Source organism: Nostoc cf. commune SO-36 (assembly GCF_023734775.1).
Lineage (GTDB): Bacteria > Cyanobacteriota > Cyanobacteriia > Cyanobacteriales > Nostocaceae > Nostoc > Nostoc commune_A.
In genome coordinates this window covers 1,973,186-2,088,528 of the sequence record NZ_AP025732.1, presented here as the reverse complement: position 1 = coordinate 2,088,528, position 115,343 = coordinate 1,973,186, and the positions used below count along the sequence as shown (strand labels likewise).

Annotated in this window: 95 protein-coding genes, 1 tRNA gene and 15 pseudogenes (2 of these 111 running past the window's edge); 53 read left to right on the top strand and 58 right to left on the bottom strand. The window is 41.2% G+C overall.

Translation table 11 applies throughout. From position 1 onward, the window contains the following. The 3 genes in view from htpG to rpmB are tightly spaced (at most 24 nt apart) and all read left to right on the top strand, a layout consistent with a single transcriptional unit that may run on beyond the window. On the top strand, positions 1-1,664 hold the 3' portion of the coding sequence (gene htpG / locus ANSO36C_RS09220; protein ID WP_251959284.1) for a molecular chaperone HtpG. Its footprint begins 328 nt before the window's first position; only the last 1,664 of its 1,992 coding nucleotides appear in the window; its start codon lies beyond the left edge, outside the window; the stop codon is at positions 1,662-1,664. Positions 1,665-1,666: 2 nt separating this feature from the next. Further along, positions 1,667-1,924, top strand: coding sequence for a hypothetical protein (locus ANSO36C_RS09215; protein ID WP_251959283.1), 258 nt, complete (start codon positions 1,667-1,669; stop codon positions 1,922-1,924). A 24-nt stretch (positions 1,925-1,948) separates the two neighbouring features. Then, the gene (rpmB, locus tag ANSO36C_RS09210) at positions 1,949-2,185 is read left to right on the top strand and encodes a 50S ribosomal protein L28 (protein WP_251959282.1); all 237 of its coding nucleotides are present in this window, start codon (positions 1,949-1,951) and stop codon (positions 2,183-2,185) included. 170 nt (positions 2,186-2,355) lie between these two features. Here rpmB and ANSO36C_RS09205 read toward each other — a convergent pair whose 3' ends face one another. Next, positions 2,356-4,047 (bottom strand): NAD-binding protein, encoded by a 1,692-nt coding sequence (locus ANSO36C_RS09205; RefSeq protein WP_251959281.1) that lies wholly within the window; start codon positions 4,045-4,047, stop codon positions 2,356-2,358. 215 nt (positions 4,048-4,262) lie between these two features. Here ANSO36C_RS09205 and ANSO36C_RS09200 point away from each other — a divergent pair. Together ANSO36C_RS09200 and ANSO36C_RS09195 are read left to right on the top strand one after the other, a co-directional pair. Then, positions 4,263-5,369, top strand: a pseudogene (locus ANSO36C_RS09200) (D-alanine--D-alanine ligase family protein). A 337-nt stretch (positions 5,370-5,706) separates the two neighbouring features. Next, positions 5,707-6,222: a hypothetical protein gene (locus ANSO36C_RS09195; RefSeq protein ID WP_251959280.1), complete on the top strand. Its 516-nt coding sequence runs from the start codon at positions 5,707-5,709 to the stop codon at positions 6,220-6,222. Positions 6,223-7,047: 825 nt separating this feature from the next. Here ANSO36C_RS09195 and ANSO36C_RS09190 read toward each other — a convergent pair. From ANSO36C_RS09190 to ANSO36C_RS09180, 3 genes and pseudogenes are all read right to left on the bottom strand, one after another. Next, positions 7,048-7,981: pseudogene (locus ANSO36C_RS09190) on the bottom strand (alpha/beta fold hydrolase). A 19-nt stretch (positions 7,982-8,000) separates the two neighbouring features. After that, positions 8,001-8,507 (bottom strand): DUF4112 domain-containing protein, encoded by a 507-nt coding sequence (locus ANSO36C_RS09185; RefSeq protein ID WP_251959279.1) that lies wholly within the window; start codon positions 8,505-8,507, stop codon positions 8,001-8,003. 83 nt (positions 8,508-8,590) lie between these two features. Continuing rightward, positions 8,591-9,487, bottom strand: coding sequence for a YihY/virulence factor BrkB family protein (locus ANSO36C_RS09180; RefSeq protein ID WP_251959278.1), 897 nt, complete (start codon positions 9,485-9,487; stop codon positions 8,591-8,593). A 172-nt stretch (positions 9,488-9,659) separates the two neighbouring features. Here ANSO36C_RS09180 and ANSO36C_RS09175 point away from each other — a divergent pair, with 172 nt between their 5' ends. Then, positions 9,660-10,121 (top strand): hypothetical protein, encoded by a 462-nt coding sequence (locus tag ANSO36C_RS09175; protein WP_251959277.1) that lies wholly within the window; start codon positions 9,660-9,662, stop codon positions 10,119-10,121. 93 nt (positions 10,122-10,214) lie between these two features. On the opposite strand, the pseudogene thrC reads toward ANSO36C_RS09175, so the two are convergent. Continuing rightward, positions 10,215-11,303: pseudogene (gene thrC, locus ANSO36C_RS09170) on the bottom strand (threonine synthase). A gap of 758 nt (positions 11,304-12,061) precedes the next feature. On the opposite strand from thrC, the pseudogene ANSO36C_RS09165 reads away from it, so the two are divergent. Beyond that, positions 12,062-12,247: pseudogene (locus tag ANSO36C_RS09165) on the top strand (hypothetical protein); the annotation flags it as partial. Positions 12,248-12,490: 243 nt separating this feature from the next. Here ANSO36C_RS09165 and ANSO36C_RS09160 read toward each other — a convergent pair. Beyond that, positions 12,491-14,845: a hypothetical protein gene (locus ANSO36C_RS09160; RefSeq protein WP_251959276.1), complete on the bottom strand. Its 2,355-nt coding sequence runs from the start codon at positions 14,843-14,845 to the stop codon at positions 12,491-12,493. Positions 14,846-15,154: 309 nt separating this feature from the next. Here ANSO36C_RS09160 and ANSO36C_RS09155 point away from each other — a divergent pair, with 309 nt between their 5' ends. Next, positions 15,155-16,816 carry an iron uptake porin gene (locus tag ANSO36C_RS09155; RefSeq protein WP_251960288.1) on the top strand — a complete coding sequence of 554 codons (1,662 nt, stop codon included), beginning with the start codon at positions 15,155-15,157 and terminating at the stop codon, positions 16,814-16,816. Between the two features lie 435 nt (positions 16,817-17,251). On the opposite strand, the gene recG is transcribed toward ANSO36C_RS09155, so the two are convergent. From recG to ANSO36C_RS09110, 9 genes and pseudogenes are all read right to left on the bottom strand, one after another. Continuing rightward, on the bottom strand, positions 17,252-19,729 hold the full coding sequence (recG, locus tag ANSO36C_RS09150) for an ATP-dependent DNA helicase RecG (protein WP_251959275.1): 2,478 nt from the start codon (positions 19,727-19,729) through the stop codon (positions 17,252-17,254). A 94-nt stretch (positions 19,730-19,823) separates the two neighbouring features. Continuing rightward, positions 19,824-20,636: a hypothetical protein gene (locus ANSO36C_RS09145; protein WP_251959274.1), complete on the bottom strand. Its 813-nt coding sequence runs from the start codon at positions 20,634-20,636 to the stop codon at positions 19,824-19,826. A gap of 227 nt (positions 20,637-20,863) precedes the next feature. Further along, a complete protein-coding gene (gene tsf / locus ANSO36C_RS09140) occupies positions 20,864-21,808 on the bottom strand; it encodes a translation elongation factor Ts (RefSeq protein ID WP_251959273.1) in 945 nt (314 codons plus the stop codon). Positions 21,809-22,027: 219 nt separating this feature from the next. After that, positions 22,028-22,822, bottom strand: a complete 795-nt coding sequence (rpsB, locus tag ANSO36C_RS09135; protein WP_118171584.1) for a 30S ribosomal protein S2 — start codon at positions 22,820-22,822, stop codon at positions 22,028-22,030. Between the two features lie 220 nt (positions 22,823-23,042). Continuing rightward, positions 23,043-23,210 (bottom strand): hypothetical protein, encoded by a 168-nt coding sequence (locus ANSO36C_RS09130; RefSeq protein ID WP_251959272.1) that lies wholly within the window; start codon positions 23,208-23,210, stop codon positions 23,043-23,045. Between the two features lie 745 nt (positions 23,211-23,955). Beyond that, a complete protein-coding gene (locus ANSO36C_RS09125) occupies positions 23,956-24,396 on the bottom strand; it encodes a hypothetical protein (protein ID WP_251959271.1) in 441 nt (146 codons plus the stop codon). Between the two features lie 68 nt (positions 24,397-24,464). Then, positions 24,465-25,154 (bottom strand): hypothetical protein, encoded by a 690-nt coding sequence (locus ANSO36C_RS09120; protein ID WP_251959270.1) that lies wholly within the window; start codon positions 25,152-25,154, stop codon positions 24,465-24,467. Positions 25,155-25,246: 92 nt separating this feature from the next. Next, positions 25,247-25,974 (bottom strand): annotated as a pseudogene (locus tag ANSO36C_RS09115) (Uma2 family endonuclease). Positions 25,975-25,996: 22 nt separating this feature from the next. Continuing rightward, the gene (locus tag ANSO36C_RS09110) at positions 25,997-26,641 is read right to left on the bottom strand and encodes a restriction endonuclease subunit R (RefSeq protein WP_251959269.1); all 645 of its coding nucleotides are present in this window, start codon (positions 26,639-26,641) and stop codon (positions 25,997-25,999) included. 228 nt (positions 26,642-26,869) lie between these two features. Between ANSO36C_RS09110 and acs the strand changes: the two genes are divergently transcribed. The 7 genes from acs (at position 26,870) to ANSO36C_RS09075 (ending at position 34,291) form a co-directional block, all read left to right on the top strand. Continuing rightward, positions 26,870-28,843: an acetate--CoA ligase gene (acs, locus tag ANSO36C_RS09105; protein WP_251959268.1), complete on the top strand. Its 1,974-nt coding sequence runs from the start codon at positions 26,870-26,872 to the stop codon at positions 28,841-28,843. Positions 28,844-28,970: 127 nt separating this feature from the next. Continuing rightward, positions 28,971-29,651: a tetratricopeptide repeat protein gene (locus ANSO36C_RS09100; RefSeq protein WP_251959267.1), complete on the top strand. Its 681-nt coding sequence runs from the start codon at positions 28,971-28,973 to the stop codon at positions 29,649-29,651. Between the two features lie 36 nt (positions 29,652-29,687). Then, the gene (locus tag ANSO36C_RS09095) at positions 29,688-31,010 is read left to right on the top strand and encodes a nucleotide kinase domain-containing protein (protein ID WP_251959266.1); all 1,323 of its coding nucleotides are present in this window, start codon (positions 29,688-29,690) and stop codon (positions 31,008-31,010) included. A 44-nt stretch (positions 31,011-31,054) separates the two neighbouring features. Beyond that, positions 31,055-31,417 (top strand): DUF1643 domain-containing protein, encoded by a 363-nt coding sequence (locus tag ANSO36C_RS09090; protein ID WP_251959265.1) that lies wholly within the window; start codon positions 31,055-31,057, stop codon positions 31,415-31,417. A gap of 317 nt (positions 31,418-31,734) precedes the next feature. Then, on the top strand, positions 31,735-32,646 hold the full coding sequence (locus ANSO36C_RS09085) for a nucleoside triphosphate pyrophosphohydrolase family protein (RefSeq protein ID WP_251959264.1): 912 nt from the start codon (positions 31,735-31,737) through the stop codon (positions 32,644-32,646). 40 nt (positions 32,647-32,686) lie between these two features. Then, positions 32,687-33,382 (top strand): dCTP deaminase, encoded by a 696-nt coding sequence (locus ANSO36C_RS09080; RefSeq protein ID WP_251959263.1) that lies wholly within the window; start codon positions 32,687-32,689, stop codon positions 33,380-33,382. A 150-nt stretch (positions 33,383-33,532) separates the two neighbouring features. After that, entirely contained in the window at positions 33,533-34,291 is a 759-nt protein-coding gene (locus ANSO36C_RS09075; protein ID WP_251959262.1) for a Uma2 family endonuclease, read from the top strand. On the opposite strand, the gene ANSO36C_RS09070 is transcribed toward ANSO36C_RS09075, so the two are convergent. The 6 genes from ANSO36C_RS09070 to ANSO36C_RS09045 all read right to left on the bottom strand — a co-directional run bounded on the left by ANSO36C_RS09070 (position 34,288) and on the right by ANSO36C_RS09045 (position 41,795). Next, a complete protein-coding gene (locus ANSO36C_RS09070) occupies positions 34,288-34,869 on the bottom strand; it encodes a Uma2 family endonuclease (RefSeq protein WP_251959261.1) in 582 nt (193 codons plus the stop codon). The two genes, ANSO36C_RS09075 and ANSO36C_RS09070, sit on opposite strands and share 4 nt — an antisense overlap. Before the next feature lie 47 nt (positions 34,870-34,916). Beyond that, positions 34,917-36,497, bottom strand: a complete 1,581-nt coding sequence (locus tag ANSO36C_RS09065; protein WP_251959260.1) for a DHA2 family efflux MFS transporter permease subunit — start codon at positions 36,495-36,497, stop codon at positions 34,917-34,919. A 102-nt stretch (positions 36,498-36,599) separates the two neighbouring features. Then, entirely contained in the window at positions 36,600-37,850 is a 1,251-nt protein-coding gene (locus ANSO36C_RS09060; RefSeq protein ID WP_251959259.1) for an MFS transporter, read from the bottom strand. A gap of 130 nt (positions 37,851-37,980) precedes the next feature. Further along, a complete protein-coding gene (locus ANSO36C_RS09055; protein WP_251959258.1) occupies positions 37,981-39,435 on the bottom strand; it encodes an HlyD family secretion protein in 1,455 nt (484 codons plus the stop codon). A gap of 160 nt (positions 39,436-39,595) precedes the next feature. Beyond that, complete coding sequence (locus ANSO36C_RS09050; protein ID WP_251959257.1) at positions 39,596-40,063, bottom strand: MarR family winged helix-turn-helix transcriptional regulator; 468 nt, start codon at positions 40,061-40,063, stop codon at positions 39,596-39,598. Between the two features lie 73 nt (positions 40,064-40,136). Next, entirely contained in the window at positions 40,137-41,795 is a 1,659-nt protein-coding gene (locus ANSO36C_RS09045) for an ArnT family glycosyltransferase (RefSeq protein ID WP_251959256.1), read from the bottom strand. Between the two features lie 137 nt (positions 41,796-41,932). On the opposite strand from ANSO36C_RS09045, the gene ANSO36C_RS09040 reads away from it, so the two are divergent. Beyond that, on the top strand, positions 41,933-42,577 hold the full coding sequence (locus tag ANSO36C_RS09040; protein ID WP_251959255.1) for a class I SAM-dependent methyltransferase: 645 nt from the start codon (positions 41,933-41,935) through the stop codon (positions 42,575-42,577). 57 nt (positions 42,578-42,634) lie between these two features. On the opposite strand, the pseudogene ANSO36C_RS09035 reads toward ANSO36C_RS09040, so the two are convergent. The 4 genes and pseudogenes from ANSO36C_RS09035 to ANSO36C_RS09020 form a co-directional block, all read right to left on the bottom strand. Next, positions 42,635-44,235: pseudogene (locus tag ANSO36C_RS09035) on the bottom strand (IS1182 family transposase). A 362-nt stretch (positions 44,236-44,597) separates the two neighbouring features. Continuing rightward, positions 44,598-45,512 carry a M23 family metallopeptidase gene (locus ANSO36C_RS09030; protein ID WP_251959254.1) on the bottom strand — a complete coding sequence of 305 codons (915 nt, stop codon included), beginning with the start codon at positions 45,510-45,512 and terminating at the stop codon, positions 44,598-44,600. Positions 45,513-45,862: 350 nt separating this feature from the next. Further along, positions 45,863-46,201 carry a CpeR family transcriptional regulator gene (locus ANSO36C_RS09025; RefSeq protein WP_251959253.1) on the bottom strand — a complete coding sequence of 113 codons (339 nt, stop codon included), beginning with the start codon at positions 46,199-46,201 and terminating at the stop codon, positions 45,863-45,865. 623 nt (positions 46,202-46,824) lie between these two features. Then, positions 46,825-47,722 (bottom strand): annotated as a pseudogene (locus tag ANSO36C_RS09020) (ATP adenylyltransferase family protein). Between the two features lie 207 nt (positions 47,723-47,929). Between ANSO36C_RS09020 and ANSO36C_RS09015 the strand changes: the two are divergent. Continuing rightward, positions 47,930-49,193 (top strand): annotated as a pseudogene (locus ANSO36C_RS09015) (HhoA/HhoB/HtrA family serine endopeptidase). 314 nt (positions 49,194-49,507) lie between these two features. On the opposite strand, the gene ANSO36C_RS09010 reads toward ANSO36C_RS09015, so the two are convergent. From ANSO36C_RS09010 to ANSO36C_RS08995, 4 genes are read right to left on the bottom strand one after another with little or no spacing between them, the layout of a single operon-like run. Beyond that, entirely contained in the window at positions 49,508-49,750 is a 243-nt protein-coding gene (locus tag ANSO36C_RS09010; protein WP_251959252.1) for a hypothetical protein, read from the bottom strand. Continuing rightward, positions 49,740-49,979, bottom strand: a complete 240-nt coding sequence (locus ANSO36C_RS09005; RefSeq protein WP_251959251.1) for an ABC transporter substrate-binding protein — start codon at positions 49,977-49,979, stop codon at positions 49,740-49,742. The genes ANSO36C_RS09010 and ANSO36C_RS09005 overlap by 11 nt, the downstream gene beginning before the upstream one ends. A 30-nt stretch (positions 49,980-50,009) precedes the next feature. Then, positions 50,010-50,276: a hypothetical protein gene (locus ANSO36C_RS09000; RefSeq protein WP_251959250.1), complete on the bottom strand. Its 267-nt coding sequence runs from the start codon at positions 50,274-50,276 to the stop codon at positions 50,010-50,012. A 21-nt stretch (positions 50,277-50,297) separates the two neighbouring features. Beyond that, entirely contained in the window at positions 50,298-50,780 is a 483-nt protein-coding gene (locus ANSO36C_RS08995) for a tetratricopeptide repeat protein (protein WP_190941290.1), read from the bottom strand. 117 nt (positions 50,781-50,897) lie between these two features. Here ANSO36C_RS08995 and ANSO36C_RS08990 point away from each other — a divergent pair, with 117 nt between their 5' ends. The 4 genes and pseudogenes from ANSO36C_RS08990 to ANSO36C_RS08965 all read left to right on the top strand — a co-directional run bounded on the left by ANSO36C_RS08990 (position 50,898) and on the right by ANSO36C_RS08965 (position 53,681). Then, a complete protein-coding gene (locus ANSO36C_RS08990; RefSeq protein WP_251959249.1) occupies positions 50,898-51,068 on the top strand; it encodes a hypothetical protein in 171 nt (56 codons plus the stop codon). Between the two features lie 124 nt (positions 51,069-51,192). Then, a complete protein-coding gene (locus tag ANSO36C_RS08985) occupies positions 51,193-51,357 on the top strand; it encodes a hypothetical protein (protein WP_251959248.1) in 165 nt (54 codons plus the stop codon). Positions 51,358-51,744: 387 nt separating this feature from the next. Then, a pseudogene (locus ANSO36C_RS34185) lies at positions 51,745-53,051 on the top strand (NF041680 family putative transposase). Between the two features lie 225 nt (positions 53,052-53,276). Continuing rightward, positions 53,277-53,681 (top strand): Na-translocating system protein MpsC family protein, encoded by a 405-nt coding sequence (locus ANSO36C_RS08965; protein WP_251959244.1) that lies wholly within the window; start codon positions 53,277-53,279, stop codon positions 53,679-53,681. Between the two features lie 86 nt (positions 53,682-53,767). Here ANSO36C_RS08965 and ANSO36C_RS08960 read toward each other — a convergent pair whose 3' ends face one another. Together ANSO36C_RS08960 and ANSO36C_RS08955 are read right to left on the bottom strand one after the other, a co-directional pair. Then, entirely contained in the window at positions 53,768-54,046 is a 279-nt protein-coding gene (locus tag ANSO36C_RS08960; RefSeq protein WP_251959243.1) for a PleD family two-component system response regulator, read from the bottom strand. Positions 54,047-54,563: 517 nt separating this feature from the next. Beyond that, positions 54,564-55,862: a CCA tRNA nucleotidyltransferase gene (locus tag ANSO36C_RS08955; RefSeq protein WP_251959242.1), complete on the bottom strand. Its 1,299-nt coding sequence runs from the start codon at positions 55,860-55,862 to the stop codon at positions 54,564-54,566. A gap of 292 nt (positions 55,863-56,154) precedes the next feature. On the opposite strand from ANSO36C_RS08955, the gene ANSO36C_RS08950 reads away from it, so the two are divergent. The 3 genes from ANSO36C_RS08950 to tsaB all read left to right on the top strand — a co-directional run bounded on the left by ANSO36C_RS08950 (position 56,155) and on the right by tsaB (position 57,396). Continuing rightward, the gene (locus tag ANSO36C_RS08950; protein ID WP_251960287.1) at positions 56,155-56,403 is read left to right on the top strand and encodes a Ycf34 family protein; all 249 of its coding nucleotides are present in this window, start codon (positions 56,155-56,157) and stop codon (positions 56,401-56,403) included. An 88-nt stretch (positions 56,404-56,491) separates the two neighbouring features. After that, entirely contained in the window at positions 56,492-56,644 is a 153-nt protein-coding gene (locus ANSO36C_RS08945; RefSeq protein WP_251959241.1) for a hypothetical protein, read from the top strand. Between the two features lie 92 nt (positions 56,645-56,736). Continuing rightward, entirely contained in the window at positions 56,737-57,396 is a 660-nt protein-coding gene (gene tsaB / locus ANSO36C_RS08940) for a tRNA (adenosine(37)-N6)-threonylcarbamoyltransferase complex dimerization subunit type 1 TsaB (protein WP_251959240.1), read from the top strand. Positions 57,397-57,651: 255 nt separating this feature from the next. Here the strand turns inward: tsaB and ANSO36C_RS08935 are convergent, their stop codons facing one another. Then, positions 57,652-58,569, bottom strand: a complete 918-nt coding sequence (locus ANSO36C_RS08935) for an AEC family transporter (protein ID WP_251960286.1) — start codon at positions 58,567-58,569, stop codon at positions 57,652-57,654. A gap of 102 nt (positions 58,570-58,671) precedes the next feature. Between ANSO36C_RS08935 and ANSO36C_RS08930 the strand changes: the two genes are divergently transcribed. After that, complete coding sequence (locus ANSO36C_RS08930; protein ID WP_251959239.1) at positions 58,672-59,472, top strand: M15 family metallopeptidase; 801 nt, start codon at positions 58,672-58,674, stop codon at positions 59,470-59,472. A gap of 40 nt (positions 59,473-59,512) precedes the next feature. Here the strand turns inward: ANSO36C_RS08930 and ANSO36C_RS08925 are convergent, their stop codons facing one another. The 7 genes and pseudogenes from ANSO36C_RS08925 to ANSO36C_RS08895 form a co-directional block, all read right to left on the bottom strand. After that, on the bottom strand, positions 59,513-59,869 hold the full coding sequence (locus ANSO36C_RS08925; RefSeq protein WP_251959238.1) for a serine hydrolase domain-containing protein: 357 nt from the start codon (positions 59,867-59,869) through the stop codon (positions 59,513-59,515). A 4-nt stretch (positions 59,870-59,873) separates the two neighbouring features. After that, positions 59,874-61,694, bottom strand: a complete 1,821-nt coding sequence (mrdA, locus tag ANSO36C_RS08920; protein WP_251959237.1) for a penicillin-binding protein 2 — start codon at positions 61,692-61,694, stop codon at positions 59,874-59,876. A gap of 756 nt (positions 61,695-62,450) precedes the next feature. Beyond that, the gene (locus ANSO36C_RS08915; RefSeq protein WP_251959236.1) at positions 62,451-62,645 is read right to left on the bottom strand and encodes a hypothetical protein; all 195 of its coding nucleotides are present in this window, start codon (positions 62,643-62,645) and stop codon (positions 62,451-62,453) included. Positions 62,646-62,972: 327 nt separating this feature from the next. Beyond that, positions 62,973-63,701 (bottom strand): DUF6875 domain-containing protein, encoded by a 729-nt coding sequence (locus ANSO36C_RS08910; RefSeq protein ID WP_323374575.1) that lies wholly within the window; start codon positions 63,699-63,701, stop codon positions 62,973-62,975. Between the two features lie 678 nt (positions 63,702-64,379). Next, entirely contained in the window at positions 64,380-65,231 is an 852-nt protein-coding gene (locus ANSO36C_RS08905) for an SDR family oxidoreductase (RefSeq protein ID WP_251959235.1), read from the bottom strand. A 208-nt stretch (positions 65,232-65,439) separates the two neighbouring features. After that, a pseudogene (locus ANSO36C_RS08900) lies at positions 65,440-66,410 on the bottom strand (transposase). A 106-nt stretch (positions 66,411-66,516) separates the two neighbouring features. Continuing rightward, positions 66,517-68,070, bottom strand: a complete 1,554-nt coding sequence (locus ANSO36C_RS08895; protein ID WP_251959234.1) for a cation:proton antiporter — start codon at positions 68,068-68,070, stop codon at positions 66,517-66,519. Between the two features lie 140 nt (positions 68,071-68,210). Between ANSO36C_RS08895 and ANSO36C_RS08890 the strand changes: the two genes are divergently transcribed. The 13 genes from ANSO36C_RS08890 to ANSO36C_RS08830 all read left to right on the top strand — a co-directional run bounded on the left by ANSO36C_RS08890 (position 68,211) and on the right by ANSO36C_RS08830 (position 84,939). Next, positions 68,211-68,408 (top strand): hypothetical protein, encoded by a 198-nt coding sequence (locus tag ANSO36C_RS08890; RefSeq protein WP_251959233.1) that lies wholly within the window; start codon positions 68,211-68,213, stop codon positions 68,406-68,408. A 195-nt stretch (positions 68,409-68,603) separates the two neighbouring features. Then, positions 68,604-69,227 carry a hypothetical protein gene (locus ANSO36C_RS08885; protein WP_251959232.1) on the top strand — a complete coding sequence of 208 codons (624 nt, stop codon included), beginning with the start codon at positions 68,604-68,606 and terminating at the stop codon, positions 69,225-69,227. A 165-nt stretch (positions 69,228-69,392) separates the two neighbouring features. Beyond that, positions 69,393-72,806 carry an AAA domain-containing protein gene (locus tag ANSO36C_RS08880; protein WP_251959231.1) on the top strand — a complete coding sequence of 1,138 codons (3,414 nt, stop codon included), beginning with the start codon at positions 69,393-69,395 and terminating at the stop codon, positions 72,804-72,806. Continuing rightward, the gene (locus tag ANSO36C_RS08875) at positions 72,784-73,122 is read left to right on the top strand and encodes a hypothetical protein (RefSeq protein WP_251959230.1); all 339 of its coding nucleotides are present in this window, start codon (positions 72,784-72,786) and stop codon (positions 73,120-73,122) included. The genes ANSO36C_RS08880 and ANSO36C_RS08875 overlap by 23 nt, the downstream gene beginning before the upstream one ends. Before the next feature lie 446 nt (positions 73,123-73,568). After that, positions 73,569-74,615 carry a phospholipase D-like domain-containing protein gene (locus tag ANSO36C_RS08870; protein WP_251959229.1) on the top strand — a complete coding sequence of 349 codons (1,047 nt, stop codon included), beginning with the start codon at positions 73,569-73,571 and terminating at the stop codon, positions 74,613-74,615. A 283-nt stretch (positions 74,616-74,898) separates the two neighbouring features. Next, positions 74,899-76,038: a glutamate--cysteine ligase gene (gene gshA, locus ANSO36C_RS08865; RefSeq protein ID WP_251959228.1), complete on the top strand. Its 1,140-nt coding sequence runs from the start codon at positions 74,899-74,901 to the stop codon at positions 76,036-76,038. Positions 76,039-76,434: 396 nt separating this feature from the next. Further along, the gene (locus ANSO36C_RS08860) at positions 76,435-76,896 is read left to right on the top strand and encodes a tRNA (cytidine(34)-2'-O)-methyltransferase (RefSeq protein ID WP_251959227.1); all 462 of its coding nucleotides are present in this window, start codon (positions 76,435-76,437) and stop codon (positions 76,894-76,896) included. Positions 76,897-77,684: 788 nt separating this feature from the next. Next, positions 77,685-79,973, top strand: a complete 2,289-nt coding sequence (locus ANSO36C_RS08855) for a peptidoglycan DD-metalloendopeptidase family protein (RefSeq protein WP_251959226.1) — start codon at positions 77,685-77,687, stop codon at positions 79,971-79,973. 167 nt (positions 79,974-80,140) lie between these two features. Then, positions 80,141-80,214, top strand: a tRNA-Met gene (locus ANSO36C_RS08850). 98 nt (positions 80,215-80,312) lie between these two features. Next, positions 80,313-80,546, top strand: a complete 234-nt coding sequence (locus tag ANSO36C_RS08845) for a hypothetical protein (RefSeq protein ID WP_251959225.1) — start codon at positions 80,313-80,315, stop codon at positions 80,544-80,546. 1,130 nt (positions 80,547-81,676) lie between these two features. Then, a complete protein-coding gene (locus ANSO36C_RS08840) occupies positions 81,677-82,579 on the top strand; it encodes a cell division protein FtsX (RefSeq protein ID WP_251959224.1) in 903 nt (300 codons plus the stop codon). Between the two features lie 43 nt (positions 82,580-82,622). After that, positions 82,623-83,429, top strand: a complete 807-nt coding sequence (locus ANSO36C_RS08835) for a DUF3598 family protein (RefSeq protein ID WP_251959223.1) — start codon at positions 82,623-82,625, stop codon at positions 83,427-83,429. A gap of 16 nt (positions 83,430-83,445) precedes the next feature. After that, entirely contained in the window at positions 83,446-84,939 is a 1,494-nt protein-coding gene (locus ANSO36C_RS08830) for a BamA/TamA family outer membrane protein (protein WP_251959222.1), read from the top strand. Between the two features lie 224 nt (positions 84,940-85,163). On the opposite strand, the gene ANSO36C_RS08825 is transcribed toward ANSO36C_RS08830, so the two are convergent. After that, the gene (locus tag ANSO36C_RS08825; RefSeq protein WP_251959221.1) at positions 85,164-86,726 is read right to left on the bottom strand and encodes a caspase, EACC1-associated type; all 1,563 of its coding nucleotides are present in this window, start codon (positions 86,724-86,726) and stop codon (positions 85,164-85,166) included. Positions 86,727-86,908: 182 nt separating this feature from the next. Then, positions 86,909-87,142: a hypothetical protein gene (locus tag ANSO36C_RS08820; protein WP_251959220.1), complete on the bottom strand. Its 234-nt coding sequence runs from the start codon at positions 87,140-87,142 to the stop codon at positions 86,909-86,911. A gap of 615 nt (positions 87,143-87,757) precedes the next feature. Between ANSO36C_RS08820 and ANSO36C_RS08815 the strand changes: the two genes are divergently transcribed. The 3 genes from ANSO36C_RS08815 (at position 87,758) to psbA (ending at position 89,945) form a co-directional block, all read left to right on the top strand. Further along, on the top strand, positions 87,758-88,186 hold the full coding sequence (locus tag ANSO36C_RS08815) for a hypothetical protein (RefSeq protein WP_251959219.1): 429 nt from the start codon (positions 87,758-87,760) through the stop codon (positions 88,184-88,186). A 150-nt stretch (positions 88,187-88,336) separates the two neighbouring features. After that, positions 88,337-88,687: a histidine triad nucleotide-binding protein gene (locus ANSO36C_RS08810; protein ID WP_251959218.1), complete on the top strand. Its 351-nt coding sequence runs from the start codon at positions 88,337-88,339 to the stop codon at positions 88,685-88,687. A 175-nt stretch (positions 88,688-88,862) separates the two neighbouring features. Next, entirely contained in the window at positions 88,863-89,945 is a 1,083-nt protein-coding gene (psbA, locus tag ANSO36C_RS08805; protein WP_251956458.1) for a photosystem II q(b) protein, read from the top strand. 399 nt (positions 89,946-90,344) lie between these two features. On the opposite strand, the gene ANSO36C_RS08800 is transcribed toward psbA, so the two are convergent. Beyond that, positions 90,345-91,025 carry a RibD family protein gene (locus ANSO36C_RS08800; RefSeq protein ID WP_251959217.1) on the bottom strand — a complete coding sequence of 227 codons (681 nt, stop codon included), beginning with the start codon at positions 91,023-91,025 and terminating at the stop codon, positions 90,345-90,347. A gap of 329 nt (positions 91,026-91,354) precedes the next feature. On the opposite strand from ANSO36C_RS08800, the pseudogene ANSO36C_RS08795 reads away from it, so the two are divergent. After that, positions 91,355-91,501: pseudogene (locus ANSO36C_RS08795) on the top strand (IS4-like element ISSysp3 family transposase); the annotation flags it as partial. A 302-nt stretch (positions 91,502-91,803) separates the two neighbouring features. Here the strand turns inward: ANSO36C_RS08795 and ANSO36C_RS08790 are convergent. Next, positions 91,804-92,795, bottom strand: a pseudogene (locus ANSO36C_RS08790) (ISAzo13 family transposase). Between the two features lie 516 nt (positions 92,796-93,311). Here ANSO36C_RS08790 and ANSO36C_RS08785 point away from each other — a divergent pair. Both ANSO36C_RS08785 and ANSO36C_RS08780 read left to right on the top strand, forming a co-directional pair. Beyond that, positions 93,312-93,533, top strand: a complete 222-nt coding sequence (locus ANSO36C_RS08785) for an AbrB/MazE/SpoVT family DNA-binding domain-containing protein (protein WP_251959216.1) — start codon at positions 93,312-93,314, stop codon at positions 93,531-93,533. Next, a complete protein-coding gene (locus ANSO36C_RS08780) occupies positions 93,515-93,961 on the top strand; it encodes a putative toxin-antitoxin system toxin component, PIN family (RefSeq protein ID WP_251959215.1) in 447 nt (148 codons plus the stop codon). Before ANSO36C_RS08785 ends, ANSO36C_RS08780 begins: the two co-directional genes overlap by 19 nt. Positions 93,962-94,234: 273 nt before the next feature. Here the strand turns inward: ANSO36C_RS08780 and ANSO36C_RS08775 are convergent, their stop codons facing one another. The 7 genes from ANSO36C_RS08775 to ANSO36C_RS08745 form a co-directional block, all read right to left on the bottom strand. Then, positions 94,235-94,765, bottom strand: a complete 531-nt coding sequence (locus tag ANSO36C_RS08775; protein ID WP_251959214.1) for a YceD family protein — start codon at positions 94,763-94,765, stop codon at positions 94,235-94,237. A 181-nt stretch (positions 94,766-94,946) separates the two neighbouring features. Then, positions 94,947-95,474, bottom strand: coding sequence for a Jag family protein (locus ANSO36C_RS08770; protein ID WP_251959213.1), 528 nt, complete (start codon positions 95,472-95,474; stop codon positions 94,947-94,949). Then, the gene (gene yidC / locus ANSO36C_RS08765; RefSeq protein ID WP_251959212.1) at positions 95,471-96,622 is read right to left on the bottom strand and encodes a membrane protein insertase YidC; all 1,152 of its coding nucleotides are present in this window, start codon (positions 96,620-96,622) and stop codon (positions 95,471-95,473) included. The genes ANSO36C_RS08770 and yidC overlap by 4 nt, the downstream gene beginning before the upstream one ends. A 252-nt stretch (positions 96,623-96,874) precedes the next feature. Beyond that, positions 96,875-97,267 carry a PH domain-containing protein gene (locus ANSO36C_RS08760; protein WP_251959211.1) on the bottom strand — a complete coding sequence of 131 codons (393 nt, stop codon included), beginning with the start codon at positions 97,265-97,267 and terminating at the stop codon, positions 96,875-96,877. Further along, complete coding sequence (rnpA, locus tag ANSO36C_RS08755; RefSeq protein WP_251959210.1) at positions 97,254-97,676, bottom strand: ribonuclease P protein component; 423 nt, start codon at positions 97,674-97,676, stop codon at positions 97,254-97,256. The genes ANSO36C_RS08760 and rnpA overlap by 14 nt, the downstream gene beginning before the upstream one ends. A gap of 25 nt (positions 97,677-97,701) precedes the next feature. Further along, a complete protein-coding gene (gene rpmH / locus ANSO36C_RS08750) occupies positions 97,702-97,836 on the bottom strand; it encodes a 50S ribosomal protein L34 (RefSeq protein WP_084227158.1) in 135 nt (44 codons plus the stop codon). A gap of 113 nt (positions 97,837-97,949) precedes the next feature. Next, complete coding sequence (locus ANSO36C_RS08745) at positions 97,950-98,462, bottom strand: DUF2808 domain-containing protein (protein ID WP_190939299.1); 513 nt, start codon at positions 98,460-98,462, stop codon at positions 97,950-97,952. 770 nt (positions 98,463-99,232) lie between these two features. Here ANSO36C_RS08745 and ANSO36C_RS08740 point away from each other — a divergent pair. From ANSO36C_RS08740 to ANSO36C_RS08730, 3 genes are all read left to right on the top strand, one after another. Next, positions 99,233-100,405: a Re/Si-specific NAD(P)(+) transhydrogenase subunit alpha gene (locus ANSO36C_RS08740; protein ID WP_251959209.1), complete on the top strand. Its 1,173-nt coding sequence runs from the start codon at positions 99,233-99,235 to the stop codon at positions 100,403-100,405. Between the two features lie 145 nt (positions 100,406-100,550). Further along, positions 100,551-100,844 carry an NAD(P) transhydrogenase subunit alpha part 2 gene (locus ANSO36C_RS08735; protein ID WP_251960284.1) on the top strand — a complete coding sequence of 98 codons (294 nt, stop codon included), beginning with the start codon at positions 100,551-100,553 and terminating at the stop codon, positions 100,842-100,844. Then, on the top strand, positions 100,841-102,247 hold the full coding sequence (locus ANSO36C_RS08730; RefSeq protein ID WP_251959208.1) for an NAD(P)(+) transhydrogenase (Re/Si-specific) subunit beta: 1,407 nt from the start codon (positions 100,841-100,843) through the stop codon (positions 102,245-102,247). Before ANSO36C_RS08735 ends, ANSO36C_RS08730 begins: the two co-directional genes overlap by 4 nt. Positions 102,248-102,369: 122 nt before the next feature. Here the strand turns inward: ANSO36C_RS08730 and ANSO36C_RS08725 are convergent, their stop codons facing one another. Both ANSO36C_RS08725 and ANSO36C_RS08720 read right to left on the bottom strand, forming a co-directional pair. Then, positions 102,370-103,038, bottom strand: coding sequence for a hypothetical protein (locus ANSO36C_RS08725; RefSeq protein WP_251959207.1), 669 nt, complete (start codon positions 103,036-103,038; stop codon positions 102,370-102,372). After that, positions 103,035-104,120, bottom strand: coding sequence for a hypothetical protein (locus ANSO36C_RS08720; protein WP_251959206.1), 1,086 nt, complete (start codon positions 104,118-104,120; stop codon positions 103,035-103,037). The genes ANSO36C_RS08725 and ANSO36C_RS08720 overlap by 4 nt, the downstream gene beginning before the upstream one ends. A gap of 297 nt (positions 104,121-104,417) precedes the next feature. On the opposite strand from ANSO36C_RS08720, the gene ANSO36C_RS34790 reads away from it, so the two are divergent. Together ANSO36C_RS34790 and ANSO36C_RS08715 are read left to right on the top strand one after the other, a co-directional pair. Continuing rightward, positions 104,418-104,498 (top strand): DUF4351 domain-containing protein, encoded by an 81-nt coding sequence (locus tag ANSO36C_RS34790; RefSeq protein ID WP_410174710.1) that lies wholly within the window; start codon positions 104,418-104,420, stop codon positions 104,496-104,498. Positions 104,499-104,584: 86 nt separating this feature from the next. After that, positions 104,585-105,496, top strand: a pseudogene (locus ANSO36C_RS08715) (IS630 family transposase); the annotation flags it as partial. A gap of 309 nt (positions 105,497-105,805) precedes the next feature. Here the strand turns inward: ANSO36C_RS08715 and ANSO36C_RS08710 are convergent. The 6 genes and pseudogenes from ANSO36C_RS08710 to petN form a co-directional block, all read right to left on the bottom strand. Beyond that, a complete protein-coding gene (locus tag ANSO36C_RS08710; protein WP_251959205.1) occupies positions 105,806-106,078 on the bottom strand; it encodes a type II toxin-antitoxin system RelE family toxin in 273 nt (90 codons plus the stop codon). Continuing rightward, on the bottom strand, positions 106,075-106,302 hold the full coding sequence (locus ANSO36C_RS08705) for a hypothetical protein (protein ID WP_251959204.1): 228 nt from the start codon (positions 106,300-106,302) through the stop codon (positions 106,075-106,077). Before ANSO36C_RS08705 ends, ANSO36C_RS08710 begins: the two co-directional genes overlap by 4 nt. A gap of 181 nt (positions 106,303-106,483) precedes the next feature. Beyond that, positions 106,484-106,939 carry a DUF29 domain-containing protein gene (locus tag ANSO36C_RS08700; protein ID WP_251959203.1) on the bottom strand — a complete coding sequence of 152 codons (456 nt, stop codon included), beginning with the start codon at positions 106,937-106,939 and terminating at the stop codon, positions 106,484-106,486. Between the two features lie 181 nt (positions 106,940-107,120). Then, positions 107,121-110,247, bottom strand: a pseudogene (locus tag ANSO36C_RS08695) (GAF domain-containing sensor histidine kinase). A gap of 154 nt (positions 110,248-110,401) precedes the next feature. Next, a complete protein-coding gene (locus ANSO36C_RS08690; RefSeq protein ID WP_251960502.1) occupies positions 110,402-110,548 on the bottom strand; it encodes a hypothetical protein in 147 nt (48 codons plus the stop codon). A gap of 22 nt (positions 110,549-110,570) precedes the next feature. Next, on the bottom strand, positions 110,571-110,660 hold the full coding sequence (gene petN, locus ANSO36C_RS08685; protein ID WP_012408302.1) for a cytochrome b6-f complex subunit PetN: 90 nt from the start codon (positions 110,658-110,660) through the stop codon (positions 110,571-110,573). 278 nt (positions 110,661-110,938) lie between these two features. Here petN and ANSO36C_RS08680 point away from each other — a divergent pair, with 278 nt between their 5' ends. The 4 genes and pseudogenes from ANSO36C_RS08680 to ANSO36C_RS08665 form a co-directional block, all read left to right on the top strand. Beyond that, on the top strand, positions 110,939-112,828 hold the full coding sequence (locus ANSO36C_RS08680; protein WP_251959202.1) for an ATP-binding protein: 1,890 nt from the start codon (positions 110,939-110,941) through the stop codon (positions 112,826-112,828). 251 nt (positions 112,829-113,079) lie between these two features. Then, entirely contained in the window at positions 113,080-114,342 is a 1,263-nt protein-coding gene (locus ANSO36C_RS08675) for a sensor histidine kinase (RefSeq protein ID WP_251959201.1), read from the top strand. A gap of 71 nt (positions 114,343-114,413) precedes the next feature. Continuing rightward, positions 114,414-114,853, top strand: a pseudogene (locus tag ANSO36C_RS08670) (hypothetical protein). A 48-nt stretch (positions 114,854-114,901) separates the two neighbouring features. Beyond that, positions 114,902-115,343, top strand: partial view of a 3'-5' exonuclease gene (locus ANSO36C_RS08665; protein WP_251959200.1) — the 5' portion only. Its footprint extends 122 nt past the window's final position; only the first 442 of its 564 coding nucleotides appear in the window; the start codon lies at positions 114,902-114,904; the stop codon falls past the right edge of the window.

Sequence of the window (115,343 nt, the reverse complement as noted above, 5' to 3'; positions counted from 1 at the left end):
CAGATCAACCGATAATCGGTCACTTCGGTCTTGGTTTCTACTCTTCCTTCATGGTGGCGCAAAAGGTAGAAATTGATACTTTATCTTATCAAGAAGGAGCGCAGGCGGTTCACTGGACTTGTGATGGTTCGCCAGCTTTCACTCTCGAAGAATCTTCCCGGACAACTCGCGGTACTACTATTATTCTCAGCCTGCAAGGGGAAGAAGAGGAATTTCTCGAATCAGCACGAATAAAAAATCTTGTCAAGACATACTGCGACTTTTTGCCAGTCCCAATTAAACTAGATGGCGAAGTAATAAATAAGCAAAAAGCACCGTGGCGAGAGTCTCCGAGTAATCTGACTCAAGAAGATTATTTAGAGTTTTACCGCTATCTCTATCCTTTTCAGGAAGAACCTTTGTTATGGGTACATCTAAATACTGACTATCCCTTTATCATCAACGGTATTCTGTATTTCCCGAAAATGAGGCCGGATGTCGATGTTACGAAAGGTCAGATCAAGCTATTCTGCAATCAAGTTTTTGTTAGCGATAACTGCGAAGAAATTATCCCGCAGTTTTTGATGCCGATGCGGGGTGTGATTGATAGTACCGATATTCCCCTGAACGTATCGCGGAGTGCCTTGCAAGGCGATCGCACCGTGAAGCGAATTGGTGATTATATTGCCAAAAAAGTAGGCGATCGCCTCAAAGAACTTTTCCGCGATAATCGTGAACAGTACATTAGCGCTTGGAAGGATCTTGGTACTTTTGTAAAATTCGGCGTTCTCAACGACGAGAAATTCAAAAAACAAATCGAAGATATCATCGTCTTCCGCACCACCGCCAAACTGACAGAAAAACCTGCGGCGGAAACTCCAGTGGTTGAAGTCCAATCTTCAGACGGGGATGCTTGGCAAGATGTCACTCCCTCACCCAGTGCAGAGAACTCAGCACCTAGCGCTCCCTATACTACGCTGAAAGAATATCTAGAACGCAACAAAGAACGCAACGAAAATCGGGTTTTCTACAGCACCGAGGAAGCAACCCAAGCTACATACATAGAACTGCACAAAAATCAAGGCTTGGAAGTCCTGTTTATGGACTCCTTTATCGATACCCACTTTATCAACTTCCTCGAACGGGAATATCAGGATGTCAAGTTTACGCGAGTAGACTCAGATTTAGACAATACTCTGCTGGAACAAGATAAAGATAAGGAAATTGTCGATCCCAAGACGAACAAAACCCGGAGTGAGACAATCAAAGAGTTATTTGAGAAATCCCTCAACAAACCCAAACTCAACATCCGTACCGAAGCGTTGAAATCAGACGATCCTCAAGGTACACCACCTGCGATCGTTCTTTTACCAGAGATTCTCCGCCGTATGCGGGAAATGAACGCTATGATGATGCAGCAGCAGACAGTAGAGTTTCCCGAAGATCACGTTTTGCTGGTGAATACTGCTCACCCGTTGATTCAAAATCTGGCAAATCTGAACCAAGGTATTATCATTCAAGGTAACGGTGAATCGTCTACAGATCAGTTAGTCAACTTGATTTGCCAACACGTCTACGATTTAGCGCTGATGTCTCAGAAAGGATTTGACGCTGAGGGAATGAAATCTTTCGTAGAGCGATCGAATGAGGTACTCACCAAGCTGACAGAACAAGCAAGTAAATAGTGATGAGTGGGGCATGGGGCATGGGGCATGGGGCATGGGGCATGGGGCATGGGGCATGGGGCATTGGGCATTGGGCATGGGGCATTGGGCATTGGAAATTGTTTAATGATTATTCTTCCCCTGCTTCCCCTGCTTCCCCTGCTCCCTCTGCTCCCCCTGCTCCCTCTGCTCCCCCTGCTCCCTCTGCTCCCCCTGCTCCCTCTGCTTCCTCATCTCCCCACTTCTGCTGCCTAAGACCTAAAATGGAAAGGCTGTATTAAAATAAAAATCTGGAGATAGTTGCTATGTCCCGTCGCTGTGAACTAACTGGTAAAAAAGCAAATAACGCTTTTGCTGTTTCCCACTCCCACCGTCGTACTAAACGCCTTCAGCACGCTAATCTGCAAGACAAGCGGGTTTGGTGGGAAGGTGGAAATCGTTGGGTGAGATTAAAGCTATCAACCAAAGCAATCAAAACCTTACAAATTAATGGGTTAGAAGCAATGGCAAAAAAAGCTGGCATTAACCTAAATCATTACTAAGTAATCTGGATTTCATAACCAGAAACTTTCGTAGGGTGGAATATAGGTGATTCATAGGGTAGCACAGCTAGCTGTGCTACCTACATCTTGGGTAGCAGGCAGGCTTTCTATATTTTGAATTCTGTTGGCAATTGAGAAATTTTATTATAATTAATCACCTGAATTTTGTATTAAACGTGTGATTCGCAAACTTCCTCATGCCGCCACAATTGATATAGTCGCGTTGCGGGCATAGTCATATATAAAACATCGCCAGCACAGAGGTTAGTTTCTAACAAATCCCAGCCATGAAGGGTTTCGTTGTTTGTTTCTACGTATAAAGGTACACAATCACCAGACATTGCTACATCTTTTACCCACTGGCCGCAAAAAACGTGTGAAGGTGTAATCACAGTTGCAAAAGCCACCCAAAGACTATCTGCTGTAATGCCATTGCCGAGGATTCGTCCCCCTAGTGCGGCGGCGGCAAAAGCTGGGGCTGCCAATTCAGCCGGACTCAGCACAGCCTCGAAGCCAAATAGGTGTTGCGCTATGCCAGCAAAATCGGGATCCGCATAATGAACAATCACCGGAATGCTGGGTGTCAAGCCTTTGGCTTTGAGGGCAATTTCCAGATTGGTGGCATCATTGCTAGTAACAGCAAGCACTGCGGCGGCAGAGTCTATATTGCTGGATTTGAGTATTGTGCGGAAACTAGCATCGCCCTGAATGACGGGAATACCGAGTTCGCGGGCGGTGTTGATATGTTTATTGTTGGAGTCGGGTTCAACTACTACAACTTCATATCCACTAGCGTGGAGTTGCTGGACAATTCTCACTCCAATACCACTCAAGCCACAGACAATGTAGTGATATCGTTGGGGAATTCGGGCGGCATCCCAAAATTGCTTAAAGCGGCTTCCTAAGACAAAATCGGTGAGCATGGCATACCAAATACCAATCACCACTGCTCCAACCAGCATCATTACAACTGTAAATAACTTAATACTGTTAGGAGCATTTTCTACTACTTTGTCGTTACCACCGGCTCCGGTAATCATGCCGACAGAAAAATATAGAGCATCGACAGGAGACAAACTCAACTCAGCCGACATATAAGTGAGTGTAGCGATCGCAATAACCGCAAATAAAACAATAGCACCCACCACTACCGATCGCCCGTGTTGCTGAAACTGCCTAAAATTGGTGAGGGCTTTCAACAGTTTTCTCAGTAATGATCTCCGGTGAGAACGGATGCGAGGTTGAGTGCCAACAATTAAGCGATCGCCTACTTGTATCTCTTGCCCGGATATTACACCTGACACCAAATCCATCTCACCTTTTACTGGCAAGTAATAAATCATCATCCGCGATCGATCTTCCCACAATTCACTCAGCTTTCGACCCCTCCAGAAGTGGTTTTCATCGATGTATTCTTCATGAATTGGCCAAGTTTGCTGAAATAATTTGATTTGGCCGATCGCTCGGTTTCCCATCGCTGCAAAGGTGAATACGGGTGCTGCTAATCCGACAACACTCATACTCAAATGGTCTGGCAAACTTTGATCTAGGCGCTCCGCTAAATTTGTATTATACAAACGGTTGATAATCCGAATCTGGGGATTCAGTACCCGTGCTTGCATCATAATAGACAAATTCAGAGCATCTTTAGATCCAGCGATGACTAAAGTGTGTGCCTGTTGAATTCCTGCTGCTGTTAGGGTAGAAGCTGCTTGTAAATCGCCAACAATCACATCTCCTGATGTTTCGCCAGGGATAGATTGGTGATGAATGCCAACAACGAAGGCTCCCTGATGTCTCAGCAGACGAAAGGTTTTATATCCGGTACGTCCTAAGCCACAAACAATAATTCTGGGTTTCATGAAACGGCAGCATCTTTTACAGGTAGGGCTGCATTTCTAGTTATTTATCAATATTGTTGCCCATTTTCCTGGAATAGAACTGTAGCTGACAACACGATTATTTTAATTGGAAGCAGGGGGCAGGGGGCAGGGGGCAAAAAAATAATATAGAAAAACATGGCAACTTTTGTAGGTTGTGATACGCTATCTGCTTGAGAAGTGTGGAGGAACCCAAAATGACTAAACTGCGCGTGGGGTTATTATTTGGCGGTCGTTCGGGAGAACATGAAGTTTCAATCAACTCAGCACGGGCGATCGCTAAAGCCTTGAGTTGCAGAGCAAAATGCTAATAAGTACGAAATACTCCCTTTTTACATCCAAAAAGATGGACGCTGGCTAGCCGGAGAAGCACCCGAAAAGGTTTTAGAAACCGGTACTCCGCTTTTAGAATCTGAAGAATCAACATCTGTTGAAAATCTCACATCCAACCCTCAAGCCCAAACCCTGGGTAAGTGGCAATCTCCCTCTCAAGTTGCTCAAGTGGATGTTTGGTTTCCCATTCTCCACGGCCCCAACGGTGAAGACGGGACAATTCAAGGGTTACTAACCTTGATGCAAGTCCCCTTTGTTGGTTCTGGGGTGTTAGGTTCCGCACTAGGGATGGATAAAATTGCGATGAAAATGGCTTTTGAGACAAGCGGGATTAGCACAGGTAAAATACAAAGCGATAACTAGAGACGCAGGTTTGGTCTAATCCTTGCGTATTCCCGAAACTGTGTGATGACATTGAGCAGCATTAGTTATCCTGCCTTTGTCAAGCCAGCTAATTTGGGTTCATCAGTAGGTATTGCTAAAGTGCGATCGCGCCAAGAATTAGAAGCTGCTTTAGATAATGCTGCTAGTTATAGACCGCCGATTAGTTGTAGAGGCTGGTGTCGTAGCTAGGGAAGCTTGAATGTGCCGTTTTAGGTAATGATCAACCTCAAGCCTCTATCGTTGGAGAGATTACTTATGATAGCGATTTTTATGATTATGAAACTAAATATACTGAGGGTCGGGCAGATTTACTGATATCCTGCACAGCTTCCAGATGCGATCGTCCGTAAAATTCAGGACATGGCTTTACAAGCCTTTGCAGCTGTATGAGGCTAGCGGGGTTAGCAAGGGTAGATTTCTTTTATGTGGAAGCAACAAAAGAAGTTTTGATTAATGAAATCAATACCTTACCAGGCTTTACTGCAACGAGTATGTATCCCCAACTCTGGGCCCATAGTGGAGTCTCTTTTCCAGAATTAGTTGATCGGTTAATTCAACTTGCTCTTGAAAGGCATTCTCCTAACTGACGGATAAAATAACCGAACTGATTTCAGATTATTACGGCGAAAAGTCACAATAAATACATAACTTCGGCAAAATTTGGCCAGATTTAGTAGCATCTACTTTACAAAAAAGCTACTTGAATCGGAAATTTTGTTACGGATACCTGATGCTTGACTCCTCCAGTACAATTTATTGACTAGAGGGGTACAAATCTGAAAGTAATCATGGAAAAACGTCAGAGTGTACAGCGCGAGCGAACACCAATTCAAAAGGGCTACTCCAGAGCTGACAAACAGGAAATCGAGACTAAAACAAAGCTCGAATGTTCTGATATATCTGGTTACACACCATCCTTGGCTATTGCTAACTGGGTTTTTAGCCATGTTTATGGGAGGTGGTGCCTTTGCCTTGTATAGCTTAGGTAATGCAGGCCCGGTACCACAAGAAGAACCAGAAAAAATCCCAGTTATAGTTGAAGAACCAATCAATCTGCCCTCTGAGAATGGTAATCCTACACCTTTATGGATGGTAGCTGCGATCGCCCTCAGTTGTGGTAGTGGTTCTTTGCTCATTTTCCGAATGCTCAACCGGACAAAGATTAGCAATAAAGTGCAAAAACAGGTTAATCGCCATCAACCACGCTTGGCACAGAACAATTACCAAAGATTGGAACCACATCTTCCCAAGAAACAGCCAATCTTTGTGCCACAGCCACAACTGATGCCCGTTATGCAGATGCAACCTAAAACAAAGCATTTGGTAACGGTTCTACCAGCAGAACACAAGCATCACCTGGATACGCACATAGAACCTTTAGCAGACTTGATGGATCTTCGTAAAAATAGTCCATTATCTGCAATTTTACGCCAGTATTAATACTACTGTAAGGTAAAACCCCGTTAAATTAACGCTTTTTGCCAATTAACTTGGCTTAGATTCCCGGCTTTTTTAAAAAGTCGGGAATCTTGTTATGTACGAATGATTTATTGCATAAGTAGCTGGACAAAAATATTTACAGTCATTGCGTACTCCTTTAGAGAACGCGTTGGCGCAACCTTTCATAGAGAATCTCTTATATAGCAGATTAACTACTTTTAAAAAGTTAGATATGAGCAATTAGAAAATTTTAAAATATGCCAAAATGGCAACCAGCTTTTTATCAATCAAGTTAAATTATATAAAGATAAACGACTTCAAGGGTTTTGTTTTCAGGGGCTACCAAGTATGCAAATTCCTTTTGTAAAACACTATTTACTAAGTGATTTACAAGAACAAAAAACTATCAATATCAATTATTTGCAGAGTATTTTTCTCAGCAAATAAATACCAATAATTAAGTTTGGCATTTGCTGCAACAGGAATATTAAATGCGTATGGGCGTTGTTGTTGAAGTACGCATTAGCCCCCAAATAACGGGCAAACGTCTGTATACATTCCTGTTCACTTCAGCAGCAAATGGCAGAGTGGGAGTTTGAAAGCTGACGGATATGCTTCCTCCCACTCTCTTTTTATTGAAACAGAATTCAGGAGTCAGAATTCAAAATGAATTTTGACTCCTGAATTCTTCTTTAAAAATCAATATGCTTCAGTTAAGGCTAGCACTCTTTGTTAAAGCCGTTTTTTTTACGAACCACAGAGGCGCAGAGTACACAGAGAGAGAAGAAAGAGAAGAAACAAATTGCTTAATTGAAGTGTATTGCTTTAAAAATTAGTATCTTGCAAAAATTTAAGAATCGCTGCATTCAGCACCTTAGAAGCACCACTAGAGGCATCATGACAGCAGTTAGACAAAATCTGTAATTTGGAATTAGGGATACACTGATGCAATTTTTCACCATGACTAGCAGGAAACCAACTATCTTGTTCACACCCACAAAACTAGTGTGGGACACTTGATTGCATTCAGTTTATTTTGAATTTTGGTGAGCATATTTGGCTTGTTTGCTTGCCAATTTTCAATTTCGCGCGCGGCTATTTGTAATTCTTCGGCAACTTTTGCGATCGTACCAGGCAATTCAGTAAACGGGTAAGTTATCCAATAAATATCTTCCTGTGTCAAGATTGAGGGGTCGAATAATACCCTACGTCTTTCTATTGCCATAACTTCTCTAAATAGAGGTGCAAACAGATATGTCAGACGTAAGGAGTCAATTGTTTGCATTACTTCTAGGGGCGTTTGGGCAAGCAACCACATAGACCAATGAGGTAGTTGTTCGGCAAAAACAGGTACATTTACTACTACAAGCCGTCCGATTAATTGCGGATTCTCTTGAGCAAGAGCAAGGGCAACTAATCCCCCCAGAGATTCAGCCACAATCACTGCTGGTTCATCACATAATGCCTGAATAATTCTTTGAAACTCAATAACTTGATGACCATTGTGTTCTCTACGAGACAATGGTTTTTCCGAAAAACCAAAACCTTTGGCATCAAAGCAAATTACCCGATAATATTTAGATAACGCTGCTACGCTGTGACGCCAATTGTAGCTCCAACTCCCCATACCATGTAATAAAATTAGCGGTTTACCTCTACCTTTTTCGCCATAAGCAATTTGTACAGGATAGCCTTTAGCATCAGTAATAACTAGACTTTGCCGACCTTTGGGAAAAGTAGCTTGCCACCAATCTTTCATTCTTTTATCAATAAACAATTTAACCGCCTGTTAAGGCGTTCCACAAAATTCTAATTAGTATCACGGGCAATGCTACTAAAACAATAGATATTAACAACAATCCAACCAAAACGGCAAATATAAACCATCTGTCTGCACTCTTTTGCTGGCTGGGAAACTTTAAATAGTCTTCTAATAGCTTGATATTATTAGTGTTAGCTCTCCAGGCGAAATCAAAAAAGTCTCCCAAAACGGGGACTGCGCCTACCAAACCATCAATAATCACATTCAAAACCATTTTACCTAAAGTGGCTCTAGATACACCTAGCCGCGCAGCTTCTAGGATGATGTAGCTAGAAAACATGACTCCCAAAAAATCACCACCAATCGGTATGAGTCCTAAAATTGGATCTAGTCCAAAACCAATTTGTGTGCCAGGAATAGTAATAACATTATCCAGCAGCCGACTTAACTGGCGCAAGCGCTTCAACGTTGGTGCTTTAATATCAGGTTCAATCATTGAAAATCCAGGAGGAGAATCAGGCATGAAAGCGATCGCTAACTTTGTATTGAATCGTTAGATATTCTACTCCCCAACTGAGCTTTTGCAATAAATTTCTCAGGGATTTACTATTTTTCTCTAGGTGGCGACTGCGCTTTTAAGCGCATATCTTCGCCGACAGTCACGTTCAACTGATCGCCGATTAACAGAACAGCAGCGCTCATTGACAGCCAGAGCATTAAAACTATCACAGCCCCTACAGCACCATATACTTTATTATAATTGCCAAAATTCGCCACATACATCCGAAATAGGGCAGATAATATTGCCCAAAAAACAGCTGCTAAAATTGCTCCAGGCATCATTGGTGTGCCTGAGTTCCACTGGCTTGGCCCATAGCGATAGACAAAGCCAAAGGCGGTAGCAACAATACTTAAAGCTAAAGGCCAGCGTAACAACTGCCAAAGATGCACCAAGAAGATTAAAGAGCTATTTTGGTTCACTACCATTGCCAATAGCCAATCACTAATAAACACTAAGAAAGAAGCCAACATCAAAAGCAACATAGTGCCAACTGTTAATGCCAGAGAAACGAGCTTGGCTTTCCAAAAGGGGCGTATCTTTTCTGAAGGAATTTGATGGATTTGGTCGAGGGCTGTCATAGCCGTATTCACCGCCCCAGAAGCAGTCCAAATTGCTAATACAAAGCTCAGAGAAAACAAACCACTGTTTTTGGAGTTGGTAATTTCTGTAGTGGCAAAATCACGAATTAGATCCAGGGCTTCTTCAGGTAGCACTTGGCTTAGTTGCACCGCCAGTTGATTAAAGGTGTTTTGTAAAGATTCTTCTAATAAGCCAATGGCTGTGAGGATAGCAAGAATTGCTGGAAACAGCGATAGTATCGCAATATAAGCGATTTCCGAGGCAAGTCCCAAAAGTCGCCTTTCCGTTGTCCTAGCAAAAGTTTTTTTGAGCGTGTGCCAATTGAGGTGGCGAAAGAAGCGGAAAAAGCGAGGCTTTGGCATGATTTAGAGTAAAAATTGATTGGGTTTCTTAATTACTGTGCCAAATTTTGCGTAGCGATCGCATCTATGTTTTTACAGCAAGCATACCGAGGCGGAGAGTTCTTGTCTAATGACTCTTGACTAATGACTAATGACTAATGAACATTGACTAATGACTAATGACTAATAATTTATGAATCAAGATTTAACACAACAGTGGTTAACAGAAATCCAGCTACTCAAAGAGCAGATGACGGGGCTGCAAAACGATCACGATGCGGGTTGGGAAAGTGCCCAAAAATGGCGTCAACTTTATAACACAGAAGCAGAACAACGCCGCACAGATGCCCAATTATCCCAGCAGGCGATCGCATCCCTCAAGGCAGATTTGCATAAACTCCAAGGTTTTGAGATGGAGACACTGACTATTACACCAGTCACAGCTATCCAGCAAGAAATAGAACAACTCAAATCTGTGGAGGAATTGCAAGCTAAACTTATCACTGTAATTAAAGAACGCGATCGCCTTTTACAAGCTTTGAAAACTGAGCAAGACAACCACGCCCAAACCCGCAATAGTCTAACTACTGCCTTGGGTGATGCTATTGATAGCTTGACACGCGAACGAGCCGGGGCAGGGGAAAAGGGGAAGTAGGGAGTGGGCAGGGGGCAGGGGCAGTGGAGGCAGGGGAAGCAGGATAATAACTAATGCCCAATGCCCAATGCCCAATGCCCAATGCCCAATGCCCTAAAATCCCATTGCGTCAGCTACTGCGCCCAATTCTGCTGCAATACCCTGTTTAAATTGACTGTAATTGTGTTTGATTGCTGTATCTGGATCTTTTAGACCATTGCCTGTGAGGACGCAAACTACTGTTGCCCCTGTGGGAATTTGATCTTTCACCTGCAATAACCCGGCTACAGAAGCAGCGCTAGCAGGTTCGCAGAAGATACCTTCTGATGATGCTAAAAGTCGATAAGCGTCGAGAATTTCGGCATCAGTAACGGCGTGGAAATTTCCCTGACTGGCGGTTTGTGCTGCGATCGCTAAATCCCAACTAGCGGGGTTGCCAATGCGAATTGCTGTCGCTAGGGTTTCGGGATTGGCTACTGGCTGACCATGTACTAAGGGGGCTGCACCTGCGGCTTGGAATCCCATCATCCGGGGTAAGCGATCGCACTTTCTGCTTGGTGATATTGACAAAAACCCATCCAATATGCTGTGATATTCCCGGCATTGCCTACGGGAATACACAACCAGTCTGGCGCATCACCCAGCGCATCGACAATTTCAAAGCTGCTGTTTTCTGCCCTTCGAGGCGGTAGGGATTGACCGAATTCACCAAAGTGATCGGATAGCTTTCGGCCATCTCGCGGACAATTTCTAGGGCTTGGTCAAAATTACCTTTAATGCCAATACTTCTGCCCCATATAGCAACGCTTGAGCTAATTTGCCCAGCGCTACATAACCGTCGGGAATAAGTACAAAGGCATTCATGCCCCCACGCCTTGCATAAGCGGCGGCGGCGGCTGAGGTATTGCCCGTGCTGGCACAAATTACTGCTTTAGCCCCTGCTTCCTTTGCCTTGGAAATTGCCATAGTCATCCCCCGGTCTTTGAAGCTGCCGGTGGGATTAAGACCATCGTATTTTACAAAAACCCGTACTTGTCTGCCAATACGTTCTGCGATCGCTGGCACTGGTATTAGAGGCGTGTTGCCCTCCAACAAAGTGACAATCGGTGTTTCTTCGGTGACAGGCAAGTATTCCCGATAGGCTTCTATCAGTCCGGGCCAGGGTTGGCGATAAGATTTAGCAACAGACAGGCTCAAAGTCACAGTATTTAAAATTTCTTAATGTAAGGATTGGATATTTAGAAAGTTTGGGATCGGGACGCGCAGAATGGGGAAGAGGAAGAAAGTGAATTTTTCGTTGCCAGTTACCAGTTCAGAGTTCCCTAATCCAAAAGAATCTTATTAAGAATATTATTTTTTCTGGTGCAGGCGTTTCACTTCTATTTTTATTTAGAACGTTACTTTATCATAAACCGCCACGGCGACCTTCGGTTTAACAAATTACCTAGAGTTACTTGAAAAGTATTTGGCTGTAATTTTAGGTACTTATTGATAAATTTGGGAACTATTTGTGTATTTTCCCACGCTATTGGCTTTTATTGCTAAAGGAAAATACGCAATAGTCGCCTCTTTTTTGGTAGCCTTCTACTTCCCTTATCTACGAGAAACTGCTCTAATCGCAAGTGCTTCGCCCTACGTGTTTTCATAATTTAGACTAATTCTTGATAAAGTCTACATATAATTTCTTACGTAAATTCCCCAAAAACGGCGATAATAATTTGTACAACCATAATTGACAGGTTATAAATTAACTGTTCCTAAGTACCGTACAGTGGAAGCAAGCTTTACAGACTTGGGAGAATGTTTTTTGGAACACAGCTATTATGATGATCGTCTTTTATGATTGAGACTAAAATCCATTAGAGTAGTTGATTGAAAATATACAATAATTTAATAAAGCTTAAAATAGCATTATTATAATATTTCTAATGGTGTGAGTTAAGTTGTGGATTTAATTAGCGATGCCTACTTATTTATCTAGTGTTTCCGATCGCGAGTCCCAGGCCGCCTGGGTGAGCAAGTTAACTAAGTCTTATTATCAAGACGATCAGCAAGCTAAATTGATGCATTTACAAGCAGAGGTAGACTCCTTGTTGCAGCAGTTGGAAAACCTCAAGAACCAACGTATAGCAGAAACTAACCAAAAAAATAAATCAATCTTGATAAGTAGGTGGGCGGAGAAATTTATCACTATGTCATTGCGTACCGCCAAGGGCGGAACCCGTAGGGTACGGAGCAACCCGGAGTGAAGCAATCGCAAGGCTTTTAAGCAATTTACCTTTTGTAATATAGTTAGATTTATTTGTGCCTACCTACTTAGATAGCGATGTCTACGACGGGCTACGCCTACGCTTTTGCCCTCTGTATTCTAAATTTGAGTCAGGGACGTGCTATTCAAAGCGTTGATTTTTCGTTGACCAGCGCTTCAAACTGTAGTTATGAGCGTTTTCTACTAATAAAGCTAAAGATTGCACGTCTGAAAGCTTGGCGATCGCAGATAGTCTTTGTGAGTAATTTCCTGTAAAATCGGTGTAAATGACTTTATTGCTATCAGAAAAAATTATAGTCCGGTCACGGCGTTTCTCTGGGTTTTCCCCCAGATTTTCATGTGTAGACTGATTCAAAGATACTATTGCTGCTGGTGAGATAGTCAGTATTATTTCTGGTTGAGCGTTATTTGTTAAATCAACCACTTGAACCGGCCAATCACCTAACTTTTCCTGCATCTGCTCAAAGCTAGGAATAGCCCCACCCGGAACTTCACGAGATTTCTGCAAAGATTGCCACACACTCGATAGTATTACCTTCACCCTTTGGGGATTTTGTTGATGCAGTTGTTGGAGAGTAATGGGAGATGGTTGCACCCATTCCAGTGCTGCATTTGTCAAGGCTAAAGGCTTGGGTTGAAGGACATTGTTTTGATTCTCTGGAATTTTTGGGCCAGCAGCTAAAAGGCGTAAAACTTTACCCCGTAGTTGCACCGCTTTGATAGCAGCTATAGTAATTTGTTGTTCTCCATTTGGCAACCAAACCACAATCTGAATTTCTGGGTCAGAAGTGATTCCCAAAGTTTTCCAGAAAAATTTGGCGGTATCAATTTTAGGTAGGTTGAAATTCTCAAAGGGGGAATTTAGCCAGCGTTTCCCGTCATGAAATGCACTCACCTCCACCTGATACCAAACTTGATTATCTGTGAGTTGTAAATCTGCTGAAGAATTTGGTTGCAGCCACTCGGCATTGTTAACTTGAGTGATTGGTTGTACTGTACCAACAATCTGACTAAGGTGAGTAGAGGATATTTGCGATGTACCTTCACCATTGAGTCTTGCTAACAGACCTTGAATATAGGCAAGATTATCTTTTGTAATTTTTGGTTGCGCCCTTAACCAAGAATCAGCATGTTCTTCTCCTTGCTGAACTTTTAAAATCAAGGCAAACCAAGCTTGCACCTCTCGTCTATTAGGGTTCACCCGCAACGCCTCTGCTGTGCGATTCCACAACCGTTTTTCATCAGCTTTGAGTAGAGTAGCAATTTCTTGGGCATTATGTGGCGATGCTTCAAATACCTGTAATGCTTTCTCCCAACGACCATCAATCAAATCTGCCAGCACTTCTTGACTAGGACTTGCCCAAGTTTTCTCGGCTTGGGTTTTAGTAAGTTGGGAATGGAAGCGAATCAAATCCATTTGGGCTTGCGCCGCCTCTGTCCAAATTCCTTTGCGCTGTTTTTTGATGAACTTTAACCATTCAAAGGCTGGTGTCCACAGTCCACTACGGGCAATTGACAGGGCGTTTTGATATGCAGAATCCTTGAGGACTGATGATTTAAGGGTAATCGCCTCCAGTTGAATTGGTTTAAAGAATAACTTCAAAGGCTTGACTTGGTAAACCTGTAAGTGCGTTTCTAAACCTATACTTTGATCAACAACTAACTCTTTTGTACCATCACCAGTTACCTGCTGCCATTTGGGTAATTGTCCATTAGGACTAGTCCAATACAACATTTGTAATAAATTCGTGCGTTCTAGATTGTAGTATATAACTTGACCATAAGTGATAGTACCAGTTCCTTGTTGGCGTTTACCCCGCAAATCAAACCAAACCCCTGGTGATGGCGTGCCACCTTCAAAGCGTTGCACTTCAGTTAAAGGTAGGGAAATACTGACATCGGGTTCTGATGTCTCATCAAGCAACGGAGAAATCACAAAGGATTCTTCTGGCCCAGTTACAGGTAATTGAGTTGCTAGATAGTAGTAATTTTCTGACTGAGATTTAAACTCTAACTCCTCTGATAGCTGGTAAACCCTGAGTTCCACAAGTTCTTTACAATCAGATTGACAATTAGCACGCTGTTGAAAAACTGGCAATAAAAATGAGTTTTTCGCATTTTGATTTATAGGCAGAGTTTCCCCAAATATTTGGTTTTTTCGACTCAAATCTAATTGAATTTGTTTGAGAGTTTGGGGGCGTTCGTGATTACCAAGGGGAATTTGTGCCCATGCAGGTAAAATTTTATTTAGCCAGCTTACTTGATCTGGATTGAAGATGAAGAGAACACTAATCCAGGCAAAAGCCATAATTAGACTAGCACTACTTAAGAGAATTGCAATCGCTAGCATTGATGACAACCAACTCCCCCGTTTTAGCTTTTTCTGGGGGTTTTTAGCGACACGTTTCATCCCACCAGCACGAGGTTGATTTAGTTTCGAGCCTTTTGGCGTGGGCTTGCGTGAGCGATTTGCCATAGATTAAGAATTAGGGATTAGGGATTAGGGATTAGGAATTAGAGACTGGGATTAGGGATTAGGGATTGAGAAAACTCTTTCCTAGTCCTCAATACCCAGTACCTAGTGTCCAGCCCCAATATCCAATACCCTGTTATACTCGCCCTTTCAGAACTTGCCCAGAAGCATTGAGTCTAATTTGGAACAAAATCCGTAAATGTGCCCATGTAAATAATAGATAATCGCGGATACACTCTTCGCTTAAGTATGTGAGCAGAGTGTAAAAAGTTGAAAGGTATACTTATTAGCCGCAGTCATCGCCAAACCTGGATGCTTGCATGGTTACTAATTGCGGGAGTAAATGGAGTTGCACAAAAAGCACTAGCACAAGAGTACATAAATACAGAAATTACTCAGCAGTTAGGAGTTAAGGGCGATAATATTATTCCCTCATCTCTCTCCCTAGAAGAACCGATGGCGCAAGTTACATCGGTTTCTCAACTCAAGGACGTACAACCCAACGATTGGGCATTCCAAGCATTGCAGTCTTTGGTAGAACGCTATGGTTGTATAGCTGGCTATCCAGATAGCAGCTATCGCGGTAATCGCGCCTTAACTCGGTACGAATTTGCTGCGGGTGTGAATGCTTGTTTAGATAGAGTTAACGAATTAATTGCTACAGCCACCAGCGATTTAGCCACCCGCGAAGATTTAGCAATATTACAAAAATTGCAGTCAGAATTTGCCCCAGAATTAGCAACTTTGCGGGGTCGTGTCGATAGCTTAGAAGCCAAAACGACTGAAATTGAAGCCAATCAATTCTCAACCACAACCAAACTCAGTGGACTACTGATAGTTGGCATTCAAGGACGGACTAACAATCGTGGTGATGTTAACCCTAGAGATGGACAAAAAGATACGGATGATGCAGGGACAAACACTAATGTCCTATCACTGGCGCAACTGTATTTAACTAGCCAAATCACTCCTACTAGTTACTTGTTTACAGGTCTTATAGATGGTAGAGGAAAAACTACACCTAGATTTACCAATAGTGTTTCCCGAAATGATGTTTTACTTGGCTACGAATTTCCTACAGATAGCTTGATTGTAAGTGACCTCAATTTTCATTGGTTGGTGACAGATAACTTAGCAGTAATGGTGGGAACAGAAGGCGTAAGTATGCCAGCTGCTTTCCGAGGCCCCAATCGGGTAGAAAGTGCTGCAACTGGGCCATTGTCTTATTTTGCCCAAAGAAACCCAATTTTAAATATGGGATATGGTCACGGCGGTATAGCTATTGATTGGCAATTTGCTAAACGCGCTAGTTTACAGGCAATTTATACTAGTTATCTACCAGGAAACCCTGGTAAAAATAGCGGTTTATTTGATGGAACCACTACTACAGGTGTCCAATTGCTGCTGACACCAACCGATACTCTAGATTTAAGTTTGTATTACGTTAACAATTACTCTTCCGATGGCTGTTTACTAACCTTTGTTGGTGATGAATGCTTAACTGCGGTTAATACCACTACCGGGAAATCAGCACCCCTACAAACCAACGCCATAGGTGCGACTGTAACTTGGCAAATTTCTCCCTACATTAGCGCAGGTGCATGGGGTGGTTATACTAAATCTTATATTCCTGGGCTATCGGGACATGTAGAGACGACAAATTATATGGTGTTTCTGAATTTCCCCGACTTATTTGCTAGAGGAAATTTAGGGGGAATTTATGTCGGTCAACCTCCTAAAATCACCAGTAGCGACTTACCAATAGGGAATAATGTCCCTGATTTTGTTAATACTGGTTTAGGACGTGCAGGTGGACAACCAGGAACAACCACTCAAATTGAGGCATTTTATCGTTTTCAGCTAACAGATAATATCAGCATTACACCAGGAGTAATTCATATTTTACAACCTGGTAATACACCAGATAGTGACTCAGTTACCGTCGGCATTCTGCGAAGTACTTTTAGTTTTTAACTTTACTTTCACATAAATATTATAAAACTTAACTATTAACAGATGCTTATATCCCAATACGCTTGGGTTAAGAATAATTGTAGGTTGGGTTGAACTTTAGTGTTACCCAACAAAGGCTGGAAAATGTTGGGTTTCGTTCCTCAACTCAACCTAGAAATATTACAAGTTTTTAACCGATCCTGATGTTACTTGCAAACTGCTGTATATAAAAAAAGGTTTGGCGGTGAGCCAAACCTTTATATAAATCCAGTGCATAACAACATCCCGCATTAATTTACCTATTATTATATGTATAGGGCATCTTCCTATAGGATGTATGCAAATACTCTGGAACCTGATATTGTATTTTTTTAATATAACCTAATATCTAAAATTTAAAATTAATCAGCCATAGGCTAGAGGCGAACAGCACAGAGTTCGTCGGCATTTGATATATTATGTCAAAATCGCCCCACCCATCAACCGCTCATACCGATATTTCAACTCTTCTTTCATCAAATACCAACGCTCTAAAGTTGCATCCATCTCTATTATTTTCTCTGCTGCTTGTCGTGCTAAAAGTAAAACTTCCTCATCTTCAACCAAACTTGCTAAGGTAAAATCTGGCACTCCAGATTGGCGAGTTCCCAGTACTTGCCCTGGGCCGCGAAAACGCATATCCATTTCAGAGATGAAAAAACCATCCTGAGATTGTTCCAATACCTTCAACCGTTGTTGAGCATCAGGATTCCTAGAACTGCTCATCAACAGACAGTAAGACTGAGCTGCGCCACGACCAACACGCCCCCGCAGTTGGTGTAGTTGTGATAAGCCAAATCGCTCTGCATTTTCAATGAGCATTACTGTCGCATTGGGTACGTCTACACCCACTTCAACAACTGTAGTAGAAACCAAAATCTGCGTTTGGTTATCGCGGAATTTAGTAATTGCTTCATCCTTATCGGCTGAACTCATGCGACCATGTAGTAGCCCTACTTGAAAATCGGGAAAAACACTTTCTTGTAGCTTTTGATGCTCCTCTGTTGCCGATCGCAGATCCAGCTTTTCTGATTCTTCTACCAAGGGTAAAACCACATAAACTTGTCTACCTTGAGCAATTTCTCGGCGGATCAGGTCGTAAGCATGGTTGCGTTGCTGTCCTGACAATACTGTTGTCTGAATCTTTTGCCGTCCTGGTGGTAACTCATCAATCTGACTTACATCCAAATCCCCGTGTATCGTCAGTGCTAAGGTTCTGGGAATCGGGGTGGCTGTCATAGTTAACACATGGGGTTGCTCGCCTTTTTGCTGCAAACGCGCCCGTTGTTCTACCCCAAAACGATGTTGTTCATCTATCACCACTAATCCCAGTTGCTGAAAGTTTACAGAGTCTTGAATCAAGGCATGAGTTCCCACTAACAGGGGCAATTCACCAGTCCCTAACTGAGAATGTATTTGTCTTCGTTTAGCAGTTTTAGTGGAACCTGTCAGTAATTCCACTGGTAAATGTAGGAGGTTAAACCAACTAACCAACTTACGATAATGTTGTTCTGCCAAAACTTCTGTGGGAGCCATCAGTGCCGCTTGGTAGCCAGATTGAATTGCTGCGAGGATAGCTAACACGGCGACAACCGTTTTACCAGAACCAACATCGCCTTGCACCAAACGATTCATTGGCACAGGTTTTTGTAAATCGTTGAGGATGTCGTTGAGAACTCGTTGCTGTGCGCCAGTAAGTTGAAAAGGTAATATTTCGTGGAATTTCTCTACAAGTTGACCGCGTGGGACAAGGATGGCGCTGGTTTGAATCGCTCTTGCTTGCTGTTGACGTTGCAGTAAACCAAGTTGTAGATAGAAAAATTCATCAAAAACAAGGCGACGACGGGCAACTTGTAGAGCGGCGCTATCACTGGGAAAATGGATATTAGCGATCGCATCTTTCAATTCCATCAAACCATACTTCTGTCGTAAACCACTTGGCAGAGGGTCTTTCAGGTTAGCCGCAGCAGGCAAAGCAGTAATTACCGCCTGTCGCACTGTATTCGCCACCACGCCTTCAGTCAGTCCATAAATTGGCACTACTCGCCCAATATTCAGCGACTCAATCGTATCTCCTGGACTTGCCAAAACCTCTAGTTCTGGATTATCTAGTGTCAAGCCGTATTTACTTTCTTTCACCAATCCACAGGCCGCCAGAATACTACCTACTGCATAACGACGTTTTAAACTTTCTTGCCAAGCGCGACTACTAAAGCGCGTACCTGCGTAAAAACGACCAATTTTAATTTGACCGCTATTATCTTTTACTACCAGCTCTAAAATTGATAATTTCTGATTTTTAGGGCTAGTAAAGCAGTTGCAACGCTTCACTGTAGCCACTATTGTCACCGTCTCACCCGCCTGTAACTCGCGGATATTCACCTGACGCGCATAATCAATGTGGTCACGAGGATAGTAGAAAAGCAAGTCACGGACAGTATGTAAACCAAGCCGTGCCAAATTATCAGCTTTTTTAAAGCCTATCTCTGGTAAATCGCTGAGTTTTTGGTCAATTTTCGGTGCAAGTCTCCGACTTACCTCAGTAACAATTGGAGATTTGGGATTTTGAGTTTTGGATTTATAAATTCTCCCTTGCTCCTCTGCTCCTCTGCTCCCCTGCTCCTCTTGCTGTAATTGCGAAAGATACCTACGAGTCTCTGCTACTAAATGTTGTCTTTCTTCCAGTGCTAAATGTGGATAACTAGCAAATTGCACCGCTAGTCCTTGCCAACGGCGGCGTTCAGTTTGGGGTAAGCCTGTTGGGAATTTGCCCAAAGTTAGGCTCAGAAACTCACTGAAACGGTATTGTCTGCCCATCAAGTCTGTAAAGCCACGTTCAGCTTCTATTGCCAAGGCTTTATGCAATCGTATCCAATCTGGTTTTTCATTAATCATTGGTCATTAGTCATTAGTCATTGGTCATTGGTCATTTGACTTTGGACAAAGGACATAGAGCCGCCAAAGGCAACCCGTAGGGTAGGACAAATGACTAATCCTCAAACCAACTAGCACGCCATGCAGCTTCAGCTTCAGCAATTGCCTTTTCTTGATGTCTCTTTTGATACTCTCGTCCTAGCTTGTTTAGTTTAACTAAAGTACTGCGGATTTGCCTACGCTCAGACGAGAGATTTACATCAGCAAATTCAATTTCTCCTAACCGCAGGTTAATAGCCATAATTTGTGTCAGTCTAGAATCTTCTGACTGCTGCTCATTTTCAATTTCAATCACTAAGTTTAATAAATTGGGTGGCCCTGGCATTACCTCAGCAGATGCTTCTGATGCCGCAGCTGCGGCTGCTAAAATCGGTTCTGGTAATTTTTTGGGTAATACCCCAGCTTTTTGTAATAAAACATTAGCATCATGCGAAAGTTTTTTTAATATCTCTTGCGTGACCTCTTCTAAGTTCTGTTGCCATTTTGCCAACTCTATAGGATTAGAGGTGTCCAGAAATACTGAAGATGAAGAGGATGTTACTTCCTCATCTTCTTCATCCCCCTCATCCCCTTCATCCCCCCCTGCTTCACTTTTAATACAGGCAAGCAACTCTTCAGCTGCCAGTTGGCCCAACTTGCGGATGGCTTGTTGCAATTGTTGGCGCTGATTTAATGACAAATGCAAAAAGTTTTCGGGATATCCTTGAGTACAGAGGTGGTAACTTGCGAGAATCAACTGTTTTCGTACAGCTAACCCCAAGGTGGCTAGATAACTAACATAAGCATTTTCTAGTTCTACTGCGATCGCGCGGATCGCTTCTTTGAGTGCTGCAATATCCCGTTCAATTCGCTCGATTGCTCTTGCCATATCTTTTCGTTCTTGTCCATGTGAACTATTACATAGTACAAATGTACGAATTTATTTTCGGATAATTTTACAGAGGATTTTAGATTTTAAATTAAATGCAAATATCTTGCGTCTGTATTAAATAAAATACAGGTCAGGCGATTTGCTTGACCTGTTTGCTAAAGAGTCATTAGTCATTAGTCATTTGTCCTTGGTAAAGACTAATGACTAATGACCAATGACTAATATTACTTGCTGCCCATTTGTGCAGCAACTTCATCAGCAAAGCTAATTTCTTGCTTTTCAATACCTTCGCCCAGTATATAACGGACAAAGCGAGTCACTTGAATATCTCCGCCTAATTGAGCCTTTGATTGCTTAAAAAGGTCTTCCACGGAAATACTCTGATCGCGGATGTAAGGCTGATCGATCAAAGTCAATTCTTTCAGGCGTTTTTCAATCCGTCCCTGAACAATCTTTTCTTTGATGTTATCTGGCTTGTTTGCCAAATCATCCTTGCCCATTTCAATGTCTTTTTCTTTTTGGGCGATTTCGGCGGGGATTTGGTCTACGCTTACATACTCCACATTTGGACAAGCGGCAACTTGCATTGCAGTGTTCCGTGCCAAGCTTTGAAATTCTGAGTTAGCAGCCACTGACTCAGTTTGGGAACCCAGTTCTACTAATACACCAACTCGACCGCCAGTGTGAATGTAGCTGTCTACTACGCCTTGTGTGCCTTCTGCTATTGCAAAATTAACAAAGCGGCGCACTTGGATGTTTTCACCAAGGGTGGCAATAGTTTGCTTGATGGATTCTTCTACAGTCGCACTTTCATTCTCAATATAGGGTTGAGCCAGCAAAGACTCAACACTATCAACTGTCGCTGCTTGCTTTGCCAGGTTCTTAACTAAAGCTTTAAAAGCCTCGTTACGAGCAACAAAGTCGGTTTGGCAGTTGACTTCGATGAGTACACCCACTCGACCACCTGGCTGAATGTAAGTGTCTACTAGACCTTCTGCCGCAATGCGATCGCTTTTTGCCCCCGCTTTAGAGATGCCCTTTTTCCGTAGCCAGTCTGCGGCTTCTTCTACGTTGCCTTCAGTCTCTATCAGCGCTTTTTTGCAGTCCATCATGCCGGCACCAGTTTTTTGGCGTAGCTCTTGGACGAGTTTTGCAGATATTTCCGCCATTTTGCCTCAATTCCTAACTTGACCTCGAGTTGTAATCGCTCACGGGTGTTGAGTATTTCTATCTTACTCAGGGCTGGGGGAGAAAAAATAATGAAGTTATCAGGTATGAGTTTTTTTTCGCCTCTACCTTTGCCTACCTTATGCCGCAGACAAGGGCGGATTATTGCGATTCTGCAAATAACCGCCCTCTGCTGCACACTTACTTCACCCCGGCTTTGCTTATTCCTCTGTTTCCTCGTCGGGAATTACGGCATCAGTATATTCGGTTTCTTCGTAGTCATCGTCATACTCACTACCGTCATAATCTTCGTAATCATCTTCAGCCTCAAGCTGACCGTGACGACCTTCATAAATGGCATCCGCCAATTTTCCGACTATCAGCTTGATTGACCTGATAGCATCGTCGTTGGCTGGGATGGGGATATCTACTACATCGGGGTCACAGTTTGTATCCAACATGGACACAATGGGAATATTCAGCTTTTGGCATTCTTGAACTGCGTTATATTCCCGACGTTGGTCTACAATTACCACGATATCGGGCACTTTCCGCATTGTTTTAATGCCGCCTAAGTATTTCTGAAGCTTCGTCATTTCCCGACGTAGCATTGATGCTTCTTTTTTCGGTAATAAATCTAGTGCGCCAGTTTCTTCACGGCGTTCTAAATCTTTCAGGCGGTCTACCCGTGTTTTGATGGTTGCCCAGTTGGTTAACATTCCACCCAACCAGCGTTGGTTAATGTAGTGGGAACCACAACGGCTGGCTTCTTGGGCAATAATTCCAGCTGCTTGGCGCTTTGTGCCGACGAAAAGAAATTTCTTTCCTTGTTCCGCGTGCGATCGCATGTAGTTGTAAGCATTATCCATCAACTGGGCAGTTTGCACCAAGTCGATAATATGCACACCATTGCGGGAAGTATAAATGTAAGGAGACATTTTCGGGTTCCAACGCCGGGTCTGATGCCCAAAGTGAACCCCTGACTCCATCATTTGAGCCAATGAAACTACTGGCATATATTTTTCAACTCCGATTCGGGTTAAACCTCCATCCAAGTGTATTTCCCAACTGGGAAACACCCGAATTCTTAGATGTGCGAGATTAGTTAACCATACTAGGTTAGCATATTCTGAAAAGTTGTAGTTGCTTGAGTGACTGGAAGAAAATAGCGCTGCCCACTCAACAATTGGACAACGCTATGCTTGTTAGTGATAAAAATCTTGCTGTTTTTAAAGCCTACTGGCGGTCTTCTTGATCCTTGGGCTGAGACTTTTGTCGCCGTTGTTCAAGCTGATCGTCGATAGTTTCTCTCATTTTCCGATCAGCAGCATCCATCGCAGAATACTTAAAGCGGTTGATTATGCCACTGAAGAAGTTGCTAAAGAATCTTTCAATTTCTTGCATAATTTAATACCTCGGTATTTAAAGGTAAATTCTTGACTTTACATTGGTCTGGGAATTTCTAGTGGAAGTGGGAAATAAAACGCTAACCAGTTCTCGAAGTATCTGTTAGTCTCTTAGCGTCTCTAAGTGCTTAAACGGTTTTGATTCAGTTTTGCTTGTGAATGACTGTATAAAACAGTCTCATAAATTAAATCAGTATTGTTGAGACTTTCTCGGTTGAAACGCTATAGACATTATTTATTGTATTCTGTCTAAGGTAATAAATGTAGCAAAGACACAGGTAACAAATTGTTTACTTGGCATTGGCTGAGATATACAGCACTTCCGGCAGCTATGAGGTACATCCTCAAAGCTAAAAGCTATGTTAGGAGAGAGGCAATAAGAAAAACTGTATTGCATAATAGCGGGAAGCGCTGTAACCTATCGGGAACAGGATATCTCGATAGTTTTTATACTCAAGGATTAAAAGTCCACTCAGTCGGGACAGGGAATTTTTTCCGCAGCTTATCCATTTTTACAAGGGCTGCTTCAGTGAATTTCTCGATACTTTTCTCAAATACTTTCTTAAGGGAAAACTTTCAACGTTATTAACCAAAGTTTTAACGTGAGTAACAATTGTTTCAACATTTATAAGAAAATATTTAACGTTTGCAACAAATGCTCCAACTTTCTTATGAATGCTTCAACGTGAGGAATAAATGTAAATAGCCTCTGAAAGTAATTTACGAAAATATAATTCCAAATTTCACAAAATCTCTGCTAACTTTACTACCAGAGTATTTGCTAAATCCAGTAACCTGATATCATCTGTATTAATACTATTTTCTTCACCAGCTAGCAGATTTTTTACAGCAGATAGCCTGTCATTGGTTTGGGAAATTCTCCAAGATTCATCTAAGTTTAGTGCAAAATCAAATAGCGATCGCTCTCCTAAATGCTGTCTTACCCTAACAGCTACACTATCATTACTTACCAAGAATTCCTTAATAGTATCTAATTGAAAATTACCTAATATTTCGTCATGTCCCCACGTTTCTAGCCAGTCTCCCTCCACATCTTCAACATAAATATTGACAAAATCAACTCCATAAGTTAACCAGTTCTGCTGCATTTGTCGCGCTGTTGCTAAAGCTTCAGCAAATGTATCTACTTGATTGTTGCAGTGAGTTTCTCTTTTGTTAGCCATAAAAGCTCTAATTAGCACGTAAGTATATAGGCTAGAACACAAACCCGAAGTATCAAATTCCTGAAAATTCACGAAAATTTTAAATATTTGCCACCAGAAAGGTAATCACTGTTATACAGGGCCACGTTGACTAACTGGTTCACAAAATTAGCATCCTTGGGATTGTAACTTAAGAACAGCCCCCTTTCGATTTCCCACGATCGCAGTGTATTTTGCCAAGCTTCGTACTTTTGTTGATTTAGTTCTTCGCTAACACTAGTAACTTGAATGCACAGTGGTTCATTGTTACGACTAACAATTAAATCTGTTGCCATAGAAAGGTCGGCTATATAACGCTGCCAAAAACTACCTTCTCGACTGACAATATCTTGGGCTATAGATTTAATGATATCATGATCGACCTGATTAAATTCGCCTGCCATCAGTTTTTGTTTCCAAATATAAAACTTGGAGTCACTTGCATTGAACCATCTGGGAAAGAGATAACCATACCAATATCTCTCAATGGGCGTCATAAGCTCGAACTTTGCTTTTTGTTCTTCTTCTGAAGGTAAGGATTTGATTATCAGCCAAATTGTCGAATCCGTAATTACCTCTAAGAGAAAGGCAGTGACAAAGGGTTTTGCAGTCAGGGAACCTGGTTTGATATCTTTTACCCAACGATTGATTTCATCTAATCTTCTCGCTAAATTATGATCTATCGAGGAGGCTTGGAGGGTAAGGGACTTTAGCTGATCCTTAATTTCTTTTGCTTGCAAACGATGCCCTACTTTCAGAAGATAACGCTTTTTTTACACACTAATAACTAGATATTAACTTGAAAGTGTCTTTAATTAATTTCCTGATGTCATTAAATATTCTCTAGGTCGATGCCCTGTGTACGTAAAACCTCCCGCAGTCGAGCAATTTCTTGCTCTGCTTGTTGGGCGCGTTCTTCCGCCTGTTGGGCGCGTAAATGTTCAAGTTCCACCAATTCTTCTGATGATAGTATCAATTCATTTTCAGTAGTGAAGAATCTTAATTTACCTTCATAAACTCCCAAATAAAGTTCTAACTGCTGACTCCACAAACGGCCATCAGTGGTTACTTGAATTTCTTGATACTTACCATCAACTAGATGAAACCCCTGAAGTTCCATTGTTACAGGGTCAAACCAGAAATAATCTGGTGTACGGAAGGTATCTTGGTAAACTTGTTTTTTTAAACCTTTATCAACTGCTGTGGTTGAACTTGACAAAATTTCCACAATCAGATTGGGATATTTGCCGTCTTCTTGCGAAACTACCCAACTCTTACGGTCTTTTTTTGGGTTCCCAAAACTACAAAAAAGTCTGGGCCACGGAAATATTCTGATTTTTTCTGGTTAGGACTATAGTAAATCGTCAAATTGCCAGAAGCATAAAAATCTTGCCTCTCTCGCCACCACAATTTAAGTATGCGAATCAGCAAATCAATTTGTTCTCGGTGTGGGTCACTTTCCAAGGGTGGTTCGTCACTCAGTATATCGCCAGGAGGAAAAATAACTTCGTCCTCTGAGATACCATCAGAGATGATTTCTAGAGTAGCAGGTTCAGACATCAGCGATCGCCCCGCGATTTATTTACTGAAAACTTGGTAACTTACAAATGGCTTTGAATACTTGCAATAACTCAATTGCATCTGGAGATTGACTCAAATTTAATAATGGCATCAATTCATAAGTTGACTGGTTGTCATGTCTTAAATAAACAAATTGATAAAGCTGTCCATTAGTTACCAAACCCCAAACTGATGGCTGTTGATCTAAACTTTTAAAAGCATAAGTGAGTAATTGAGGTAAACCCTCAATCACATTGACCGAACTATTTTTTGTTTCAATCACTAGAACCCAAAAAGGCGGCGCAATATTACTTTGAGGACTGTTGATTGCTAAAATATCCATCCGTCCGGTAATTCTTCTGTCTTCATCTTCGACTGCGATCGCAATGCTATCTTCCATTGTCAACCGAATCGGCACATCGTAAAATCCAGCTAACCGCATTAATGGTGCGATCGTTATAAATTTAACCAAGCCTTCAGAAATTTTACCTGCGCTTAAATAGCGACGGAAGTCATTTCTGATTCGCAATAAATCCTGCTGTTCAAACTCAGAGAGTGGTTCTAGACTTAAAAAGTCTGTAAATGAACCATTGGAAAGTTCTTCTAATTTGAGAAAGCGATGAATATCATTGAGAGATAAGCTGCTAGCTTCGACGGTGAGGGGCATAGTTTCAGGCTTTGTTTGTCAAGACTACTTACATTTTGCAACATTTGCAGTAGATAGGTTGCAATGTAACCTCTTTACATTTCTTGATCGCTTGCTTTTGCTAGATGAAAATGAATGTAAACTAAATAACTCGGCAATTTCTACCTAGCTTAACGAAAATCTAAACAGCGTCTAGCACAACTAAGCTAAAAATAGTTTTCACTAACAATACCGTTTGTAAATGTAACCATGTCTCAACCAACGATAGAATCAATTCTCCAAGAGAATCGCCTATTTCATCCTGCCTCGGAATTCTCGCAGAATGCCCATATCAAAAGCCTGGAAGACTATCAGCGTCTCTACGACAAAGCCAAAGCTGATCCGCAGCAATTTTGGGCAGATTTGGCTGGAACAGAATTAGAATGGTTCCAAAAATGGGATACGGTATTAGATTGGCAACCACCTTTTGCTAAGTGGTTCGTTGGCGGTAAAATTAATATTTCTTACAACTGCCTTGACAGACATCTCACTACCTGGCGCAAAAATAAAGCTGCATTGATTTGGGAAGGAGAACCAGGTGATTCGCGTACCCTAACTTACGCGCAACTGCACCGGGAAGTTTGCCAGTTCGCCAATGTATTGAAGCAACTGGGTGTACAAAAAGGCGATCGCGTTGGTATATATATGCCAATGATTCCCGAAGCTGCGATCGCAATGTTAGCCTGTGCCCGAATTGGCGCACCCCACGGCGTAGTATTTGGTGGTTTTAGTGCCGAAGCTTTGCGTGATCGCTTAATTGATGCTCAAGCTAAATTAGTAATCACGGCTGATGGTGGTTGGCGCAAAGATGCGATCGTTCCTCTCAAAGAACAGGTAGATAAAGCCTTAGCTGATGGTGCTGTTCCTAGCGTCGAAAATGTCCTAGTTGTCAAGCGCACCGGACAAGAAACTTATATGCAGTTGGGGGGACGCGATCATTGGTGGCATGATTTGCAAAAAGGAGTATCAGCAGATTGTCCCGCCGAACCAATGGATAGCGAAGATATGCTGTTTGTCCTCTACACTTCTGGCAGTACGGGCAAACCGAAGGGCGTTGTGCATACAACTGCCGGTTATAATTTGTATACCCATATCACCACCAAGTGGATATTTGACCTCCAAGACACAGATGTATATTGGTGTACCGCCGATGTAGGTTGGATTACGGGACACAGCTACATTGTCTATGGCCCCCTTTCCAACGGTGCAACCACGGTGATGTATGAAGGTGCGCCCCGTGCTTCTAATCCTGGTTGTTTCTGGGATGTAATTGAAAAATACGGCGTTAATATTTTTTATACTGCACCTACGGCAATTCGGGCATTTATTAAGATGGGAGAACAACATCCCAATGCGCGAAACCTGTCTTCGTTGCGTTTGTTGGGAACCGTCGGCGAACCAATTAACCCAGAAGCTTGGATGTGGTATCAGAAAGTAATTGGTGGCGATCGCTGTCCAATTGTGGATACTTGGTGGCAAACAGAAACCGGCGGTATCATGATTACACCGCTACCAGGTGCAATTCCCACCAAACCCGGTTCCGCAACTCTTCCCTTCCCCGGAATTATTGCAGATGTCGTGGATTTGGAAGGAAACACCGTACCCAATAACGAAGGCGGTTATCTAGCAGTGCGTCATCCTTGGCCAGGAATGATGCGGACAGTCTACGGCGATCCAGAACGCTTCCGCCGCACCTATTGGGAACACATTCCACCCAAGGATGGTAACTATACTTACTTTGCTGGTGATGGCGCGAGGCAAGATGAAGACGGCTACTTTTGGGTAATGGGTCGTGTGGATGACGTACTGAATGTATCAGGACACCGACTCGGTACAATGGAAGTAGAATCAGCTTTAGTTTCGCATCCAGCAGTTGCAGAAGCGGCAGTAGTGGGTAAACCGGATGAACTTAAGGGTGAAGAAGTCGTTGCTTTTGTGACTCTAGAAGGCACTTATCAGGGAAGTGAAGAACTGATTAAAGAACTCAAACTGCACGTTGTCAAAGAAATAGGTGCGATCGCCCGTCCGGGAGAAATTCGCTTTACAGACTCTTTGCCTAAAACGCGATCGGGTAAGATTATGCGGCGCTTATTGCGGAATCTTGCTGCTGGGCAAGAAGTATCTGGAGATACTTCAACATTAGAAGATCGGGGTGTGTTAGATAAGTTACGGGAAGGTGTGTAAATAATTCCTAATGAGCTTAATAGGGGCGCATATATGTGCGCCCTTATCGTCTCTCTTGTGATGCATTACGCGCGAACGCACCTCAATTTATCATAAAGATTAGAACATTATTGAGGCATTCAGGGCGATGAAAGTGAAGCGCAAATCCAAATCAGCATTTGTTCAATCTTTTAGTGGCATGATGCTGAGTATCATCACCGTAATGGGGATATCACCATTAGTGTTAGCGGTTCCTGAACAAGTTTCTTTGCATTCGCCTAAACAGTATGCACAGAGACAACCACAAAAACTAGCACAATTTTCAGACACAGGCCCATCAGAGCGATCGCAACTCCTGCAACAAGCCAATGCTTTATTTAATCAGGGAGACTTGACGGGTGCAGAGGAAAATTTACGCAAATTAATTAAACAATTTCCAGAAGATGCCTTTGGACACTTTCAACTAGGAAATGTGCTTTTTCGGCAAAAGAAACCAGAAGAAGCAATTAGCTCTTATCAAGAAGCCATTCGCCTCCAGCCAAAATACGCTCTAGCTCACAATGCGAGCGGTATGGTTTATGCTAGCCAAAGCCGATGGGAAGAAGCCATTACTGAATATAAAAAAGCTCTGGAAATTAATCCTAATTATGGCGAGGCGCTGACTAATTTTGCGCTGGCAATGTGGCAAACAAATAAAAAAGATGAGGCGCTATCTTCTTTAGAAAAAGCTTTAAATATTTTCAAAGAACAAAATAGAGGTGAAAAAGTTAACCAAGTAGAACGAATTTTAAAAGAGATTAAAACTGCTGATGATCCCGGTGTTTCATAAACATCATCTTATTCAGTAGATAAAAGTTAAAAAGAGTTGCTGACAATTAGCTTTAAGGATGCTTTGCCTGGAGTGCGATCTGATACGATGATTATGCGGCATTTGTCGCATAATCTTGCCTCATGGATAAAAAATAAGTTTGAAACTGATGACCACAAACCAGGAGAAGAGTGTATGCAAGTGAGACAAGAAATTTTTGATACATATTGGCGATTTGCTGCTATGCGCCAGGAAGTATTTTTCAATAAAATTAATAATGTACCACCACCCTGGACGAGTGACCCGATTATTAATACTTATAAATTTTGTAATGCATATCGAGCAAGCGATCGCGTTTCACAATATCTGATCAAAAACGTAATTTACGATGAGAAGAGGAGCCAAAATGAAGAAGAAGTAATTATACGGATTCTACTATTTAAAATCTTTAATAAAATAGAAACATGGGAATACTTAGAAAAAAAATTAGGAGATTATATTACACTGTCTAATTTCGATTCAAATGTATATTCAGATATATTACAAGAGGCTATGAATCTTGGATATGTCATTTATACCAGTGCATATATGTCTTGTGCCAGCAAAGAGTTTGGTTATGATAAAAAGCACCAGAATCATTTGGCATTAATTGATAGAATGGTTGTCCAAGATAGGGTAGATAATCGCATAGTCAAGGCTAAAAAATTTGAAGATGTTTTTCAGATAATTCAAGAATATCCATTGCTAGGTAAGTTTATGGCTTACCAATTAGCGACAGATATTAACTATAGTGAAATTATCAACTTTGACGAAAACAGTTTTACTATAGCAGGCCCAGGAGCCGAACGTGGTATCGACAAGTGTTTCATTGATACAGATGGTAAAACATATACTGATATCATTCATTGGATGACTCAAAACCAAGAGAAAGAGTTTCAGCGTTTGGGGTTTAATTTTCAATCACTCTGGGGTCGTCCACTACAGGCGATAGATTGTCAAAATCTTTTTTGTGAAACTGATAAATACTGCCGAGCAGCATTCCCTGATTTGAAAAGTAATCGCAAAAAGATAAAATCAAAATTTACTTCAACGCCTCAACCAATTGATTATTTTTATCCTCCCAAATGGCGTATTAACGATCAAGTTAAAGAAAGTTTAGCAAATAGATTACCACCATTAGAGATTTTTGATTTTCAACAATTAGATAATCATTGTCAGCAATTATCTTTGGAGCTAGATTCTTTGGTAAAAAATACACCTGAAATCTCAGATAATTTATCAAAACACCTTAAAAAACATGAGCAAAAAACTCAGAGTAAAAAATCAAAAGCTTTGCAAAATGAAGATACAGAGAAGCCTCAACAGTTGTGTCTGTTTTAAGGTATTTTGATATTTATAAATTCAACATAATTCAAAAGAGAAACATGAAGAAAAAAGAGCATAATAATATTGAAAAGTATGCTGAATTTGATGATGAAAATAATAGAACTTATCGCTACTTATTAAGACGTAAATGGGATGAAAGTTTACCTCAAGTTACCTTTGTGATGCTTAACCCAAGTTACGCTGATGAAAATAAAGATGATCCCACTCTTGATAAGTGTATTAAGTTTGCTCAGAATGAGAATAAATATGGTTCTCTAGAAGTGGTTAATCTATTCGCTTATATTGCTACAAAACCTAGTAAGCTGAAAAAAGCAGATGACCCGGTGGGACAAAAAAATGACCTTTGTATTCTATCATCAACAAAACGCGCTGACTTAATTATTTTAGCGTGGGGAGCGTGACTTGGTAATGTGAGTGCGAGGAAGTATCCCAGTATTAAGAACCGTGCGGAAGCCGTGCTAAATCTAATTTCTGGTCAAAAAACTCTTCATTGTCTAAAGCTAACAGAGAAAGAATATCCATTAGGTCTAACAAAGCAAAAATTTCCACGCCACCCACTATATCTTAGAGATAATACAAAACCAATTATTTTTCCTTTTAACATAGAAAGATAATAGCAGAATTACACAATATATAATAACGACTCTTTATAAAGAATTCTCATATTTATATTTTTTTCTATAAAAATCAACAACTTTTAAATTGAAGCAGTTTCATTATGCATTTTTCTGAATATCAAACACAAGCACTGAATACAGACCAAATTCCTGCTGTCGAAGGTACTGAACTAATCATACCGCTACTAGGTTTAGTTGGTGAAGTTGGTTCTTTGATGACTGAATATAAAAAACATTTACGCGACGGTGATGCACACAAATTATTTAAAGAAGGCATCGCGGAAGAATTGGGGGATATGCTTTGGTATATTTCCAATTTGGCAAGCAAATTTAACCTTAATTTGGAAGAAATTGCCGAAGATAATTTGAAAAAGTGCAGTGACCGTTGGGGATGGAGAGATTCAGCAAAAATAGATGATAAAGCTACAAGTTACATATTCGACAATGACTTTCCCGAACATGAAAGTTTACCACGACAGTTTGAAGTAGAAATTACGGAGGTAAGCAAAGATAACTTAATCAAAATGAAGGCATTTATCAACAAAAAACAAATTGGAAATGACCTCACCGATAATTCCTATAAAAGTGATGGCTACCGCTTTCATGATGTTTTCCATTTTTCCTACGCCGCAGTTTTAGGTTGGTCTGTGGTCACTCGTAGTATTCTTAAATGTAAGCGTAAAAGCAATCCCCGCATTGACGAGGTTGAAGACGGTGGTCGTGCAATAGCTATTGAGGAAGGTGTATCAGCACTCGTATTCGCCTATGCCAAAGATCACGGTTTCTTAAAAGGCGTTTCAACATTAGATTATCAACTATTGAAGACTATCAAAAATATGACATCACATCTAGAAGTTTCTCAATGTTCGTTGGGTGATTGGGAGAAGGCGATTCTCATGGGCTATGATGTCTGGCGACAGGTAGAGAAAAATCGGGGAGGAAGGGTAGTGGTTGACCTTGATGCACGCTTGATAACCTATTTGGAAGAGTCTAGTCTGCGTTTAGCTCTGTAGAAATAAAACATTCACTTAACGATATATTGCGGGGGAACAAATGAGTTTTTGGTCATCACAAACTTTGAATTCTCGTCTTCCTAGTTTAATTGAACCATTTAATAAGGATCAAATTCAGTCTGCATCATACGAATTGTGTTTAGGGGAAGAAGTTTATATTTCAGCCCTTCCTGATACACCTCTGAGAGAGCGGAAAAAAATTATTCTTAGAGAGAAGGAAACTGTTCCTATCCCTCCAGGTCAGTTTGCATTTCTGATAACTTCTGAAACAATCAAAGTTCCTAACAATGCACTTGCGTTTATTTCAATTAAATTTAAACATAAATCAGATGGACTGATTAATGTTTCAGGTTTTCATGTCGATCCTGGCTATAATGGCAAACTAATTTTTGCTGTTTATAATGCTGGGCCTATTAACATTCAAGTAGAAAAGGGTGAGAGGCTTTTTCCTATATGGTATGCGGACTTGGATAAAGATGATGAAGACCCTCGAAAGAAGATAGGTTATAATTCAATTCCTACTGATTTAATGAATCGTCCTGATTTAGTTTCTTCTCTTCCTAATTTGGTAAAACGTTTGGATGAACTGGAGAAAAAAGTAGAGAGTTATTCTATTAAACAGGCTTTAGTCTTGACAATTGCTATTGGGGTTTTACTTGCTTTTGCAAAAACAATAGTGGATATATTTCTACAGCCATTACTTAATATGATTAAATCTTCTCTTGTGATCTATTAATTTTTAATTAGTGAAATTAATCCAAGCTTTCGTTATATACTAAAACGAAATAAGTGCAAAGTTGACAAGTATAAACTATTATAGCGCAACAAAATTTGTTAGATTTATTGAGATAATAAATGAAATACAAATATAATCTTGGTTGTGTCTATGACTTCCCTATCGGCATTAACTTTACCGGATCACACTCAGTTACCAGATTCAGATGGTACATTTGTGAAAAATCTTCAGGAGCATCCGCAAAGCATTTTAATCACAGATTCAATTAAACCTGTTCTAGAGCAACTTCATCCTGACGGTCAATATTGTATCGGACAAGATTCTGGTATCTACTGGCGATTGACAGATCCTCCTGAGAAAGGGGCTGAAGCACCAGACTGGTTTTATATACCCAATGTACCACCGACTCTTAACGGTAAAATGCGGCGTTCTTATGTACTGTGGAAGGAGTATGTCGCGCCCTTGATTGTGATTGAATTTGTCTCTGGAGATGGTTCAGAAGAACGAAATAACACACCGCCATCTCAAGGGCAAGGTGGAAATGTTGGTAAGTTTTGGGTTTATGAGCAGGCAATTCGAGTGCCTTATTATGGAATTTATGAAGTAGCAAAAGCACAGGTTGAAGTGTATCATTTAATCGATAATACTTATCAACTGATGCAACCCAATGAACGAGGATATTACCCAATTGCTCCTATGGGTGTAGAGTTAGGAATCTGGCAGGGATTTTATCAGAATGCAGAGTTACCTTGGCTACGGTGGTGGGATGCACAAGGAAATTTGCTGTTAACGGGTGAGGAACGGGCAGTGATTGAGCGACAAAAGCGAGAGAGAATTGTAGAGAAATTGCGTAGTCTATCTGCTGAACAACTCAAAGATTTAGGAATTGACCCAGAAATGTTAGATTAAGAAATATTTTCATCTATCAATATTACATCTTCATATATTTCTGCGATCGCACAGCGAAAATCAACGCTAGCTAAATGCACCTCTTCGCCTTTCTCGTAAGGGTAAAGTACCCAATGTCCATCTTCATTGCGGCGGAAGCATTCGACGCTCATTCTATCTGGTGAAATTAGTACATATTCTTGTAATGATTCTAAGTGTCGGTAACTAGCGAATTTCTTACCTCTGTCATAGCCTTCGGTTGACTCAGAAAGCACTTCGATAATTAAGGAAGGATGGCGCTTAAAATATTCAAATTCTTTATCTCGTGTATCGCAAGTCACCATCACATCGGGATAAAAATAGCGATTTATGATATCAATCTGTGCTTTCATATCTAACATATAGACACGACAACCACTACCCCGGAGATGGTTTCGCAACAGCATTGATACATTCATGCTCACTGTGACATGAGCATCACTTGCCCCTGCCATTGCGTAGACTTGACCATCAATGTACTCATGTTTGATTTCACTTACTTTCTCGCCTTCTAGATATTCTTCAGGGGAGATATAGTACTCACTTTGGCTAACGACCATTTTAGTACCTTAGAGTTTTATCAAACATTTTAACTCATACAACAAATTTAATGAGCGATAGCGCCACCACTTGGCTTCACCTTTTTGAAGAATAAAACGGCAAGCCCACTGAGTAACAATGCAATGCCAATAAAGTAAAAACAATCGTTAAAAGCCATTACATAAGCTTCCCGACGAACTATATTAGATATAGATGCGATCGCTTGATTTTGTGCTGTACTCAAATCTGCTCCTCGACTGACAAAATACTGGGTCATTTGGTCAATTCGCTGTTGAGTTTCTGGGTTATATAAAGATACCGTATCACCCAATCTATTAGAGTGAAATTGCTCTCTATTAGTTAACAATGTTGCTAAAGATGCAATCCCTATAGAACCGCCCATATTCCGCATCATATTAAATAAACCACTTGCCGAACCTGCTTCTTTCGGACTTAATCCACCAGTGGCGATAGAAGTTAGCGGTACCATAATTAGGGGTTGACCCATTGCACGCACAAATTGCGACCAACGTAACTGATCTAATCCAGTTTGATTAGTCATTCCAGAGTTCATAAATGCACTGATGGAAAACAAAGTTACACCAACAGCCACCATTAAACGCACATCAATGCGTTGCATCAATTTAGGTATGAGGGGAATAATAAATAGTTGGGGAATACCAGCCCAAATCAACACTTCACCAATTTGCAGAGCATTGTATTTTTGAATTTGGGCGAGATACAACGGTAAAATATAAATTGAACCATATAATCCTACCCCTAGTGACACATTAACAATACTTGCTAAACCAAAGTTGCGCCTAAACAAAAGCCGCAAATTAATAAATGGTTGCTTACGAGTTAATTCAATATAGAAAAATATCGCCAAGAAAATTCCTGCAATCACACTTAAGCGCACAATCAATGCTGAACTAAACCAATCTTTGCGGCTACCCTCTTCTAAAACAACTTGCAGAGAACCTAAGCCAATAGCCATTGCAATAATTCCCCACCAGTCTCCTTGTTTCAGTAAACTAATTTGGGGTTTTTCTTGCTTAATCCCATACCAAACACCAGCTAGCATTAATGCTCCGGGAATTACATTTATATAAAAGTTATATTCCCAACCAAAGTTTTCTGTTAACCAACCTCCTAATGTCGGGCCAATTGAAGGTGCAAAAACTGCACTAAAACCGAATGCAGCCAGTCCAACTGATTGCTTAGATTGGGGTAAAGTCGTTAATACAACAGTCATAGCAGTAGGAATTAGTACTCCTCCACTGAAACCTTGTAAAGCGCGAAATAAAATCATGGAATTGAGATTCCACGACCAAGCACAGCATATAGAAAAGAAAATAAATAGTGCAGTATTTACTAACAAATAACGTCGTAGAGAAAACACCCGTGATAACCATCCTGTTAGAGGGATTACCACAATCTCTGCCACGAGATATGCTGTAGAAATCCAGGAACCTTCTTCTAATGTTGCTCCTAAACTTGCTTGGATATCTTGTAGTGAAGCATTAGTTATCTGAATATCTAATACAGCCATAAATGCACCAAGCATACTGGCTAATACACCAATCCAAGTTCTTAATGGGACACGTTCAGGCGGTGCTTGCTGACCAATTACATCTGTATTAGCCATAGTGTTTTTCCTGTTTCAAAGTTAAGTTGCAAAAAATCTATTATTAAATTTTCTCTTTTTATCTGCATGACGAAATTAAAATATCATTACAATTTAAACTTCCTAAGTTGTGATAATTCCCTTCTTCTCATAAATTGGACGCATTATTTGCCTTAAAGCAGGCAACTGCCTGCTAAAAATAATAGAGCCTAAAATACAAACTATCCCATCAATAATTAAAGTGTTGGTAGCACCGATATGACTTGCTAAGAAACCTCCCAATAAATTGCCTATGGGAATCATCCCTAAAAATGACATTGTGTATAAGCTCATCAATCGCCCACGTTTGTCATCCTCAACAATTGTTTGTAAAAATGTGTTACTAGCAGCAATTTGGAGAATTGTACCTAAGCCAACAAATAACATTGTAAATAAAGAAAGTGGTAAATATCGAGATAAAGAAAAGGCAATTAAACCCATTCCTAAAATTGCTGGAGCTAAGGCAATCAATTTCCCAATTCCTAATATTGTTTGGCGTGTAGCTAGATAAATACCACCAGTTAAGGCTCCAACTCCAGATGCCGCCATCAAAAAGCCCAATGTTTCTGCACCACCTTTGAGAACTTGTTCTGCAATAACTGGCACTAAAATAGTATTTTGCAGTCCCATGAGGCTGACTAAAGCTGATAGCAATAAGACGGAGCGAATGGGTGAGAAACTAAAGGCGTATACAAATCCCTCTTTGACTTTTTGTAAGGGATTACCGTCAGGAACCACATTTTTCCAAGGTTTAACTTTCATTGCTAATAATGCAGCGATGACAGCAATGTAGCTCAAACCATCAATTAGAAAACAATAAGCAGTTCCAACCCTGGCAATTAATAAACCTCCGATCGCAGGGCCAATTAATCGCGCCCCGTTGACCATTGTAGAGTTAATCGCGATCGCATTGGCTAAATCTTCTCTACGCTCAACCAATTCTGGTACAAAAGCTTGGCGGGCTGGCGCATCTAAGGCGTTAATAAATCCTTGAAACAAGCTCAAGGCGATGATGTGCCATACCTGAATCACACCAGTTAACGCCAGCACTGCTAATGTTAACGATTGAATCATCGCCAAGACTTGCGTACTAATTAAGGTACGATATCGAGAAAAGCGATCTACAAATACTCCACCAAAAGGAGCTAAAAAAAAGCTAGGAATTTGACTCGAAAATCCCACAATTCCTAGCATTAATGGGGAGTTTGTCAAGTCATAAACTAGCCAAATCGTGGCAAGTTGCGTCATCCACGTCCCAATTAGGGAAATACCTTGTCCGGCAAAAAACAGCTGAAAGTTTTTTGACCTTAAAGCAGGTAGTAGCGGTTTTTTCATCTCAGGCTTGCTTTATACCAATCTGTTTTCATAAATATCATCTCACCTGATCTTTATACGCCTGTCTTTAGATGTAGGAGAATGCCATAAGCAGAAAGAGGTTTTTCAGATGTTTTAAGCCAATCTGATATTACTTGACTTCTACAGCAATTTCCGCAGACATCCCCGGAGTAATCCGCGATTCGTACCCTTGAATGCTCTTTTGGTCAAAAACTATCTTAACGGGAATGCGTTGGACAACTTTGGTAAAGTTACCTGTAGCATTATCTGGTGGCAATAAAGCAAACTGAGCGCCGGAAGCTGGCGAAAGACTTTCTACACGACCAACAAAGGTATGATGAGGGAAAGCATCTAGCTTGATTTCTGCCGCTTCTCCTGGTCGCATCTTTTCTAATTGAGTTTCTTTGAAGTTCGCAATTACCCAATACTGGTTATCCACGATCGCCATTAATGGTGTTCCTACTGCAACTCGGTTGCCAACTTCGACATTTTTTCTACCAACTCGTCCGGCACTGGGGGCGGTAACATTGGCGTAAGATAGTTGTAATTGTGCGTCTTTGAGCGATGCTTCCGATTGGGCGATCGCCGCTTTTGCCGCTTCGTATTGGCTACGTTTGACTGTTGTATCTTGTCCGCCTGCGGTAGCTTGTTGCAATCCTCCCCTAGATGCTGCCAATTTAGCTTGGGCGTTGGTGACATTTTCTTGCGCCTGTGCTAGTTGAGACTGGGCTTTGGCAACACCAACTCTCGCAGAGGCTAACTTGGCTTGGGCTTGTTCTACTCCCTGAATAGCAGCGTTCCTTTGTGCCGTAGCCACATTAAAAGCGGCCTTAGCTGTGTCTAACTGTTGACGAGCGATCGCACCTGATTGATACAACTGGTTATAGCGATTGTAATCTGCTTGGGCATTTTCCAAATTCGCATTTGCTTGCGCTACCTGCGCTTGGGCGGCGGGAATCCCTGCTTCGGCTAATCTGACTTCAGCTTGTGCTGCTGGTATCCCAGCTTGGGCTTCTTGTACTGCTGCTTGGGCTGTGGAAATTGCTGCTACTGCACTGCTGACATCACCTTGCGCTTGAGTTGTCTTACCGGTGGTGGTTTGTGAACTTAAAGCAATATTTGCTTGCGCTGCTTGCGCCTGTCCACGAGCATTTTCCAGGGCTGCTGCTGCTTGTTGTACCTTGCTTTCATAGTCCCGTGGATCTAACTTGACTAACAACTGTCCCGGTTGCACCAGTTGGTTATCATCCACTAGCACCTGACTTACAGTTCCAGGAATGCGGCTACTAACTTGGTGAATGTTTCCGGCAACAGTGGCGTTGTCTGTTTCCTGATGGGTGGAAGCGTATTGCCAGTAGTTATAACCAAAACCACCTGCGGCGATCGCACCTACACCCAATGCTGCCAAAATTAAACCAGTCGGTCTTTTCCGCTTCGGTGGAACTTCTTTTTCTTTCTCTATCTCAGGCGTGACAACAGGTGATTCTGCTGTTACAGTTTCTAAAGTCTCGGAATCAGGAATCAATTGTTTTTCAATAAGTGGGATTTTGTTTTGGTTGCGTCCGTTAAAAGTATTACTGGTCATGATTCTTAACTCGCTTGTTCTTTCAGTAATTTGATTGATAGTCTTTTATTTAGAATGCGTAGTATTTTCTGAAAAAAACTTATTTCCTTAGTATGCGTATTATTATCTCAAAATAAATCTTTACATCACTTCCCCCAGTCGGGTGATTATGGGATCATCTTTAGGAGAGGTTAGCGATCGCCCGATTCAAGATTTGGGAAAACAGTTCTCGGTCAGCAGGGGAAATACCATCCATCGCTTCATCGCGCACTGCTGCGGCGATTGGCGGTAAGACAACTTCTAGTTCCTTACCTGCATCCGTTAACCAGATTCGCCAGATGCGGCGATCTTGAATGTCGCGTTCTCGACGCACCAAGCCGCGTTCTTCCATGCGATCTAGTACACCTGTTAAAGTTCCGCCTACTTGTTTGAGCTTGTCCCCAATACTAGAAGTAGGTAAACCATCTTCTTGCCACAAACAGCACAATACCAGCCAGTGAAATGGCGTAAGACCAAAGGGTTCTAGTCTGTCTGTAAACTTGCGACTGATGAGTTGCGAGACTAATTTGATTCTGTAGCCCAAATTATATGGTGCCAGATTTTGCTGCCACGAATCTAAAGCTGGGGACTGATTAGATGTAGAAATCATTTAGCAAAATACTTAGTATACGTACTATTATAACTAAATAATTTTTTTTAGCAATAGTTGCTTTGCATCTGTCTTAGGGAAGAACTTGAATTAACTGGTACTTTTCTAATGTACCGACAAGGCGATGAGGCCGAGATAATTTAGGGGACTGGGCAGTATAGATCAAAGCATAGCTCAAAGCTGGGATTTTGGAAATAGAGTTTACTTGTTGGGGGTGAATAGAAAGATAGAAATTAAGCAGTACTCGGGTTTTTTGGTCTATTTCCACAAAGTAGACAGGATGAGATTGGAGAATTGAAGCGATCGCACTTTGTTGTAAAAAAGATTTTAAAACAGGGTTATAGTCACTTAATAGACCTATGCTACCGGTCATCGCCAAAGTCAGCCAACAGGGAATCAACCAACCTGCAATCCAATAACGGGCTGTGAGAAACTTCTTATCAAAGTGGTAACGACTAATCCACACCACAGGTAAAATTAACCAACCCAATCCCCCAACTAAGCCAATAATTCCATACTTGCGGATGTCATAACCACCCCAACTAAGAACGACAATACTCGCTATAACAAGTAAAACACCTAACCCACCAAAGCCATAACTTAGGTTTTGAGGAAGATTCTTTTTAGCAAAAAGCTTTAATATATTTATTTTACCTTTTTCAAAAGGTAATTGTGCCGCAATTCCTGTCTGGTAAATATTACCTAACCAGTTTAAACCCACAGATGCAAACAAAGCTATAAACGGATAAAGACAAAGGCTGTAGTGAGGGAAACGAGTGGTAAAAAGACTAAGTTCACAAAATAAAACAAGTGGAAAGCCAACTAATATTAACTGGTAGCGAACAATGGGGCGGCGGAGAGTTAAAAATAAACCTAAAAGTCCGAAAAAAGCCCAAGGAAATGCTTTTGAAGGAATATTCCATAGATAAAACAGCGGCCCATTATTATTTTTATCTTCAGAACCTAGCTGCACAACAAACTTGAGCAATTCCTCAAAACTTTGATTTCCGTAGTGCAGCCAGCTTAACCACAGCCAAACGCAGGTAGGTATTAAACCGACAAAAAAGCCTAAATATAAAATTGGATTAGTAAGATGATGATGACGGCGATGTTCCCAAATTAAATAAGGGAATAAAGCTATGATTGGCAAAAAAATCATCAAGCTTCTGACTAAGAAGCCTAAACCTAAACTTAAACCAGCTAGAAAACTCCAAAAATAGCGATATTTAGGATGTAATTCTGTTTTTATTAAAGACAAAATAGCTAAAAGTACCAAAAAAATCATCGGGACATCAGGTGTACTTAAGCGAGAGTATTGCAGCCAGAGAAATTCCACACTTAAAATTGCCGCAGCAAGCCAAGCCAATTTTTTGCCTAGCATAATTTTGCCGATTTCATACACTAGCCATAAACTCAAAATACCAGCAATCATACTAGGAAGACGCGCACTAGTATCACTGATACCAAACAGCTTGTAGAAACTGGCAATTAACCAATAAAAGCCAGGTGTTTTATGATGTGCCTTTTCCCAAGGAGTTATCCAATTACCAGAATCAAACATCAGACGCGCACGCGAAGCATAAAGCGCTTCATCATGTGCCATCAGGCTATTGTGCCCAGAAGTAAATAATAATAAGGGCAGTATCCAAACTAGCAAACTCACATAGGGCAATGATGCTACTAAACGAATTTGTCGCCAAATATGCTGTAAGAAGTGTAGTTTATATAACATTGAATTGATATAATTGAATGCTGCTATTTATACTCGTTTATGTACCCTACTGTTATTAAAATATGTTACATAGTCATTGTTGAAAAATACCTTAAATTGCCGCAATTTTCGGAAAAAGTTCTCCAAAATAAAGATTTATGCAGTTAAGACCGAACCAACGCCTGAAATTAGACGACACAGACGATAAGCTGTTCTATGCTTATCCCCGCTTTGTTACCCATGTCGATGAAGGATTTATTCAACAGCTAACGGATTTATATCGCGATCGCCTCAAACCCAACACCCGCATTTTTGATATGATGAGTAGTTGGGTGTCTCATCTGCCAGAAGAGATGCAGTTTGCCCATCTGGAAGGACACGGACTCAACGCTGAGGAACTAGCACGTAATTCCCGCTTAAATCATTACTTTGTGCAAAATCTTAACGAAAATCCGCAGATACCTTTACCAGATGAAGATTTTGATGCTGTTCTCAATTGCGTATCTGTGCAATATGTGCAATATCCAGAAGCAGTATTTTCCGAAATTTACCGCATTCTGAAACCCGGTGGTGTCGCAATCATCAGCTTTTCTAACCGGATGTTTTTTGAAAAGGCGATTCAGGCTTGGCGGGAGGCTTCAGAAGTACAGCGAGTGGAATTAGTCAAAGAGTATTTCGCCTCAGTCCCAGGATTTACAACCGCAGAAGTCATAGCTCATAAGTCAACATTACCAAATTTTTTACAGTGGTTGGGTGCAGCTGGAGGTGATCCATTTTATGCCGTTGTAGCTTATCGTAGTTAAACCAAATGCATTACTTGTCGTTACTAGAGCGCCAGTCCAGTAGAAAGTATTGACAAATTAATTAGACTGTGAAGCAGATAAAATGGAGAATTGTTGTGGTGTAATGTGGGACATACGAGCGAGGACATGAAGATTGTGAACAACAGCCATTCTTCGGAGGTCAAAAAGGTTTTTGCGTAGTCCAATATAGCGAGATTGGTCTGTTTGCCACTGACCAATATGAGCTAAACTATGCTCAACACTGACACGTTCACGGAGTTTGGCGCGTCCGGCCACAGTAGTTTGGCGCTGACGCAGTTCCACAAGTAGGGATTCATCAGGATGAATGGAAATACTGCGGCTATTCTTGCTAGTCGTACATTGAGAACGGATGGGACAAGCATCACATTCATGTTTAGGAAAGTGGACAATACCCCCTTCATGAAAAGGTAAACTGACTCCATTTGGGCAACGAATCAAATGAGTTTCCCAATCAAGAACAAAAGCATTTTTATCAAATAGTTTACCGTTGCGTACTTTCCATGCCTTGCAAATAATAACCAGATCAGATGTGCGCTGTTTAACCCAATGGCTGGTTAAATATGCACGGTCAATATGTAATTCTTTAATAGTTACGTGTTGTTGTTTTAAATCTGCTTCAATATCCAAAGTTACTGATGCTTCAGGTGCGTTAGCTCTAGTAACACCAACAGCCCTAATCATTCTAATTCTAAATCCTTGGCAATATGGCGTTTATAACCATCAAACTTTTGACTACGGCTTTTACGTCCATGTCGCATATCCTCATCTTCAATAGAAATACGTCTGTCTTTGGCAACACCATTACGGAGCTTTGGGGAAGCATCTGATTCCTCCTCCACATCCTGTGTCTCAATTTGTCGTGCAATTGCCAGATTTTGATTGACAAGGTTTGTGGTTGAATCGTCCAAATCGATTTTTTGATTAACCAGAAATTCCACTGAGTTCAACGTTTGTAAAATTGTCGATAATGCCACATTCCTAGATTCTGGGTCATCCCAATCTAAATCTAGAGCCGCTTTCAGGATGGTTTTAGCGACAATTTCTGCTCCCACATTTGCCGCAACGCTTTCTAAACTTTCTTGAGTATTTTCAGCGATTATTTCTAATGCTTTTCGCAACGCATGACCTAACAAATTATATGTATCTTCGACTCTTGCTGCGCCCCATAATGGACTTGAATCTAGTGCTATTTTTAGGGAATGTGAGTTATAACCTCCTCGAATTTTTGCCATTTCAATTGTTTTTTCGATTAACCGTCTATCAAAAGATTTTGATATTAACAACGCCCTAAATCTTACTAGTGTTCCTTTTCCAAATGGGGCTTTTTCACAATCCAGGCAATCCAAAACTATCTGCCATCTCCTATCCATTTCTATGGCTTCTATTGCCTCGTCATCTGACACTCCTGTATATGCTTGAAGAATAATAAATAGTGCCAATTGTGCTGGTGGCACTGGGCATAACCCCACACTACTATCCTTAAATATCGTTGCTAATTCTAACTGAAAATCTGAGTCAAATAGTTCGTGGCGTATCTGCCTCAAAAATACGAACAGCTTGGCTTTACGTATACGTTTTACTACTTTTTCTTCTGCAAGTGATAATTCAATGGGAGGATTCCAGAATGAGGGACGCATCTTTTATACACTCCTAATACTGCGCTCTTCAATATTAGCCTCCGCAAAAACTGTACTTTTTGTCAATTACTTCTACTGGACTGGCGCTCTAGGCTGCTGCCTTGTAATGCTATTGTGGGAGGCTCTGCCTCCCAGTTTGACAGGAAGCAGAGCCTGCAAGTATTACATTCCCAGTCTCAGACTCTTAACGAGGTAGGGCAAGACTTTAAACCTTGGATTATATAAAGTTATTTCTTGACAACTTTTTAACCACAGCAATCCTATTTGATTTGCAAATGCTCAAAAGCTGATAACCGCGATTTTTGAATAAGTCGGGGATTTTTGTGTTCGTAAATAAAAGCAATTTTTGGTCGCTCAATACTTTATGGTGATTTCCTTAAGCTATAAAAAGCGTCAGAACGAATCTGACTGCCATTTCGCCAAACTTCCACTCTTTCAGGAGTGACTAAATAATAAAAACTACCATTATCTGCTCGATATGTGCTTTTACCAATATTCAAAGCTTGTATCTTTATAGGCTTACTTGGGTCTTGTTTCAACTGTCCAATATAAAATAACTGGCCATTTTCTTTACAGACTTTTACACGAATACTTGCAGTTTCACCTTCAATAAGGGTAACTCCATTGCATTTAGTATTAGTGTTTATCGGTGCAAAATCTATTGGAATTGGCTGTAAAGGTGAAACTTGATTTTCTACTGAGAGTGGCGAGACTGGACGGTTCGAGTTATCCAATTGCTGAACCTTAGAACCAGAATTAACACTTGCAGTTAAAGATGTCAACAGATGAAGAGGGTCAACTGCTATTTGACCATTTGCATGAACTTCAAAATGTAGATGAGGTGCTGTACTATTGCCTGTAGATCCCATCTCAGCAATAATTTGACCTTGAATAACCTGTTGACCTTTGCTCACCAATAAACGGCGATTGTGGCCATAAACAGTAACACTGCCGTCAAGATGTTTAACAGTTATGGCATTTCCTAATCCCCAATTATCCCAACCTGCTTTTATAACTGCACCGGATGCAGCAGCAACAATAGGAGTTCCAGATGCCCCTGCAATATCAATTCCTTCATGTTGATATTTGCGGAAGCCTTGAGAAATAAACCCTTGAGTTGGCCAGATTAAGTTAGAAGCTGGGATAGGAGTTCGCAAAATTGGGGAATCGCCTACTAACTGGGTTAGGGCAGATGTTGTTGTACTTAATACAGCAGTTAAGGATATTAAGGCAACTAATCCATAAGTAGGGTATCGATAAACGATAGCTTTTGTCATAAATTGCAAGTCTATTAAAACAATAATTCAGACACTTTCTGATTATTTGTTGTTTCAAGCTGACTCGGAAAATATCAGGAAACAAAAGAGGTTAAACAATAAACATCCACAGAAATTAAATATACAGCAGTTTTTTGCATGAAGTATAAAGCTAAGGGTTTTGAGGCAGGTGTTAGAAACTGTTTATGCCTGATTTTAATTCCTGCATTTTTTATCTCAGTTATTTGCAAACTGCTGTATGTCATCTACAACCTTTGTAGAGACGTAGCACTGCTACGTCTCTACATTATTTTTCACAGCTATGTTTAACAGAGAAATTAGCCAGAAAGATTTTTGCTGGATAGTGACTCTCAAGGACGCTCATCAAATTTAGTGTGTGAACTACCGTTTTTTATCCAGTATTGTTTCAAAGTATGATGAGGCGTATGTAAACTAGCTTTTGCCTGATATAAAATTACTTGACGATGATCTCCCATCCAAATTTTATTAATCGAGTCAACGGATATTACTGTTCCTCCTAAAGAAGCAACACATTGAGAGAATCTCTCAATCGTTGTATATTCTAATGTCTCGAATATAAAAAAGTTACCCGAACAAATCAAGTGGCGACTGCGAATCCAGCAACGCATCTTTTTTTCAGCCTGTGGAGGTAACATTTTGTTTTTAATAGATTCAAGCTGAATCAGCATAATGCACTCACTGCATATAACTCATCAGCAAAACTTTCCCGTTTTTCAAATTGTAATTGCCCAGGAGTTGATGCCCATGTTTGGTAGTGAGTTCCAACATTCATAATTTACATTAGAAAAGTGATCTTAAAAAGTAGTTTAAAATCCAAGAGATATCTTGGCTAAAAAGTTATCCTCCCAGTCTATATGCTAGTCCCCTTGACCACAACTGCATTTGGGGGTTAGGAGTTAGGAGTTATTATTCTCCCAATCCCCAGCCCCCAACTTAAGCAACTTCAGTTAAATTTTATGAGAATTATCTTGGGCAGATGTTAAAAAACTTTACATTCTTGTAAGAAGAGAAAGGACATAGAGACTTCGAATCCTTATTAGTGTTGATGATTTTGGATTTTTGCATCGTTTACTTTTATATATTTTGATACGATGCCGAAACCATATTTGTTAAAATTTGTTAAGTAAATAATACTTTAAAGAAATTTAAGCTTTTCTTTAGTATCTGATTGGCGATCGCAATACAGGCAATGGTATCGTGATATTCACTTGAACCAGAGTATCAATCATGCTGAGTCACCGAATATGATCTCAGTAAAAGCTGCCATTCCTAGTTTGCAGACATCCTCTAATTAGGATAGAGCAACACTCTTAAGAATAGTCATCGGCCCTTGGGCTTTGAGAATCTCCATTTCTGCGGCATTTCGCACAAGTAGGGCACCGGCGAATCCTAATGAATTCACAGAGATAGACTGAAATTTTTCCTGCGATCGCGGTACGATTAACATCCATTCTCGTGTCGCTAATAGATTGTAAGCACCAGATTGCTTTGTATCTAAACCTACAGCATGACGCAAAGTGCGATAAATTTCCATTGTTGCTTGGCCCCCCGCCAATGGCGACTCCACCCAATGGGAATTTAATGGTGCAAAAGCGTGTCTAAAAGGAAGCTTTAGTGAAGTGAGATTCGAGTTCGGAAATCTGTACTGATGTTAGCAGAGGTTCAATCGGTATCTGCGTCCCTGAAGGTGCAAGGGGTAGTGGAACTAATTGCAAATGCTTGTGTCGCTGACTGGCTCCTGCGGTTTTGCCACTGTTGTAAAACGCTAAACCATCGAAATTAGCCAAACACGCCCACATAGCCGTAAAATCTTCCAGGGTGAGTAAGCTTTCTTGCTCTTCAAAGCTACGAGTGATGATTAGCAAGTGATAATCAACAACATTGAATTTATTTAAAATACATACATGAGTACCGGAGATATCCGCCACAAATAAATCCTCTTCGTAGGGCAAAAAAGGATTAAACTCTTGACCAGACCTAGCAGATTGTTTTTTCTGTATTTCATCGGCTGTTTTTTTGCGATTTAAGTTAGACAAAATCCGCACTAAAAAACGCACATTATCCTGTTCGACAAATTCAAATTCCGTCGGTATCGACAGCAACGCCCCACATTGTAAAGCATGTTCAGTCTGTTCTTTGACACTTGTCCATAAAGTGTCAGGCTTAAGCAAGATTTTACCTTGTGCCATTTTATTCCTTCAGGCATGGATATAACACGCAATTGGGGCGCAGATTTTTACACCCCTACGAATGACTATATTCCAATACAGTTCAGCTAATATGGGATGTGATAGGTAAAATACCAGACTCTTCACAACAACGCAATACCTTTGCAACAAAAGTGTCATAAATAATATCTACATTAGTAATACATCTAAATATCGTTCCAGACAGCAATGCAAAACGAATCTCGTGACAGAGAACACCCATTAAATAGCATTTCACATAACACTGCTGATGCCAAATACCAAAATCGAGCGCCCTGGAAAAAGGCTGCCGCCTCTCTATCGCTGGTGCTGCTGGGATCAGGCATGACATTGGCAGGCGGCTATATGGCTGGACATTCTCGGCAAGTGTCTGAGAGTGCATCTAATTTGGCAGTGAGTCGAGTCAATGCTGCTCCTCCATTACCAGCTGCCACAGATCCTAACTTTGTAATACAGGTGGTGCAAAAGGTCGGGCCAGCAGTAGTGCGGATTAACTCTTCCCGAACGGTAAGAACCCGGATACCAGATGAATTTAACGATCCGTTTTTTCGCCGCTTTTTTGGTTCCCAATTGCCACAATCAGGAGAAAGGGTAGAACGGGGTACTGGTTCAGGTTTTATCATCAGTGCCGATGGTCAGATTCTCACTAATGCCCATGTGGTAGATGGTGCTGATACAGTAACAGTAACACTCAAGGATGGACGCACCTTACAAGGTAAGGTGTTAGGAAAAGATGAATTAACCGATGTCGCTGTTATCAAGGTTCAAGCAGAGAATCTACCTTCAGTAGCCTTGGGTAACTCAGAACAACTGCAACCAGGAGAATGGGCGATCGCGATCGGCAACCCCCTTGGGCCTAGATAATACAGTAACTACCGGAATCATCAGTGCCACCGGACGCAGTAGCAATCAAATTGGCGCTGCCGATAAGCGAGTAGAGTATATTCAAACCGACGCAGCGATTAATCCCGGTAACTCTGGCGGGCCTTTGCTAAATTCTCGTGGGCAGGTAATTGCCATGAATACAGCGATTATCCAAGGAGCACAAGGATTAGGCTTTGCTATTCCTATCAACACAGTCCAACGTATTTCCAGTCAACTAATAGCTACAGGTAAAGTAGAACATCCTTATCTGGGAATTCAAATGGTGGGGTTAACGCCTCAGATAAAACAAAATATCAACTCAGATCCCAATAGCGGTTTGAATGTGAATGAAGATAAAGGTGTATTAGTTGTAAAAGTTGTCCCAAATTCACCAGCCGCGAAAGCAGGGATACGTGCTGGTGATGTAATCCAAAAGCTTGGCGGGCAAGCAGTCACAGATGCTAGCAGTGTCCAAAAGGCAGTAGAAAATAGCCAAGTTGGGGGCGATTTACGTATGGAATTAAGCCGTAATGGGCAGAATCTTAACATAGCAGTGCAACCTGGTGCTTTCCCAGTGCAAGTACAGTAAAAGTTTTGCTATCAATTGAATAAAAGTGAGTTTTTTGGGATGGGTATTTTGCCCGTCCCTTTTTTTCAAGTGAAAACCCGCCCAACGCAGTGGTTCCCCAACCTATGCCAGTTTTAGTTTTTAGCCTTAACCTAAGCTTACTGAGTCTTATATATTTGTATCTAAACCTCGTCTACGTTGAAACCCGTAGTTTTTCCTCGTCAGGGTCAAGATGATTTTTCACCCAATACGGTTCAGTTAAGCCAGAAAAATAAATTTGCGTAGGTTGGGTTGAGGAACGAAACCCAACATTTTCGGGTATTTGTTGGGTTTCACTAAAGTTCAACCCAACCTTGTATCTTGTATCTTAGAAATAGTAGTAGACCGTCCCAACCTTGGTCATCATAGACCGCTTCGTAGCATGGGTCACTACAATTATCCTTAACTGAACTGTATTGATTTTTCACCCACAAGCGATGACCAATTTCAAAGGGGTTGGAATTAATATCTTGTTCAAATAAATGAACCTGTTCAATCAGTTCTGTAGAAGATTGATAGAATGTATAACTAAGTAACAATAGGTAATGTTAGCAGCAGTAGAGACATAAATTGGTTTACTTTTAAGATCGGGAAGGGTTTTAATTGCTGGGTTGGGATGTGTAATAAGACACTAAGGTCTTTCTGGAAAATTGCCGCAACTGTGATTTTAGGAATACCTTGTGCTATGGCGTTCACGGCATCTATGCCATAACCTATGAAGAAATCTACCGCACCCCCCATCAACAATTGAGTACCACTGGCAACCACTGGCAGCCTGTGGGCTACCCATTTTGATAGTTACATCAAACCGTAGTCTTTGTAAATACCAGTGGCGTAGGCGCAGCCCGTCGTAGACATCGCTTGGTAAAATCCACCGTGTTCTGCTTGTGCTACCCAGTTTCTAGCAAAGGTAACTTTATCCAACCGACAATTGCTAGTTGACAGTTGGTTGCTGTTACTACAAGCAGCAATAACGCTCCTACCAATCCAGATAGAGCCGTATTGAATAAAATTGCGGCGACTAAAGCGATGAATTCCTGTTGATGGGAGTGATGACAGATTCATAAAACAGTATGATGGTTTCTCCTATTTGCCGTTGTAGCTGAATCTAAATGTACATTCTAGAATCAACTTTTGATTCACCAGCGAATAGGGCTGAATTTCTAAAGCGCGTTGAAAAGCTCGGATAGCTTGACCATACTCTCCTAGTGCCGCATAACATAAGCCCATACCGTGAAGCGCACCAAAATGTATTGGATTTATCTGCACAACCATCTGACAATCTGCCAAAGATTTTTGATAATCACCAATACTGTAATAAAGGAAAGCTCGGCGATTCCAAGCTTCGGCAAAATCTGGCTGGTCTTCAATTAATGCTGTCAGCGCTGTTTCTGCTTCAGCAATTTCACCTGCATCTAGCAATTTTTGACTGCGGTCAATTATTTCCAGCCCATAGATTCCCTTTTGCTGAAACCAAATCCGCCAGATTTTTCTGGTTGCTTTGTCCCGGACTGTGGCATCGGGGTTTTTTAATTCTTCAAGTAAGGAATTGATAGATAAAGAATCCATGAATTTAAAATCAGTGAATATACCTTTGTATTAACTTTCTCACAAAATATATCTATTAAATCATTTTTAAAGTCATCTTTAAATTTGCGGTCATTAATTGCTATTTATGAATTTTCTGTGTTCTTTATTGTATTCAGCAATACGACTAATACCACACTAGTACCCCAAGGCGGCAGTCAAAAGGAGCCAGTGCCTTGGGCGGCTATGCCGACTTGTTCGCTCTTAGCGTCTCCGACAGGAAGAGCAACTGGCGTTCAAAAGTCGAAAGTCAAAAATATTATGGAATAAGCTCTTTAGGGATTTTAAGTGGTTACTCTATTTCCGCCGTCGCGTACTAGTGAGTAATAGCTAATAAAAATATTCCAACAAAAGTCACTATGCAATGATCGCTATTATTTAAGCTCATATCAATATGCCAGAACTGCATCCAGTGATTATACAAATAGGCGGTGATTTGACTGCGATCGCTGCTCCCAACAAACCTATAGCTGTGTGCGTAGATGATGAATACAAGGTTGGGTTGAAAGCTGGCGTAGCGTCCCGTAGGGAAGTAAAACCCAACAAACCAAAATATTAGGTTTCGTTTCTCAACCTAAACTTTTTCGGACTATTCCCTGAACATCTACTATAATATTTGATACTTCGGTTCAGACTGGAGTTTAGACTAAAAGCGATATGAGAGAACGCAAACCAAATGGAATTAGAGGTTAAAAATATTATCTTGTCAGCCTCAAAGCATCCGCGACCTCGAACAATTATTGTGTAGTATGCTTGCAGAGAGAATAATACAACAATGATAATCATAAAAATGGTGGGAGAGAAACCAGCGACGCTGGTTTCTCTCCCACCCCCCGTATTCGATTATCATTATCATATGATAAGCAAAAAAAAGGGGTGTCTGATTGAATACAGTCCCCCTTTTGGCAGAAAGTGAGAAAAGAACTACCATTACTCACCTGCCAACATGAAAAATGCCAGACTTGAAGAGTTTCGTCAAGTAGCCTACAAATATTTAGGTAGAGCCAAAGACGCGACCTTTGAATTAACAGATGCCATATTACTGACCCGTAATGTTTACTCCTTAGCAGACTTATCCTTATCACCAGTATTTAGACGCTCTTTTGCCAAGCATCTATGAAGCTTTACAAGATAGCAGACCACAGAGACAGAAATTGATGCAGCTATATATCAAACAGATCCCAGCAGAGGGACGACCATTGTTAGCAGGAGATCATACAAACTGGTCACGCCCAGATGCAGTAACGTTGCAAGAGAGAACTTATGAGCATAGTGGCACATCCATAGCGGGAAATAAACCGATTACAATTGGTCAGGGATATAGCACAATTGCTTGGATACCAGAGGATTCAGGCAGCTGGGCGTTACCCTTGAGGCATGAGCGAATCACCAGTTGGGAAAATCCGATTGAAAAAGCAGTTTGGCCAACTAAACAGGTGTGTGGCATTTACCCACCAGACCGATTTCAGTTTGGGACAGTGAATATGGATGTGCGCCTTTTGTCTTAAAGACAGCTAACATTGCAGTCGATATTCTAGTCCGGTTGCGTTCAAATTTGTGTTTATGGGGCGAACCAGGAGCTTATTCTGGCAAGGGCTGTCCCAGAAAACATGGTGATAAATCAAGTTGAATGAACCAACAACATGGGGTGAAGCAGCATCTGTCTTCGAGGTAGATGATCCAAAACTAAAACGAGTACGGGTGAGTCTGTGGAAAAATCTGCATTTCCGTAAAGCGGTGGCACGTCCAATGTCACTTTTAAGAGTTGAACGTCTCGATGAACAAGGTAATCAACGAGTATCGAAACCTTTGTGGTTAGCTTGGGTAGGAGAAGCAATGCCACCAATAGAAGAAGTTTGGCGACTTTACTTGCGTCGCTTTACGATTGACCACTGGTATCGTTTTTTAAAGCAACGCTTACATTGGACTGTACCTAAGCTGAGTACTCCCAAACAATGTGAGAGGTGGAGTGACTTAATGCCTTTAATGACTTGGGAGTTGTGGTTAGCCCGTGATATAGTTGCTGACAATCCTCTACCTTGGCAGAAGCCTCTCGAAAAATTAACCCCTGGAAGAGTTGCTCAAGCTATGGGTGGAGTTTTTGCGGTGATTGGTACTCCAGCCCAACCACCCAAATCTCGCGGAAAGTCTCCAGGCTGGAAGACGGATCAACCACGTAAACGTAGAATTCGCTACCCCATAGTTAAAAAAACTACAACCAAGCCCCGCAAAGAGCAGTCAGAATCTGCTTAGTAGTGTAGATTTTCATCTCTGAAGTCTGTTTCTTTTCAACTCAGCGTTGCTGAGTCTTTTCTTGTTGCCTAGTCTAAACTCTAGTTCAGAGACTCAAACGATAATACAGCACTTCCGGCAGCTATGAGGTACATCCTCAAAGCTAAAAGCTATGTTAGGAGAGAGGCAATAAGAAAAACTGTATTGCATAATAGCGGGAAGCGCTGTATTACATGATAGATGCTAATGTTACAAGCTAATGTTAAACAATTAGAAATAGAAATATCACAGCGAATCATCAAGTTCTATAATGATAAGCTAGGCAAGTCTCCTAGCAAAATAATTTGTCATTTTTTTGATACTGAAATTGTAATTTCTCTAGAAAACTCAATTACTCAAGCTGAACAAACTCTACTGAGGGGAGGTTATGATAGTTTAGCTGAACAAGTACGATTATATTTAGATAAAATAATTAAACTAGAATTAAAAAGTTTGATTGAGGAAATTATTAGTAAACCTGTCTTTGACCTTGTGACAAAAACGAATTTAGCAACAGGTCGTACTGGGATCATTGTAGTTCTCAGTCCATTACCTGAGCTTTGGAATCCCGAATCTATTCACAAAGCAAATGTCAATAACTTAGCTGACTAATGTGGCGATTGATTACCACTTCTAATTGATTAAAATCATAGGGTTTAGTAATGCAATCATCAAATCCTGTAAGCTTCGTAGAATTATCATTTTGTGTCATCGTTAGAGGTGTTACTCCAATGATTGAGGATACTAGCAGTTTTTGAGTCGTGTTTGAGGTCATCAATAACTTGATTTGCACTCGAATTAGAGAGCATCGTATCTAGGAGAATTAAATCTGGTTGATGAGTTTGTGCCAACATCACAGCCCTCACCCCTTGTTTAGTACAAATGCATGAGAAATTTAATGTTCCTAGATGAGAATTAAGAAGCTCTAAATCATGTAGACTCTGTTCTACAACCAAAATTAAAGGCTGTCCATTCATAAGCAGTTAATCCTGTCCAAGAAAGGCTAGGCGTAAAAACTCAACCTATCAGGAAAACCTGGAGGTCTTTTTTCTGGTAAGTGCTTAAGTAAATGTACGATATTTTTTTCAGGCGACCAACTAAGGCATCAAATGAATAAGCTGGTGTATAGTCCATTAGTTTGTTTATCTGCACTAATTTTTAGGAAAAAACATAATAAATTAATCATAATGTCAAGCAAATAGTAGCATACATGATGTATGTAGTTGCCAGGATTGACTAAAAAAATCGCAGTTTTTTAGCAAGTAGGGGACATTTTATCTAGAAAGGCACAGGGCAGAAGGTAGGAGGGATAGTGTTTTCTGCTCTCTGCCCGTGACCAAACGGGTCTTGGGTTTAAGACCCAGCCCTTTCAATGCGAACAACTGTACTAAATTTTGTGTTCAAAAAACACGTCCAATTAACCTCCTAAAAATAAGGCTTGTGGGAAATCTTCAAAAAAACGAACAATTTTATCGGTGATAAGCTGTTAAGCATTTAACCATCAAGTAACTGACGTGCAAAAGCGATCGCCTCTGTTGCGGTTGAAATCTTCCCCTCAGCTTGTGCTACGCCAACTTCTCTCAAAAGTTGGCCAATGATTGGCGAAGCTGGAATATCTAATGCTATAATCAACTCCTTCCCGTTCACTAATGGAGTGGGATGAGCAACCAGATCATCAGGGTTCAGGTAGCGGTTGATCAAAGGTGCTAAGACTTGGCAGATCCTTGCCTTGGTTTCCTCTGTTATGTCCACTGCTGTGTGTAGCGGCTTGTCACTAGACATCGCCTCTACCAAATTATTAAGTGCTACAGCTAGCACTGCTGTAGCGGGAAATACAATATCTGCGTCATGGAACAAAAAATATTGTTCTCGTAATGACATATCAACTACTTGAAACTGCGGTAATAGTTTCAGAGCAGTGGTTACACCCCGGATTTCAGCGCGACTATAAGTTAGTTTTTGTAGCTCTATTTCTGCTAACTCCGGATCTGGGTTGACGAGGCAAGCAAGTTTGGCAATAGCTAACCAAGTGGTTTTGATACTATCGCGGACATATTTTTGTAGTTGTGCCCCTAGTTGTTGCCAAGTTTGGGTGAGTAACGCAGCTGCTGTGTCAACTGCTGCTAGTTTGAGCAAGTTTTCACGGGTGGCGTTTTTGAAGAAAGGGGCAAGTAAACCATCTTCCCAAGCACTTGTGATCCAAGGAGTACCCTGAGAATTGCTGAGTAGATAGCCAATTTCTACCCTAACTCGTTCGGCTGCAACTTTGCTGATATGTGATGCCAAAGAACGAATTGCGGCTTGGGTAGCTGGCTCAATAGTAAAACCTAGTTGGGCGGCTTGGCGATAACCTCGCATTAGCCGTAAAGGGTCATCTTCTAGGTTCGCAGGTGATACCATTCGCAAAATGCCCTGTTGTAAATCTGCATAACCTTGCAGAGGATCGATGATTTCTTGGGTATGGGGATTATAAGCGATCGCATTTACTGTAAAATCCCGTCTATGCAAATCAATTTCTAAACTATCTCCTTCCTGTTGGGCAAAATCAGCCGTGGCGTGGGGAAAAACCACACGAGCAATTTGTCGTTTGGCATCGAGTAACACAAAACCAGCTTTGTAATGATGAGCGATCGCTCTCGCTACCTTTACCGCCTTAGATGGTATAACAAAATCTAAATCCAGATATTCGCGAGTTCTACCAAGAATGGCATCTCGGACAGCGCCACCTACCATGTAAGCAGGTTGTGGCAAGAATTCCAAGCTGAAAGGCCAATTTTCGGGAGCTAATACCATTTTGGATTTTAGATTTTAGATTTTAGATTGTGTATTCCTACGATGAAGCAAGCTCCGAGTAGCATCTTGTAGAGAAAGAGTAGAGGCTACGCTGTCAGTGGCAGGTTTAAATCCCCCGCACTGTTTGTTGATTTTGACCAAAGGCGGACTTTCCTTGCTCCACTCCTGAATTCTGACTTCTGAATTCTGAATTCTTCTTCAAGCATTGTAATAAAAATCAACCCAGCAACTCATGAATAACAGTTGGGCTTACGTTAGATTAACAATAAAGGCCCCTGGAGTTGGTTCTATTATGTGTATTTGCGTGAATTGCCACTATGTAGACAGCTGTGTTACCTATCATGCCGTAGAAGGGCAGCACCAACAGCCTCACTTGACCGAAACACCAGATTTTGATCCCAATGAACCTTCTATCAATGTCAACATTCGGACTAAAGATGATGTAATTGAAATGGAATGGGATGTTGTTGGTTGCCTAAGCTTTAAGCGAGAAACGGGTAAGTGGTCGAAGTTGCGTCCTGGTGAATTAGTGCCGACTTGACAGAAAATGATTGGTGTATCTTACAGCTATTTTCAGGTAAATAAACCACGCGGTAGGGGCACAGCAATGCTGTGCCCTTACGTCAGATGTGGTTCAAATACATGATTTCTGCTGTAATGAGATTTTGTTCTTCAGCGATCGCAAATTTATGGTATGGGGAGGAGATGTCAGGAAAGCGATCGCTATTAGAAAGTTAACAGCATTGCCTCTTAAAAACCTTGTAACAAGACCATTTGACTGATTATTAATCAGTATTTTTTCAATTAATAACCTCTATGTTATATGCTTAAATAAATTACGTTAACTTTATAAAAATAGATATTTTAAGTAACTTTGACAACGGAACTAGAAGACCTTGCAATAAATCAATACGCTCTAGCACTACACACCACCACACCAGAATTAGGTTTGGCAATTAGTAATTTTGCAGGCGAGACTCGCTCTCAAATTGAGAATTTGGGGCGTGATTTATCTAGCTTAGTGCATCAATATTTAATTGAATTTATCAAACCGCAAACTTGGGCAGATTTGTCTTTTATTGCAGTTGCAAAAGGCCCCGGCGGCTTTACAGGAACTCGAATTGGTGTTGTCACTGCTCGGACTTTAGGGCAACAGTTAGATATTCCTGTATTTGCGATTTCAACCTTGGCTGCGGTAGCTTGGGCAGAAGCTGGCAAAAGTCAAAATCCAAAAACTATTGCTGTGGAAATGCTAGCACAACGAGGTCAAGTTTTTGCTGCTATTTATCAGTTTGAGTCAGATGCTTCTAAACTAAAAGTGTGTTTGTCAGATAGAGTATTCACTCCAGTTGCGTGGCAGGAAACTTTAGCGAATTGGAACACTAATTATCAGTTGATTCAAGCTCAATCTGGGTTAGCAGCGACGGTGACAAGTATTTTAGAACTAGCTAATCTCGATTGGCAAGAAGGCAAATTTCCTAATTGGTCAGAAGCTTTACCATATTATGGGCAGCATCCAGTACAGGATGCATAATGCTTCTAAACTATTTATAAACATAGGACTAGCACTTTCAAGCTGGGTAAATTCTTGGACAATAATTTCTCTTTTCTCTGTGTTCTCTGCGCCTCTGTGGTTCAATAAATTACTTTTAAACCGCAGAGGCACAGAGAAGCCAGTGCGTTGGGCGGGTTCCCCGACTTAAAGCAACTGGCGCGACGCAGAGAGGAAAACAGAGATTTTATGGAAATTCATTGAAAAAATTACAGCTTCTCAATGAGAATTCAAAAATCAAAACAGCCACAGCCAAACTGGGAGAGTAAGTAGCAATAGTATAGCCCCAGATGCTAAGGCAGTAACTGCCAGATCGCGATCGAGATTGAATGCCTCAGCAATTACGAGTGTGGCAAAAGCTGGAGGCATGGCCATTTGTAAGACAATTATTTTTGCGATCGCTCCAGTTATTCCAAACAGTGGTAATATACTCCCCAATATCAAGGGAACTAGCAGCATTTTGATTCCCAAGCTCATCCCTACTTGTGGTAAGCTACGCCAAGATTTGAGCAGCGCCAGTCGCATTCCAATTAACACCAGGGATAAAGCTACACCACTCCAAGCAAATTTTTCTAACCAGAATTCCGCAACTGTAGGAATTGTCACCTGCCGAAACAGCAAGCCAAATCCGAAACCCCACAGCGCAGGATTAATTAAAATCGCCCTAGCAGTCTGCCAATGATTCTGGACACCACCACCAAAACGCGCTGCTAGGAATACACCCAAGCCGTAAGTTCCTGGGAATGAACCTAGCAAATCGTAAAATAGCGCCCAAGCAAAGTATTCCTTGCCTACCATTGCTAAGGTAATGGGAAAACCAAGATAACCTGTGTTACCCAACATTGCTGCTAATATCAAGCTAGCTTGAGTTGGTGGTTGGGGGACAGTATTTCTAAAATAGGCTTGTGCTTTAATTCCTAACCAAGCTAAAAATGCTCCGAGTAAAATGGCTAGGTAAGCGAAGGCAGGTGCAATCCAAATCTGCCCTGACAAGCTAGATTGACGCAAAAACGATACTATGCTGATGGGTACTCCCACCCAAAAAAGAAACTGTCCCAAACGTGTAGGAACTGTCACAGGTAGTTTGCGTCCCAGAATAAAACCTACCAGGACTAATCCTCCCAGCTTGACGTATAGTTCTAAAAGGTTTGTCAAAATTGCGCCTAAGAACCACAGATGTAAAATGCTACCTGTTACGTTTACTTTTGTCCAGTGCAAAATCTGTTATGGTTATCCCACAAAAACAGGAGTTTACCCTTGAATAAGGCTGGGTTTTCTGGAAAACCGCAAAACTCATCGAATGACCTTGGTGATGATATTCCAGTGGCTGTACGCGTTACCCCTGATGCAACACCTAAAATTTGGTTGCAACCCCGAATTTTGCTGATTGGAGGAGCAACGGGATTTGCCCTACTGGGTTTAATTAGCGGTTTTTTGTTTTTCGTCACTACACCCAAAAAAAACATCGATTCTCAACCTTTGGTCACTAGTTCTGCACCTACACCGACTACAGAACCTGGTAATGTCAATACCCTGTTAGGGCATCTGGCATACCCAGAAGCCCCTGAATCAGAATTAGTAACCATCTCCGCAAATAGGGGCATTAAAATGCGAAAAACTGCTGCCCAAAAGTTTGAGGAGATGGTAGCAGCAGCGCGGAGTTCAGGTGTAATTTTAGTACCAATTTCTGGCTTTCGCTCAGTCAAAGACCAGGAGCCATTGTTTTTTGGTGTCGGTGCCCAGCGAAATCAAACGCCAGCACAACGAGCTGCCCTCAGCGCTCCTCCTGGCCATAGCGAACATCACACAGGTTATGCTGTAGATATTGGAGACGGATCAGTGCCAGCAACTAATCTCCAAACAAACTTTGACAATACCAAGGCTTATCGGTGGCTGCAAGCTAATACAGCGCGTTTTGGCTTTGAAATGTCATTTCCTAAAGATAATGTTCAAGGTGTGAGTTATGAGCCGTGGCACTGGCGTTTTGTAGGCGATCGCAGTAGTTTAGAAATGTTCTACAAAGCTAGAAATTTGAAACCCGTTAAGACATCACCATAGGAGACAGTAGTCAAAATAATTCGCTCAGAAATAATTGGTTTTACTCACTCTCCTTTAATGGAGGCTGAAGCATTAGTTCCTTAAGAACTGGACAGTAGTATTCAGCAATTTTTTTAGCGATCGCATCTGGTCGGGAAATTTTATCGAGATTGCAAAGTAAAATCACGGTAATTTTATCATCAATAAAGCGGGTAATGTTACTTGCGAATCCTAGTATCGAACCATTATGACCAACTACTCGGCGATCGCCATAATTAAATACCCACCAACCTAAACCTGCAACATATCTCAACTTTTCCCAATCATCCCCTTGATTGGGAAAATGAGGAGTCCACATTTTATTAAGGGTTGATTGCTTTAATAGAGTTCCACCACAAAGCGCCTGTTCCCACTTCACCGTTTTATGGACTCTTAGGCGCTGGTTTCTGATACTTACCTGGATATTTGCGCTGAAAGTATTCCTCCATAATTTGTAAGATCATCGGCGCAGCAATGCTACCACCACCGCCGCCGGAATGTTCAGCAAATGCCACAATCAGAATTTCTGGCTGTTCAGCAGGTGCATAGGCTCCAAACCAAGCGTGATTTTGCTTAACACGCCCCTTCCACGCTTCAGCAGTACCACTCTTACCAGCGACAGGGGGAACTGTTGGCTGCTTCAAAGCCTTACCCGTACCTTCAGCTACTACTTTCCGAAGTCCCTGACGGAGAACACTTATGGTTGTCGGCTTCATATTTAAAGATTCACGCCAGCTTTTTGCTTCTTCGTTGTCTTTAAGTAAATGCGGCTGGACTAGGTAGCCACCATTAGCGGGTACAGCAAACATAACAGCGACTTGCAAAGGTGTAGTTTGTAAAGCACCTTGACCAATTGACATATTAATGCTGTCGCCGACAGTCCAAGGTATCTTCCAAGCTTTCTGCTTCCATGCTTCATCTGGCACTAAACCTTTTGCTTCTTCGTTGGCAAACTCAAAACCAGTTTTTTTACCAAATCCATATTTACGAGTCCATTCAATTAAAGTTGGGCCGCCGACTCCGCGACCAATTTGATAGAAGAAGGTATCACTACTCCACTGTAATGCACCGACAAAACCTAATGGGCCGAATCCGGCGTGGTTCCATTCACCAAATCGCGTGCCACCAAAGTTTAAAGAACCGTAGGTTTGCAAAACTGTGCTGGGAGAAAATTTACCTGATTCTAACCCGGCTGTGGTGGTGACAATTTTGAAGGTGCTAGCAGGTGGAAAGGCACTGAGGGCGCGATTAACCAAGGGATGATCGGCACCTTGGACAGTTTCCCAATCTTTTTGGGTAAGTTTCTGCTTCGAGAAAATATTTGGGTCAAAGGTGGGGTGAGATACCATTGCTAAAACAGCACCATTCTTTGGGTCAAGTGCCACGATCGCACCATCGCGATCGCCTAAAGCTTTTTCTGCTGTTTTTTGCATATTTAAGTCTACGTTCAAGTGCAAATCATTACCAGCTTTTGCCTGTTTCTCACCCAAAACCCGGAGTGGCCGACCTGCACCATCCACTTCTACCTGCTGACCGCCCCATTCGCCCCGCAGACTTTTCTCATAAGCTTTTTCAGCTCCCATTTGACCAATCACATCACCCAATCTGTAGCCTTCCTGCTTCTTTTCTTTTAACTGATCGGCCGTCAGTTCTCGCGTATAACCTAATATATGTGCTAGTTCCTTACCGTGGGGATAGTAACGAACGGCTTCTGTATGAATTTCTACATCTTTCAGTTCGGTTTGATACTCCTTCAATGCTGTAATTTGCGCTTCGTTCAAGTCACGAGCAATTCGTATGAGTGAAGAAGAGTTAGCACCTGCCTCTTCTAGTTTCTTTTCAATCTCTTCTTGAGGAACGTCGAGAATTTCAGATAGACGCGCTCCTACAACTGACCATCCTGGCTTGGTATGTGCCATTGGCCACAAATATACAGAGCGAGGATAGCGAGTACTGGCTAAAAGTTTGCCATTACGGTCAAAAATATTGCCTCGTTCTGGTTGCTTAGGAATCATCCGAATTCGATTTGACTCGGCTCGTTTTCGGTGATTTGCTCCTTCAGTAATTTGCAAATACGCTAAACGAACACTGATACCAGTCATCATCAGTAGAGTAAATATAATTAAAAATATTGGCTGGAAACTCCGTCCAACTGTACGTGTATTTTGTTTTCCGCCAAGTGGAGATGAATTGAATAAAGTCATAAGGCAAAAAGAAAAAACATTTCAAAATTAAGATTATCTGTAAATAACTCTGCTAAATTCTTAGCAGGTATTTAACGGCAAACTAATTAGCAGTGATTAATTGTTTTCAATAGATACCATAACCTCATCTCTTCCATTGCGTCGCTCAAAGGCTCCATCGTAGTAGATGCCAAGCCTTCATTGGTGTCAACTTAAGGTAGAACTCCTTTCAAATCTCGTTTCCAGCCTCTGGCTAGAAATGCTCATCATAGCGGCTCTGCCGCAAGTCTTGAGGCGGAGCCTCAACGATAGGCATTCCCAGTCGGAGACTCTTGACGAGGCAATCCTAAAAGCTTTTTCTAGACTGGTTTTTACGTTAAGTTGACACTTATGCCAAGCCTTACGTCCCTACAAATATACAAATAATTTGGGATAATTTATCTAAAAAGGCAGAGGGCAGTCCCGATGAAACAAGTTTCATCGGGACTGCCCAGGGGAGATGCTAACGCGAATGTGGTTCATTCTCTTATCCCTCAAAATTAATGGGACAGACCAATAGTGGTCTGTCCCGTTAAATATCATCATTATTTGATTTTTCACTAAGACCCTGTAGAAACGCGAAATCTAGCATCTCTACAACCCATGAAAACTAATGCGGTTGAGAAACCAATAGTCCCAAATCGCCAGCGAGATTAGTAAGATTCCTCCCCAACTCGCTGCGCTGAATTTAGGGAGAAATGGGCCCCACCTGTTGAAATTTGGAAAAGTTCAAATTAATTAACGTGACTCAGTTCCTTGATTGGGGCTACCTGCTACACCATCGTTTTCTGGTGCTTCTGGAGTAGCAGTGGATTTAGCATCACTCTTTTCCGCATCACCAGTTTTACGGATACTTTCGTCGATAGGGGTTTCGCCGTCAGGAGAAGCAGTAGACGCAGTTTGTTGATTATTAGATTTTTGTTGTTCAGCCATGATTACATTCCTAATTATTTATCCTTGGGATTATCTTAAAAAATTAGGAGTATGGGTGCATCTATCTAAAATATAGTTATGGCTGATTCCTCCCTCTATCATAAGTATTGTTTTGTAGTACTCATGTCTGGAAACCCAGATTTGCGGCAGCAAAAGCATGTACCAGCGCCGCCAATAGAGGAAATGGAGAAAGAAACATAGTTAAAAGAGTTGTATCGCATCTACCTGCCAGAAGATTTATAGATACTTTCTCTAACCACCTTTTTTAGAGGCGAAAAGCAACGGGTGAATATCGCTTGCGCCCAATCTCCAATTCAAACATTTTATTTATATACAATAACTTACCAAATTTTCTTTTTTAAGTTGTTCTTTCGCTAAGGACAACGCTTGATGAGCATTTGTAAACTTTGTTTCATCTGTAAAATTCTGGCCAAAACGCTTTAAATAAGCTTCTAGATAACGAATACGTAAGTGTAGATCAGCCGGACTTTGAAGAAAGGGGAGGTCAGCTTCAACCATAAACCGGATAGCCAACAAGGGAATAGGGCTACGAAGTGGACGAAAGTTTGGGTTGTGCAGACCAGGGCTTTCATTGCGTTTATGAAATTCTCCTATCATCAATCCTGACTCAACAAACAAAGGCTTAAGTTTTTGTTGAATACTATCTACTTGTTTAGGAGCATCTTCTATATGGATGTCAGGAAAGATAAGTAAAAAAGCTTTGTTGATTGCTAATTCTTGCCCTTTAACATCCATCTCCAAAAAGATATCTCGGTAACTTTTAACAATCTCTTCTAATTGTTCTGGATACAAATGTTTTGTGTGAATAACTGCCAAACGAATACTATTTGATTTGAGAGAGAGAGGTACAAAAGGACAAACTGCGCCGGTTCTTCCTAACTTAGGATGAGGTCTTCCTAAAAAATTTTTTACCCACTCCATAATTTCAATTAAGTAAGGAAGGTCTTCGTGCCTCTGGAGTTGTTCGATTTCACGAGTTGTATATAATTGCATGAGATTGAGTGAAACAGAGTAATTTTTTAAGTCTGAATCCAAAAATAGTTTTGCAGGCTTACGTGCCTCAAGCTAATTATTTAGCTAAGTAAAAAACAAGCTTTTATCAAGCTTTTATCAAGCATTGGTATTTTTTTCACCTTGTGTTTGTCTGTAGTTTTTAGCAGATAAAAAGACTCTATCATTTTGATGGATTTAAATAAATTTACGCCACTAAAGACACGAACACCTTTTGCATCAAGCACTTGTGTTCATTGTAGATTTGGCATTTTAGCTATATTACAGATGTACTATCCAGCAGATGCTCCTAATTTTTTATACTCTTAAGCTTCTATTATTTTTGGCAAAAATATTATAAAGTTTATGTCTAGATAGTTATTTTTACTGTAAAACTTTAGTATTGCTTTAATAGCAACCATGAATTTAATATCAAGTTCGTATAAATTTGCTTAGGTAAATATATAGATTCAATAAACTAACAGCAATTATGAGTTTAATATCAAGTTCGTATGAATTTTTTCAGATAAATATATAGACTCGATAAATAGTCAATGGGAGTAAGCTATAATCCTGGTTGCCACGACAACCAAAGAGATTAAAAATATTTTCTCCCAAATAATAGTCTTTAGAGATTGAGATGGTTCCAGTTTTATAAATGCGGCAGCGCATATACTAAAAAAGCTGATTGCGCTTGTATTGCTATCTTTTTGGCGTTACTGATTATAACCAGAACTGTCGATAATCTTCGACATACTGCCGTATGGTTAGCGGTGAACGATTAAGCAATTGCTGTGTATCAGATGTAATGTTGCCTGCTAGTCCTAAACGAGCGGTAGTGTAGATTGCTATCATTATTAAAACAAAATCCATTGGCAACCCAGATGAGCGCATTTGTCGAACAAACTTTAGTAAAGAGGGATTGTACCGTATCGATTTACCTAAAACCGATGTGAAGATGTCTGCTACTTCGTAATAGGTTAAAGCTTCTGCACCCGTAAGGGGATATGCTTTTTCCTGATGCCCATCTTCAATTAAAGTGCGAACTGCAACGGCAGCAATATCCCGCACATCAATAAAACTTGTTTTGCCATTACCAGCAGGCATTAGCAATTCACCACGAGCCTTGATATCTTCTCTGTGTGTGGTATTAAGATTTTGCATAAAAAAGCTGGCCCGTAAAAAGGTAGCTTTAATGCCCAATTGGTTGATATAGCGCTCAATTTTAGAGTGCGGCACAAAAGGGTTGCGTTCGGCTCCCAGTATTGAAAGAAATACGATATGCTCAACGCCTGCAAGTTTTGCAGCATTTAAGACTGGGGCAATTTGTTTGCGAACGTTATTCAGGGCAGGCGGACGCACTAAAAAAAGTTTGTTGACTTGAAGAAAAGCACGCTCAAAAGTGTCGGGCTTGGTAAAATCAAACGGGACGCTCTGAATATTGCTGCCTAATATCTGTTTAGCGCTGTTTGGATTTCTAACTGCGGCACAGACATTACAATCTTGGGATAGTAGTAAGCGAATAACTTCTCGACCGACATTTCCAGTAGCACCCGTCACTAAAATTTTCAGCATAATCAGCTAAGTAATCGAATAAAAATAAGTAGGTAGGCATGATTAAATATTAAGATGTCATTGCGAGTGTTCGCGATGACGGAACATATTATATTTATTTACGCCCATTTACTTATTTACAGTCATTATGTAGGGGTTGCTGAAAAAGTATGAAAAAGCAATTCTTTTGGGTTTACTAGTTATTCAAGCAAGATTCAGATATAAGCTTTCATTGTCTAGAAACAGCAAAGGTATAATTTTCAGTTATTTTAGACTGTAAGAAAGTTCTATTTTGGAAAAATAGACATAAAAAAGCACAAAAAAACCGTGACAGGTGAGTAGAAAGATTCATCACTAAAAAAGTAATGGCGATTGCTGTTTCAGAAGTATGAGACAGTTTTGCCATCACCCGATTGAGGCTAAATCTTCTTTTAGCTTGCCCAAATTTTCCTTCAATGCAATTACGAATTCTCTCAGATTCTAAATCTTGTTTCTTTTTTTCTTTACTAATATTTTTTGGAGGTCTTCCCAAGGGCGGACCACTCATTAAAATACCTCTTTATTTACACTAAGCTCGGTTGTCTCTGGTTCGATAAATTTTATCAACATGAACTGATTCAGGATAATAACCTGTGAAATTTTTAAATGCTTCTACTTGCGATTTTAAGTCTCCTGATTCATTAAAATTATCCCAACTAATATGGTCTAAAAATACATATCCCTCAAAGCAACTAGCAGACAATTTTGCCCCAAATTCTATTGCATTACCCGCTTTACCTCGGACGATTGGACGAATATGTGGTTGGGTTAAACCATTTGCTGATTCACTTGATTGACTAGCTCGACACTAATTCTTTCACGAAAATGAACTAACATTGATGCATCAAATGGAGTTTCATTGTTATAAGAATACATCCCTATAAAATACTGTAGATAAGGGTTATCCTTAATTTGTTCTACTGTTTCTCCGTCACTTATCCCTAGCTTTTCTTTAATTATTAATGCTCCTAATGCCATCCTAAATGGCTTTGCTGGCGCTCCCATTTCTATAGAGAACTTGTCAGAATATTTGTCTTCAAATTCTGCCCAGGGTATTAAAGATGCCAGAACTACCCAACGATTATCTGATGATAACTTGCCTGAAAACGGAAATTCAAAGTTCTCTGGTGAGATTGGATTTTGCCCCTCTTTTCGGTACATAGTTACAAAAAGCACACTTTTGTTCTGGTGGTCGCACTCTAATCAGTCAAAGCTCAAAGGTTCATCGACAAAGGCCAGACTATCCCCAATGCCCAATGCCCCATATTTAATCATCTTCTAATTTCAACAATTGTTCATCAAGATTTTGTATCCGCCCGCGCACAATTTCTTCCGAGAGAATTCGCTTCCGCATTGCCTCATTGAGCGCTCCTTTTTCTGCCAACAGTAAACGCCGACGAATGGCTTCCAGTTTACTGCTCTTGCCACTTCCACCCTCCACCTCATCAGGGCGACGATTATAAAGTTCCCGCAGTGTCTTTTCTGCACCAGCAATTCGCACCTGATAAGCTGAACGCATCTCTTCATAAACAGCTTTTGGTAACACCCCTGATTTCAACAGACTATCTAATTCATCTTGTGCTGCTTTACCCGTCATCAACTGGGCTTGCAATTCTTCAACCTGTTGTTGAGCTTCTGAAAATTTAGATAATTTTAAGCGTTTTACCACCCAAGGCAAACTTAAACCCTGTCCCACTAACGACACCAGCACACAGCCAAAGACTATAGCTATCAGAACTTCTCGCCCTGGCAGTGTGGTAGGTAAGCTCAACGCCAGAGCCATTGAGAGTGAACCTTTAATGTTGCCTAAAAACAGTAAATGTTGCCAGCGTAGCGGAATTGGGCGGTCAATCCAGCGAACGCCTGCTAGTAGAGGATAGACTGTAAGAACTCGTCCGACTTGATAAGCCAAAACTGCAAGTAGAATTGCAGGTAAAGTTTTCCACAGCGTTACCAAGTTTATTTCTACACCAATCAATAGAAAAATAAAGGTGTTGACGGTAAAACTGGCATATTCCCAAAAACTTAACAATGTGATGCGACTAGAAGCAGAAGTATTGCGAGAAAGCCCTAAATTCCCGAAGATTAATCCCGCGACAACTACAGCCACCGCACCTGATACACCGAGAAATTGCCCAACCTGAAAAGTTCCTAATGCAACTGCTACTGTCAATAAAAGACTGCTAAGAGCATCATCTAAACGGGCGAAGACAGGTATACTCAAGTAGCCCAAGACTAACCCCACCAGGCAGCCTCCTACAGAGATAAATAGCAGTTGTTGGATTCCCTCTATAAATGTGATTGAGCCTGTTGAATATACTTGCAAAATTAGGTTGAAGGAAACTAGGGCAGCTGCATCGTTGAATAGAGTTTCTCCTTCAACAATGGTGGAAAGCCGGGATGGTACGGGTATATCCTTAAAGACGGCAATCATGGAAACAGTATCAGTGTTTGCCAGAATTACTCCGACAAATAAGGCAGGTATCCAACTTAGTCCCAGCCCAAATTTCAACAGAACAGCAACAATACCACTGGAAAGCACCGCTCCAGGCCCAGCTAATAGGGCAATTGGTTTAAAGGTGCTGCGTAGGCGGCTAACATCTGTATTAATACCAGCTTCAAAGATGAGAATTGGCAAAAAAAGATTCAAAACAAGGGTTGGATTTAAACCAATTGGCCGAGACAATAGCTCAGTGATGGGTAAACCTGCTAATACTAAACCCGTAACATACGGGATTCCTAATCTCCGTGACAGCAGAGCTACACCTGTAGCAAGCACCAAGAGAATAATTGAAACTTTGACTAATTGAGTTACATCCACTATTAGCTTCTGAAAAGTTATTTTGACTTTATCAGTATTTTGTTCAAGATTGGAATTGTTAGTGGGTAATACTACGCAAAATAAGCAAAGCAACAAAGGTTGAAGATGTTTTTCCTTGCCAGCATTTGGGAATACTAGACTTGGAAAACTTTGTTGGCAAAGGCAAGCGGTGCATGAACAACGCCCAAGCTGAAGATTGGGGCTATGTCTTCTTAGGTTCTTCGGCAATTAATAGTTTAATCAGCAATATTGAAGGTCAAGCAGTCGTTGAATCATATCCCGACTTTTGGCAGGGACGAGAGCGTGCTAACGAGTTAATATTTGATTTGCTGGGTTAAGAACCTCGCCTACTCTATGTACGTCGCAAGGGTGCAGGTCAAAGACCTGGAGAAGAAATTTGGGATTTAACCATAGTAACAGATCAGGATGATTTTCAATTACCTGCAAGACTTGAGAAGCTAGGAAAAACACTAGGATTTAGAGCAGTTGTAGAACAAGATGGAAGGGACGGTTTAAAGGTACGATCTGCTAAGTTGCTAGAACTTTCACAGGGAACTGCTGATGGCTATGCTGTACCTTATCGTTTACGGCTACTGCCTAATCATCGGTATCATATCGATATTCCGCCAACGGCATTGGCACAGATGGCAGCTATGCCTATATGCGGCGACCATCTGCCTACAGAAGATCATCTGCGAATTTGGGAACTATTTTTACAGATTGAGGAAAAAATCGCTAAAACACGCCAATTTTGTGTGCCTTTTTTCAGCCACAATGGTTTCGGAAGACGGATCACTTTTGAGATTGACGTAACCTCAGCTACTATTGACGGTTCTGATGAAAATTCCTTGACTGTGGAAAACTTCTGGGAACGGGTAAAACTAGCAAAAAACGAAGAGATTAAGCTGTTCGAGACTACTCCCACAGGGCAAAACAGGCGCAGCAGCCGCAATAAATTGGGAACTATTAAAAAAATAGTCCAAGACAGTTGCACCATCAGCGTGAGGCTAAAGGACGATTTAGCTGACGATATGGCAGCAGGGAGTTATCAGTTACCAGCCATCGGATTTTTGTTTTTCGAGGCGGTCGGTGAGATCGAACAAATTCGGCGCAAAAAAGCAGCCTTGGCACAATTACAGCACTTCCGGCAGCTATGAGGTACATCCTCAAAGCTAAAAGCTATGTTAGGAGAGAGGCAATAAGAAAAGCTGTATTGCATAATAGCGGGAAGCACTGTAAAACAGGGACATACCCAAAATCCCTATTTAGGAAACTTTTTATTCGACGCTTCCCAAGCAAGACCTATTGAAAAAACTGTCGAATTGCAACCAGAGGATTTGTTGTTATCCTCAGCTAATCCAAGTCAGAAAGCAGCAGTAGAAATGGTGCTTGCAGCTGAGGATTTAGTTCTAATTCAAGGGCCACCAGGTACTGGTAAAACTACCGTAATTGCCGAGATTTGCTATCAAGTTGCTCTACGGGGTGGACGCACTCTAATTACTTCTCAAGCCAATTTAGCAGTAGATAATGTCCTGAGTCGATTAGTTCATAACCCAGTGATTCGGGCTGTGCGAAAGGGAAACGCCAAAAAAGTTGGGGTACAAGGACAGCCATTTTTAGAAGATCGAGTGATTGGCACATGGTTAGAAAATACTGCTACTGACTGCGAAAAAAATCTTGCTCAACGCCTCGATAATGTAAAATTTTTACGTCAATTGTTGGCATCATCACAACGATTCACAGCATACCTGAAAGTAGAAGAGGTATTTAAGAGAGAGCAGGATTTATTACAGACGCGTAAAACTAATTTAGAGTCAACTTGTACGACCCAAAAAAATGAATACAATCAAGCCGCATCTCAACTAGGCGAGGTTGAATCTCTGAAAACTGCTTTAGAGGAATTGCTAAATCAAGCACCTTCAGTAGACTGGCAAGATCCAGCACTTCTTAATTTGTGGGCTGGTCTGAATAAATACACATCTACAGACGCTTCGTTGCGAAACTTTGCTGCAAATCTTCGGTTAGCAATTAATTTGGCTTCTGAACTTGGTATGGTTCAACCAAATCATAGTTTATTTGGTTTAGCTGGTTGGTTGCAGAAGACTGTAGCTTCTTGGATTGCTGAAGTTCGTACAGCATTAGCTTATGCCAGTGATATAGCTATGGCAATGACCGAAGCGGAGTTAGCTGCACAAACTTACACACAAAATTCAGAATCTCTTGCTCGCCTAAAGTCAAATCACCAACAATTGCTTGCAAACCAGCAGAGTTTGCACCAAAGAATTAAGAATTTACATAACCGTGAATCTGAGGTCAATTTAGCAATAAGTGACCTTGATATATGGCTGTCTACAGCTAATTTAAATATTGCCAATGTATTGAAAGAGTGCTTACAAAATCGTCAAGACTTTACAGTTGACTTAATCTCATTACCTTCGGGATTACGAAGCATGGCGATCGCAGATCAATATCTACCCTGGCAACAGAGTATTGATCAGTGTCAGTTAAAAGTCAATGAATTAATTCCAAATTATCGCCAATGGGATAGGGTACGCAGTCGGGTTACTGAAATCAGAGATTTACTTGTGCGGGGACGAAATATATTAGGTAATCGCTTATTAGGTAATCGCTCAATCGATGAAGCTGCCATTTCCCAGGTGAGCGTTAGTAAAGCGCTAGACCCTGTGGAATCCCTCATAAAGCTGAAGCAACTAGCACAAAATAGCATCGATGACATTGAGAAACCACTAGGGGTCTGGGGTTGGATTATCGAATGGATACTTGCGTTTGCTGTCAACCAGCCAAGTTTGGATTTCATAGCTCAAAAGTTACGTCCATATAGCCGCCGTTATGGTGCGGTGGTAACTCTTGAGGCTATTAGGAGACAAGCCCAGATTATACGTCAAAGAGTTCAACCTGTTGAAAGTGAATCAGCTATCTCCCAAATTACAGATGAGGTGGTTAATGGTATAGTTACGAGTGCGCGTACATGGCTGAAGCAACTAGAGGCTGAAACAGAAATAGAGCAAATCCAGCTTGAGGTTCAATTAAATGAACAGATGAGGTTTGCATCTCATGAGCAGCAAAAAATATTTCTTAATCAAGAGCAGCTAGAAACTTCTCGCAGTGAAACTCACTTCAAATTTCAAAGAGCGATCGCACTTTCACAAGAACTTTCATCCTTTCCACACTTACCCAATGAATTAAGACTTTTAGTGCAACGATACCTCAATAATTCCTCAAATATTCTGACTGAATTCCCACAATTTACAGCAAAAATACGGGACTGGGAAAATCGCACCAAGCAACTTGATACTTTAATTTCCTTAATCGATCCTTTTGCTACACTTTCCACTAGCAAAGACCTGCTCATAGTTCGCATTACTAGCTTGCAGAAAACAACGGAAACCTACAAAAGGCAATTTATAGAAACTCAAAGTCAAATACAGATAATTGTTGAGCAATTACGGCAGCAATTAGAATATATTTCAAATGAACGAACTTGGTGGCAGTCAATTTGGGAAACTACACCGAGTAAATTCAAGCCGGAACTTGATTCTACAGACTTGTTTAATCTGGAATTTTTACGCAATATCAAGACTCGATTTGAATATTGGCAACAGCAACTCAAAAATGAAGATTTTTATCTCAATAGATATCAGCAATTTGTCCAAGATTGGATAGTAAAATTAAGACAGCCAACGGAAGGCGATGCCTGCGGCGGGCTACGCCTACGCACTAATTTAAGGCGTATTTATTTAGATAATGCCAATGTCGTTGGTATCACTTGTGTTCAAGCTGCAAATAAAGGTTTTTCTGAAGAATTTAAATACTTTGATGTCGTCATTATTGATGAGGTGAGTAAATGTACTCCTCCAGAGTTATTAATCCCCGCCTTGAAAGGCAAAAAATTGGTTATGGTAGGCGACCATCGACAATTACCACCCATGCTCGACACGAAGACTTTAGAAGAAGTTTCTCAAGAGATTGGCAGCACAAATGCAGAACTAGAATTATTGCAAGAGTCACTGTTCAAAATTCAGTTTGAAAGTGCTAATGATAGCATCAAACGAATGTTAAATATTCAATATCGAATGCACCCGATAATTATGGGGGCAATAAATCAGTTTTATGATGGTAAACTAGAATGTGGTATTTTAGAGCCGGATAAAAAACGCGAACATAATTTAGCAGGCGAAATCATCCAACAATCTAAGCATCTTATTTGGGTAAAAACGCCTGAAAATAATGAGTTTCAAGAGAAACGTACAGGAACTTCATTCTATAATATTCCAGAAATTGATGCGATTGAAATTTTGTGTAAGCAGTTCGAGGCTACTTGGGCTTCTAGAGTTGCTAATGGTGAACCAAAAAAAGAAATCGCCGTGATTACTTTTTATGTTGCTCAACTTAGAAAAATTGATGAACGCCTGCAATCTAAACATTTCCCCTCGCTACAAATCACTACTGGTACAGTAGACCGATTTCAAGGTATGGAACGACCTGTTGTAATTGTGAGTATGGTTCGCAATAATAGTAGAGGAGATGTGGGATTTGCCAAGAAGCCAGAACGAGTTAATGTTGCATTTTCCCGCGCTCAAGAACTATTAGTAATAGTGGGTTGTCATTCGCTATTTACTCAGCAGCGTGGACAAGTTGGAAGTATGTATTCTGAAGTTTCAAATATCGTGCGTCTACATGGAGGTTTCATTGATGTTTCTCGCCTCTTCTGCTAAACCGATTGATGAAAATATCAAAAAATTGGTAGACGAAATAGAAGTACAAAGTCCTAGTTTATCAGTGTTAGCAGCGCGTGAATTCCGTTATAGTTTGCGGCAAACTCAGGTAGAAGTAAATATCAAGGAACCCCGCCAGTTTAACGTACTCGAAGAATTTATCATCCGCGCCGCTATTGAATTTCAACCTCCGCCAACAGAGGATGAATTAGCCTCTGTACTTGGGCTTGATTCTGTATTTATTAAAACTACTACTACAACTCTTCGTTCGCTTACAAACTCTATCACCAACATCACCACTTACTGTTACTGCTGAAGGTCGCTCATTTTATGAAAAAGGGTCTGTACCACAGCCGCCATATCCTATACAAATTTATGCTATTACAGATCCTTTAAGCGACAAGATAACCTTTCAATCTGAATCCTTAAACGAGACAACGATAACTTTACCTGACTTGGCAGACTTTATCACTATTGATCATACAATTGCTGATATTGCTTCCTTACCCCTTGAGGAAATCCAAAAAGTGTTCAAGCTTCAGATTTAGCACTTCATGTACCAGAAGAGGGAAAGATTGTCACTTCCTATAAGGTACTAGCTTCGACTCAAAAAATCTGGAGAAAAATATCGCTTTTCGTTATTTTTGATGCTCTTGAAGATAAATTGAGCATTCAAATAAGAAATGGAAAGCAAATTTTAGAGTCAGCATCAAATTGGTTAGAAGTGCTACATACTGAAGGTAAAATATCTTTGCAAGCATTATGCAAATTATCAACCGAAACCATCAATTTGAACGTGAAGCCATTCTCAAGCAGAAAAATACTGAGATAGAAGCTAGACTTGAAAAGATTCGCCAAAAGGCGCTAGAAGCTGCCGCAAAAGCCACCAGTGAGGAAGATAACTATAAAGCGTTGGGTGAAGCTGTACAGTTACGCGATGGACAAATTAGCCTAGCTTTTTCAGAAGTTTTAAATTCGGCTAAAAGTCAGGTTTTAATTTATTCTCCTTGGGTTAATCAGGCAGTTGTCAATGAAAAATTCCTAAATTTATTACAGAAATTAGCTAATCGCGGAGTTCGGATTTTAATTGGACATGGAATTGCGCGGCGACAAGAAGATGAAGATAAACCAATTCCACCAGAAGTAGAGAAAAAACTTCGAGCTATCAAAACACCTGATGGTTTACCATCTGTACAGGTTCTTTGGTTGGGAGATTCCCATGTTAAAGAAGTAATAGTTGATAAACAAATCCATCTTTGCGGATCTCATAACTGGTTATCTTATCGCGGCGATTATCTACCACGAGGTGAGTCAGTTTATAAAGTTACAATTCCACATCAAGTCCAGGAAGCTTATGAATTTCTTGCTAATCGCTTCCAAAATCACGCTGAAAAATTATGGCGAAATGCTCTAGAAAACCGTGATTCTCAACTGGCTGTAGAGTCTTTATGTGTGTGGGGTGCGCTAGGTATGGAAGATATTGCACTCAAAGAGATACAGAAAAATAATTGGTTTGAACTTTTACCTATATGGTTGAATGTAGCACTACAGGGGTTAAAATATAAAAAATTATCAGGTGATTCAGCAAGTTTTAAAACTGCACTTTCGTTACTGAGTCAAGTTTCTATTGAAGAGGCTTTTATTGAGCAATTGCAACAGGGATGGCGGAAAGTTATCGGCGCGATCGCAATTAACAATCCCAAAACTGCTTTAAACTTACTTAGTGATGAAATCTGGGCGCAGTTTCTACGTCTCAATATTGCCCAAAATAGTGATTCCCCTGATAAGTTTATTTCGCAATATACCTAAGATAAAACAAACATACTACGTAAATCTTAGGTTTAAATTAACTGTTTGAAATAACCAGATTTTTGAATATACATTATGCCGAATTCTACAGTGCGTAAATTCAACTAGTATATTTTTCCTACTTCAGTAATAATAATTCTCTAAAAGACAGCCTATAAATCCGTCGTCCTGATTTAGTATGAATTATCAACAAAATGATTCTTAACCTTTTATTGACTTAAAGATAGATCCAGAGATTCGTCTTGTTCGATACAATTTATAGGCAGAGACCGAGGAGAACAAGGTGGTTTTATTAAAAGGCTTTGAGATTGAAATTTACACTGGCACGCCTCAAGGTGAAATCGTTGGTCTCTCCGACAAAATTGTTGCGGATTTGGATGGATTTATGCGGGAGCCAGATAGCCGCAACGTGGAATACATAACCGAACCATCCCATAATTACGAAAATTTATTGTGTGCCTTGCTGCGTCCGCGGCGGGAGTTGCGAAACTACCTCAATCGTTTGGGCGATTACACCCTCATACCTGGGAGTACTTTATCTTTGGGTGGGAGCGATCGCTTTCTCCGTTCCGACCCAGCAAACCCCTATCATGACTACATTGAGAACACCTACGGGACAAAAGTAGTCACTGCCAGCGTCCACATCAATGTTGGCATCAGCGACCCAGAAGTACTAATGCGGGCGTGTCGAGTGATCCGTATGGAAGCACCTCTATTTCTCGCCCTTAGCGCCTCATCTCCCTTCCTTGATGGCAAAACTACTGGCTATCACTCCACCCGTTGGGGCGTATTTCCGCAAACGCCTAGCCATGTGCCTTTATTTTCCAGCCACGCCGATCACATCCAGTGGGTGGAAGATCAACTAGTTGCCCGAACCATGCAAAACGTGCGGCATTTGTGGGCATCAGTACGACCAAATGGCGATCGCCGTCCTTATGATCTAAATCGCCTAGAATTGCGAATTTGCGATTTAGTCACAGATCCTATTGCCTTGCTAGCCATTACTGCCTTATTAGAAGCGCGTTTGTTGCAAATAATCGAAAATCCCAGCATCGATCCCTTAACTCAAAGTACCTTCTCTCACCAAGAACTCGTCACCCTGACTGCTGAGAACGAAGCTGCTGCTGCTACTGGTAGTCTTGATGCTCATTTGAGGCATTGGCAAGATGGCAGAAGTATCCTAGCCAGAGATTGGATTTCTGAAATGTACAAGGATGTTTGGGCGATCGCCAAACAACAAGCCTTTAGTTGTTTCCTTTCCCCTTTGCAAAAAATCCTCCGCGAAGGCAATGAAGCTCAACAGTGGTTGCAACTACACGCAGTCGGTTTTGACAGCCACCGCGTCATTACCCAGGCTATTGTCGCCACCCAAGAACGCGAAATTGAACTCGAAGACAAATTGTGTTCGTTCTTAATGGCTTAACTCAAGGGGCATTGGGCATTGGGCATTGGGCATTGGGCATTGGGCATTAGGCATTAGTTATTCTTTCTCCCCCTGCCTCCCCTGCTCCCTCATCTCCCCTGCTCCCTCATCTCCCCACTCCCCACTCTCGTCTTCACACAAATGATAGATTTTCTGGGAGATACCAGCCTTAAAAGACACAAACACTTAGGTTTTCTACATAAAACTTAATATTTTCTGGTTTTAGCCAAATATCCTTTCAGGCATTGCTCTGGGAGGGTTTGTACTTCGTTTTAAAAATCTAATCGGTAGAGCATGCTTGATTATTATTAACAAAACCTATGAATAGCCTCTGCCTTTTGGTAGATTTAACATTGACAACAAATTGTTTTATACAATACGCAAACTATACGGATAATGCCTCAGGTAGTTTTAGTTAACCCACAAATCCCTCCTAATACAGGTAATATTGCGCGTACTTGTGCAGCTACGGGTACAGAGTTGCATTTGGTGGGGCCTTTGGGGTTTGAGATTAGCGATCGCTACCTCAAAAGAGCCGGCTTAGATTACTGGCCTTATGTCAAGTTACACTATCACGAATCGCTGGAAGCCTTTAAACTCGTACATCAGGAGCGTGGAGGCAGATGGTTGGGTTATACAGTTGCTGGAAATTTTAATTATGTAAGCTTTCCGTTTCAACCTGATGATTGGCTGTTGTTTGGTAGTGAAACCACAGGCTTACCACCAGCAATTTTGTCAGATTGCGATGCTACTCTCTATATTCCCATGAGCCAACCAGGGGTTCGCAGTCTGAATCTGTCAGTGAGCGTGGCAATCGGCTTATTTGAAACTCGTCGTCAGTTAGGCTATTTACAATAGTTGCTTACCTTCATACTCATAAGTATATTTACTTAGAATAAGTTCACAAACCTATTTGACGATTTATTTGTGGCAGCAAATTTTTTTTCCGTGACAGCAAGAATATGTAAAACAATATACCGAAAATTGAGATTATCTGCAAAATGTAGTGGAAGATACTTACAAGCTCAGGAAGGTTGTTATAAGAAATTTGTATATAAAACTTCGGATATTGTCAAATTTGAATGATAGATTTTGATGAATTTGAAACATCCTAAGTGAGGGAACAAACACGCTAAAATCCAGTCACATCTTACGTTTGAGCTATTTTTGCCAAGTGAACGCCAAAAACCAGCCTAAAAGTAGCCAATAGTTCATACGGTTGTTTTTTAGGGAATAATCAACGTAAAGTCTCGTGTTGAGAAGACTGATTGGGTAGAAATATCTTGAAGATATCTACAGCAGGGGGCATGACTTTTCCAGAAGTCGCAGTTAATTCTCAGCAGCGACTATGGACTTGGCAAGTAGTTTGTCCAGTCCCCGCGATTGACGCAAGACAAGCGCGGACAAAGGGAAAGAGCAAAACTTCCTAAGTGGTGTTAGGAGTGGTTCGGACAAGTAAACAGAGCAAATTTTAAGTTTTGCTAACAGGTGTGAACTTGTCTAAATCAGAGAAGCAGGTTAATCTTGCGTAAGCATCTCTGGTGAATGTGATCTTGATTTATCGTTTGTTGTGATCTAAATCATTGACTAGTATCCAACTGAAAAATCGAGATCAGTTAAGCGCTAGTGATCATAGGAGGTCGTCTTTGAAACGAGCATTGAAAAAGAGAGTAAAAGCTGTGTTGAACAATAACCCCAGCAGCGATGAAGCCCCGGTAGAACTGCTAAATGTGATGAATCCAAAAGTTAACCGCCGGGTGCGGACAAAAGCCGCCATGATTGGCTTGGCAATCTCTATGGGAGCAACCAGCCTTTTGGTGACTCGACAAAGCGATCAAGCCCAAGCAGCGGTGCCAGTAGGCAGCCAAAAGGCAACCTCAGCGATTCCTGCTGTTCCTGACACTGAGGTGAAATTTGCCTCCACAAAGCTGGAGTCCCAAGCAGTCTCATCAGCGAGCGTGCCGGAAAATCCTGTGATCGTGGAACCAACGGCAGTCTCACAAGTGCCTGGGCTTGAAGCTAAATGGCAAGTCGCTGCCAATGGAATATCTTTGCAAGTTCCCCCATCAAACACTTTTTCTCAAGCAACAGCAGTTTATAAAAACTCCACCTACCTGAAGCCCCAACTGGCACAGGGATTGAACAATACGTTAGCTGAAACTAGTTTCCCAACAGTCAATAATCTGTCTGACTATAGTGCTGATAGTGCTGGTAGTACAAATGCATCACTAATTGCCCAGCCACAAATAGTAGCAACATCTGGGGCAGCAAACAGTGAAATAAATGCACAGCTTAAGGCGCAACAAGAGTTTGCACTAAATCGCTTACAAGAAAAATCGAACCGTTTAAGAAACAGTCTGGCACAGTTACGTTCTGGGGAAACCAAGAATTTATCACAAGCTGATATAGAATTAGCACAGCCAACAACTGTAGTTGAGAATACTGTATTAGCCCAATCTGACACTTCTGGCGATACAAGCAAAGCGAACCTGATATCGCGGTTAAAACAGAAGACACAGACAAGTGCATTTGTTGTACCAGCTACACCAACAGTTATTGCGGCCTCAACTCTAACAGCTTATGAAGTTAAGCCTGGAGACACCCTAGCAGCGATCGCCAGCAAACACAACACTTCAGTAGCAGAACTAGTTAGGGCAAATAACCTCAATAATCCAAATGAACTGCGGATTAGTCAAAAACTAGTTATTCCTGCTGTTCAAGTTGAAGCAACTGTAGCGACTCCCACTTTTGTAGAGTCCAGCAAAACTCCAAAAGTAGCCACCTCCCCTGTGAATATTGGTAGTGCTAACTCATATCTACCTACTTCACCATCACCAATTATTGCCGACAACAGTAGCGTTACCGTCCCTGCACCAGTAACTGTTCAGATTCAGGCAAATAGTGCAACCGACTTGGAAACAGCCCCCCCCAAGGCTAGGTCTTATGGCGTCGGTGGTGATGGGCCAGTGCCAACAGCTTTTGCCGAAATGCAACAGCCTAAAACACCAACAAATAGGGTAGCAAGGGCAAACAATAACAACAATGACCGTTTGCGGGGCTTACAAGCGGAAATCCAGAGGTTACAGCAGAAATATCGCGCTCAACAGTCTGGGAACTTAGTTGTGCCAGCAGCAGCTACCGAAGCTAATAATACTGCGATGGTCACTCCTATTTCTACTCCCAATAATTTCACTGTACCTAATCCCGTGTCTCGACAGAATAGTGTAGCGATACCAATTCCAGTTCCGACACCCATTCAATCTAACTATAGCGTTCAGCCAATTAAGCCTCAATTCCGTACTACTGTACGCCCTAGCGAACCAGTAAACCTAGAGTTCTTGCCTAATCTGGGGTCTGCCAGTCAGTGGACTCCCGTTCGCACTCCATCTCCCATAAATGTTGCAACTCCTTCTGGAAGAGTAAATGCCTCTGATTCCTTAGGAAAGATGCGGGGAACCACAGTTTCTCCACAAATCGTACCGCCTTTGGCAGCAGTGGATCAATATTTGCCCAGACCCATTGACGAACTTACACCTCCTCCATCTTCCTCAACCTTAGCTTACACATGGCCGGCGAAAGGCACTCTCACCTCTGGCTTTGGTATGCGCTGGGGAAGACCGCACAAGGGAATTGACATTGCTAACTCCACTGGTACTCCAGTTGTCGCCTCAGCAGAGGGTACGATAGAAAAAGCTGGCTGGAACAATGGTGGCTACGGAAACCTGGTTCAAATCCGCCATCCTGATGGCAGCACGACTCGCTATGCTCATAACAGCAAGATTCTGGTGCAACCTGGTCAGCAGGTGAATCAAGGAGAAACAATTGCTTTAATGGGTAGCACTGGTCACAGTACTGGGCCACACACCCACTTTGAAATCCATCGGACAGGCAAGGGAGCCGTTAACCCAATTGCCATGTTACCGGATCGCATATAATTTCTTGCCTTTTTGTAACTAAATCATTGCCTTGTTTTGTTGAGGGAGTTTACCTCCCTCTTTTGCTTTCTATAAACTCAACAGGGATGAAAGCTGTAAGAAATTTGCAAAAATTCTAGTATTGAGCAAATTTGTATGCTATACTAGTTTATGATTTGAAGATATATGGCTCAGTAGCTCAGTTGGTTAGAGCGCGGGACTCATAAGCCTGAGGTCGTTGGTTCAATTCCAACCTGAGCCACTTTAAAAATAAGACCACATAAGGGTTTCAGCTTCTAGTCAGGAATAATACTAGAGAGCTGAATTTCTATAAATAATAAGCACAATCATAAAACTCTCATGCTATCTAATCTTGCAGGAGTTTTAGATAAATCTAAACTAGTTATCCCATACGATGAGCAGGATAGACTAAAGCAACTTAAAACTGAGCTTAGATTCTACAACTTAGATGATAAAGGCTTACCTACTGATTGTGTTATGTCATTAGCTCTAGCTGCTTATGGCTGGAAAAGAATAAATAGTAATGATAGTTACACTGAAAATGATGAGGCTACAATTTATTTAAATGATTGATATAACTCATGGTTACTGTTTTTTATTAATCATTTAATCATTTGATTGAATAAGGTTAGTAAATCTGTTGCTGAGTTTTGAACAGCTTACTAAGCTGTATCAAGCTTACTCAGTGAAAATATTAGTGTCAATAATTACTTAATATAATAAGATTATATTAACAGGTATTGACTATTACCTGGCTATGAAATAAAATACTTAAAGTTGAAATGCTTATATAGTTGGCTTTATTAAAGAAACATCTCCAGAAATTAATTATGCGTTACCTGAAACTCTTGTAAAGACGTTGCATTGCAACGTCTTTACAAGAGTTTTCGGAGATGTCTAAGGGACTCATAAGCTTGGGGTCGTTGGTTCAACTCCGACCTGAGCCATTTTAAAAGTAAGACTAGATAAAGGTTTCAGCTTCTGTGCATTGGTGGTCATGGAAGCTGAATCTTTGTTTTAACTCTCCTTTGACTATCCAAAATAGTCAAGAGTGGTCAACGAAGAGGACAAGGGGCAGGGGGCGGGGGGCAGGGGGGAGATATCCCATAAATAAATTTAGCGAAAAGTTCTGTAGGCGGGTTTCCCGCCGTAGTAAACTTTTCAAGAGAGGGGCTTGAAACCCTTGTGGCAGGGTAACTCCAGTATTTTTCTCCCTTGCTTCCTGCTCCCTGCTCCCCTGCCTCTTTGGTCAAAGCTCTACAAAAGGCAGTCTCCAAGCTGGATTTATCCCCTTTTTTGCACCCTCTTGACAAACGTGCAATTACCTTAACCTCTCACCGATGGCAGGAAGGAAGTAGCAAGAGATAAGCTGTTACGCATTTAACTTGAATATTTATGTGAAGGCTGATGACCGATGACTGATAACCGTTAACCGTCAACAGTTAATAGTTAACGACCGTAAAGAGTGTTTATATAATTTAGGCCCACATCAGCTTCAAACCTGATGTATTGGCAAAGTTTGCGCCATTGACTATAAATAGTGGTGTTATCAACGCCAAGACGCAAGGGCTGAACTTAGCGCCTTAGCGTTGCAGTTTTCATGTATTTGCATCATATCTGTCGTAGGGGCGCAAGACCTTGCAACCCTACTACATGGTCTATTTACCTGAAAATAGCTGTAAGTTCTAATTTTGAGGTGATTTGTGTTTAAATCTCTGACAAAACTTGACTATCTACTCAAAGAAACTTTCCTCGGTTTACTGCGGGGAGGTTGGATGAATTGGGCAGCTATAAGTACTGTGACGGTATTACTATTTTTATTTGGCTTGAGTCTGCAAACCTCTTGGCAAGTCGAAAAACTACTATATCAGTTTGGTAGCCAGCTAGAAGTATCAGTTTATCTCGAACCAGATACGCGAATCGAAAGTATTGAGCTACTAATCGCCAAAATGCCAGAGGTGGCGGGGATACGAAGCATTACGAAAGAAGAAGCCTGGACTAAGTTAGTTAAGGAAATGAGAATTTCTGATATTGAGGGCGCTACTCAGCAGCTAGGTGAGAATCCTCTGGTTGATGAAATGAAAGTTAAAGCACGTAATTCTCAAGTTGTGCCCAATTTAGCAACCCAGTTGGCTAAGTTACCAGGAGTTGAAACGGTGCAGTATATCGATGAAGCAGTCAAACGTATTGCCCAGTTGCACCAAGGTTTGAACTGGATTACTTTAACAATTACAATTATTCTGACTTTAACAGCGATCGCAGTCACTACTACTACAATTCGGCTGATTGTCATGGCGCGTCGCCAGGAAATTGAAATTATGCAACTTGTGGGAGCAACTTCTATTTGGATTTACCTCCCGTTTATTTTACAAGGAATTGCTTTTGGTTTAGTTGGTGGTGCGATCGCTTGGAGTTTTATTTCTGTAATTCAACAGTTTCTCGGTAAGTTGCTAGTCAATCAACCTGAGTTTATCCAAGCCATCACCAACAAGGTGCAATTCACTCCAGCAGAAATTTTATTATTGCCTTTGATTCTTTTGAGTTTCGGTGCAGGTGTAGGATTAATGGGAAGCTTGTTTGCTGTCCGACGTTTTGCTAAAGGTTAGGCAGTGGGTATAAGGGGATGGGGAGACAAAGGGAGAAATCGCTATGAAATCGCAATGGGAATGTTTTTTGCAGAATCTCGGTGTTTGGGAAGGTTCATTTACGAATTTTTCCCCTCAAGGGACGCTTTTAAACGATACTCCTAGCCGTCTTTCCCTAGAATATTTAAACAATAGCCAGAAAGTGCGTCTAAGTCTCAGCCGTTCGGGACAAGATTTGATCAGAGAATTTAGTTCTGTGGGAGGGGGTCTGCTATTTTTTGAAAATGGTTCGTTTTCTGAAGGTTTAATTCAGCTAGGGCCATTTTCCGAATTTGGTGGAGAACTTGCCTTTGTTCATGAAAATCGCCGCTTGCGTCTGGTGCAACTCTTTGATAAGACCGGTCAGCTAAAGGAACTAATCTTAATTCGAGAACATCTAGCGGGAACCCCAGCAGCAGAACGCCCAACTTTGCAGATTAATGACTTGTTGGGAGAATGGCAAGGTCAAGCAGTGACAATATATCCAGATTGGCGATCGCCTGAGACTTACTCTACAGCCTTAAAATTACAACTTGATGATGCTGGGCAATTAATTCAAAGTCTTTCTTTTGCAGAACACACAATTACCTCAATTGCTACCATCAAAGGCTCTATTATTCTTTTTGATCAAAATCCCCAAAAGTCGGTGCAAGTATTAATGTTACCAGATGGTGCTTCTGCAACTTCTCCTCTTAAAGTGCAGTTACGTCAATCATTTTTTCTGGAAGTGGGTTGGTTAATCCAGCCAAACCTGCGCCAACGGATGATTCGCAGCTACAACGAGAAAGGCGAATGGGTTAGTTTGACGTTAGTTACCGAACAAAGGGTGTAATGGTAAAACTTTATTTATGCGTATTCAAATAGCTGTAGTTGCGATCGCAATAATTTTAATAGGTGGGCAAAATCTAGAAGCCATTGCCAACTCGCAATCTTCTACTGAAGATAACGCAGAACCTACGTTACAGATAGAGGCAGGGTATGCCAAATATGGTAATTATATAAGCTCAACTCCAATAGATAGTCAGTCTATCGAGTTTTCCCAGCGAATTGTCAAAGAAATCCAAATTCGTTTTACTAACGACAAAGATCAATTGCTCGATGACAAAGGTCAGCCGATCAAAGGACGGACTCAAAAAGAGTTTATCATTGGTCTGCTGAAACTCAAACCGGGTCAGGTATTCCGTCAAGATTTACTAGAAGCAGACTTGCAACGCTTGCGGAGATTAGAGTCATTTAATGAAGTCAATGTTTATCGCCAAGAAGATGCCAAGAGCGTTAATCTCATCTATGAAATTAAAGAGCGTAACTTTCCTTCTCTAATCTTAGGAGGCGGTAGTAACGAAGATGTTGGATTATTCGGTCGAGTGGGTTATAAAGATGAAAATATCAGCGGTCTTAACGATAAATTAGATACAACTCTACAAATCAGTGGTAAAGATGTCCAATTTAATGGTCAATTTACTAGTCGTTATCGTCCTGAAGAACCAAACCGCTTAGGCTATAGCATCAGAGGTTTTCGGAGTCGAAATATATCGGGAACCTTCAACGAAGATATCAGATTATCTAACGGTGAGAGAGTTCGTGAGGGAAGATTTGGCGGTTCCGTGGGAGTTTTACGAGCTTTTGATGAGTGGGAAACAGCTATAAGCTTTAATTATACCAGAATTAGCCTACGCGATCAAGCTTATGACGTTGTACAAGTTGATAGATTAGGGAGTCCCTTATCTGTGAGCGGTACTGGCATTGATGACTTATTTACATTATCCTTTGCTGTATCCAGAGATCAACGCGATCGCCGAGACAATCCGACTCAAGGATCAATCCTCACCCTTAGCACAGAGCAAGCGATTCCGATTGGACTGGGTAATATTTCCAGCAATCGCCTACAAGGAGATTATATTCAGTATTTACCAGTCGGTTGGATAGGTAATGGTAAACCAACTGATAATCCCGAAATGTTAGCGATTAATTTACAAATTGGCACGACTATTGGGGACTTTCCGCCAGCCGACGCTTTTAATATTGGTGGATTAGATTCTGTCAGAGGTTACGGTTATGGAAAAGTTGCTAGTGGTCGGAGTTATGGTTTAGCTTCTGTGGAATATCGGTTTCCAATTTTTCAGTCAATAGGAGGAGTTCTTTTCACTGACTTCGCCTCAGATTTTGGGTCTGGCAAAACCGTGTTAGGAGAACCAGGAGTGCTGCGAGATAAACCTGGAAGTGGCTTTGGTTACGGCTTAGGATTGCGAGTAAACTCATCCTTTGGGCTGATTCGAGGTGACTTAGGAATTAGTAACCAAGGAGAAGTTAGATTTGAAGTTACCACAGGTCAGCGATTTTAATTGGGGAGTTCTTTATTAACTGACACTTACAGCAGGCAGAATTCAGGTTTAGATTTGTGCAGGCAAATGTTTACTGATGAAGACTACTAAGTTATAGTTCAATACAGTTCAGTTAAGCATTTTTTCCTTCTCTCTGTGTTCTCTGCGCCTCTGTGGTTCGTTAAAAAAAATGATTTCACAAAGGGTTTTAGCCTTAACTGAACCGTATTGAGTTATAGTTAAGCTCAACCATCCGCAGCAGAATGTTTAGGGCGACCAACTGCGGATAAAAGCATTTCAAACAATTCATGTGGATTATTAGTACATCCGATAGCCCCTCTACGCTGCGATTCTGCTACATGTTCTGGAGTCTTTGAACTAGCATAAATGACAAACGGTGTTTGATTTCCACTAGAACGTAACTTGCCAAGAAGCGTATAACCAGCTTGTGCATCAAATGGCCGTCCCATATCTGAGATAATTGCATCAAATTTGTGTTTATTAAGCTTCTCTAGTGCTTCTTCTGTAGAGACTGCCAGCACAAAATTGATTCCCAATGCTTCGAGTGCTAACCGTTCATGAATGTTATTCTTTGGGCGATCGTCAACCCAAAGAACGGTAGAACTTTCTGCTGCTGCATTGGTTTGATTTTGGTGTAACTTTTGCGACTCCATAAGTTTCATCTCTGGCTCGATCTTGTCTACAGGCAGTAACCGTCTTTTTATAGCCTCGACATTCTCAGGTTTGAGAGCCAATGATGCCTGATAAGCTTTCAGAGCTTCTTCAATAGTCCGATTAAATGGGTAGCCTTCTGCACTTAGTGTCTCAACGAGAGTATCCTCATATTCTTGCAATTGCCGCTCATAATCTTGAAAAGGTTGTAAGACTTCAGCTTCTACTTTTTCTGCCTCCGGTGCAGAGATTTTTAATTGAAGTTGTCTAAGGTTAAGTAGTCTACGAGTAGGAACCGAAAATTTAATATTCCTTTGCTCTATCCATCGTTCAGCTTCTTGTTTTGCCCAATCCTCAACTTCTTTGCGATACTGCAATTTAGGATCATTTTTAGGCGATTTTGCTAAAACAATATCAAATCCTTGATCTTTAAGAGTGATTATGCGTGGAGTCATATTTTTATTAGCTGCATAAACTCTCTCGCTAGCATACTCATGTAACTCTTTTATTGAGATTTTGCCGTCGTTATCCGAGTCCGCCGCTCCAGTTTCTATTCCTTCAACTATATAACGAGTGTAAATTGAGAGGTCTATACCCTGTTCTTCAAAAGAATATTGAAGGGAGCTTGAAGAAGCTAATACAACTCTTCCTTCAGCACCAAGCTGATTCTCAAGTTCAGTACCAACGGAACTATCGTCTCTAAGTAGCAGATTTCCAAAAGCACCACTAAAACAGCAATCGAGAAAAAGAACAAAGCGAGTTACATAACTATATTGAATCCACTTATTAAGTGATTCAGCAGAAACAGCTGTAGCTTGAATCAACTTTTCTTTTAGTTTACGAGTATCTTTTGCTGAAAAGTAAAGCTCCCGTTGTTCATTCTTGGCTCCATGTCCTGAGTAAAACAGGACAGCTAAATCATCTGATTTTCGTTCCATAAGCCAAGTTTCAATCTTTATTGCCATTTCAGATTGAGTTGGATTGACTAAGATGGCTACTTCATCAAAACCACCCATCTCTGGATGTTCTAGCACCCGTTTCATAGCTGCTACATCTTTAGGAGGAGCTGGTAATGATTTAAAACCTGAACCTTCTAAGTATTCACCAACACCAATAAGCAACGCAACTTTAGCCATCTGCTACCTACTAAACTATTAATCCACAACAGATATTTTCAATTTAGATAATCTTTCAACTGCTTGAAGTTGCTGCTCTAATTGCTTTTCATTTTGATATTCCATAACAATTCTGGTTCCTGCTTCTTTATCCTCCCACTCCAGCTTCAGTGTTTTTCCATAGAAACGTTCACCTAAATAGTTTAGTAAAGCTTTATGTTACCAGCATTTACTTCTGTGTTAAGCAAACCTAATATAAATCCGGCAAGAGCAGGTTTGCTTGACTCTGGAATTTGATTCTCCCTAACTAACTCAACTTTATTCACCAATTCACCACGAATCTCATCAGCCACACTACTTGTTATGTCTTCCAAGCGTTCTGGAGAAAGTTGAGAATCAAACTGAGAGAAGTCAAGCAACACTTGTATATCTTCCATACATCCTTCCCATCTAGCACATTTGAGTTGTTAACCAGCTTATACGCATATTTGAGCTACAACAGTCTCATCCTCATTCAAGAGCGCACTACGGCAGAAGTCTTTAATGATACATTAGCATGCATTTGTCTCTACTTGTTCAAACTCTGCCACGCAGACCCAAAGTTGCTTATCATGAGACATTTCCTACTGCAATTGTCTAGCTTCATATCACTACATTGTCATTTGTCGATTTTAATAAACAAACCCCAGTTTGCTTACTCATTTGCTGTAAACGCTTACTCATTTTGGTGTTTTCCCCAAGCAAACCCCAGTTTGCTTACTCATTTGCTGTAAACGCTTACTCATTTTGGTGTTTTCCCCAAGCAAACTCCAGTTTGCTTACTCATTTGTTGTAAACGCTTACTCATTTTGGTGTTTTCCCCAAGCAAACTCCAGTTTACTTACTCATTTGTTGTAAACGCTTTCTTTTTTCAGTAATTTCAGCACTCATGAGAGCGATCGCTAATGTAACAAAAACCATTGCAGATTTGCCAAAATTTTCTCAGGCTATTCAATACTGAAATTACTTAAGGTAAAGAATATTAACAGTACTATATTACAGGGTGTAATATCATGGCTCGTAAAAAAAGAAGCTCTCCAGTGTTACAAAAAGCAGAGCGTCGTGCAGCTAGTATGAATTCAATTGATCCAAATTTAGATGTAGGCAATGGACTCACCCTACCTGCCTTTTCAACTCTCATTGAAAAGATGCGAAGTAAAGAAAATGCATACAACAGTGCCCTTTCAAACCTAGATAAGTTATACAGTGAAATGCTCCAAACAGAAAGCGAGTTGGCAGATATGGCAGAGCACATGCTGATGGGAGTTGGTACTCGATATGGCAAAAGGAGTGTAGAGTACGGTATGGCGGGAGGAGTTCCTAAGACCCCGCGCCGTAAAAGACTCCGAGGCGAGTCGCCAACTACTGCTTCGCAACAACCCTCATTTGTTGCAAGTGTCAACAGCAACGGAAATGGAAAAAAATCAGCAATAACAAGCTAAGATGTGTGCGATTAATCAAAATTTGTCAATAAACTTAATAGACATCTCCAGAAATTAATCCTTTGTAGGCGAAATTTATGAATTCCGCCTACATCCTCTTTACTCATCTCTCTAATATAAAATCTCTAAGAGATGAGTAGGTAAATTGGCATGAGTGAAACTACAGAAACGATTTTCAGCAAAATCATTAGTCGGGAAATTCCCGCAGATATTGTTTATGAGGATAATTTGACCCTGGCATTCAAAGACATCCATCCCCAGGCGCCCGTTCACATCCTTGTCATTCCCAAAAAACCCCTTCCCACACTAGCTGATGCTGAATCTGAAGATCATGCTCTGCTGGGGCATCTTTTGTTAACCGTCAAACGTATTGCCGAAGAAGCGGGACTAAAAAATGGTTATCGAGTTGTCATCAATACTGGTGATGACGGCGGTCAAACAGTCCATCACTTACATCTACATATATTAGGAGGACGACAGTTAGATTGGCCCCCTGGTTGATAAAACCAGATGAATTGCGTCTCTAGACGCGATTCATCAATAAAAGATATGACTCTTATAATGAATGCAGATGTAACTTTTCTTTACAAATCTCAATTTTGCTTCTAATGTAATAGACATAGGTAAGCAAATTTGCTTATCCAAATCATACATAACTAACCGCAATCATAAAACAATGACAACAACCTTACAACAGCGCTCAAGCGCCAATGTATGGGATCGATTCTGCGAATGGATCACCAGCACCAACAACCGTATTTACATCGGTTGGTTCGGCGTAGTCATGATTCCAACCTTGTTAGCCGCTACCGCCTGCTTCGTAATCGCCTTTATCGCAGCACCTCCAGTAGACATCGACGGTATCCGTGAACCAGTTGCAGGTTCATTAATTTACGGAAACAACATCATCTCCGGTGCAGTTGTTCCTTCCTCCAATGCAATCGGCTTGCACTTCTACCCAATTTGGGAAGCAGCATCCTTAGACGAGTGGTTGTACAACGGTGGCCCTTACCAATTGGTAATTTTCCACTTCCTGATTGGCGTATTCTGCTACTTGGGTCGTGAATGGGAACTATCCTACCGCTTAGGTATGCGTCCTTGGATTGCTATAGCTTATTCTGCACCAGTAGCAGCAGCAAGCGCAGTCTTCTTGGTATACCCAATCGGACAAGGTTCTTTCTCAGATGGTATGCCCTTGGGTATTTCTGGAACATTCAACTTCATGATCGTGTTCCAAGCAGAACACAACATCTTGATGCACCCCTTCCACCAACTCGGTGTAGCAGGTGTATTCGGCGGAAGTTTGTTCAGTGCAATGCACGGTTCACTTGTAACTTCTTCCTTGGTTCGTGAAACAACCGAAACCGAATCACAAAACTACGGTTACAAATTCGGTCAAGAAGAAGAAACCTACAACATCGTTGCAGCCCACGGCTACTTCGGTCGTCTAATCTTCCAATACGCTTCATTCAACAACAGCCGTTCACTGCACTTCTTCTTAGCAGCATGGCCTGTAATCGGCATCTGGTTCACCGCCTTGGGTGTAAGCACAATGGCGTTCAACTTGAACGGTTTCAACTTCAACCAATCAATCATTGACTCTGAAGGTCGTGTGATTGCAACTTGGGCAGACGTAATCAACCGCGCTAACTTGGGTATGGAAGTAATGCACGAGCGCAACGCTCACAACTTCCCTCTAGACTTGGCTGCTGGTGACTTTGCTCCTGTAGCTCTAACCGCTCCTGCTATCAACGGTTAATTCTTAAGTCTTAGCTAAATCAAAAAGCGCTCTCCTGAAAAGGAGGGCGCTTTTTAGTATTATGACTACCAAGAAAAAAAGCTAGCCTAAAACCCAATACAGTTCAGTTAAGCATCTCTTTCTTCTCTCTGCGTTCTCTGCGCCTTGGCGGTTCGTTAAAAAATTGACTTTGGAACCAGAGTTTTAGCCTTAACTGAACCGTATTGGCCTAAAACCAGCTTTTAGCAGATTGCCTCGTTCCCAGTCTCCGACTGGGAATGCCCGTCGTTGAGGCGGAGCCTCAAGACTTGCGGCAGAGCCGCAATTGAAGTGCATTTACAGCCTCTGGCTGTAAACGAGGTTTTAAAAGAGTTTTAACTTAATTTATTTTTTGGAAGCCCCTAATATATCAGCGCATTTTTACTTGAGTATCCGATAGTGTAAAAACAACTCACTTCCAATCTGACGAGTTTCGACGAGTTGAAGATGAGGCGCTGCACTAGGAAGAAAACCCTCTCCTTCTACAGGACTAGGAGCGTACTTTCCTCCAAAAATAACCGGCCAAATTGTCAACCACCAATCGTCAATTCGCCCAGCTTTTACTAGAGAAGCTGTTAAAGAGCCGCCTCCCAAAACAACGATTTTATGAATACCTCGCTCTGTTATTAGGCTGTAAGCCCGATCCCAGTCTAGGTCTGTATCTCCCAAATCAATTAATTCAGCCAGTTTTTGCAAAGTTTTTGTATCAGAATTGCGTTCTAAACCAGTTCGTGTTGTAAAAATCCATCGCTCAATGTCCTGGCTTAAAAAAGGCAAGTCCAGCGATAGGTCAAGAGAACCTGAGACAACGCAGGTAATGGGTTGGGGAGATTGACCCCGAACTTTGCGTGCTGCCAACAGTTCAGGATTACGAATTGTAAAAGTTCCCCCCTCAGCCCGAATCGTCCCTGCTCCTACCAAGACTAAATCAGCAAATGAAACTTGATACTCCAGATGGGCTTGATCATCTGGATCGGCATCACGGGGTGCTTTAGGATCTACGGCACTAATCTTTCCATCTGCCGTCATGGCAAGAACCACAGTTGTTTGGATAGCTGACATGATTACATTCTGACGGTTCTTTATAATTTTACCTTTTTGAATTCTTCACTATGAATACTTGTTAGATTGTGCTTTATACCAATTCTTTATGAAGCTGCATAGAATTCGATCCCCCCTAACCCCCCTTTTTAAGGCTACCGTGTATACACAAGTCGGATGTAAAGTAGGCGCAGAGGATTTTTGAGAAGCAAAAACTATGGATAATCCAATCTTAATTCACGCATCGACGACACCAGGAACGGCATTTGGAGACCCAAGGCTGATAAAAAGGGGGCAGCATTATACGAGGCGATTCGTAAGCACCAATCGATAAATATCCGGCAAATCATTGGATCATTGCTCGACTTGGTGGATGGTCTGGTTATACCTCTGGTAGGCCTCCTGGAATGCCTACCCTTGTTCATGGTTTAAGACAATTTGAATCCATCTTTATCGGCTGGAAACTCGCTCTGGATGGACTTGTGTATACACGGTAGGTTAAAAAGGGGGATTTAGGGGGATCTAAAATTTTTGATACTGACAAGAGGACTTTTCAAACATCCTCTAAGAAGCTGAACCCTGTTGATATCACTCACTGATAGCAACGATTTATCAACCAAGGGTATAGAAGCGAGTATAGACAAGTCAGGCAAGCTGCAATATGAGCAGATTCTATTGGTGCGGACCATACCTGGAATTAGGGACTTGCAAGAAAATAAAGTACCAGCTAAACAGGGACAATAGTAATATCCCATTTGGGTAATGTTTCAGAACGCTGCCATTGGGGTTGGTATTGTTCTTACTCTTGCGAGAGAACCTTGATTCCTTTGTGATATGTGGTTTGAACCAGATGTACAATGGGAGCAATTCCTTTCCAAGTCATATTGGCGGCCCATTGTGCTGCGGCGGCAACAGAATCTAAAATCGCACCATTCCAATAGTTCTCCAAGGCAGCCCAACACCGCTCTATTGGATTGTACTTGCTATGGTAAGGGGGATAATAAATCAGTCGAATTTTTAAATTAATTGCACAAGACAACTCAACCATGCGTTTGATAAATTGTGTGCGGTTACTGCGAGTAGCGGCACCGCCATCAAGATCAATCACCCACTCATCAAGTTCCAGGTAATTGTGTTGATTCTCATGCCACCAAGCGGTTAAACAATCGACGATAAAATCACTGGTTTCCGCCGACTGACCCAAGTAAATCGATAGCTGGTCATTATGTGTATTGAGAATGCCAAAGGGAACTAAGACTGATGACCACTGTGTATCGTGGTCATCAGCAGCTTTCGCCTCCATTGTCCGAGCTTTACCGCCTCTAGAAAGGTTGCCAATCTTCACCTTAGCTTTAGTATCTATAGACACTCGCAACGATTTGGGGTTTTCATCTGATGCCTGATTCTCCCGGAACACATTCTCGAAAATGGCATCAGTTTGCGGAATCTTTTTCAAGGGTTTCGTTTTTTGTGTTTTTTTAGGCGATACCCTAAGCGATTGAGAATTTCTCCACAAGTTTGACGAGATGGCAATTCGCTCTCGTTATAGCCATGAACACTTACTAATGCTTCTCTTACTGCTCTGGCACTAATGCGGGCATACAGAAAGGTCGATTGAAATTTAGGATCGGCTTGAGCTTGAGCATCCACCAATGAACGAATATCTGCTTCTAAGTTGGGCAATACCTCAATACTATTGTGTCGTCCCCTTGCCTGATAATTCTCTACACAGACTATCCCCGTCCGCCTTTCATGCAAGCCGAGTTGCACACTCTGGCGATTCCATCCCATAACGGTTTCTGCAATGCGTGCTGAACTATCGAAGTAATCTTCGGTAACTTTTGCCATGAAATCTCGTTTGCGATTGCTAGTCAGTTTCTGTGCTGCATCTTTAAAGGTCGATTTGATGGTGTCGGTGAGCATGAATTGAGGGATTCCCATTCTAGATATTTAAACTAGGCGCGGACAGTTCACCGCTTCTTCTCTTCTAGAATGGCTGGTATTTTATTTTCTTGCAAGTCCCTTAGTCATCGCGCTCTTTGCATAAGCTAATTATTATGAGCTAACGAGATAATGCGGGTTGTAGGGATGTCTACGACGGGCTATTCGCCGTCGCAATTGATAAGTTGGAATTGATGAAGTGCGATCGCCATCACGTCGCCAACGGACTTACAATACTTTGGGTCAGTAGTTACACGTTTGTCAGAAAAGCTGTTTCTGTGATTGGGTTTTAAATTTAGTAAGGTAAAATGTATATACTCAAGTAAGGAATCCTTACATTTGATAGCAAAGGCTAGGAGGCAAGTCATGCTCACCAAGTTAACTTCTAAAAATCAACTAACGCTGCCTAAAAGTATTACTCGTGAAATCGGTGAGGCTGAGTATTTTGAGGTAAAGGTGGAGGGAGGGCAAATTATTCTGACTCCTGTAAAAATTCAGCGGGCTGATGCAGTTCGATCTAAGCTGGCGGATTTAGGACTGAGTGAGCAGGATGTGGCTGATGCAGTGGCTTGGGCGCGTCAATCGTAATGGTTTGTCCACGGGTGGTAATTGATACTAATATTATCATCTCGGCGCTGATATTTGGGGGCAGAGTATCTAGGCTTCGTTTAGCATGGCAGGACGATCTCTTCACTCCCCTGGTTTCTAAAGCGACAACAACTGAGTTAATCCGAGTGCTGGCTTATCCAAAGTTTAAGCTCACGCCAACCGAGCAAGAAGATTTACTATCGGATTACATACTCTTTTGTGAAGCTGTAGCAATGCCCGGCCGCTTACCTGTAATTCCTGAATGTCGTGATCCGTTTGATGTGGCTTTTTTACTTTTGGCTGTGGTCAGTGAGGCTGATTATCTCGTGACAGGCGATCGCGATTTACTCAGTCTAAAAGATAATTTTTCTTGCCCGATTATCACGGCTGAAGATTTTCTAAATGTTATTGATGGTCAGTCACCCTAATTTTTCCGGTAATGCCTTGTAAACAGTGGTATTTATTGCCATAAGTTTTCCCACTGCTTACAGAAGTCATCTACATCACAGAATATTTGTGTAATGTCGAGCCGAGATACAATAGTAGACATAAACTTTGCGATCGCATCTTACAAGACTCATATATATTTGCCACCCATGCTGTCTCTATCGAGTTAATATTCTCAAAAGCGATGCCTAGGTTGGTAAACTACGCACGGGCGGGCGGTAAATCACAGAATTTGAGCCATCAGCAATAAGCTATTAGCCCGGAAGTTGCTTTTTCAGTTCTTGCAGAGAAGCCCAACGGTTATCGACTGGAGTTTCAGGACTATTATCAGAATTATCAGAAATATCAACTGTACTACTTACAGGAATACCTGGACAATTGCGATCGCACAGTTGGCGCAGGGGTACTGCCAAGCACATCTGCTCATACAGCCATTCGTTAGGATAAAAATAACCATCGGGCGGCAAGCTTTCAAGCAATTCTTCCATAACCACTTCCCTTTCTAAGGGCAAGTCATTTTGCTGATTTGCAGTTTCGTCTAACCAGATGATTTCCTTAGTATCAAGCCCTAACCGTCGATTGTATTGCTGCAAACATCGGTTGCAGGTACAAGTAATAATTGTTTCTGCCTGACCGGAAACTTCCAAGTAATTGCCATGATGCTGCACGCGCAGATGGCCGCGAACTGGTGTCAACGTTTCCAGACCAGGCAGAAATTCATTAACCTGCACTTCCTCTGTCCGCTCCGATGCTCTAATTAGCTGCGGAATATAAATTGCGTCCATAGGATTTGTGAGACATCCTCACTAAAATTTATCTTGATTATCAGCAATTAATTATACTGATATTACATCTTTACTTTATCTCTTAAAAACAAGAGAAATTTTGAAATTATATGGTTATGAGTTTTCAATAAACTCCAAACTCATAACTCCAAATGTACAGACGCGATTAATCGCGTCTCTCCTAACTCCCAACTCCTTCCAACGAAGCTGGACGAACAACCAAATGACGATGCGGTTCTTTTCCCCGACTAAAGGTTTCTAAATCTCCAAACTCCTTTAAGAACGTATGAACTTGACGCCGTTCAGCAGAACTAAGAGATTTGATTTCCACTTCTCTACCAGAAAAGCGCACTTCATCGGCTGCTGCTTCTGCTAATGCGCGAATTTCTGCTTCTCTTTTGATTCGGTAGCCATTCAACTCAATGGTGTAAGAGGCTTGTTCCTCCGGTGGTTGGCTCAGGTTTAAAACCGAATTTGCTAGATACTGAATCGCATCTAATACAGAACCATCAGTACCAATTAATATCTGGATTTGTTCTGATGTCAAATTGGTTTGGTCAATTGTCAACCAGTAGTTATCTGGTTCTGGGGAATCGCCCTCTTGAGACTGGGAAGTTTCTAAATTACCCTGAATCTCAGCAGGTATTCCAGTGAGTTCTAGCAGTGTTTTTAACCACTCCTGACCTCGCTGCATCAGAATGTTGCTCATGATCCCCCTGCTGCCTTTTTCTTAGCACTTTTTGGTTCAAAGGGCAGTGCCTTTTGTTCTGTGACTGCTGCTTCTTTTTCCTGGGTTTCTACGATTTTTTGCAGTTCTTCTGGTAGAGGTTCGCGGGAAAGAAGATAAGTTTGGGCGGTTTGGAAAATATTACCAATCACCATATACATCAGCACCCCAGCTGGTAGGGGGAAGAACAAGAACATCCCAGAAAAGATGACGGGGGTGATTTTGTTAACTGTATCTTGCTGCGGATTGCCACCACTGGAATTTTGCCCAGAAAGCATTTGGCTAACATAAAGGCTGATGCCAAAGAAGACGATCATGGCGACGATATCCCAGTGGATTGTGCCATCTGGATCTTGTGCGCCAACCCTACCTAAGGCATCAATAAATAGAAAGCCTTTTTCTGCTGCTAGTCCCGGAATTATTCCTTGAATGGTAACTTCTCCCGGTTGCAAGGCTTCTACATTGCCCTGGGCATCAATTTTTATCCTATCTTCACCTTTGGTAACTTTCCAATCAGGAATCAGCTTATTTTCTGGGTGTTCTGCTAAAAGCACCTGAAATGGTTTACCGTCTACAGTTTGATACTGTATCTTGGTTTGCTCTCCCACCGCTAGTTTGTTACCACTGGGAAGGATGGCAGCTACTTTAACGTGTTCCCCATCCGCAACGTAAATATTTTGAGGAGCAGTGGCAAAGGCTTGCGGTTGAATTTGCTCGATTTGTTCTGCGGGAAGAATTTGCAGGTTAACGCTATAGTTGACACCTGCGAAAGGCGAACCCCGCAAAGTGGCAAATAGCGCTAATAAAACAGGCATTTGCACTAGTAATGGAAAACAGCCTGCCAAGGGATTGCCAAATTCTTTTTGAACATTGACCATTTCCTCCTGCTGCTTTTGCGGTTCATCCTTATAGCGCTCTTTGATTTCTGCCATCCGCTTCTGCATCAGAGGTTGTACAATTCGCATTTTCCGCATGTTGCGAATTGAGCCAGCACTCAGGGGATAGAGCGCGAAGCGGACTATCAGGGTCAAAGCAACGATCGCTAATCCGTAGCTAGGCACTATACCATAGAAGAAATCTATGATTGGCAGCATCACGTTGTTCGAGAGAAAGCCGATACCAAAATCCATTATTCTGAATTCAACCTGAGGTACTGTAAACTGAATCTAATTTATCTAAATCATCATTTGTCGGCGACTATCTTTCGCTACGGATAGCCGCACATTCAAATTGGGCATTGGGCACTTGTACTGAGCGACTTGCCTTGACTTGTGCCGAGCGGAATCGAGGTAGGGAAGTCGAAAGGAGCCGTTGGCGCAGCCTCTCATAGAGAAGTATAAGGCATAGAGAATTGGGCATTGGTTCTTCTCCCCCTACTCCCATCAATTATTGACAGTGGCGCTATATTCAGGATTTTTCGCAGCAATTCTTTCGTTGATGTAGTCATAGACTTCCCTAAACTTGGGAATTGCACGCAATTCAAGGCGACTGCCGTTTTTTAGAGTTAGCACCATATCTCCCCAAAAGCCGATGCCACGGGGAACTTTGACGACTTTGACAATTTCTGAGTAAATTACGTCAGTGCGATCGCGTCCCTGCCAACCTCCAATCACAGTAATTCGGCGATCGGTGATGCGGAAACGCAGCCACAATGCCCTGACAATTGCCCCAACTGTCAAAGGTATGCCGACAACGGTTAGCCCAATCAGCAGGTTGACAATTAAATCCCCACGATGGGGGCCACCTTCATAATAAACATCTTCACGAATTCCCATCGAACACCTCAGCTTGTGCCAACAACTGCTCTAATTCTTGCAGAAATTGTGGGCTTACGCACTTAGATTCTGCTGCTGTAGGTTTGACAATGAATACTAACCGCCATCCTGGTGATAATTTTGGCAGCAAATTATATAAAGCAGAAGTAATTTGCCGTTTGATTCGGTTGCGAACTACTGCCCTTTTGCTGACTTTTGTGCTTATAGAAATGCCAATCCGCGTGCTAGCAAGATGTACTGAGTCATTTGCTTGTATAGTCTGGGTGGCAGTGTCCAAAGAAGGTTTTGGTAAACATAACGGCTTTAAGGCTCTCAGTGTTAAATAAGAGCCATGACGCCGAATTCCTTCCCGGAAAACTGCCTGGAAATCCTTTCGGGATTTTAGCCGATTTGCTTTGGGCAAAGCCACAGATGCTCTTTTAGCTTGATATGCCCTAAACAGCCAGACGGTGACGGCCCTTTTTTCTTCTGGCGCTAATCACGTTTCTGCCGTCTGGTGTCCGCATCCTGGCGCGAAAACCAGAGGTTCTTTTTCTCTTACGGCTAGTACCGCCCAGTGTTCTTTTCATACTCTTCTCCTCTTAGGTGATTTTTATAAAAACTCACAATCTCTAATTTTATCACTTTTTTAGGGAATTGGGAATCGCCGATTGGTTACATCCCTACTCCCTACTCCCTATTCTTAATTAATGCTCAAAATCCATGTTCCCATGTAGCGCAGTAGTGGCACATCGCCAGGAGAAAGCACTTGACAGTTAAAATAGTAAACTCCACCGAAGGCTGGGTTTTTCACGTTAGATAAGACTACCTCAACTGCACTACCTGCTGGCACAGGCTCTTCGGGAAAAATATTAATTAGCTTACCTTCTTTGTCCCACTTCACCTCAGAAAGCGGAACTGCTTTGCCTTTGACTCGGACTTCAATGTTTTTCTGGTCAAAAGTTCCTTTGTAATAATCAGGGTAGGTAATGGCAAATTGACCAACTGCTAATTTCATTCTTTTGGCTGGAATCCTCAATATGTATCGATCCCAACCATTAGCTTGTCCACCAAAATCTAACCTAAAGGGCAGCTGATTTTCGGCTTTGACACCGCTAAACAGCGTAAATCCAGGTAAACTTTGTGCCCAAGTCAGGGCTGGTAATCCAGTAACCAAAAAACTAGTCACGGCTAAAGCAGAAAGTAAACGTCGCATAATCAGGCTTCCTCTACCAAAATATAAATCTGTTATCTAAAATAACTGTGTGTTAGTATTCTTTACTAAACTTTATTACTGACTTCCTGACAATGGACGCTTAATTAGCATTAAAAGTGCCATCAGTCCTGAAGTTGAACCGAAAGTAAAATTACTTGGTAATAAATTTAACGTATAGCGTTTAATTTACTTAAATATCCTTCTAGACTCCTGAATTGGAGTACTAAATTGGTCAAATTTGAACTAGATAGAAACACAGTTGGGATTAGATTGTATTTCCAAATATGTATAAGTGTATCTAAATTTGATGATTTTGTTATAAAAATTGAGCCGCACCCTCAGCGATCGCCAGTTAAGTTGGGCTAAATTGATTAAAATAAGTTGGATTGGAATCGAACTCGTAATCATTAAAATTTGATTGGGAAATTATCAAGCCTTCAAAATTTGGTCAATATTACTCTATAAAAAAGGAATACCAAAATTTCTCAATCCCGAAAACAAGCCAAAGATTAAAGATGCAAAATTTGGGAATCAATTTAGGATGTGCAATACATAACCCTGTTTGCAACTATCTGAAAATATGACATCTGCGAGCGGCAAAGTGAGGCTTTGCCTAGACAGCTAAGAGTGGGAGAGGAAAGATTCAAGGTTCAATCTACAAGTAAAATTCATGGGTGATGTTCCTGCCTAAGTACTATAAGTGCGGGACACGCATCATCTAGACAATCACTTACTAGGCAGAGATTAGGTATTTATCTTCAGGAGATTTCATGAGAATAGCAGTTGCTAAAGAAATTGAAGTTTGTGAACGTCGTGTAGCATTAATTCCTGACACCGTTGCTCGATTGGTAAAACAAGGTTTAGAAGTTTGGGTAGAAACAGGTGCAGGAGAACGATCATTTTTCAGTGATTCTGACTATGAAGCAGCAGGAGCAACAATAATCAGCGATACTGCCAAATTATGGGGCGAAACAGATATTCTGCTGAAAGTCAGCCCACCTCAAGAACGAGAAGATGGACGCTCAGAAGTTGATTTGTTAAAAGAAGGAGCTGTATTAGTCAGTTTTCTCAATCCTTTGGGAAATCCTGTTGTAGCACAGCAACTAGCAAATCGGAAAATTACAGCCTTGAGTATGGAAATGATTCCCCGTACTACCAGGGCGCAAAGTATGGATGCTTTGTCCTCGCAAGCTTCATTAGCAGGTTACAAAGCAGTATTAATTGCCGCAGCTGCATTACCGAAATATTTCCCGATGTTAACTACAGCCGCCGGGACGATCGCTCCAGCGAAAGTATTTATTATGGGCGCTGGTGTAGCAGGATTGCAAGCGATCGCTACCGCCAGACGTTTGGGAGCAGTGGTAGAAGCCTTTGATATCCGTCCCGCCGTCAAAGAAGAAGTACAAAGCTTAGGGGCAAAATTCGTTGAAGTCAAATTAGACGAAGAAACCGTTGCTGCTGGCGGTTACGCCAAGGAAATCTCTGAGGCTAGCAAACAACGTACTCAAGAAGTTGTCGCCGAACACGTCAAAAATTCTGATGTGGTGATTACTACCGCCCAAGTACCTGGGAGACAAGCACCACGGCTCGTCACAGAAGAAATGGTGGCACAAATGAAACCAGGTTCAGTGATTGTGGATTTGGCTGCTGAACAGGGTGGTAACTGCGCTTGCACCGAACCAGGTAAAGATATTGTCTGGAACGGCGTAACAATTATCGGCCCGATCAATCTCCCATCATCGATGCCAATTCACGCCAGCCAATTGTATGCCAAGAACGTAACATCGTTGATGCAATTGCTAATTAAAGACAAAGCTTTGCAGGTAGACTTTAGCGACGACATCGTTGATGCAGCTTGCGTTACCCACGCTGGTGAAATTCGCAATCAACGAGTGCGAGATGCGCTACAAGCTTTGACTACTCAACAACCGGCGGTTAATTAGGGAGATGAGGAGGATGAGGGAGCAGGGGAAGCAGGGGAAGCAGGGGGAGATGAAGAAGAAATAACTATGCCCAATGCCCAATGCCCAATGCCCCATGCCCAATGCCCAATGCCCCATTCCCACTTACACAAGGAGTTTTGATTTCATGACAGAGGCATTAATTGCTGCTTTGTTTGTATTTGTTTTGGCATCTTTTATCGGTTTTGAAGTCATCAACAAAATACCACCGACTCTACACACGCCGTTAATGTCAGGCTCAAACGCGATTTCCGGGATTGCGGTACTTGGAGCAATAGTTGCTGCTGGTGCAAAAGACACAAGCGTGTCAGTAATTCTCGGTTTGATTGCTGTAATACTGGCAACAATCAACGTTGTGGGTGGTTTTTTAGTGACAGATAGAATGTTGCAAATGTTCAAGAAGAAGGAGATTAAGGCGTGAGCGACTTTTTACCAACTGGCATTCAGCTGACGTACTTAGTCGCTGCATCGTTATTTATCTTGGGCTTGAAAAAGCTGGGATCACCTGCTACAGCGAGAAACGGTAATATTGTAGCGGCTGTAGGGATGCTGCTGGCGATCGCAGCGACAATGCTCGATCAACATGTGTTGAACTATCAGATGATATTGTTAGGCTTGGCGATTGGATCGGGAATTGGTGCGATCGTTGCCTACAAAGTCCAAATGACGGAAATGCCCCAAATGGTGGGTTTACTCAACGGTTTGGGCGGTGCGGCTTCGGCATTAGTAGCCGTTGCGGAATTCTGGCGGTTATTAGATAGTTCTCAGCCGATACCCCTTGATGTGAACATTTCCATGCTGTTGGATGTGTTAATCGGTGGTGTTACCTTCACGGGTAGTTTTCTCGCCTTTGCCAAATTGCAAGGCTTAATTAGCGGTTCCCCGATTACATTCCCATTCCAGCAACCATTTAACCTCTTACTTCTAGGTGCTTATATAGTAGGTAGTGCCTATTTAATCATTACACCAGATAGCTTACCCATATTCTTGGGAGTGGTTGGCGTTTCCTTAGTGTTGGGTGTGATGTTCGTCATCCCCATTGGTGGCGGCGATATGCCGGTGGTAATTTCGCTGTTGAACTCCTTGTCAGGTGTGGCGGCGGCGGCGGCGGGGTTTGTGGTGATGAACAATATGTTAATCATCGCTGGTGCTTTGGTAGGAGCATCTGGCTTAATCCTTACCGAAATTATGTGTAAGGCGATGAACCGCTCCTTATTTAGTGTGCTGTTCAGCGCTTTTGGTACAGGTTCTAGTTCTGGTGGTGCTGCTGCTAGTGGTGGTGCAACTGATCAAAGTGTCCGCAGTATCGATCCTGAAGAAGGGGCGATGATGTTGGGTTATGCCCGTTCTGTGGTAATTGTGCCAGGTTATGGTATGGCAGTTGCCCAAGCGCAACATAGCGTCCGGGAATTGTCAGATCAGTTGGAAAAAATGGGCGTTGATGTCAAGTATGCTATTCACCCTGTTGCTGGGAGAATGCCAGGGCACATGAATGTGTTACTTGCAGAGGCAAATGTGCCTTATACGCAGTTGTATGACATGGATGATATTAATCCCCAGTTCGATCAAGCGGATGTGGCTTTAGTAATTGGGGCAAATGATGTGGTAAATCCGGCGGCGCGGAGTGATACAAGTAGCCCGATTTATGGTATGCCGATTTTGGAAGTAGATCGGGCGAAGCAGACGATTGTGATTAAGCGCGGGATGAGTACGGGTTTTGCCGGTGTAGATAATGAGTTGTTCTACAAGGATAAAACGACGATGCTTTTTGGTAGTGCTAAGGATATGGTGTCGAAGTTAGTTTCGGAAGTGAAGCAACTTTAACGAACCGCAGAGGCGCAGAGAGCGCAGAGGAAGAATTTAGAGAGTTGGCTTGCCTTGGGGGTGTGATGCTTCTAGGGCAAGTTTTTTTATGAATGGAGCTAGTTTTCTCAAATTTAATCTCTTTATCTATCTAAGTAGATCCACAATTCATCCCACAATTTTTGTAGCAGATTCGGTTGGGAATCTAGGGTACAACTCTTATTATCACTCTCAAGAGTTTGACTATTGGAAGTAGCTAGTGATAGTTGTGGTTTTATCTGTATTTGATTAGCACCTACAGGATATGGGTTGAGAATTTGGTAATTTAAACAGTCATCTGAACTATTCTCTGGCAAAGTAAAAGGTTCTGAGGGAATAGCAGGGTTAGGATTACTATAGTCCCAAAATTCACGGTAATATTTTACAAGCTGTTTGTGAATTTCTTCAAGATTTCCCTCAGTTACTATAATATCCTCAGTCACTAAAATATCTGGCATTATTTCTTTCAAAAGAATACCCTCAATTAAACGGATTTCTCTTCCAAATGAATCTTTTAAAACTCCATTTCCTGCAATACCCGTGTCTTTTGCAATTGCTTCTATAACCCGAAAAACTAGAGTAAGATTCCCTAGTTTAGGGTGAGAAATTTTACGATATAGGGCAGCACCTTTTTGAGTCAAATCCCCTCCTGCTGCCTTAGCAAGTAGGCTAGATGTACCAGATTGACACATGAAGTTAGGAGCTACAACTGTCCTGTAGTCAAGGTATTGATTACGGCTTACCAAGAATCCCCAAGCCTGAATACTTTTCATAGCAAAGTAATATCCGATTCGGGAAAAGTATGATCGAGTTTATTTCTGATATATAAGAAGCAATTTATTACATGCTTGAGCGCAGTTTCTTCATCGGACACTGCTTTAAGCGATGCTGCTTGTTCACGACGAAGCTCATTAGTTTTTTTGACTGCTGCCTCTTGTTTCTTCTGTGCTGGTTCTTCAGCATACTCAATCATTTTTTTTAGGATGTCTTCGGCAAATTGATACTTTTTAGGCAAAAGTTGCTGTATATTTTGTAGAATTTTTAGCCCCCCACCAAAAACTTGACCTAATTTATCCCAAAAACTCAGGTCTGCTTTATCTTCAATTGGTTTACTAAGTTCTTCTTGCTTCTTTCTCATAAGTTCCTCTAGGTGGCTTTGTATCATATCTGGCAAAATACAAGCTAGAGGTACTTCTACTTGAAATGGCTGCGGTAGCTCCCCGGTTTTTGCCATACTACCATCTGGTTGCAATTTGGCAAAACCTATACCTACTGAACTTACTGGAATTAAGCGAACTGGCGTATGCGCTTTGTTACGTGCTTCGACTATATTCCTAAATTCTTCAATTTGTAGCAAGCGATCGCGTATTTGCTCTAATGTAAAGTTGTTTTCTATAATATCCCATTTGCTAATAACAAAGTGAATTGGTCTCTTACTCTTACTATTCTGTATTACATTAAGCATATTGGGTAAATCGTTTATAGCCCAAAGCTTTCCTAGCTTTTCATTACGCATTAATGCAGAAAGCCTTTGACCATCCAACAGACCGAGCAAAGCATCAGCTTCTTTAAGCTTACTCTCAAATACAGAGTCTTCTTCTTCCATTTCATCAGTAAGTCTGCCACCAGCATAATCCAAATAGGTAAACTGACAAGCTGAGTAAATACTTAAGTTTTCTGTTTGAACACGACAATTGAAAGTCCATTCTGATATTTGTGCATAGTCTGTCGATATAGGCCATTTCTCATCAACAGCAATTTGAGTATAGATGTTGTTAAGCCGCTTTCTTTTTTCTGCTCCATCTACTTCTAAGAAGAAACCATGCTCTCCCTGAGTAGATAGCTTCTTATACATACTTGCTAAAAATACTGTCTTGCCTGAGCCAGATGGCCCCAGCATAATTACTGTGTAAGTATTCAAGACTCTCTCCAGTTAGATAAGTGCTTGTGATTTTGCGACAAAACTATCTAGAAGCTTTTCTGAATCGCTAAATCCCGATATTCTTGTCAGCCATCAATCATTTTGGATCAGGCAAGGTCAAAATACCTCAGTAATTATCCTTAGTCAAAACTAGAGTAAACTATTAATGAAGCTTATCTAAACAGAAAATAGTTATCGCCTAAATAATCTCTTCATGTATTTAATTTTACTTTGTTAGAGGATTTAGCCGAAGCCTTACTAGATTTCTCCACTGAAGCTGATTTAGTGGCTTGGTTGGAACATCAGCAATAAAATATGTAAGTAGGTAGGCACGAAAAAACCAAACTATGTAAAGATAAGTAAATACGGAGAATGCATCTACCGAGGTGACTTAATATATGGGCGCTCGTTTAAGGATATTCTTGACTCGTGAGCAAGACAGAACCCTGTTACAGCTAAGAACTGCGGAAGTACCACAGAAAGTAAAAGATCGAGCAGAAATAATTAGGCTAAATGCACATGGCTGGTATGTAGAAAAAATAGCTGCTCACTTTAATTTGACTCTACAAACGGTAAGAGAGGTTTTACACAACTGGAAAAGCAAAGGTCTAGAAGGACTTTGGGAACTACCGGGTCGAGGAGGAAAGTCAAAATGGCAAGAAGAGGACATCATATTTTTGGAAGAATGCCTGAAAAAAGAACCGCGTACATACAATAGTCTTCAACTCGCACAAAAATTAGAACGCGTAGGCGTAGCCCGCCGCAGGCATCGCTCAATTAAACTGAGTCCCGACAGATTAAGACGGGTACTCAAAAAAAGGGGGTCAATTGGAAGCGAGCAAGGAAGAGTCACAAAGGCAAGCAAAACCCGATAGCACGAGCAAACAAACTCTTCAGTCCTAGATATGTTGGAATTATCTGCTGCGGCTGGAGAAATAGACCTAAAGTATCTAGATGAATCAGGGTTTTGTGTATGGAGCGAACCAGGTTACACCTATTACTTCAAAGGTGAGCAAAAACGCTTAGAGCAAACTAAGCATCGTGGACGGAGATTAAGTATTATCGGCTTTCTTCAACCTTTAATCAGCTTTGTTTACGGTCTGGTTATTGGTGGGATTAGTCGTAAATCGTACATCGAAATGATGGAGATTGAAGCGACTGAAGCTCAAAAAACTGGACGCACTAGGGTAATTGTGCAGGATAACGGATCGATACACCGATGTCTTGAAGTGCAAAAGTTATGGTCAAAGTGGGAAAACATGGGTTTGTACATCTTTTTCTTGCCCGCATACTGCTCCGAGATGAACCCAATTGAATTGGAGTGGCAGCACCTTAAAAAAGACGAACTATGTGGGCAAATATTTGATGACGAGTTAGACCTCGCTTACGCCGTGATGGATGGCGTTAAAGCTAGGGGAGAAAAAGGCAACTACAGTACACAACGTATTAAATTTGACTCTAATTCCTCTGGTTAAATTTTCGTTACATAGTTATAAATTTTCCCGCCCACCTACTTATTCTACCAAGCGATCGCTCTCTTCTTGCCTCTGTGTTCTCTGCGGCTCTGTGGTTCGTTAAAAAGAGCGATCGCCAAAATTCCACAAAATCACTAATTTGACTTACTTTGGAAAATATCGATAAATATCTTTACGATGTAAGACACGCTGAAATATTACTGTTTCACCGTCAAATATAATTCCGATTCGATAATCACCTATACGAATCCGATAAATATCATCATATCCTTGAAGCTTTTTGATATTAGTAATTTCTTCAAAGTTAGCTATTTGTGGTATTTCTTCAAAAGCAAGTACTTTAATCGTCTCATAGTAAGGTGTACTTTTGAGCGCTTTTAAATCTTTAATAAAACTGGATATATACTGGGTATTCACTCTCTTTCTAATTCGGCTAATGCTTCATTAATATTTAATGGGGTTTCTTGTTGTACTTCCTTGATTGCTAATATCAATCCTTCATCTTCAATCGCTTCTAATAAGCGTAAATAGTCTTGAAAATCTATAATTACTTTACGAATATTACCTTGAGTATCTGTGATTAATTCTTGAGCAAATGGGTATTGATTGGGTTTCATTTGGGTATTAGTGTTTGTAATCATAGAGAATTTGATTACCTTTACATAGTACAAGTATAGAAGATTTTGAGTAGGCGATCGCTTCGCTGCGACTTTGTGCGAAACAAAAAAGCGATCGCTCCTCCTCTTCCTCTGTGTCCTCTACGCCTAGAAAGGTTATTTAAAAAAGGCGATTGCCTGCAAAATCTCTACAGTGCGATTATAATTAACTTGGGAAGAAATCAGAATCTAAGGCTTCATCAATAGAAAAAGGATAGTCTTTAGGAAAAATAGACAGAGGAAGCCCTGTTTCAATAGATGCTTCTTTTCTAGCGTGTTGGTAACAACTGTCAAAAACTTCCGTGTAATAATATTTTAAGCTAGGGCTATCGACAAATGCTTCTTGTAATCTTTGACGATGTTCATAAATTGTATACAACCAGCTATTGGATCGCATCTGGGGTTGAAATTTGTATTTGAGAAGGTGCATTAAAAGCACTCTAAGATTACTCCTTAAAGCATTTTTATCACTTCTACCCATACTTTCAATTTCTTCAATTAAATTGTCTAATTCTAGTTCTAAAAACTTTTTATTTTTTAATAAATCAACAGTGTGTTCTAACCATAAATGATAATCTTGTGCATAGAGACTATTGGTTTTAGGAACAGATTGATTGCTCATAATCTTCTCCTTTATGGATATATAATTTTAACATTACTTCTTTATTGCAGAGTTTGCGTTAGTGTAGCTTACGGCAGGTATTGCATTTTTTATTTTTTCTTTGCGCCTCCGTATCAGACTAAAAAGTGTAAAGATATGCCTAGTGTTACCTAGAAAAGGCTACCGCAGGCATCACTAACGCCTAAATTGTCCGTTTCATCGGGATTTCTATCCAGAACTCACACCCCTTACCAGGTTCAGAAACACACTTGATATAACCGCCGTGTTTCTCTACAATAATTTGGTAGCTAATAGATAACCCTAAACCAATACCTTGTCCAGGTTGTTTGGTGGTAAAGAAAGGCTCAAAAATGCGCGATCGCATCATCTCTGGAATCCCGCAACCATTGTCGGCAATCCAAATCAGAATCGTATTCTCTTCGATTATTTCTGTACGAATCCAAATTTTCGGATCGGCAATTATTTTTCCACAATTTGCTGAGTTTTCCAGCGCATCGATCGCATTGTTAAGAATATTCATAAACACCTGATTCATCTGCGCTGGATAGCAAACTACTGGGGGCAATTCACCATATTGCTTAACTACCTCAATAGCAAAAGAATTAGTTTGTGGTTGCAGTCGATGTTGTAAAATTAGCAAAGTACTGTCGATACCTTCATGAAGGTCAACGGGCTTTATTCCGGCTTCGTCAAGTCGAGAAAAAATTCGTAATGACAAGACGAGTTGAGAGATTCGCTCTGCCCCCATCTTTATTGAATTCAAAATTTTGGGCAAGTCATCACTAATGAAATCTAAATCCAATGCTGCTACTTGCTTTTGAATTTCTCCTGTTGCCTTAGGATACTGTTTCTGATAAAGGCGTAATAATTTAAATAAATTTTCGGTATGTTCCGTAACATAGCTAATGTTGCCGTAAATGAAACCAATCGGGTTGTTAATTTCATGTGCTACACCAGCAACTAACTGCCCTAAACCTGCCATTTTCTCACTTTGAATTAACTGGCTCTGAGTGTACTGTAATTCTTTAAGAGTCTCAGTAAGTTCTTCTTTTTGGCGTTGAGTCTGTTTAAGTAATTCCGCTTGCTGAAGCCCTACTCCCAGCTGAGTACCAATCTGCATTAGCAAATCTACCTCATCTTCTTGCCAATCACGCGGTTTGATATTTTGATAAGCTGCTAGTAATCCCCAAAGTTTCTCACCCTGAAAAATCGGCACAATGATATATGCCCTAGCTTCCATTAGCTCAAGTAAGGCAATATGACAGATAGAATAATTGGCACTGTAAATATCTTTAACGACAATGCTTTTATCATTAGCAAAATCTCCACCTTGGGTTTCTTGCAAGTAATCATCTGCAACTACAGGTACAATTTTCCTTACTGGTGTCCAACCTTGGGCTAAAGACTCAGCAACAAATTCGCCACTCCAATCAGTCCTGAATCGATAAATTGTTACTCGATCAACTTCTAATAGCCGCCGGACTTCTTCTGTACTGGTGGCAAAGATGGTATCAATATCAAGGGACTGGCGAATTTTCTTCACCGTTGCGGCTAAAGCCTTTTCCCTTTCGGCTGCTTTCCGTTCTCGTGCAGCAGCTTGAGCCAGTTTCTGGGCTTGCACCTGCATCTGCTTCAAAGACTCAGCTTGCTGTAATGCTACCCCCAATTGAGCGCCAACTTGCGCCAATAAATTGATTTCCTCATCTTGCCAATAACGGGGTTGGGAATTTTGATAAGCTACTAGCAATCCCCACAGCTTTTCGCCCTGAGAAATTGGGACAAAAGCTTCATTACGTGCATACTTACCTGCTTTCGTTCCCTGGATAAGAATGCGTTCCGTCACAGGCTGTGGTTTAATCACTGGTGTCCAACCATCAACAATAGAATCAGCGACAAATTCGCCACTCCAATCAGGATAGAAACGATAAATTGCTACTCGTTCAACTTCCAATAACCGACGGACTTCTTGAGTTGTGGTTTTAAAGATGGCTTCAATATCAAGAGACTGACGAATTTTTTCTACGGTGTTCGCCAATGCCCTTTGTCTTTGAGCAGCTTTGCTGATCTCTGCTGCTTGGATGTGCATTTGTTGGATAAATTCCGCTTGCTGCAAAGCTACACCTAGTTGTGTACCCACTTGGGTAAGCAAGTAAACCTCATCTTTTTGCCAATCACGGGTTTTAGAATTTTGGTACACCGCTAGCAGTCCCCAGAGCTTCTGACCGTGGTAAATGGCAATAATCACATAAGCTCTTGCTTGATATATCTCTAAGATTTTAATGTAGCAGTCGCTAAAACCTGAATTGTAAATATCATTACAAACACGGTACACTTCACAGCGACTGAAGCTACCACCCTCTGTATCTTGTAAGTAGGTATCAGCGACTGGAGGTTTAGCTAAATCTTTGGCGCTACATTCACTGACGTTTTCACTCACTTTCGGGCGCTGCAATTGTTCATCTATAAGGGAAATCCAACCCTCTGCTACTGATTCAAATACAAATTCACCACTCCAATCGGGATTGAAGCGGTAAATAGCCACACGGTCAGCATTTAGCAGCTGCCTAAGTTCTGCGGTGCTGGTGCGGAAAATGCTTTCCAAGTCTAGAAATTGACGAATTTTCTCAATGGTTATGGCTATAGTTCTTTGCCATTGGGCTGCTTTTTCTCTGGCTTTTGCTTGTGCTAGTTCTGCTGATTGCAGTTTTACTTGTTCTAGGTAATCTGCTTGCTGTAAAGCAACTCCTAGATGTTCGGCGATTAATTGCACAAACTCAATTTCTGATGCTTCCCATTGCCGAGAACCACTACACTGATGAATACACAGCAATCCCCATAAATCTTTACCTTTGATTAAGGGGGCAGTTATATTGGCACGTACCTGAAACCTTTCTAGAATCTGGATGTAGCAATCACTGGCATTAACTTGATAAATATCAGCTATTGCTCTAATTCGACCTTGCTGATATAGTTTTGCAAACTCCTCACTAAAGCAGTGGTCGCGCAGTTTGGCTGCTAGTGCCGAATCCCATTCTGTTGCCACATCTTCATAGATAAATTCCCCTTCCCATGCCAAATCGGGATAAAAACGAAAACACACTAACCCGATCACTTTTCAAAAGCTGGCGTACTTCAGTGACTGTAATTTTGAAGATGGTTTCTATGTCTAGAGACTCGCGAATGCGGGCAATAACTCCAGACAAGGCTTTTTGTTGCTCATTCTGACGCAAGGAGAATGTCACATCTGAATGAGATTCTTGCTGTTCTGAATTTGGTTCTATGGGTTGAGTAGTAGAGGCGTTTTCCATTCCCAGTGGGACTTTAAATATTGAAAGTCTTCTATCTCATGATTCCCGTTGCGATCGCAAAGGTAACAGTCATTTCTTGGGAATGTCATAAAAAACAGTGTAGGGACACGATATTATCGTGTCCCTACAAAAAAATTGTTCAACCACTAGCGAATTACCGCCGCTTGGGAGTGGCGCTGCGGGTGGTGCGTTTTTCTTCTTCTCGGCGACGGCGATCGCGCCAATCTGCCAGGGTTAAATAACCAATACCACCAGTAACTACTACGAGTAGCACTGCGGCAACTATTGTTAAAATACTCAAAAATGGACTTTCCACAATGCCTCTACAGTCCGTTACGTCCCCACACTACCATTGCAATTGACCAAGTGAACACAACTAACAGCGATACCCAACCTAGTGTCAAAATCTCCATAGTCTCGCTTTTCAAATAATTACAAAAGGTTTCTAATATTTATCATACAGGGATTGGGCAGGCTGAGATTTTTTTATCAATGACATTCTAAGTTTTGCGTAGGCGTAGCCCGTCGTAGGCATCGCACGCAAAGGGTACACCATTTTTTATTGGTACGCTAGTACTTCTAGCATTAATAAAGACAAATGTAAAAAAATAGCGATCGCGCTTTCCCTCTTGATAGTTTGGGAATACTAGGATTATGCGTATATATTCCAAATCCAGCAACCCCTAGTATCATGTCGACATTTTTCAACTATCCTTTCCACTCCAATGGTTTTATTCCCCACGGACATTGTTATCTTTGGCAAACTGGATTGGTTTGGCTCCACATTATTTCTGATGCCACGATCGCTCTAGCCTATTATTCTATTCCCTTCCTACTGATTTATTTTATTTCCAAGCGCAGAGACGTTCCTTTCAATGGAGTCTTTTTGTTATTTGGTGGTTTTATCATTGCCTGCGGTACTGGACACTTGATGGATATTTGGACGCTTTGGCATCCAGACTATTGGATTGCAGGTGCTTTAAAAGCTTTAACTGCCATTATTTCGATATATACGGCATTTGCGTTATTTTATCTTATGCCTCAAGCTCTAACACTACCTAGCCCTGCCCAGTTAGAAGTTATCAATCGAGCGCTTTCAACTGAAATTTTAGAGCGCAAGCACATCGAAAAAGAACTACGCGTTGCCCAGGAAGTCACTCAAAACTCCAGCCAAGCCAAGAGTGAATTTCTTGCCAATATGAGTCATGAACTACGCACACCTCTCAACGGTATTCTGGGTTATACACAAATTCTCCAACGCACAGAATCTTTGAGTGAGAAAGGACGCAAAGGAGTCAGCATCATTTATCAATGTGGTTCTCATCTTTTAACACTGATTAATGATGTTCTGGATCTCTCCAAAATAGAAGCCCGGAAGTTAGAATTATATCCTGTTGATTTCTACTTGCCTGCTTTTATAGATAGCGTGACTGAAATTTGTCGCATCCGGGCAGAACAAAAGGTTATAGCATTTCACGTCGAGCTAGATCCTGATTTGCCAACAGGTATTCATGCTGATGAAAAACGCTTGCGGCAAGTACTGATTAACTTGCTTAGTAATGCGATCAAATTTACGAATCAAGGTAGTGTCACCTTCAAAGTTCAGGTCATTGGTCAAGAATCAAACGCCAAGGGAAAAACTAACTACAAAATTCGCTTTCAGGTAATAGATACTGGCACGGGTATAATCCCTGAACAAGCCGAGAAAATCTTTCAGCCCTTCGAGCAAGTGGGAAATCAGAAACGACAATCTGAAGGTACAGGTTTGGGATTAGCAATTAGCCAACAAATTGTTTTGTTGATGGGTAGTCAAATTCAGGTGCAAAGTACTTTAGGTAAAGGTAGCATTTTTTGGTTTGAAGCAGAATTGCCAGAATCTAAAGACTGGGCAAAGGTTTCTAGAGTGATTGAGCAGGGAACCATTATTGGTTATCAAGGAGAAAGGCGCACCATTTTGATTGCAGATGACAAATGGGAAAACCGATCAGTAATTGTAAATTTACTAGAGCCTGTTGGATTTACTGTTGTAGAAGCTAGTCAGGGTGAGGAAGCATGGGAACAGGCTCTAATCTACAAACCAGACATGATTATCACTGACCTAGTGATGCCTGTATTGAATGGATTTGAGTTGATCGAACGTTTGCGCCAGTCTGAGCCATTTAAAGAGATTGCTGTCATCGCTTCGTCAGCTAGCGTATTTGCAATCGACCAGCACAAGAGTATTGATGTCGGTGCAGACGCATTTCTACCAAAGCCTGTAGAAGCTGAAACGCTGCTGGAAATACTACGACAATTTTTGCAACTGGAATGGATTTTTGACGTTAAGGTAGACGCAACCCAAAAAACTTATACAGGTGATTTGGATAAACTGAATGACATAATTTATCCTACTCAAGAGGTTTTACAAGAGTTACTTGATCTGACACAAGATGGTGATATTCAAAAAGTTTTAGAACTTGCTGAGGAACTTTCTGCATCTGATGAGCAGTTAAGGATTTTTACCCAGCATATCGTCCAACTTGCTAGTAATTTTCAACTCAAACGTTTGGAGAATTTTATTGTAAGTATTCAAGAGTCATAATTCCGGAGTCAGAACAAATTAGACAACCTACAAAAACATTTCAATACTTGATGATTTAGTAAAAAGTGTATCAGTTTGTTTTATTTGTATACTAATTGAATAATCACGGTTATTCAGTAAGTTAGTAAGTTACTAACTTACTATGCTGATGCGATTCTGTTAGCGGTAGCGGGGCGTTTAACCCATTCTGACTCCTGGCTTCTGAATTCTTTTATTCAAGAATAGAGTGAAATTTAAATTTAAAATTCATCATGAGCAAAATTCAAAATAACAGATTTATTTTGATTGTGGATGATAATCCGACAAATTTATCTGTCCTGTGTGAAGCACTCAATAGTGAGGGTTTTCGTTTCCGTGTTGCAGTCGATGGAGAAAGTGCGATCGCTCAAGCCGAACGCAATCAACCAGAGTTGATTTTGCTGGATGTACAAATGCCCGGTATTGATGGGTTTGAAACTTGTCGCCGCCTCAAAGCTAATCCTGTTACCCAAAACATTCCGATTATTTTCACCACTGCCTTAGCAGATACAGAAAGCAAAACGAAGGGATTTTTTCTTGGTGCAGTAGATTATATCCCTAAACCGTTTGCACAAGAGGAAGTCATTGCGAGAGTGCGGGTACATTTACAACTCAAACAATTGACTGAATCTTTGGAACAACAAGTTAGCGATCGCACCAAAGCTTTGCAACAAGCTCAAGTCCAACTGGTACAACAAGAGAAACTATCAACACTCGGAGAGCTAATCGCTGGTATTGGCCATGAAATTAATAACCCCATCAATTTTATTTCCAGCAATATTCCACCTTTGCAAGAATACATTGCAGGAGTATCTGAATTGCTCCTACTGTATGAACAAGAATATCCGAACCCAACAGCCAAAATTACTACTGCTATTAAGAACTTGGATCTAAATTTCGTTCTCGAAGATATGGGAAAAATTTTGAATTCACTCGAAGTAGGAAGTGAACGAATTCAAAACCTTTCTAATTCTCTCCGCAACTTCTCCCGCTCTGATAGTGATATAAAAATACCTGCTGATTTGCACCAAGGGCTAGATAGTACATTAATGATTTTGCAACACCGCCTCAAGGCTAATAGCGATCGTCCCGGTATCGAAGTTATTAAAATTTATGAAATATTGCCAGAGGTAAACTGCTATTTAGGGCAGATGAATCAAGTATTTATGAACATTCTGGCAAATGCAATTGATGCTCTGGATGAAGCTATAATGCAAGGCAAAATGAGCAATCTTATTCCTCAAATTAAAATTACAACAGAAATAGATTCTGAAAAATTGGTTGTAATTCGGATTGCTGACAATGGGATTGGTATTCCTGAACGGCTCAAACAACGCTTGTTTGAGCCGTTATTTACCACAAAAAGTGTTGGTAAAGGTACTGGGCTTGGCTTGTCGATCGCATATCAAATAGTTGTGGAGAAACACAAAGGTGTATTAGATGTGAATTCTCAACCTGGTATGGGAACCGAGTTTGTAATAAAAATTCCCGCATGAGAGCAGCATTTAATTACAATTGTTTGAGTAAATTTATTGAAGCAGTGAACCAAACTTTAGATCCTCAATTAATGGCAGAGCGCCTAGAATCTCTCAAGGCTGGAATAGTTGGGAGTTTTTCACTATTTTTTACCTTTGCGATCGCCACTCTTTTGAATACTTTCGTACTGGCAAAGTATTTTCAGACACTCGCAAGTCTGCAAAGTGATCTTAACTGGCACTTGTGGGTGAGTGGTGCTGTTGCAAGTTTTACTGGTTTCCTATTTGGTGTCACGTACCGCTATATCATCCGCTCAGATCAAAATCCCCAACTCAAAGCTGGAGGTATGCTGGCTTGGCTTTTGGCTTGGTGCGGGGATTAACTCAAATAGAACTGGGGTGGAATTCTCACAGCACAATTTGGCCTTTTTTAGTATTGGCGGGAGAAAGTTTATTGTGGTTTGTCTTTGCTGCGATCGCTCTTGATATTGCTATTCAACTCCGTTGGGTTAAACCTTTTTCATCCGTCTAAATTCCCTATGTCCTTAAAATAAAGTATAATTTATTACTAATATCTAATATGGAAACTAAAATATCCCACTATTATCTGATAGTCGATCTGGAGGCTACGTGCTGTAATAGTGGGACTATTCCGCGTCATGAAATGGAAATCATCGAAATTGGTGCAGTGATGCTCAATCGAGAAACATGGGAAATTGATTCAGAGTTTCAACAATTCATCCAACCTGTGAGACATCCGCAATTGACAGCTTTTTGCACCGAATTGACTAGCATTCGGCAGCAAGATGTTGACGAAGCACCCAAATTTTTAGAGGCAATTTCTCGCTTCAAAAAATGGATTTATTCATTTCCCAATCATATTTTTTGTTCTTGGGGCAATTACGACAAAAAGCAATTTATTCAAGATTGTGCTTTTCATAATGTCCCTTATCCTTTCACTTCAGAACACATAAATATCAAAGAAGAATTTTCCGAATATCTTGGCGTGTCTAAAAAATTTG

Coding starts and splice junctions, on each gene's coding strand:
- ANSO36C_RS09215 (WP_251959283.1), top strand. CDS start 1,667: ATGAGTGGGGCATGGGGCATGGGGCATGGGGCATGGGGCATGGGGCAT.
- rpmB (WP_251959282.1), top strand. CDS start 1,949: ATGTCCCGTCGCTGTGAACTAACTGGTAAAAAAGCAAATAACGCTTTT.
- ANSO36C_RS09205 (WP_251959281.1), bottom strand. CDS start 4,047: ATGAAACCCAGAATTATTGTTTGTGGCTTAGGACGTACCGGATATAAA.
- ANSO36C_RS09185 (WP_251959279.1), bottom strand. CDS start 8,507: ATGCCTGATTCTCCTCCTGGATTTTCAATGATTGAACCTGATATTAAA.
- ANSO36C_RS09180 (WP_251959278.1), bottom strand. CDS start 9,487: ATGCCAAAGCCTCGCTTTTTCCGCTTCTTTCGCCACCTCAATTGGCAC.
- ANSO36C_RS09175 (WP_251959277.1), top strand. CDS start 9,660: ATGAATCAAGATTTAACACAACAGTGGTTAACAGAAATCCAGCTACTC.
- ANSO36C_RS09160 (WP_251959276.1), bottom strand. CDS start 14,845: ATGGCAAATCGCTCACGCAAGCCCACGCCAAAAGGCTCGAAACTAAAT.
- ANSO36C_RS09155 (WP_251960288.1), top strand. CDS start 15,155: ATGCTTGCATGGTTACTAATTGCGGGAGTAAATGGAGTTGCACAAAAA.
- recG (WP_251959275.1), bottom strand. CDS start 19,729: ATGATTAATGAAAAACCAGATTGGATACGATTGCATAAAGCCTTGGCA.
- ANSO36C_RS09145 (WP_251959274.1), bottom strand. CDS start 20,636: ATGGCAAGAGCAATCGAGCGAATTGAACGGGATATTGCAGCACTCAAA.
- tsf (WP_251959273.1), bottom strand. CDS start 21,808: ATGGCGGAAATATCTGCAAAACTCGTCCAAGAGCTACGCCAAAAAACT.
- rpsB (WP_118171584.1), bottom strand. CDS start 22,822: ATGCCAGTAGTTTCATTGGCTCAAATGATGGAGTCAGGGGTTCACTTT.
- ANSO36C_RS09130 (WP_251959272.1), bottom strand. CDS start 23,210: ATGCAAGAAATTGAAAGATTCTTTAGCAACTTCTTCAGTGGCATAATC.
- ANSO36C_RS09125 (WP_251959271.1), bottom strand. CDS start 24,396: ATGGCTAACAAAAGAGAAACTCACTGCAACAATCAAGTAGATACATTT.
- ANSO36C_RS09110 (WP_251959269.1), bottom strand. CDS start 26,641: ATGCCCCTCACCGTCGAAGCTAGCAGCTTATCTCTCAATGATATTCAT.
- acs (WP_251959268.1), top strand. CDS start 26,870: ATGTCTCAACCAACGATAGAATCAATTCTCCAAGAGAATCGCCTATTT.
- ANSO36C_RS09100 (WP_251959267.1), top strand. CDS start 28,971: ATGAAAGTGAAGCGCAAATCCAAATCAGCATTTGTTCAATCTTTTAGT.
- ANSO36C_RS09090 (WP_251959265.1), top strand. CDS start 31,055: ATGAAGAAAAAAGAGCATAATAATATTGAAAAGTATGCTGAATTTGAT.
- ANSO36C_RS09085 (WP_251959264.1), top strand. CDS start 31,735: ATGCATTTTTCTGAATATCAAACACAAGCACTGAATACAGACCAAATT.
- ANSO36C_RS09080 (WP_251959263.1), top strand. CDS start 32,687: ATGAGTTTTTGGTCATCACAAACTTTGAATTCTCGTCTTCCTAGTTTA.
- ANSO36C_RS09075 (WP_251959262.1), top strand. CDS start 33,533: ATGACTTCCCTATCGGCATTAACTTTACCGGATCACACTCAGTTACCA.
- ANSO36C_RS09070 (WP_251959261.1), bottom strand. CDS start 34,869: ATGGTCGTTAGCCAAAGTGAGTACTATATCTCCCCTGAAGAATATCTA.
- ANSO36C_RS09065 (WP_251959260.1), bottom strand. CDS start 36,497: ATGGCTAATACAGATGTAATTGGTCAGCAAGCACCGCCTGAACGTGTC.
- ANSO36C_RS09060 (WP_251959259.1), bottom strand. CDS start 37,850: ATGAAAAAACCGCTACTACCTGCTTTAAGGTCAAAAAACTTTCAGCTG.
- ANSO36C_RS09055 (WP_251959258.1), bottom strand. CDS start 39,435: ATGACCAGTAATACTTTTAACGGACGCAACCAAAACAAAATCCCACTT.
- ANSO36C_RS09050 (WP_251959257.1), bottom strand. CDS start 40,063: ATGATTTCTACATCTAATCAGTCCCCAGCTTTAGATTCGTGGCAGCAA.
- ANSO36C_RS09045 (WP_251959256.1), bottom strand. CDS start 41,795: ATGTTATATAAACTACACTTCTTACAGCATATTTGGCGACAAATTCGT.
- ANSO36C_RS09040 (WP_251959255.1), top strand. CDS start 41,933: ATGCAGTTAAGACCGAACCAACGCCTGAAATTAGACGACACAGACGAT.
- ANSO36C_RS09030 (WP_251959254.1), bottom strand. CDS start 45,512: ATGACAAAAGCTATCGTTTATCGATACCCTACTTATGGATTAGTTGCC.
- ANSO36C_RS09025 (WP_251959253.1), bottom strand. CDS start 46,201: ATGCTGATTCAGCTTGAATCTATTAAAAACAAAATGTTACCTCCACAG.
- ANSO36C_RS09000 (WP_251959250.1), bottom strand. CDS start 50,276: ATGAATCTGTCATCACTCCCATCAACAGGAATTCATCGCTTTAGTCGC.
- ANSO36C_RS08995 (WP_190941290.1), bottom strand. CDS start 50,780: ATGGATTCTTTATCTATCAATTCCTTACTTGAAGAATTAAAAAACCCC.
- ANSO36C_RS08985 (WP_251959248.1), top strand. CDS start 51,193: ATGCCAGAACTGCATCCAGTGATTATACAAATAGGCGGTGATTTGACT.
- ANSO36C_RS08965 (WP_251959244.1), top strand. CDS start 53,277: ATGTTACAAGCTAATGTTAAACAATTAGAAATAGAAATATCACAGCGA.
- ANSO36C_RS08960 (WP_251959243.1), bottom strand. CDS start 54,046: ATGAATGGACAGCCTTTAATTTTGGTTGTAGAACAGAGTCTACATGAT.
- ANSO36C_RS08955 (WP_251959242.1), bottom strand. CDS start 55,862: ATGGTATTAGCTCCCGAAAATTGGCCTTTCAGCTTGGAATTCTTGCCA.
- ANSO36C_RS08950 (WP_251960287.1), top strand. CDS start 56,155: ATGTGTATTTGCGTGAATTGCCACTATGTAGACAGCTGTGTTACCTAT.
- mrdA (WP_251959237.1), bottom strand. CDS start 61,694: ATGACTTTATTCAATTCATCTCCACTTGGCGGAAAACAAAATACACGT.
- ANSO36C_RS08915 (WP_251959236.1), bottom strand. CDS start 62,645: ATGGCTGAACAACAAAAATCTAATAATCAACAAACTGCGTCTACTGCT.
- ANSO36C_RS08905 (WP_251959235.1), bottom strand. CDS start 65,231: ATGCTGAAAATTTTAGTGACGGGTGCTACTGGAAATGTCGGTCGAGAA.
- ANSO36C_RS08875 (WP_251959230.1), top strand. CDS start 72,784: ATGTTTCTCGCCTCTTCTGCTAAACCGATTGATGAAAATATCAAAAAA.
- ANSO36C_RS08870 (WP_251959229.1), top strand. CDS start 73,569: ATGCAAATTATCAACCGAAACCATCAATTTGAACGTGAAGCCATTCTC.
- ANSO36C_RS08860 (WP_251959227.1), top strand. CDS start 76,435: ATGCCTCAGGTAGTTTTAGTTAACCCACAAATCCCTCCTAATACAGGT.
- ANSO36C_RS08845 (WP_251959225.1), top strand. CDS start 80,313: ATGCTATCTAATCTTGCAGGAGTTTTAGATAAATCTAAACTAGTTATC.
- ANSO36C_RS08835 (WP_251959223.1), top strand. CDS start 82,623: ATGAAATCGCAATGGGAATGTTTTTTGCAGAATCTCGGTGTTTGGGAA.
- ANSO36C_RS08830 (WP_251959222.1), top strand. CDS start 83,446: ATGCGTATTCAAATAGCTGTAGTTGCGATCGCAATAATTTTAATAGGT.
- ANSO36C_RS08825 (WP_251959221.1), bottom strand. CDS start 86,726: ATGGCTAAAGTTGCGTTGCTTATTGGTGTTGGTGAATACTTAGAAGGT.
- ANSO36C_RS08820 (WP_251959220.1), bottom strand. CDS start 87,142: ATGGAAGATATACAAGTGTTGCTTGACTTCTCTCAGTTTGATTCTCAA.
- ANSO36C_RS08815 (WP_251959219.1), top strand. CDS start 87,758: ATGGCTCGTAAAAAAAGAAGCTCTCCAGTGTTACAAAAAGCAGAGCGT.
- ANSO36C_RS08810 (WP_251959218.1), top strand. CDS start 88,337: ATGAGTGAAACTACAGAAACGATTTTCAGCAAAATCATTAGTCGGGAA.
- psbA (WP_251956458.1), top strand. CDS start 88,863: ATGACAACAACCTTACAACAGCGCTCAAGCGCCAATGTATGGGATCGA.
- ANSO36C_RS08800 (WP_251959217.1), bottom strand. CDS start 91,025: ATGTCAGCTATCCAAACAACTGTGGTTCTTGCCATGACGGCAGATGGA.
- ANSO36C_RS08785 (WP_251959216.1), top strand. CDS start 93,312: ATGCTCACCAAGTTAACTTCTAAAAATCAACTAACGCTGCCTAAAAGT.
- ANSO36C_RS08775 (WP_251959214.1), bottom strand. CDS start 94,765: ATGGACGCAATTTATATTCCGCAGCTAATTAGAGCATCGGAGCGGACA.
- ANSO36C_RS08770 (WP_251959213.1), bottom strand. CDS start 95,474: ATGAGCAACATTCTGATGCAGCGAGGTCAGGAGTGGTTAAAAACACTG.
- yidC (WP_251959212.1), bottom strand. CDS start 96,622: ATGGATTTTGGTATCGGCTTTCTCTCGAACAACGTGATGCTGCCAATC.
- ANSO36C_RS08760 (WP_251959211.1), bottom strand. CDS start 97,267: ATGGGAATTCGTGAAGATGTTTATTATGAAGGTGGCCCCCATCGTGGG.
- rpmH (WP_084227158.1), bottom strand. CDS start 97,836: ATGAAAAGAACACTGGGCGGTACTAGCCGTAAGAGAAAAAGAACCTCT.
- ANSO36C_RS08745 (WP_190939299.1), bottom strand. CDS start 98,462: ATGCGACGTTTACTTTCTGCTTTAGCCGTGACTAGTTTTTTGGTTACT.
- ANSO36C_RS08740 (WP_251959209.1), top strand. CDS start 99,233: ATGAGAATAGCAGTTGCTAAAGAAATTGAAGTTTGTGAACGTCGTGTA.
- ANSO36C_RS08735 (WP_251960284.1), top strand. CDS start 100,551: ATGACAGAGGCATTAATTGCTGCTTTGTTTGTATTTGTTTTGGCATCT.
- ANSO36C_RS08725 (WP_251959207.1), bottom strand. CDS start 103,038: ATGAAAAGTATTCAGGCTTGGGGATTCTTGGTAAGCCGTAATCAATAC.
- ANSO36C_RS08720 (WP_251959206.1), bottom strand. CDS start 104,120: ATGTATAAGAAGCTATCTACTCAGGGAGAGCATGGTTTCTTCTTAGAA.
- ANSO36C_RS08705 (WP_251959204.1), bottom strand. CDS start 106,302: ATGATTACAAACACTAATACCCAAATGAAACCCAATCAATACCCATTT.
- ANSO36C_RS08700 (WP_251959203.1), bottom strand. CDS start 106,939: ATGAGCAATCAATCTGTTCCTAAAACCAATAGTCTCTATGCACAAGAT.
- petN (WP_012408302.1), bottom strand. CDS start 110,660: ATGGAGATTTTGACACTAGGTTGGGTATCGCTGTTAGTTGTGTTCACT.
- ANSO36C_RS08680 (WP_251959202.1), top strand. CDS start 110,939: ATGTCGACATTTTTCAACTATCCTTTCCACTCCAATGGTTTTATTCCC.
- ANSO36C_RS08675 (WP_251959201.1), top strand. CDS start 113,080: ATGAGCAAAATTCAAAATAACAGATTTATTTTGATTGTGGATGATAAT.